The sequence below is a fragment of the Billgrantia antri genome, assembly GCF_019430905.1.
Classification (GTDB): Bacteria; Pseudomonadota; Gammaproteobacteria; order Pseudomonadales; family Halomonadaceae; genus Halomonas; species Halomonas antri.
Genome location: NZ_JAHYCA010000008.1, coordinates 1 through 112,013, shown reverse-complemented (window position 1 = coordinate 112,013; position 112,013 = coordinate 1). Strand labels below are relative to the sequence as shown.

General features: G+C 64.6%; 107 protein-coding genes, 3 tRNA genes and 2 pseudogenes (1 of these 112 running past the window's edge). 42 read left to right on the top strand and 70 right to left on the bottom strand.

What is annotated here, in order from left to right; translation table 11 throughout:
• A protein-coding gene (locus tag KPL81_RS19200) for an acyl-CoA dehydrogenase (RefSeq protein WP_219793501.1) crosses the window boundary here: on the top strand, positions 1–1,746 show its 3' portion. 39 nt of this gene lie to the left of the window's left edge; only the last 1,746 of its 1,785 coding nucleotides appear in the window; its start codon lies off the left edge, out of view; it ends in the stop codon at positions 1,744–1,746.
• 215 nt (positions 1,747–1,961) lie between these two features.
• On the opposite strand, the gene KPL81_RS19195 is transcribed toward KPL81_RS19200, so the two are convergent.
• The 6 genes from KPL81_RS19195 to dctP (KPL81_RS19170) form a co-directional block, all read right to left on the bottom strand.
• On the bottom strand, positions 1,962–3,029 hold the full coding sequence (locus KPL81_RS19195; RefSeq protein ID WP_219793500.1) for a hypothetical protein: 1,068 nt from the start codon (positions 3,027–3,029) through the stop codon (positions 1,962–1,964).
• Positions 3,030–3,149: 120 nt separating this feature from the next.
• Entirely contained in the window at positions 3,150–4,340 is a 1,191-nt protein-coding gene (locus tag KPL81_RS19190) for a thiolase family protein (protein ID WP_219793499.1), read from the bottom strand.
• A gap of 20 nt (positions 4,341–4,360) precedes the next feature.
• Positions 4,361–5,920: an acyl CoA:acetate/3-ketoacid CoA transferase gene (locus KPL81_RS19185; protein ID WP_219793498.1), complete on the bottom strand. Its 1,560-nt coding sequence runs from the start codon at positions 5,918–5,920 to the stop codon at positions 4,361–4,363.
• A 116-nt stretch (positions 5,921–6,036) separates the two neighbouring features.
• A complete protein-coding gene (locus KPL81_RS19180) occupies positions 6,037–7,335 on the bottom strand; it encodes a TRAP transporter large permease (protein ID WP_219793497.1) in 1,299 nt (432 codons plus the stop codon).
• A 5-nt stretch (positions 7,336–7,340) separates the two neighbouring features.
• Positions 7,341–7,859 (bottom strand): TRAP transporter small permease, encoded by a 519-nt coding sequence (locus KPL81_RS19175; protein WP_219793496.1) that lies wholly within the window; start codon positions 7,857–7,859, stop codon positions 7,341–7,343.
• A gap of 58 nt (positions 7,860–7,917) precedes the next feature.
• Positions 7,918–9,051: a TRAP transporter substrate-binding protein DctP gene (gene dctP, locus KPL81_RS19170; RefSeq protein WP_219793495.1), complete on the bottom strand. Its 1,134-nt coding sequence runs from the start codon at positions 9,049–9,051 to the stop codon at positions 7,918–7,920.
• A 195-nt stretch (positions 9,052–9,246) separates the two neighbouring features.
• Between dctP (KPL81_RS19170) and KPL81_RS20805 the strand changes: the two are divergent.
• Together KPL81_RS20805 and KPL81_RS20800 are read left to right on the top strand one after the other, a co-directional pair.
• Positions 9,247–9,591 (top strand): annotated as a pseudogene (locus tag KPL81_RS20805) (serine hydrolase); the annotation flags it as partial.
• 17 nt (positions 9,592–9,608) lie between these two features.
• Positions 9,609–10,289: a serine hydrolase domain-containing protein gene (locus KPL81_RS20800; protein ID WP_338035645.1), complete on the top strand. Its 681-nt coding sequence runs from the start codon at positions 9,609–9,611 to the stop codon at positions 10,287–10,289.
• A 42-nt stretch (positions 10,290–10,331) separates the two neighbouring features.
• Here the strand turns inward: KPL81_RS20800 and KPL81_RS19155 are convergent, their stop codons facing one another.
• The gene (locus KPL81_RS19155; protein ID WP_219793492.1) at positions 10,332–11,366 is read right to left on the bottom strand and encodes a helix-turn-helix domain-containing protein; all 1,035 of its coding nucleotides are present in this window, start codon (positions 11,364–11,366) and stop codon (positions 10,332–10,334) included.
• Between the two features lie 17 nt (positions 11,367–11,383).
• Positions 11,384–13,225 (bottom strand): annotated as a pseudogene (locus KPL81_RS19150) (feruloyl-CoA synthase); the annotation flags it as partial.
• A 322-nt stretch (positions 13,226–13,547) separates the two neighbouring features.
• Here KPL81_RS19150 and KPL81_RS19145 point away from each other — a divergent pair.
• On the top strand, positions 13,548–14,006 hold the full coding sequence (locus KPL81_RS19145; RefSeq protein ID WP_209474400.1) for a MarR family winged helix-turn-helix transcriptional regulator: 459 nt from the start codon (positions 13,548–13,550) through the stop codon (positions 14,004–14,006).
• 79 nt (positions 14,007–14,085) lie between these two features.
• Here the strand turns inward: KPL81_RS19145 and KPL81_RS19140 are convergent, their stop codons facing one another.
• The 3 genes from KPL81_RS19140 to mdlC all read right to left on the bottom strand — a co-directional run bounded on the left by KPL81_RS19140 (position 14,086) and on the right by mdlC (position 18,356).
• Positions 14,086–15,537 carry an aldehyde dehydrogenase gene (locus KPL81_RS19140; RefSeq protein ID WP_219793490.1) on the bottom strand — a complete coding sequence of 484 codons (1,452 nt, stop codon included), beginning with the start codon at positions 15,535–15,537 and terminating at the stop codon, positions 14,086–14,088.
• A gap of 165 nt (positions 15,538–15,702) precedes the next feature.
• Entirely contained in the window at positions 15,703–16,731 is a 1,029-nt protein-coding gene (locus tag KPL81_RS19135) for a TRAP transporter substrate-binding protein (protein WP_209474403.1), read from the bottom strand.
• 44 nt (positions 16,732–16,775) lie between these two features.
• Complete coding sequence (gene mdlC, locus KPL81_RS19130; RefSeq protein WP_219793489.1) at positions 16,776–18,356, bottom strand: benzoylformate decarboxylase; 1,581 nt, start codon at positions 18,354–18,356, stop codon at positions 16,776–16,778.
• A 102-nt stretch (positions 18,357–18,458) separates the two neighbouring features.
• Here mdlC and KPL81_RS19125 point away from each other — a divergent pair, with 102 nt between their 5' ends.
• Positions 18,459–19,358: a LysR family transcriptional regulator gene (locus KPL81_RS19125; protein ID WP_219793488.1), complete on the top strand. Its 900-nt coding sequence runs from the start codon at positions 18,459–18,461 to the stop codon at positions 19,356–19,358.
• A 102-nt stretch (positions 19,359–19,460) separates the two neighbouring features.
• On the opposite strand, the gene KPL81_RS19120 is transcribed toward KPL81_RS19125, so the two are convergent.
• From KPL81_RS19120 to KPL81_RS19110, 3 genes are all read right to left on the bottom strand, one after another.
• The gene (locus KPL81_RS19120) at positions 19,461–19,880 is read right to left on the bottom strand and encodes a YybH family protein (protein WP_219793487.1); all 420 of its coding nucleotides are present in this window, start codon (positions 19,878–19,880) and stop codon (positions 19,461–19,463) included.
• Between the two features lie 1,032 nt (positions 19,881–20,912).
• Positions 20,913–22,925 carry a 2Fe-2S iron-sulfur cluster-binding protein gene (locus KPL81_RS19115; protein ID WP_219793486.1) on the bottom strand — a complete coding sequence of 671 codons (2,013 nt, stop codon included), beginning with the start codon at positions 22,923–22,925 and terminating at the stop codon, positions 20,913–20,915.
• A gap of 16 nt (positions 22,926–22,941) precedes the next feature.
• Entirely contained in the window at positions 22,942–23,589 is a 648-nt protein-coding gene (locus KPL81_RS19110; protein WP_219793485.1) for a glutathione S-transferase family protein, read from the bottom strand.
• Between the two features lie 153 nt (positions 23,590–23,742).
• On the opposite strand from KPL81_RS19110, the gene KPL81_RS19105 reads away from it, so the two are divergent.
• Positions 23,743–24,663 (top strand): LysR family transcriptional regulator, encoded by a 921-nt coding sequence (locus KPL81_RS19105; RefSeq protein ID WP_219793484.1) that lies wholly within the window; start codon positions 23,743–23,745, stop codon positions 24,661–24,663.
• A 563-nt stretch (positions 24,664–25,226) separates the two neighbouring features.
• On the opposite strand, the gene KPL81_RS19100 is transcribed toward KPL81_RS19105, so the two are convergent.
• The 6 genes from KPL81_RS19100 to KPL81_RS19075 form a co-directional block, all read right to left on the bottom strand.
• Complete coding sequence (locus KPL81_RS19100; RefSeq protein ID WP_219793483.1) at positions 25,227–25,487, bottom strand: hypothetical protein; 261 nt, start codon at positions 25,485–25,487, stop codon at positions 25,227–25,229.
• A gap of 315 nt (positions 25,488–25,802) precedes the next feature.
• Positions 25,803–26,429 (bottom strand): glutathione S-transferase family protein, encoded by a 627-nt coding sequence (locus KPL81_RS19095; RefSeq protein ID WP_219793482.1) that lies wholly within the window; start codon positions 26,427–26,429, stop codon positions 25,803–25,805.
• 210 nt (positions 26,430–26,639) lie between these two features.
• A complete protein-coding gene (locus tag KPL81_RS19090; RefSeq protein ID WP_219793481.1) occupies positions 26,640–26,795 on the bottom strand; it encodes a hypothetical protein in 156 nt (51 codons plus the stop codon).
• Positions 26,796–26,987: 192 nt separating this feature from the next.
• Positions 26,988–27,134 (bottom strand): glutathione S-transferase family protein, encoded by a 147-nt coding sequence (locus KPL81_RS19085; RefSeq protein WP_219793480.1) that lies wholly within the window; start codon positions 27,132–27,134, stop codon positions 26,988–26,990.
• 86 nt (positions 27,135–27,220) lie between these two features.
• Complete coding sequence (locus KPL81_RS19080) at positions 27,221–28,180, bottom strand: quinone oxidoreductase family protein (RefSeq protein ID WP_219793479.1); 960 nt, start codon at positions 28,178–28,180, stop codon at positions 27,221–27,223.
• 56 nt (positions 28,181–28,236) lie between these two features.
• Complete coding sequence (locus KPL81_RS19075) at positions 28,237–28,983, bottom strand: SDR family NAD(P)-dependent oxidoreductase (RefSeq protein WP_219793478.1); 747 nt, start codon at positions 28,981–28,983, stop codon at positions 28,237–28,239.
• A gap of 106 nt (positions 28,984–29,089) precedes the next feature.
• Here KPL81_RS19075 and KPL81_RS19070 point away from each other — a divergent pair, with 106 nt between their 5' ends.
• On the top strand, positions 29,090–29,437 hold the full coding sequence (locus tag KPL81_RS19070) for a winged helix-turn-helix transcriptional regulator (RefSeq protein ID WP_219793477.1): 348 nt from the start codon (positions 29,090–29,092) through the stop codon (positions 29,435–29,437).
• Between the two features lie 186 nt (positions 29,438–29,623).
• On the opposite strand, the gene pcaG is transcribed toward KPL81_RS19070, so the two are convergent.
• From pcaG to KPL81_RS19020, 10 genes are all read right to left on the bottom strand, one after another.
• On the bottom strand, positions 29,624–30,256 hold the full coding sequence (gene pcaG / locus KPL81_RS19065) for a protocatechuate 3,4-dioxygenase subunit alpha (RefSeq protein ID WP_219793476.1): 633 nt from the start codon (positions 30,254–30,256) through the stop codon (positions 29,624–29,626).
• A 13-nt stretch (positions 30,257–30,269) separates the two neighbouring features.
• The gene (gene pcaH / locus KPL81_RS19060; RefSeq protein WP_219793475.1) at positions 30,270–31,010 is read right to left on the bottom strand and encodes a protocatechuate 3,4-dioxygenase subunit beta; all 741 of its coding nucleotides are present in this window, start codon (positions 31,008–31,010) and stop codon (positions 30,270–30,272) included.
• Positions 31,011–31,141: 131 nt separating this feature from the next.
• On the bottom strand, positions 31,142–32,077 hold the full coding sequence (gene pcaQ / locus KPL81_RS19055; protein WP_219793474.1) for a pca operon transcription factor PcaQ: 936 nt from the start codon (positions 32,075–32,077) through the stop codon (positions 31,142–31,144).
• 9 nt (positions 32,078–32,086) lie between these two features.
• Entirely contained in the window at positions 32,087–33,280 is a 1,194-nt protein-coding gene (locus tag KPL81_RS19050) for an MFS transporter (RefSeq protein WP_219793473.1), read from the bottom strand.
• Between the two features lie 124 nt (positions 33,281–33,404).
• A complete protein-coding gene (locus tag KPL81_RS19045; RefSeq protein WP_219793472.1) occupies positions 33,405–34,604 on the bottom strand; it encodes an alpha/beta fold hydrolase in 1,200 nt (399 codons plus the stop codon).
• Positions 34,605–34,677: 73 nt separating this feature from the next.
• Positions 34,678–35,880, bottom strand: coding sequence for a 3-oxoadipyl-CoA thiolase (gene pcaF / locus KPL81_RS19040; RefSeq protein WP_219793471.1), 1,203 nt, complete (start codon positions 35,878–35,880; stop codon positions 34,678–34,680).
• Positions 35,881–36,032: 152 nt separating this feature from the next.
• Complete coding sequence (locus KPL81_RS19035; RefSeq protein WP_219793470.1) at positions 36,033–36,821, bottom strand: CoA-transferase subunit beta; 789 nt, start codon at positions 36,819–36,821, stop codon at positions 36,033–36,035.
• Positions 36,821–37,651: a CoA transferase subunit A gene (locus KPL81_RS19030; RefSeq protein ID WP_219793469.1), complete on the bottom strand. Its 831-nt coding sequence runs from the start codon at positions 37,649–37,651 to the stop codon at positions 36,821–36,823. Before KPL81_RS19030 ends, KPL81_RS19035 begins: the two co-directional genes overlap by 1 nt.
• A gap of 268 nt (positions 37,652–37,919) precedes the next feature.
• Positions 37,920–38,750, bottom strand: coding sequence for a 3-oxoadipate:acetyl-CoA acetyltransferase (locus KPL81_RS19025; RefSeq protein WP_219793468.1), 831 nt, complete (start codon positions 38,748–38,750; stop codon positions 37,920–37,922).
• A 214-nt stretch (positions 38,751–38,964) separates the two neighbouring features.
• Positions 38,965–40,302 (bottom strand): class-II fumarase/aspartase family protein, encoded by a 1,338-nt coding sequence (locus KPL81_RS19020; RefSeq protein ID WP_219793467.1) that lies wholly within the window; start codon positions 40,300–40,302, stop codon positions 38,965–38,967.
• 159 nt (positions 40,303–40,461) lie between these two features.
• On the opposite strand from KPL81_RS19020, the gene KPL81_RS19015 reads away from it, so the two are divergent.
• Positions 40,462–41,247 (top strand): IclR family transcriptional regulator domain-containing protein, encoded by a 786-nt coding sequence (locus KPL81_RS19015; protein ID WP_219793466.1) that lies wholly within the window; start codon positions 40,462–40,464, stop codon positions 41,245–41,247.
• A gap of 75 nt (positions 41,248–41,322) precedes the next feature.
• Positions 41,323–42,279 (top strand): AEC family transporter, encoded by a 957-nt coding sequence (locus KPL81_RS19010; protein WP_219793465.1) that lies wholly within the window; start codon positions 41,323–41,325, stop codon positions 42,277–42,279.
• Between the two features lie 64 nt (positions 42,280–42,343).
• On the opposite strand, the gene KPL81_RS19005 is transcribed toward KPL81_RS19010, so the two are convergent.
• The 6 genes from KPL81_RS19005 to napE all read right to left on the bottom strand — a co-directional run bounded on the left by KPL81_RS19005 (position 42,344) and on the right by napE (position 47,026).
• Entirely contained in the window at positions 42,344–42,946 is a 603-nt protein-coding gene (locus tag KPL81_RS19005; protein WP_209474441.1) for a NapC/NirT family cytochrome c, read from the bottom strand.
• A gap of 10 nt (positions 42,947–42,956) precedes the next feature.
• Positions 42,957–43,421, bottom strand: a complete 465-nt coding sequence (locus KPL81_RS19000; RefSeq protein ID WP_209474443.1) for a nitrate reductase cytochrome c-type subunit — start codon at positions 43,419–43,421, stop codon at positions 42,957–42,959.
• 13 nt (positions 43,422–43,434) lie between these two features.
• Positions 43,435–45,930 carry a nitrate reductase catalytic subunit NapA gene (napA, locus tag KPL81_RS18995; protein WP_219793464.1) on the bottom strand — a complete coding sequence of 832 codons (2,496 nt, stop codon included), beginning with the start codon at positions 45,928–45,930 and terminating at the stop codon, positions 43,435–43,437.
• Positions 45,911–46,207, bottom strand: a complete 297-nt coding sequence (locus KPL81_RS18990; protein ID WP_219793463.1) for a chaperone NapD — start codon at positions 46,205–46,207, stop codon at positions 45,911–45,913. The genes napA and KPL81_RS18990 overlap by 20 nt, the downstream gene beginning before the upstream one ends.
• Entirely contained in the window at positions 46,204–46,740 is a 537-nt protein-coding gene (gene napF / locus KPL81_RS18985) for a ferredoxin-type protein NapF (RefSeq protein ID WP_219793462.1), read from the bottom strand. Before napF ends, KPL81_RS18990 begins: the two co-directional genes overlap by 4 nt.
• Positions 46,741–46,822: 82 nt before the next feature.
• Positions 46,823–47,026, bottom strand: a complete 204-nt coding sequence (gene napE / locus KPL81_RS18980) for a periplasmic nitrate reductase, NapE protein (protein ID WP_219793461.1) — start codon at positions 47,024–47,026, stop codon at positions 46,823–46,825.
• 109 nt (positions 47,027–47,135) lie between these two features.
• On the opposite strand from napE, the gene KPL81_RS18975 reads away from it, so the two are divergent.
• Positions 47,136–47,642 carry a DUF4142 domain-containing protein gene (locus KPL81_RS18975; RefSeq protein ID WP_219793460.1) on the top strand — a complete coding sequence of 169 codons (507 nt, stop codon included), beginning with the start codon at positions 47,136–47,138 and terminating at the stop codon, positions 47,640–47,642.
• Positions 47,643–47,695: 53 nt separating this feature from the next.
• On the opposite strand, the gene aroQ is transcribed toward KPL81_RS18975, so the two are convergent.
• The 6 genes from aroQ to trmB all read right to left on the bottom strand — a co-directional run bounded on the left by aroQ (position 47,696) and on the right by trmB (position 54,190).
• Positions 47,696–48,139: a type II 3-dehydroquinate dehydratase gene (aroQ, locus tag KPL81_RS18970; RefSeq protein ID WP_219793459.1), complete on the bottom strand. Its 444-nt coding sequence runs from the start codon at positions 48,137–48,139 to the stop codon at positions 47,696–47,698.
• A gap of 40 nt (positions 48,140–48,179) precedes the next feature.
• On the bottom strand, positions 48,180–51,161 hold the full coding sequence (glnE, locus tag KPL81_RS18965; protein ID WP_219793458.1) for a bifunctional [glutamate--ammonia ligase]-adenylyl-L-tyrosine phosphorylase/[glutamate--ammonia-ligase] adenylyltransferase: 2,982 nt from the start codon (positions 51,159–51,161) through the stop codon (positions 48,180–48,182).
• 86 nt (positions 51,162–51,247) lie between these two features.
• Positions 51,248–51,619 carry a diacylglycerol kinase gene (locus KPL81_RS18960; protein ID WP_209474457.1) on the bottom strand — a complete coding sequence of 124 codons (372 nt, stop codon included), beginning with the start codon at positions 51,617–51,619 and terminating at the stop codon, positions 51,248–51,250.
• A gap of 30 nt (positions 51,620–51,649) precedes the next feature.
• A complete protein-coding gene (gene dacB / locus KPL81_RS18955) occupies positions 51,650–53,113 on the bottom strand; it encodes a D-alanyl-D-alanine carboxypeptidase/D-alanyl-D-alanine endopeptidase (protein WP_422674149.1) in 1,464 nt (487 codons plus the stop codon).
• A gap of 34 nt (positions 53,114–53,147) precedes the next feature.
• On the bottom strand, positions 53,148–53,480 hold the full coding sequence (locus tag KPL81_RS18950; RefSeq protein ID WP_422674152.1) for a DMT family transporter: 333 nt from the start codon (positions 53,478–53,480) through the stop codon (positions 53,148–53,150).
• Positions 53,477–54,190, bottom strand: coding sequence for a tRNA (guanine(46)-N(7))-methyltransferase TrmB (gene trmB, locus KPL81_RS18945; RefSeq protein ID WP_219793455.1), 714 nt, complete (start codon positions 54,188–54,190; stop codon positions 53,477–53,479). The genes KPL81_RS18950 and trmB overlap by 4 nt, the downstream gene beginning before the upstream one ends.
• 322 nt (positions 54,191–54,512) lie before the next feature.
• Between trmB and KPL81_RS18940 the strand changes: the two genes are divergently transcribed.
• From KPL81_RS18940 to KPL81_RS18915, 6 genes are all read left to right on the top strand, one after another.
• Positions 54,513–56,390 (top strand): beta-ketoacyl synthase, encoded by a 1,878-nt coding sequence (locus KPL81_RS18940; RefSeq protein ID WP_219793564.1) that lies wholly within the window; start codon positions 54,513–54,515, stop codon positions 56,388–56,390.
• 75 nt (positions 56,391–56,465) lie between these two features.
• The gene (coaD, locus tag KPL81_RS18935; RefSeq protein ID WP_209474464.1) at positions 56,466–56,945 is read left to right on the top strand and encodes a pantetheine-phosphate adenylyltransferase; all 480 of its coding nucleotides are present in this window, start codon (positions 56,466–56,468) and stop codon (positions 56,943–56,945) included.
• A 78-nt stretch (positions 56,946–57,023) separates the two neighbouring features.
• Positions 57,024–57,272, top strand: coding sequence for a YfhL family 4Fe-4S dicluster ferredoxin (locus KPL81_RS18930; protein WP_219793454.1), 249 nt, complete (start codon positions 57,024–57,026; stop codon positions 57,270–57,272).
• A gap of 162 nt (positions 57,273–57,434) precedes the next feature.
• Positions 57,435–58,826, top strand: a complete 1,392-nt coding sequence (locus KPL81_RS18925; protein WP_219793453.1) for an MATE family efflux transporter — start codon at positions 57,435–57,437, stop codon at positions 58,824–58,826.
• A gap of 90 nt (positions 58,827–58,916) precedes the next feature.
• Positions 58,917–60,227: a short-chain fatty acid transporter gene (locus KPL81_RS18920; protein WP_209474470.1), complete on the top strand. Its 1,311-nt coding sequence runs from the start codon at positions 58,917–58,919 to the stop codon at positions 60,225–60,227.
• Positions 60,228–60,410: 183 nt separating this feature from the next.
• Positions 60,411–60,941 carry an acyl-CoA thioesterase gene (locus tag KPL81_RS18915; RefSeq protein WP_209474472.1) on the top strand — a complete coding sequence of 177 codons (531 nt, stop codon included), beginning with the start codon at positions 60,411–60,413 and terminating at the stop codon, positions 60,939–60,941.
• 40 nt (positions 60,942–60,981) lie between these two features.
• Here KPL81_RS18915 and KPL81_RS18910 read toward each other — a convergent pair whose 3' ends face one another.
• The 3 genes from KPL81_RS18910 to KPL81_RS18900 form a co-directional block, all read right to left on the bottom strand.
• A complete protein-coding gene (locus KPL81_RS18910; RefSeq protein ID WP_209474475.1) occupies positions 60,982–61,251 on the bottom strand; it encodes an I78 family peptidase inhibitor in 270 nt (89 codons plus the stop codon).
• Positions 61,252–61,419: 168 nt separating this feature from the next.
• Positions 61,420–61,551, bottom strand: coding sequence for an entericidin A/B family lipoprotein (locus tag KPL81_RS18905; RefSeq protein ID WP_209474477.1), 132 nt, complete (start codon positions 61,549–61,551; stop codon positions 61,420–61,422).
• A 96-nt stretch (positions 61,552–61,647) separates the two neighbouring features.
• Complete coding sequence (locus tag KPL81_RS18900; protein WP_209474479.1) at positions 61,648–61,785, bottom strand: entericidin A/B family lipoprotein; 138 nt, start codon at positions 61,783–61,785, stop codon at positions 61,648–61,650.
• Between the two features lie 136 nt (positions 61,786–61,921).
• Here KPL81_RS18900 and KPL81_RS18895 point away from each other — a divergent pair, with 136 nt between their 5' ends.
• The gene (locus tag KPL81_RS18895; protein WP_209474481.1) at positions 61,922–62,347 is read left to right on the top strand and encodes an HIT domain-containing protein; all 426 of its coding nucleotides are present in this window, start codon (positions 61,922–61,924) and stop codon (positions 62,345–62,347) included.
• Here KPL81_RS18895 and KPL81_RS18890 read toward each other — a convergent pair.
• The 4 genes from KPL81_RS18890 to KPL81_RS18875 are packed head-to-tail and all read right to left on the bottom strand — an operon-like array spanning position 62,342 to position 65,019.
• Positions 62,342–63,403 carry a nickel/cobalt transporter gene (locus KPL81_RS18890; RefSeq protein WP_219793452.1) on the bottom strand — a complete coding sequence of 354 codons (1,062 nt, stop codon included), beginning with the start codon at positions 63,401–63,403 and terminating at the stop codon, positions 62,342–62,344. The genes KPL81_RS18895 and KPL81_RS18890 overlap by 6 nt on opposite strands.
• Positions 63,403–64,074: a DUF1007 family protein gene (locus KPL81_RS18885; protein WP_219793451.1), complete on the bottom strand. Its 672-nt coding sequence runs from the start codon at positions 64,072–64,074 to the stop codon at positions 63,403–63,405. The genes KPL81_RS18890 and KPL81_RS18885 overlap by 1 nt, the downstream gene beginning before the upstream one ends.
• Before the next feature lie 31 nt (positions 64,075–64,105).
• Entirely contained in the window at positions 64,106–64,465 is a 360-nt protein-coding gene (locus KPL81_RS18880; protein ID WP_209474487.1) for a hypothetical protein, read from the bottom strand.
• Positions 64,465–65,019 carry a hypothetical protein gene (locus KPL81_RS18875; RefSeq protein ID WP_209474489.1) on the bottom strand — a complete coding sequence of 185 codons (555 nt, stop codon included), beginning with the start codon at positions 65,017–65,019 and terminating at the stop codon, positions 64,465–64,467. The genes KPL81_RS18880 and KPL81_RS18875 overlap by 1 nt, the downstream gene beginning before the upstream one ends.
• Positions 65,020–65,278: 259 nt before the next feature.
• Between KPL81_RS18875 and KPL81_RS18870 the strand changes: the two genes are divergently transcribed.
• Positions 65,279–65,752: a Dps family protein gene (locus tag KPL81_RS18870; RefSeq protein WP_209474491.1), complete on the top strand. Its 474-nt coding sequence runs from the start codon at positions 65,279–65,281 to the stop codon at positions 65,750–65,752.
• Between the two features lie 188 nt (positions 65,753–65,940).
• Positions 65,941–66,504 carry a type 1 glutamine amidotransferase domain-containing protein gene (locus KPL81_RS18865; RefSeq protein ID WP_209474493.1) on the top strand — a complete coding sequence of 188 codons (564 nt, stop codon included), beginning with the start codon at positions 65,941–65,943 and terminating at the stop codon, positions 66,502–66,504.
• A 78-nt stretch (positions 66,505–66,582) separates the two neighbouring features.
• On the opposite strand, the gene KPL81_RS18860 is transcribed toward KPL81_RS18865, so the two are convergent.
• Together KPL81_RS18860 and KPL81_RS18855 are read right to left on the bottom strand one after the other, a co-directional pair.
• Positions 66,583–68,058: an aminoacyl-histidine dipeptidase gene (locus tag KPL81_RS18860; RefSeq protein ID WP_219793450.1), complete on the bottom strand. Its 1,476-nt coding sequence runs from the start codon at positions 68,056–68,058 to the stop codon at positions 66,583–66,585.
• A gap of 64 nt (positions 68,059–68,122) precedes the next feature.
• Positions 68,123–70,225: a tRNA(Met) cytidine acetyltransferase TmcA gene (locus KPL81_RS18855; protein ID WP_219793449.1), complete on the bottom strand. Its 2,103-nt coding sequence runs from the start codon at positions 70,223–70,225 to the stop codon at positions 68,123–68,125.
• 309 nt (positions 70,226–70,534) lie between these two features.
• Here KPL81_RS18855 and KPL81_RS18850 point away from each other — a divergent pair, with 309 nt between their 5' ends.
• From KPL81_RS18850 to KPL81_RS18820, 7 genes are all read left to right on the top strand, one after another.
• Complete coding sequence (locus tag KPL81_RS18850; RefSeq protein ID WP_219793448.1) at positions 70,535–71,638, top strand: TRAP transporter substrate-binding protein; 1,104 nt, start codon at positions 70,535–70,537, stop codon at positions 71,636–71,638.
• Positions 71,639–71,707: 69 nt separating this feature from the next.
• Complete coding sequence (locus KPL81_RS18845) at positions 71,708–72,301, top strand: TRAP transporter small permease subunit (protein ID WP_209474500.1); 594 nt, start codon at positions 71,708–71,710, stop codon at positions 72,299–72,301.
• A 21-nt stretch (positions 72,302–72,322) separates the two neighbouring features.
• Positions 72,323–73,693: a TRAP transporter large permease gene (locus tag KPL81_RS18840; RefSeq protein ID WP_219793447.1), complete on the top strand. Its 1,371-nt coding sequence runs from the start codon at positions 72,323–72,325 to the stop codon at positions 73,691–73,693.
• Positions 73,694–74,039: 346 nt separating this feature from the next.
• Positions 74,040–75,146: a TRAP transporter substrate-binding protein DctP gene (dctP, locus tag KPL81_RS18835; protein WP_209474504.1), complete on the top strand. Its 1,107-nt coding sequence runs from the start codon at positions 74,040–74,042 to the stop codon at positions 75,144–75,146.
• Positions 75,147–75,239: 93 nt separating this feature from the next.
• Positions 75,240–75,743 (top strand): TRAP transporter small permease subunit, encoded by a 504-nt coding sequence (locus KPL81_RS18830; protein ID WP_219793446.1) that lies wholly within the window; start codon positions 75,240–75,242, stop codon positions 75,741–75,743.
• Positions 75,740–77,068, top strand: coding sequence for a TRAP transporter large permease (locus tag KPL81_RS18825; RefSeq protein ID WP_219793445.1), 1,329 nt, complete (start codon positions 75,740–75,742; stop codon positions 77,066–77,068). The genes KPL81_RS18830 and KPL81_RS18825 overlap by 4 nt, the downstream gene beginning before the upstream one ends.
• A gap of 181 nt (positions 77,069–77,249) precedes the next feature.
• Entirely contained in the window at positions 77,250–78,902 is a 1,653-nt protein-coding gene (locus tag KPL81_RS18820; RefSeq protein ID WP_422674151.1) for an ABC transporter permease, read from the top strand.
• On the opposite strand, the gene KPL81_RS18815 is transcribed toward KPL81_RS18820, so the two are convergent.
• A complete protein-coding gene (locus KPL81_RS18815; protein WP_422674148.1) occupies positions 78,888–80,006 on the bottom strand; it encodes an ABC transporter ATP-binding protein in 1,119 nt (372 codons plus the stop codon). The genes KPL81_RS18820 and KPL81_RS18815 overlap by 15 nt on opposite strands.
• A 257-nt stretch (positions 80,007–80,263) precedes the next feature.
• On the opposite strand from KPL81_RS18815, the gene KPL81_RS18810 reads away from it, so the two are divergent.
• Positions 80,264–81,289, top strand: coding sequence for a Fe(3+) ABC transporter substrate-binding protein (locus tag KPL81_RS18810; RefSeq protein ID WP_219793442.1), 1,026 nt, complete (start codon positions 80,264–80,266; stop codon positions 81,287–81,289).
• 53 nt (positions 81,290–81,342) lie between these two features.
• Here the strand turns inward: KPL81_RS18810 and KPL81_RS18805 are convergent, their stop codons facing one another.
• On the bottom strand, positions 81,343–82,287 hold the full coding sequence (locus KPL81_RS18805; protein WP_219793441.1) for a LysR family transcriptional regulator: 945 nt from the start codon (positions 82,285–82,287) through the stop codon (positions 81,343–81,345).
• A 127-nt stretch (positions 82,288–82,414) separates the two neighbouring features.
• On the opposite strand from KPL81_RS18805, the gene KPL81_RS18800 reads away from it, so the two are divergent.
• Genes KPL81_RS18800 through KPL81_RS18790 form a run of 3 tightly spaced genes read left to right on the top strand, consistent with a single transcriptional unit; the run spans position 82,415 to position 86,006 of the window.
• The gene (locus KPL81_RS18800; protein ID WP_219793440.1) at positions 82,415–83,803 is read left to right on the top strand and encodes a uracil-xanthine permease family protein; all 1,389 of its coding nucleotides are present in this window, start codon (positions 82,415–82,417) and stop codon (positions 83,801–83,803) included.
• 11 nt (positions 83,804–83,814) lie between these two features.
• Positions 83,815–85,296, top strand: a complete 1,482-nt coding sequence (locus tag KPL81_RS18795) for an amidohydrolase family protein (protein ID WP_219793439.1) — start codon at positions 83,815–83,817, stop codon at positions 85,294–85,296.
• Entirely contained in the window at positions 85,293–86,006 is a 714-nt protein-coding gene (locus KPL81_RS18790) for a sulfite exporter TauE/SafE family protein (RefSeq protein ID WP_219793438.1), read from the top strand. The genes KPL81_RS18795 and KPL81_RS18790 overlap by 4 nt, the downstream gene beginning before the upstream one ends.
• Before the next feature lie 71 nt (positions 86,007–86,077).
• On the opposite strand, the gene polA is transcribed toward KPL81_RS18790, so the two are convergent.
• Positions 86,078–88,861 carry a DNA polymerase I gene (gene polA / locus KPL81_RS18785; RefSeq protein ID WP_219793437.1) on the bottom strand — a complete coding sequence of 928 codons (2,784 nt, stop codon included), beginning with the start codon at positions 88,859–88,861 and terminating at the stop codon, positions 86,078–86,080.
• Positions 88,862–89,024: 163 nt separating this feature from the next.
• Between polA and KPL81_RS18780 the strand changes: the two genes are divergently transcribed.
• The 3 genes from KPL81_RS18780 (at position 89,025) to speA (ending at position 92,300) form a co-directional block, all read left to right on the top strand.
• Complete coding sequence (locus KPL81_RS18780) at positions 89,025–89,318, top strand: DUF2782 domain-containing protein (RefSeq protein ID WP_219793436.1); 294 nt, start codon at positions 89,025–89,027, stop codon at positions 89,316–89,318.
• Positions 89,319–89,418: 100 nt separating this feature from the next.
• Complete coding sequence (locus tag KPL81_RS18775) at positions 89,419–90,381, top strand: homoserine kinase (protein WP_219793435.1); 963 nt, start codon at positions 89,419–89,421, stop codon at positions 90,379–90,381.
• Entirely contained in the window at positions 90,378–92,300 is a 1,923-nt protein-coding gene (gene speA, locus KPL81_RS18770; protein ID WP_209474522.1) for a biosynthetic arginine decarboxylase, read from the top strand. Before KPL81_RS18775 ends, speA begins: the two co-directional genes overlap by 4 nt.
• 89 nt (positions 92,301–92,389) lie before the next feature.
• On the opposite strand, the gene KPL81_RS18765 is transcribed toward speA, so the two are convergent.
• A complete protein-coding gene (locus tag KPL81_RS18765; RefSeq protein ID WP_219793434.1) occupies positions 92,390–93,055 on the bottom strand; it encodes a fumarylacetoacetate hydrolase family protein in 666 nt (221 codons plus the stop codon).
• Positions 93,056–93,162: 107 nt separating this feature from the next.
• On the bottom strand, positions 93,163–94,155 hold the full coding sequence (gene thpD, locus KPL81_RS18760) for an ectoine hydroxylase (RefSeq protein ID WP_209474526.1): 993 nt from the start codon (positions 94,153–94,155) through the stop codon (positions 93,163–93,165).
• Positions 94,156–94,398: 243 nt separating this feature from the next.
• Between thpD and KPL81_RS18755 the strand changes: the two genes are divergently transcribed.
• Positions 94,399–94,941: a YqhA family protein gene (locus KPL81_RS18755; protein ID WP_209474527.1), complete on the top strand. Its 543-nt coding sequence runs from the start codon at positions 94,399–94,401 to the stop codon at positions 94,939–94,941.
• A 116-nt stretch (positions 94,942–95,057) separates the two neighbouring features.
• On the opposite strand, the gene KPL81_RS18750 is transcribed toward KPL81_RS18755, so the two are convergent.
• From KPL81_RS18750 to KPL81_RS18720, 7 genes are all read right to left on the bottom strand, one after another.
• Positions 95,058–95,133 (bottom strand) — tRNA-Thr (locus KPL81_RS18750).
• A gap of 45 nt (positions 95,134–95,178) precedes the next feature.
• A tRNA-Gln gene (locus tag KPL81_RS18745) sits at positions 95,179–95,253 on the bottom strand.
• A gap of 6 nt (positions 95,254–95,259) precedes the next feature.
• Positions 95,260–95,335 (bottom strand) — tRNA-Phe (locus KPL81_RS18740).
• A gap of 92 nt (positions 95,336–95,427) precedes the next feature.
• Entirely contained in the window at positions 95,428–95,700 is a 273-nt protein-coding gene (locus KPL81_RS18735; protein ID WP_111414495.1) for an oxidative damage protection protein, read from the bottom strand.
• A gap of 32 nt (positions 95,701–95,732) precedes the next feature.
• Positions 95,733–96,824 carry an A/G-specific adenine glycosylase gene (gene mutY, locus KPL81_RS18730; protein ID WP_219793433.1) on the bottom strand — a complete coding sequence of 364 codons (1,092 nt, stop codon included), beginning with the start codon at positions 96,822–96,824 and terminating at the stop codon, positions 95,733–95,735.
• Between the two features lie 73 nt (positions 96,825–96,897).
• Positions 96,898–99,246 carry an AsmA family protein gene (locus KPL81_RS18725; protein ID WP_219793432.1) on the bottom strand — a complete coding sequence of 783 codons (2,349 nt, stop codon included), beginning with the start codon at positions 99,244–99,246 and terminating at the stop codon, positions 96,898–96,900.
• The gene (locus KPL81_RS18720; RefSeq protein ID WP_219793431.1) at positions 99,243–99,698 is read right to left on the bottom strand and encodes an acetyl-CoA sensor PanZ family protein; all 456 of its coding nucleotides are present in this window, start codon (positions 99,696–99,698) and stop codon (positions 99,243–99,245) included. The genes KPL81_RS18725 and KPL81_RS18720 overlap by 4 nt, the downstream gene beginning before the upstream one ends.
• Before the next feature lie 187 nt (positions 99,699–99,885).
• On the opposite strand from KPL81_RS18720, the gene hisB reads away from it, so the two are divergent.
• From hisB to KPL81_RS18695, 5 genes are all read left to right on the top strand, one after another.
• Positions 99,886–100,479, top strand: a complete 594-nt coding sequence (hisB, locus tag KPL81_RS18715) for an imidazoleglycerol-phosphate dehydratase HisB (protein ID WP_209474534.1) — start codon at positions 99,886–99,888, stop codon at positions 100,477–100,479.
• 30 nt (positions 100,480–100,509) lie between these two features.
• Entirely contained in the window at positions 100,510–101,151 is a 642-nt protein-coding gene (hisH, locus tag KPL81_RS18710; protein ID WP_219793430.1) for an imidazole glycerol phosphate synthase subunit HisH, read from the top strand.
• A 94-nt stretch (positions 101,152–101,245) separates the two neighbouring features.
• Positions 101,246–102,004 carry a 1-(5-phosphoribosyl)-5-[(5-phosphoribosylamino)methylideneamino]imidazole-4-carboxamide isomerase gene (gene hisA / locus KPL81_RS18705; protein WP_209474538.1) on the top strand — a complete coding sequence of 253 codons (759 nt, stop codon included), beginning with the start codon at positions 101,246–101,248 and terminating at the stop codon, positions 102,002–102,004.
• A gap of 3 nt (positions 102,005–102,007) precedes the next feature.
• Positions 102,008–102,781 carry an imidazole glycerol phosphate synthase subunit HisF gene (gene hisF, locus KPL81_RS18700; RefSeq protein WP_209474540.1) on the top strand — a complete coding sequence of 258 codons (774 nt, stop codon included), beginning with the start codon at positions 102,008–102,010 and terminating at the stop codon, positions 102,779–102,781.
• A gap of 37 nt (positions 102,782–102,818) precedes the next feature.
• Positions 102,819–103,331 carry a hypothetical protein gene (locus KPL81_RS18695; protein ID WP_219793429.1) on the top strand — a complete coding sequence of 171 codons (513 nt, stop codon included), beginning with the start codon at positions 102,819–102,821 and terminating at the stop codon, positions 103,329–103,331.
• Positions 103,332–103,364: 33 nt separating this feature from the next.
• On the opposite strand, the gene KPL81_RS18690 is transcribed toward KPL81_RS18695, so the two are convergent.
• Both KPL81_RS18690 and KPL81_RS18685 read right to left on the bottom strand, forming a co-directional pair.
• The gene (locus tag KPL81_RS18690; protein WP_209474544.1) at positions 103,365–103,955 is read right to left on the bottom strand and encodes a YjaG family protein; all 591 of its coding nucleotides are present in this window, start codon (positions 103,953–103,955) and stop codon (positions 103,365–103,367) included.
• Between the two features lie 53 nt (positions 103,956–104,008).
• Complete coding sequence (locus KPL81_RS18685) at positions 104,009–104,302, bottom strand: MGMT family protein (protein WP_209474546.1); 294 nt, start codon at positions 104,300–104,302, stop codon at positions 104,009–104,011.
• Between the two features lie 51 nt (positions 104,303–104,353).
• Here KPL81_RS18685 and KPL81_RS18680 point away from each other — a divergent pair, with 51 nt between their 5' ends.
• Complete coding sequence (locus tag KPL81_RS18680; RefSeq protein WP_219793428.1) at positions 104,354–105,049, top strand: type 1 glutamine amidotransferase; 696 nt, start codon at positions 104,354–104,356, stop codon at positions 105,047–105,049.
• A 7-nt stretch (positions 105,050–105,056) separates the two neighbouring features.
• Here the strand turns inward: KPL81_RS18680 and mnmH are convergent, their stop codons facing one another.
• The 5 genes from mnmH to KPL81_RS18655 all read right to left on the bottom strand — a co-directional run bounded on the left by mnmH (position 105,057) and on the right by KPL81_RS18655 (position 110,195).
• Positions 105,057–106,178, bottom strand: coding sequence for a tRNA 2-selenouridine(34) synthase MnmH (gene mnmH / locus KPL81_RS18675; protein WP_219793427.1), 1,122 nt, complete (start codon positions 106,176–106,178; stop codon positions 105,057–105,059).
• On the bottom strand, positions 106,175–107,212 hold the full coding sequence (gene selD, locus KPL81_RS18670; protein ID WP_219793426.1) for a selenide, water dikinase SelD: 1,038 nt from the start codon (positions 107,210–107,212) through the stop codon (positions 106,175–106,177). The genes mnmH and selD overlap by 4 nt, the downstream gene beginning before the upstream one ends.
• Before the next feature lie 53 nt (positions 107,213–107,265).
• Positions 107,266–108,642 carry a DNA repair protein RadA gene (gene radA / locus KPL81_RS18665; RefSeq protein ID WP_209474554.1) on the bottom strand — a complete coding sequence of 459 codons (1,377 nt, stop codon included), beginning with the start codon at positions 108,640–108,642 and terminating at the stop codon, positions 107,266–107,268.
• A gap of 100 nt (positions 108,643–108,742) precedes the next feature.
• Positions 108,743–109,192: a copper resistance protein NlpE N-terminal domain-containing protein gene (locus KPL81_RS18660; RefSeq protein ID WP_209474555.1), complete on the bottom strand. Its 450-nt coding sequence runs from the start codon at positions 109,190–109,192 to the stop codon at positions 108,743–108,745.
• A 109-nt stretch (positions 109,193–109,301) separates the two neighbouring features.
• On the bottom strand, positions 109,302–110,195 hold the full coding sequence (locus tag KPL81_RS18655; protein WP_219793425.1) for an AEC family transporter: 894 nt from the start codon (positions 110,193–110,195) through the stop codon (positions 109,302–109,304).
• A gap of 116 nt (positions 110,196–110,311) precedes the next feature.
• On the opposite strand from KPL81_RS18655, the gene hisC reads away from it, so the two are divergent.
• On the top strand, positions 110,312–111,367 hold the full coding sequence (hisC, locus tag KPL81_RS18650) for a histidinol-phosphate transaminase (RefSeq protein WP_219793424.1): 1,056 nt from the start codon (positions 110,312–110,314) through the stop codon (positions 111,365–111,367).
• A gap of 52 nt (positions 111,368–111,419) precedes the next feature.
• Complete coding sequence (gloA2, locus tag KPL81_RS18645) at positions 111,420–111,824, top strand: SMU1112c/YaeR family gloxylase I-like metalloprotein (RefSeq protein WP_219793423.1); 405 nt, start codon at positions 111,420–111,422, stop codon at positions 111,822–111,824.
• Positions 111,825–112,013 lie beyond the last annotated feature (189 nt).

The window sequence follows — 112,013 nt, the reverse complement described above, 5'->3', positions numbered from 1 at the left end:
ATCCTCGAGGAGTTGGCCGGTCTCGAGGGGATCGGCGAGCTGCCCGAATGCGAGGATGCCTCGCCGGATCTGGTCAACGCCGTGCTGGAGGAGGCCGGCAAGTTTGCCGCCGGTGTGCTCGCTCCGCTCAACCCGGTCGGCGATCAGCAGGGCTGTCGCCTGGAAGGCGAGCGAGTGGTCGCTCCCGAGGGCTGGAAGGCGGCCTACGACCAGTTCCGCGAGGCCGGCTGGATCGGCCTCTCCCTGCCCCCCGAGCACGGCGGCCAGGGACTGCCCAAGCTGGTCTCCACCCCGGTGTGGGAGATGTGGTTCTCGGCCAACATGGCCTTCGCCATGCTGCCCCAGCTCAACGTCGGCCAGACCGAAGCGCTGACCATCGCCGCCAGCGAGAAACAGAAGGCCACCTGGCTGGACAAGATCGTCAGCGGCGAGTGGGCGGCCACCATGAACCTCACCGAGCCCCAGGCCGGCTCCGACCTGGCCGCCACGCGCATGCGCGCCGAGCCTACGGAAGACGGCGCGTTTCGCTTGTATGGGCAAAAGATCTTTATCTCCTACGGCGAGCACGAGCTCACCCCCAACATCGTGCATCTGGTACTCGCCCGGCTGCCCGACGCCCCGCCGGGGGTGAAGGGGCTGTCGCTATTCCTGGTGCCCAAGTACCTGCTCGACGAGCGGGGCGAGCCGGGGCAGCGCAACGACATCCGCTGCATCGCCATTGAGCACAAGATGGGCATCCACGGCAGCCCCACCTGCACCCTCAGCTACGGCGACGATGGGGGCGCGCTGGGCTATCTGGTGGGCGAACCGCACCAGGGCTTGGCCACCATGTTCGTGATGATGAACGATGCCCGCTTCAGCGTTGGGGTGCAGGGCGTGGCCCTCGGCGAGCGCGCCTATCAGGCCGCACTCGCCTACGCCCGCGAACGCGTCCAGGGTCGCGACATCGTCAGCGGTGAGAGCGGCAGGCCGATCCTCGTCCACCCCGACGTCAAGCGCATGCTGGTCTCGATGCGCGCCCGGCTGATGGCCATGCGCGGCCTGCTCTACAGCGCCGCCGGCTGGTTCGATATCGCCCGCCACCACCCCGACGACGAGGTCGCCGACAAGCACCGGCGCTACGTCGATCTGCTGATGCCGGTGGCCAAGGGCTGGTGCACCGAGGTGGGAAACGATCTCTGCGACGAGGCCATCCAGGTGTTCGGCGGCATGGGCTTCGTCGAGGAGACCGGCGTCGCCCAGCTGTTCCGCGATGCCCGCGTCATCACTATCTACGAGGGCACCACCGGCATCCAGGCCAACGACCTGCTGGGGCGCAAGATCCTGCGCGAAGACGGCGCCACCCTGCGCGAACTGATCGGTGATATTCGCGAGACCGCCGTCCGGCTCCGTGCCCATGAGCGACTCGGCGACCTGGCGGGGGCACTCGACGACCAGGCCACCCTGCTCGACGAAAGTGTCGACTGGCTGCTCGCCCACCAGGCCGACACCGCTGTGCTCTTCGCCGGCGCCGTGCCGCTACTGCATCTGCTGGGCACCGCCTGCGGTGCCTGGCAGATGGCGCGCCTGGCGCTGGCCGCCGAGGCCCGGCATGAGCAAAGAGAGGGTGACGCCGAGTACTTGCAGAGCCTGATAGAACTGGCCCGCTTCTACCTGGCCACCCAGGCCCCTCACGCTCATGCCCACGGCCATACCCTGCGCCATGCCGGCGCGGTGCTGAGCCATTTTTCCGAGCAGGGATTCTAAGCCTGCGCGAACGAGACACACAGACCGGGCCGCCACCGCTGCTGCTCTCGCTCCCAGGCAACGTTCAGATAAACACGACCTACCCTACCGGCTTGCCTGATGACCGACAGGCTGCCCGGATTGTTGCCCTCCGGCTGCCAGCAAAAAGGGGCGAATCATTGAACATCAATGATTCGCCCCAACGATAGCGATCGAAACAAGGGCCAGGTATTTCCTCAGAACTTGTACATCGCCATCAACTCCACCTGTTGCCCAGCCGGACGCAGCGGCATGGTCGTCGCATTGCGGTCGCGCCACTCGATGCCGAAGTCCAGGTTGGGCAAGTCGGTATAGATCAGATTGACGTTAACCATCTGGAGGGTGTCGTCGGCAACGGTCGGCGCCACCTCGTCCGCTTCCACCTGGGCATAGCGAATATTGCCCCGGAGTCGGTCACTGAAGCGATGGCTCAGACCTGCACTCAACCCTGTCGTACTCACCAGATCGCCAGACGCATCGACCTCCCCGCGTGCAGCGATTGTGCTGGGGTTCGTTGCCCCGTTATACCCCCAGCCGGAGTAGACGTTGTTGCCTTTCCCCGTGTAGCCGCCCAGCGCAAGAGCGGTATCACCGAAGTTGAACTTGGCAGCGATGGAAAACGCGGCGCCGAATTCCGAATCGTCGATGCCGGTCTCGACCTCCCGCCCGGTAACCGCGGCATTGAAAGCGTGTCCCGACTCGGTGCGGTAAGTGTAGGAGGCGACCATGTCCGGGAAATCGGCATCCTGGTAGACCGGATCCTGGAGACTGAAGCGGAAACCACCCGGTGTGTAGTGCAGCACCACGTCGGGTCGTACGACCGCGCCGCTACCGGAAACGCTTCCGACCCCCGTGCCATAGAAATCGAGAACCTCGACGTCAAATGGTGCATTGGCAAAGAACTGCCCCGACCAGGTCTGCCCGAGGGTAAAGTCGTCGACCTGGATGAAGGCGTGGCGCAAACGCATGGCGTAACTGGTATCCGATGCATCCGTGGCATTATCCCAGAAATCACCCTCTATGAAGCCCGTCACGCTATGGCCTTGAATGTCCTTGTCGACCTTGAAATTGATGCGCGACTGACGTGCACTGGCATCGAAGTTTCTGTCGCCCCCATCGGGGTCGGTAAAGATTCCCTCCGCCTTGACGTAGCCACCGATACTCAGATTCGCGCCACCGACCTCACCCAGATCCAGGGCATTCGCCTGTGCCGAAAAAGCGCAAAGCGCGACCGCCATGGCCAGTCTTTTTTTATTCAATTTCATTATTCATCTCCGTGTTGTTCTAGTTGACGTCTACAACGTGAAACCCATCTCCCTTGCTCTCTTGCATTCACACCCGCCGTCTCCCTTGGCGGGCTTTCCCGGTCGTAGAACCGGAGAAAATCAGCCCACCTTGACGATCAGCGCGGCCGCGGAGTCGCCTGCCGCGCAGCCGGTGACCAGGGCGTAGCCGCCGCCTTTGAGCGCGGTCTCCTCGATGGCTTCGATCAGCAGGCGAGCCAGCGTCGGCGCCTGGGGATGGCCGTAGACCAGCGAGGTGCCGTAGTTGTTGAAGGTGTGGGCATCGAGCCCCAGCGCCTTGGCCAGGTGCAGGTCGTTGGCGATGAACGGCGTGTGATTCTTGATCGTCTTGATTTGGTCGAGCCGGAGATCGGCGCGGGCGAGCGCGCGCTTGACCGAATCGGCCGGTGCCATCGGCATGTGGGCCGGCTTGGTGCGGGCATGGCCGTAGGCCACCACCTGCACGGCCATCTGTGGGTCGCGGCTGAGCTCAACGGCGCGCTCACGAGTGGTGACGACAATGCCGGCATTGGCATCGGCCGGGTGGGTCTGGGCCCCATAGGTATGAATGCCGTCCGGCTGCACCGCCCGCAGCCTGGCGAGGCCCTCGGCACTGGTCGCGGTCACGCCCTCGTCGGCCTCGACGAGCTTGGTCTCCTTGCGCGAGACAGCCACCTCCACCGGAAACATGTAGCGCTTCTGAAAGGCGCGCTCGTCGGCCAGCGCCTCGGCATACTGCTCATAGCGCCGCAGGGTCAGCTCATCCGCCTGCTCGCGGCTGAAGCCGTGCTCCCGCGCCACGTTCTCGGCGGTGGTCAGCATGTCCTTGCTGGTGGCCGGGTCGGCGGCGATGTTGTCCATGTTCCAGTTCTCGGCGATCACCTCGCCGCCTGGCCCGTTGGGATTCGGCCAGATGGTGTGCGGACCGTTGGAGGGCCGGTCGGCCAGCAGGCAATAGGTGGTATCGAAGCTGCCGGAGTCCACCGCCAGGGCGGCATTGAACACCGCCGTGGTGGCGGTGGCGCAGGCCTGGGTGATGTTCTGGCCCGGCGCCTGGCCGGCGCCCATCATGGCCGCGGCCCAGGGCGCGCCGTAGAAGATCGACTTCTGGCCCACCGACACGCCCAGGTAGAGGTAGTCGATGATGGCGGGGTCGATTTCGCGGCTGGCGAACCAGCGCTTGCTGGTGGCCGCGCCCAGCTCGATGGCGTTGACGTTGGCCAGGCTGCCCATCCACTTGCAGAAAGGCGTGGTGTAGTAGCCGCCGTAAGGGATGTAGGCGTTCTTGAACATGTCCGATCTCCAAATACTGTTCAGTCGCGGGTCAGATGCGCGCGCAGGCCGCCCCACTGGGGCTGGAAGAGTTCGGCCGGCATTTCGCGCAGCTCGCTGGCGATGCGCGGCACGAAGTCCATGGCCGCGAGGATGTCGCGCTCGACGTCGAGGCCCGGGGCAATTTCGGTGAGGGTGATTTCGCCGTCGATCAGCTCGAAGACGCAGCGCTCGGTGACGAACAGCACCGGCTTGCCGGTCTGCTGGGCATAGCGGCCGCTGAAGGTGATCTGGTCGACGCGCTGGACGAATTTACGGCGGTGGCCCTCCTGGCGGATCCGCAGCCGGCCGTCCTCCACCGCCAGCTCGCCGCCGTTGGTGAAAGTTCCACAGAACACCACCTTGCGGGCGTTCTGGCTGATGTTGATGAAGCCGCCTGGCCCCACCACCTTGTCGCCGAACTTGCTGACGTTGAGGTTGCCCTCGTGGTCGGTCTGGGCCAGGCCGAGGAAGCAGACGTCCAGCCCGCCGCCGTCGTAGAAGTCGAACTGGTAACCGTGGTCGATGATCGCCTCGGCGTTGTAGGAGGTGGCGAAGTCGCCGCCACTGGCGGGCACGCCGCCGTAGGTGCCGAGTTCGGTGGTCAGGGTCATCAGGTCGCTGACGCCCTCCTCCGCCGCCACGCTGGAAACCCCTTCGGGCATGCCGATACCGAGGTTGACCACCCCGCCCGGCACCAGCTCCATGGCGGCGCGCCGGGCGATCACCTTGCGCGGGTCCAGCGCCATCGGCTTGATACCGCCCAGCGGCACCTTGAGATCGCCGGAAAGCGCAGGGTTGTAACCGGTGGTGATGGTCTGCATGTGGTGCTCGGGCTCGGCCACCACCACGTAGTCGACCAGATCGCCCGGCACCTTGACCCGCTGGGGATGCAGGCTGCCCTGCTGGGCCAGGTACTCCACCTGGGCGATGACAATGCCGCCGTTGTTGCGGGCTGCCTGGGCCATGGAGAGCTGCTCGAGGAACAGCGCTTCGCGCTCCAGGCTCAGGTTGCCGCGCTCGTCGGCGGTGGTTGCGCGGATCACCGCCACGTCCACCGGAAAGGTGCGATAGAGCAGCCACTCCTCACCCTCGAGTTCGAACAGCTTGACCAGTTCCTCGACTGCGGCCGTGTTGGCCTTGCCGCCTTCGAGGCGTGGGTCGACGAAGGTGCCAAACCCCACCTTGCTGAGCACGCCGGGCTTCTTGCCGGCGATGTGACGCCACAGGTGGGCCAGCACGCCTTGCGGCAGCAGGTAGCCCTCGAGGCGGTTCTCGCGGATCAGCTCGCCCATGCGGGGGGCCTGGCCGGTGTGCCCGCTGATCAGCCGCTTGACCAGGCCGGCATGTCCCAGGTGGTTCATGCCGCGTTGTTTGCCATCGCCACATCCGCAGCTGTGCGCCACGGTGAGATTTCGGGGCGCACCCGTCTCAAGGAACCGCCGCTCCAGCGCGGTGGCTACGGCTTCGGCGAAGCCGCACAGGCCGGCAGTGGACCAGATGACGGTGGCGTCATCCTGTATCAAGCCCGCGGCGGTGGTGCTGTCGATGACCTTGTTCACTCTCTCGGCCTCCTTGGGCGAAGCTTACGATTGAGGTTTAAATATATTGTTTAATAAACAAATTATATTGATCGAAGCAGGACGACGATTGTCAGTGCAGCCAACCTTGGCGTGGATCAGCCGCCGGTCAGCACCAGTACGATCTGGGGATAGAAGACCACCAGCGCCACCACGACGATATCGGCCACCAGGAAGGTCGACACGCCGCGGAAGATGTCCATCAGCGAGGCGTACTGCCCCGCCACGCCCTTGATCACGAAGATGTTCATGCCCACCGGTGGGGTGATCATGCCGATCTCCAGCAGCTTCACCAGTAACACCCCGAACCAGATCAGGCTCACGTCATACAGCTCGAAGACCGGCAGCAGTACGGGCAGGGTCACCAGCATGGCGCCGAAGGGCTCCATGAACAGCCCGAGGAAGAGATAGATCAGTACCACCACCAGCATCAGTTCGAGGTAGGAAAGCTCCCAGCCGGTCACCGCCCCGGTGATGTAGCCGGCCAGCCCGCTCAGACTCAGGAACAGCGTGAACATGCTGGCACCGACGCCGATGACCAGCAGCGACGAGGTGGTGGAAAGCGTCTCGAGCAGCGCGGCCTTCATTGCCCGGCCGTTCAGGCGCCGCAGCAGCAGGCCGATGAGGATCGCCCCGGCGGCCCCCACGGCACCCGCCTCGGTGGCGGTAAAGAACCCCGAGAAGAGGCCGCCGAACACCAGCACGCCCAGCACCAGCACCGGCCAGATATCGAGCAGCGCCTGTCGAGCGGTGATATCGCGGGCTCCGACGGCCTCCCGCGGCACGATGTCGGGACGCCTCCAGCTGACCAGCAGGATCACCAGGCTGTAGCTCAGCGCCGTCAGCAGGCCGACAGTAATGCCACCCAGAAACACTTGGGTGATGGAGACCTGAGCGAACACGCCATAGACGATCATCAGAATGCTGGGTGGGATCAGTGCACCGATGGTGCCGCCGGCGGCAATAGTGCCGCAGGCGAAGCTCGGCTTGTAGCCGCCACTCACCATCTCGGGAATGGCGATGCGTCCCATGGCAGCCGAGCAGGCCACGCTGGAACCGCTCACCGCGGCGAAACCGGAGCTGGCGACGATACTCGAGATCGCCACGCCTCCGGGCAGCCAGCGAAACACCACCTTGGCGGCACTGAACAACCCGTTGGTGAGACCGGTGTGATAACAGACGAAGCCCATCAGCAGAAACATCGGCACCGCACTGAGCGTCCACTTGGCGATGAATTCGTACGGCGTCGAAGAGAGCATGCCGATGGCGGTGTTCCAGCCGAACATCACCGTCATGCCGCCCAGCGAAACGACCACCAGGGCGAGCGCCACCGGCACCCGCAGTGCCAGCAGCAGCATGAGGATGGCGAGGCCGTAGAAGCCGACATCAACGGACATGGAGATCACCTTTCATCGGGCGTGCTGGAGGGGTGAACCGCACCTCTGGCCAGGAACGGCAAGCGCACCATGCAGACCACCGCCGCCAGGGCGAAGGCAACGGGCAAGGCGAAGTAGGTCGGCCAGACCGGCATGGGGAAGTTCAGCGACATCACGTAGGAGCCGATGGCGTATTGCTCCATCGCCTTGCCCCAGGTCGCCACGGCCAGGACCGCATAGACCGCAGCCGAGAGCAGCGATACCAGCACATCGGAAAGGCGCAGCAGCCAAGGCTTCATCAGCCCTTCCAGCGCCTCCACGGCAATCATCTCCCTGCGCCACTCCACCCAACCCAGCGGCAGCAGCGCCAAGGTGATCAGGTAGTAACGGGTCACCAGCTCGACGGTAGCGGGGATCGACACGGACAACGTGGTACGCAGCAGCACATCCAGGGTGATGTGGATCACCATCAGCAGGATACCGAGCGTACCCAGCAGTGCCAGGCCGACGGCGGCCCGGTTGGTGACACGATAGAGAGCGTCCATGGCGTGGCTCCGGCATCAAGGGGGCCCAAGGCCGGTGGTCCCGGCCTTGGGTGCGGCATCAGGTTCCGTACGTGGAGAAATCCACCCCGTTCCAGATCTCGCGATTCATGGCCTCGGCAACCGCCTCGGGATCCGCGCCGACCTCCTCGATGATGCCGGTCCACTTCTCCACCAGCGACTGGAAACGCTCGATCTTGGCGGCGGCATCTTCTACGCCATGGCGGCTCTCCGCCTGCTCCGCGGCATAGATCAGGTCTTCCTCGAGGAAAGCCTCGACGGCCTCCACCAGCTCGGGCTCGGGTTCCAGAATCTCGATACCGTTTTCGCCTGCCACCTCGCGGGCCTCGTCAGCCATCTCGTAGCCCCAGCGTTGGGTGATGGCGGCAGACGCCTCGACCGAGGCATGGACCAGTGCCTCACGCTGATCGGCAGAGAGAGAGTCCCACGCCTGCTGGCCGACCGCATGGGAGATGGTGCTATGGAAAGTGCCCAGCTCGACATCGGTGACGTAATTCAGCACGTCATCCAGGCGAAAGGAGATGATATCGGCAACGGAAGCGATAGTGCCTTCGATCACCCCCTGGGAGAGCGATTCGTACGTCTCCCCTACCGGTATCGAGGCCGGCGACACGCCCACCGACTCGGCCCAGCGGGAATACTGGGGGCCACCCACCCGCATGCGCAGCCCCTGCAGGTCGTCGAGAGAGCGTACCGGCTCGGTACTCAGTATGCGGTAGAGATCCGAGGCATGAGAGCTGGTATAAACGAGGCCCAATTGCTTGAGCTCCTGCTGACATTCGGCACAGGTGACGATGTATTCGGTCACCGCCGCTCCCATGGCATGGGGGTTGGTGCCCAGGAAAGCCAGGTCGCCGACCAGGTTGATCTCGGGCAGGTCGGCCGGAAAGTAGGCCGGCAGGAAGAGCCCCACCTCCACCAGGCCACTCTTGATGGCATTACGCATATTGCCGATGTTGGCTACCTCGGTACCCAGCAGGTTGCCCGCCAAGTCGCCATCGGTTTTCTCGGCCAGGCGCTCGGCGAATTCGGTGAACATCGGATCGTAGGCGGGATGCGCTGGCGGCACCCCGGGAGCCATGCGCAGATCGCAGGCCTGAGCCTGGACGGTCAGTACCAGGCTACCGGCAGTAGCGGCGACGGCAAGGGACTTGAGCAGCGTACGACGTGTCATGGGATACCTCAGCGGCTTATATTTGTTTGTGTGCAAAACAATAGTGCATGTCATCTATCTGCTGGCCAATTATAGTCCAGCCAGCAACCCCTCCCGATACCCGACTTTGGTATAGGAGACGTCACTAGCCGACTGGTGCGAGGTATGCCGGTTGAGTAGTGGCTCGGCTGGAAGGCGTTCCAGTCGCTGGACAAGATGTTTGCCACGCGAGTGGTAGAGGCCTCGCCCACCCCATGGCATCTGGATGAGGCCCCGATGGAATTCGACGGGACCTTCACGCTGGAAGGTGAGGAGGTTTCCCTCGAGGCGTTTCTGGAAGGGACGAGAACCAATGCCCTGCTCGTTCTCAAGGATGGAAAGATCGCCTACGAGCGCTATCGCAACGGCCTCGACGAGGCGACCCCGCACGCCGTCTTCTCGGTTTCCAAGTCGATCCTCGCTACCCTGATCGGCTTTGCCGTCGAGGATGGCAGCATCGCCAGCCTCGACGACAAGGTGGTCGACTATGTGCCGGCCATGGCCGGCAGCGGCTATGAGGATGTCAGCATTCTCGAGGTATTGCGCATGCGCTCCGGGGTAGCCTGGGAAGAAGTCTACGAATTCGGGGCAGCACCCAGCTTACCGAGGTACATGACAACGCCCTGGTCGCTTACCGCTACCGCTGGTGTGACTATGCGGCCTCCTCCTCCGAGCGCCAGTACGAGCCCGGCGAAAGGTTCAACTACTCCACCCTCGATACCAGCGTACTCGGCTGCGTGCTGGCAAGTGCCGTCAATACGACGGTGGCCAACTACATGACGGAGAAGTTCTGGCAGCCCGCTGGCATGGAGTTCGACGCCTACTGGATCATGGATGGCCCCGAGTCCGTCGGGAACGAGTTCTACGGCGCCGGCTTCAACGCCACGCTGCGCGACCTCGGACGCTTCGGTCTCATGATGCTCAACCAGGGTGAGGCCAACGGCATCCAGGTGCTGTCCGAGGACTGGGTGGAAGCCTCCACCGTTTCCGACCCCGGCTACGAGCGCATCTCGGAAGACGCTTCCATCGGCTACCAGTACCAGTGGTGGACCTTCCCTGACCGGGAAGCCTACTCGGCCATCGGCATCTACAACCAGTTCGTCTACATCGACCCGCAGAGCCAGACGGTGATCGTCAAGCTGAGCCACACGCCCGATGCCCAGGGCTGGGAAGACGACACCCTGGCCTTCTTCGAGAAGATTTCACAGCTGACGCCTTGAACCCGAACGCAACACGGCCACCCTGCCGGGTGGCCCCCTCGTTCACTCGCCGCCGGGATAACGAAGCGCCGAGATCAGCTCCACCTTGTTGCTGACCCCCAGTCGAACGTAGGCATTGCGGAGGTAGGTCCTGGCCGTGGCGGGAGTGACGCCCAGCGTACGGGCCACCTCCTTGTAGGAGCTGCCCTGGGAGTAGAGCCTCGCGGCACTGAGCTCCCGCGGAGAGAGCGAGGGGGAGCGTCGGCGGGAGCACATCGTCAGGGAGACCAGCTCCCCGCACGGCTGCATCACGATCCCCCTCCGGCTCCCCGGGGACAAGGTACAAGGCGCACGCTCCAGCATGTCGGATAGATTGCCTGGCAGGCGAGAGCCCTGCCAGTCGGAATACTCCTCGTCGAGCGCCGCTCCCACTTCCCTGCCGATGTAGAGCAGTTCCCCCTTCCTGCTCGAGAGCGCATAGCCGTCCCACTCGTTCGACATGCCATCGGAACGAACCGCCATCAAATAGGCTTTCCAACAGCGAGCCAGGTGCCGGACGAACTCCTCCATCAGCAGAGCATCGACATCGTCAAAGCCGAATCGAGACTTGCCTCGGTTGATCGATACGAAGAACAGCATCCCGCTGGGAGGGAAATCCAGCGTCACGGCCATGCTATGGTAGATGTCATGCCGTTCGCAGAACGCTCCCACCGCCGTGTTCGCCTCCTCCGGGCAGTCGCCCTGACACTCCCTGACGGCCAGGCCCAATCGAGAGATCGAAGCGTTCGCGAATCGGTCGAGGGTGGAGATGTCGTTCCACTCCTCGGCGAACGAAGGGCTCAGACCCAGGCTGCCATGCATCAGGTTCTTTGCTGGCGCGTCCTGCGCAGACACATACACCTGCCCCCACCACGCCGTATCGAAACTCACGACATTAGCGAAGCCTTGAACGGCTTCGTGCAGCCAGCTTCTCGATGCCGGGCATCTGGGTATCTCGGCCAGGCCAAGCACTTCGTGGCTGAAGCGCTGCAGCACCCTCACATCGACCGCGGAACCACATGCACTGCTGTTGTTATTGTCCATATGGGTATCGCTCATGTCGCTACTCTGCAGATTCAATCGAACCGTAACACGCCCTGCGGCGGTGGCTCGCGATAAAGCGCCTCGACGATGGCGGCCCGGTTGTCCAGCACGGCGCGCTGGTTGATCGAACCCTTGTCGGTGATCTCGTGGGCATCCAGGCGCGGCGGCTCGTCGAGCAGCACCAGACGCCGCACCCGGGTGGAACTGCCCGTACTGTGGGCGTCCAGGTCGCGCAGCATCTGCAGGAAGCGCTCGCGCACGGCTGCACTTGCCAGCACCGCGGCGGCATCGGCCTCGCTGCCCAGCCCCGCCAGCTCGCGGCACTTCTCCAGGTCCGGGAACACCATGACCGAGACATAGGGCCGGTCGAGCCCGGCGATCACCACATCCTTCACATAGGGGGCGCCGGCTTCGATGATGCGTGCCCGCAGCGGGCCGACACTGACCCAGGTGCCGGTATCGAGCTTGAAGTCTTCGGAGATGCGCCCGTCGAAGCGCATGCCGCGCTGGGGGTCGTCCGGGTCGATGAACTTGACCGCATCGCCCAGGCAGTAGAAGCCCTCCTCGTCGAAGCTCCTGGCGGTGACCTCGGGCTGGCGCCAGTAGCCCGGCATCACGCTGGGCCCTTTTACCCGGCACTCCAGCTTGCCGCCGTTGGGCACCAGCTTGATCGTCACCCCGCGCGCCGGCAGGCCCACCACGCCGGAGCGGGACTCCTCCAGCGAGGCGAACATCGCCGAGGGGGCGGTCTCGGTGGCGCCCAGGCCGGTCAGCATGCCGACCTTGCAGCCCAGGGTCTGGACGGCCAGGCGGTCGAGTTCGTCCCAGATGTGCTGGGAAAGCCCCGCCGCGGCAAAGAACATAAGGTTGAGCCGGGAGAAGAAGGTCTCGCGCAGGGAATCCTCGCGCTTGAGGTAGTCCACCAGGATCTCGAAGCCCTTGGGCACGTTGAAGTAGACCGTCGGGGCGATCTCGCGCAGGTTGGCAATGGTCTTCTCGAACTCGCCCGGCACCGGACGGCCGTCGTCGATGTACAGGCTGCCACCGTTGTAGAGCACGATGCCGATGTTGTGGTTGCCGCCGAAGGTGTGGTTCCAGGGCAGCCAGTCCACCAGCACCGGAGGCTCGTCGCGCAGGAACGGCATCAGCGAGGCCAGCATCTCCTGGTTGGAGCAGAGCATGCGGTGGGTATTGATGACGCCCTTGGGCATGCCGGTGGAGCCGGAGGTGAACAGGAACTTGACGATGGTATCGGGGGTAACGGCCCCTCGGGCTTCATCCACCGCCGCAGTCACGGGGGTATCCAGCAATTCGTTGAAGGTGCCCATGGGGAAGCCTTCGGCCTCCACCGCCACACAGTCGCAGTCGGCCGGCTGCACCGCCGCCAGAGCGGGGGCGAAGTCCTTGGCCTTGTCGACCATCAGTAGGCCCGGCGTCAGCAGCTCGACGATATGGCGCAGCTTGCCGTAGTCGCGGCTGACCAGGGAATAGGCCGGCGAGATGGGAGCGAAGGGAATGCCCACGTACATCGCCGCCAAGGACAGCAACAGGTGTTCGATGGAGTTGCCGCTGAGGATGGCCAGGGGCCGCTCGACGCTCAGACCGTGGTTCAGCAGCCCCTGCGCCAGCCGGCGCACCCGCGCCAGGGTCTCGGCATAGCTCAGGCGCTGCCACTCGCCTGCACTGTCGCGCCGCGCCACGAAGGTACGGTCCGGCGCCTCTTCGGCCCAGCGCTCCAGGCATTCGAGCAGCGTATCGGGATAGTCGCCGAGGGGCTCCTCGATGCTGAGCAGTTGAGTGCCGTCGCCACGCAGGGTCAGCCTGGCCGTGGCGGTGCCCAGACGGACATTGCGAAAGGAAGGGGACATGGGACGCTCCTGCTGATTGTGATCGTTGTCTTAGTCGAAAGGGGCATCTCGCTACCCTCGGCGGGGGAGCCTTGGTAACATGGGTCCAGTATTTTTTTAAACTGTTGCATAGTCAAACATTTAACCAATATAACATTATGCCCCGAGACATCCGGAGGAAGGCGACAAAACCAACGAATATCAAAAGGATACGGACACAATTCGACAGCGGGCGCCATGCCCGACTGCGACTAAAGTTGATGCCTCCACAGGCCATTCAGTCGCTATCCGATCGCTATTCGCTGCTTGCCACCCTCGTAGCTCACCCAATGCCAGAGCCGACCAATCTATGAGCAACGACGACCAGAACGGTATCGACTACTCCATGCTGCAATCCCGTCTCGGCTACAAGCTGCGCCGGGCACAGCTCGTCTACTTCGACGTGTTCTTCGAGGCTTGCGCCCAGGAGGGCATCACGCCCGGTCTGTTCAGCATCCTCGCTATCATCTATCACAACCCGGGGCTGACCCAGTCGGCGGTTTCGACCGCTCTGGACGTGGACCGCTCCGCCATGGTGGCGGCCATCGACAAGCTGGAGAGCATGGAGGTGGTGGAGCGGCGCAAGTCGAAGAACGACCGTCGCTCCTATGCGCTCTATCTGACCGATAAGGGCAAGGAGTTCACCGAGCGGCTCAACCGCAAGGTCGCCGCAGGCGAAGACAACTTCGACAGCTTCATGAAAGAAGGCGAGCGCGAATGGCTGCTCGACCTTCTCGACCGTATCATCGAGCGCCGGAAGGGTAGCTGAACCGGGCCCGGGACGCCGCCCCGGATCCGTCAACAACCTCGCCCGCCCCACATGCTGTGGATAAACTCAGTGGGCGCGGCTATATGGGATAGTGTCGCGGCCCCAACTGCACCGTGATCCAGCGCAGTTCGGTAAACGCTTCGATGCCCACCTTGCCACCGAAGCGCCCATAGCCGCTGGCCTTGGTGCCACCGAAGGGCATCTGCGGCTCGTCGTGCACCGTCGGCGCATTGATATGGCAGATGCCCGAACGGATGCGCCCGGCCACCTTCATCGCTCGCGCCGTGTCGCGACTGAACACCGCAGCCGAGAGACCGTACTCGCTGTCGTTGGCGGTGCGAATCGCCTCCTCCTCGCCCTCGACGCGGATCACCGCCACCACCGGACCGAATGACTCCTCGCCGTAGAGCCGCATCTGCGACGTCACGCCATCCACCACCGTAGCCGGCATGATCACGCCATCGGCCCGGCCGCCCGCGGCCAGCCGCGCCCCGTGGCTCTCGGCATCGTCGAGCAGCGCATTGAGCTTCTCGCCCGCTTCGACGCCAATCAGGGTACCCAGCGCATTGCCCTCGCCCCGCGGGTCGCCGGCCTTGAGCGCCGCAGCACGGGTGGCCAACCTGTCGACGAAGGCGTCGGCCACCGAGGCATCGACGATCAGCCGCTCGGTGGACATGCAGATCTGCCCCTGGTTGAAGAAGGCACCGAAGATCGCTGCGTCTACGGCGGCGTCCAGATCGGCATCGTCCAGCACCAGGAACGGCGCCTTGCCGCCCAGCTCCAGCAGTACCGGCTTGAGGTGGCGGGCCGCCTTCTCGGCGATGATGCGCCCCACCCCGGTGGAGCCAGTGAAGTTGATCCGGGCCACTTCGGGATGAGCGATCAGCGTCTCCACCACCCCGGGCGCATCGGCCGGGGCGTTGGTGATGACGTTGACGATCCCCTCGCCGAGCCCGGCTTCGACCAGTACCTCGCCGATCAGGTGGTGGGTCGCCGGACACTGCTCCGAGGCCTTGAGAACCACCGTGTTACCGCACGCCAGCGGTGTGGCCACGGCCCGGGTGCCGAGGATGATCGGCGCGTTCCACGGTGCGATGCCGACCACCACGCCGCAGGGCACACGCACGCCCATGGCCAGGTTGTCGGGTACGTTGGAGGGAATCACGTCGCCCTGGATCTGTGTGGTCAGTGAAGCCGCCTCGCGCAGCATGCCGGCGGCCACCATCACGTTGAAGCCCGCCCAGGCCGGCGTGGCGCCGGTCTCGTCGACCATGCGCTCGATGAACTCGGCCTGGCGCGCCTCCATCAACTCCGCCGCCTTGAGCAGCTTGGCGCGGCGCTCGCCGGGCCCGCTCTGCGACCAGGTGGCGAAGGCCCTGCCCGCCGCGTCCGCTGCTGCCTTGGCATCCTCCACCGAGGCTGCTGCCGCCGTAGTGGTAACCTGGCCCGTGAAGGGGTTGGCGCGTTCGAAGGTGCGCCCCAGGGACGCAGCCTTGACCTGGCCGCCGATCAGCAGTTCGAGGGTCGTCATGGGTCTCTCCATTGCATTATTTTTGGCATCGGCTGCATTCATTTTCGCCGAAGCCAACCGCTGCATAAGGCAAAATCAGTGGGATTAATTGGACTTTCCCCGGATCCCGCCAGAACTTTAGTCGTGTACCAGGCTAGCGCTGCCACTCAGGATGGCGGTTGCGCCTCAGCGGGGCTCCACGGGGCACTCGTCGCGCAGCTCGAGGGCGCGCTGGTAGATCTCGCGTGCATTGTCGAGGCCCCGCTCCTCGAGCCGCTTGAGGTAACTCTCTGTGCCCTCCTCGAGCGGTCCTGACCACTCAGGGTCGTTGAGCGGGTCTTCGACGACGTGGATGGTGTCGCCCTGGGCCACGGCTTCCTCGCGCCCGGCCTCGTCGAGCGCGTCGAAGACCCGCCCCGCCTGCTGGGCCCAGGCCATGCCGCTGTTCTCGTCGATCACCGCCTGCATCTCGGGTGAGAGCCGCTCAAAACTCGCCTGGCTCATCGTCGCCACGATGGCGCCGGCGTAGTACGGCACCTGCAGGTGGTAGTTCGTCAGCTCGTTGATGCGAAACACCTTCATCGCCTCCCAGGGAAAGCTCAGGCCATCCATCACCCCGCGCTGCAGCGAGGTGAAGATATCCGGCGCCGGCATGCCCAGCGGCTGGGCGCCCATGCTGGCGAGCATCTCGCCGGCCACCTCGCTGGGGCGGCGGATGCGCAACCCCTCGAGATCGGCCGGCGTGCGGATCTCGGTATCGCGGGTATGCAGGTAGGCCGGTCCGGTGGTGAACAGGAACAGCACGCGGGTATCGTCGTACTCCCCGGCGATGTCCCCGTCATCGTAGAGCGTCTGCAGGATACACGCGCCCTGGGAGGCACTGTTGACGATCCCCGGCAGTTGCACGATCTCGGTGAGCGGGAAACGCCCGGCGGTATAGCCCTGCAGCGTGACGGCGATATCGGCGATGCCATTGACCGTCGCGTCATAGGCCTGGTTGGCCTTGCTCAAGGTCTGCGAGGGATATATCTCGACCTTGAGCTCGCCGCTGGATTCCTGCTCCACCCGTTCGGCCCAGGCCCGGTATATCTCCTGGTTGACCGCCGAACCCTCCGGCCATAGGTGCGCCATGCGCAGAGTGGTTTCCGCGCCGACCGAGGCGCACAGCCCCAGTGCGGAAGTGGCGAGCAGCAGGCGTGAGATGGCGTGTTTCATGACGGTGACCTCTCTTGTCGTTGTAGTGATGGCGTTATGTCGGATCAGGTGGGCAGGGTCGGCACCTCGATCAGCAGCGGCCGATCCATCGCGAAGCCCTCCCGCAGGGCCGTTTCCAGGGCCTGCCGGGAGTCGGCCAGGCGCGCCTCGACCCCGTAGCCTCGCGCCAGCGCACAGAAATCGATGCCCGGCACGTCTAGCCCGGGGGCATCGTCCACGGCCATGTGGCGGGCGAAGCCGCGCAGGGCACCGTAGGTATCGTTCCGGAGGATGAGCAGCACCACCGGGATGCGGTACTGCGCGGCGCTCCATAGTGCGGTGATGGCGTAGCTGGCCGAGCCGTCACCGATCACGCCGATGACCTGGCGCTGCGGCTGGGCGAGCTGCACGCCGAGCGCCGCAGGTAGGCCGAAGCCGAGCCCACCCGCAGCGGGAAAGAAGTAGCTGCCGGGCTCACGCATCGCGACGCGCTCCCAGAAGATCTCCACCGTCGAGGTCGACTCCTTGACGTAGATGGCGTCCTCCGGCGCCAGCGCATCGAGCATGTCGAAGACGTTGGCCGGGGCCAGTCGCCCCTCGCCGTCTTCGGCCGGGGCCGGCCTCGGCAGCGGCTCGGGCATGGACCGCTCGCTCTGCACGATGTGCGGCAGCAGCGCCTCGAGCGTGGCATGCACGTCGCCGACGAGCGCATCGCCCATGGGCGCTCGGGCCGCCTCGTTGGCATCGCCAGTGACGTGCACCAGCCGAGCCCCCTCGGGCAGGTAACGCCCCGGCGCGTACTTGTGATAGCGGAACACCGGAGCGCCGATGACAACGATCAGGTCGTGCCCTTCCAGTTGCGCGGTGATGCCCGAAATGGCCGCTGGCAGCACGCCGCGGAAGCAGGGATGGCGATTGGGGAAGGGGCAGCGCGAGGCGGAAGGCGCCACCCATACCGGCAAGCGCAGGCGCTCGGCCAGCTCCACGGCCAGCCCGTTGGCCTGGCGCGCATCGACCTCGGGCCCCAGCACCAGCACCGGGTTGTCGGCGGCGTTGAGCCGCTGGGCCAGCCGCTCGAGCTGAGCGGGTGACGGCACTCCGGCGTGGTCGATCTCACGCTCGGCCACCAGCTCGGCATCGTCGTCGGCTTCCCGGTCCCAGTCGTCATGGGGAATCGAAACATATACCGGGCCGCGCGGCGGCAGCGAGGCGCTATGGATCGCCTGGCTCAGCGCACGCGGCACGTCCTCGGGGCAGGCCGGCTCGTAGCTCCACTTGACCAGCGGCTTGGGCAGCTGCGGCGCCTCCACGTTGGCCAGCATCGACTCCACGCCGATCATCGAGCGCGCCTGCTGACCGGCGGTGATCACCAGCGGGGAATGCGAATACCAGGCGTTGGTCAGCGCCCCCATGGCGTTACCGGTGCCCGCCGCGGCGTGCAGGTTGACGAACGCCGGCCGCCCGCTGGCCAGCGCATAGCCGTCGGCCATGCCCGCCACTACGCCTTCGTGCAGGCCGAGCACGTAGCGGAAATCCTCAGGGAAGCCCTTGAGAAACGGCAGCTCATTGGAGCCGGGGTTGCCGAAAACGGTGGTGATGCCCTGGCGGCGCAGGAGCGAATAAGTGACGGTGTGAACGCTCGGCATGCTTGTTCCTTGGTCTTGTGCGTATTGCCTTCACGCTAGCCGTCGCTGCTACAATCAAGCAAATTGATAGTTTTTCTATGAAAAATAAAGCGCATCTATTTTATGAACCACATTGACCTCAACCTCATGCGTACCTTCGTGCTGCTGTACGAAACCGGTAGCGTCACTCTCACGGCCGAGCGGTTATACGTCACCCAGCCTTCCGTCAGCTATGCGCTGGCCCGGCTGCGTGACCTTTTCGAAGACCGCCTGTTCGTGCGCACCCGCCAGGGCATGGAGCCCACCATTGCCGCGCGCCAGCTCTACCCCTCGCTGCGTGATGCCCTGCAACAGCTCCAGGACACCATCGAGAGCAGCCGCGAGTTCGATCCCGCCACTTGTACCCGCCGCTTCCGGCTGGCGCTGACCGACCTGGGCGAGATGGCGCTGCTACCGAAGCTCATGCGGCACCTGCACGAGCAGGCGCCGCAGGCCGAGCTGGAAGTGGTACCGCTGGAGATCGAGCACGCCGAGGAGTGGCTGGTCGCCGGCCGGGTCAACGCGCTGATCTGCAGCCGCCCTCTGACGAGTACGGCCATTTCACGCCATGTGCTGTTGCAGGACCGCTACGTATGCCTGCTCAATCAGGAGCGCTTCGGCGAAGGCCCCCTGACCCGCGAAAGCTTCATCGCCGCGCGCCACGTCGCCGTCACCTCCTCCTCGGGGCATGGCATGGCCGAGGAGGTGATGCGTCAGCAGGGCATTCAGCGCAAGGTAAGCTTGGAAATTCCGCACTTCTCGGTACTGCCACGGGTGCTCCACGACAGCGACCTGATCGCCATCATGCCGCTGCAGGTCGCCGCCAGCTTCACCGAAGGTTCCCCGCTGGTCATTCATGAACTGCCCTTTCACGTGCCCGAGTTCGAGGTCGCGCTGCACTGGCAGGCCCAGGCCAGCCGCTCCCCCTCACAGCGCTGGTTCTGCGAGAGCATCATCGAGGCAATTGGGGAGCGGGAGGGGTGAGGCCAGGCCACTAAGCCTCCAAGATTCGACATGCGCCTTACGCTCTTTGAATGCTAGCACCAAAACTCAGCCGCACGACAAAGGTTCGTCGGGCTGAAGCACCTAGTGGGGCGTATTACTCTCGACATTCTGGCCAGGCTGCACGCGCGTATTATGCCCAGCACACAACCACCAGCTGTCTTGCTTGCGAACAAATACGTATAGGCAGCGTTCGTCAGATTCCACTTCAGTACCATCTGGAGAAGTTCGCGTGAGCCGCACATAAGCGTATGCAGCATCCGGAGTAACAAGCTCCATACGTTCTATAATATATTTGAACTTAGAGTTACGAAGGGGTCCTTCGAGAAAACCCTTATGAACGGGATGTAGAGCGTCCAAGCCCCTTACGATGCCACCGTTTGGATTTCCCCACGAAACATCGTGGGTAAAATAACGGTTGTATTCCACTGCATCGTGAGCATTCAGCGAGCGCTCAAGTGCTGAGATGAACTGCTCAAGCGGCTTTGTATCCGTAACACTCATAACACCACCTTGATTTAGCCTGCCCAATGCCGCCCATCGCTGATGGAAAACCGGAGCGAAGCATGGATTTTGGCATCCATTGCCTGGCTTGGCTAAGCGCTCTATCGGATGGTACAGACATCATCGACATCCACCGGGCCGCAAGAGCACAGACTTATACCAGATCAGATCTTTATTAAGCGTAAGAAGAAGCTAGAGGCCCTGCAAATCCCGGTCGCATAATGAGAAAAAATTGTTTCGAGCGAGCCCCTCTTGCAGGTCTTTGACGAAAGTCTCCGATATCGACAAGATCGGCGAGAGGCATGCCCTGATCCCGGCGGCGATGGCCGGACGCGGCGCGCTGGACCATCTCGGCCTCCGGTAGCCGCGCCGCGGCCAGTCGCGCCCAGATCATCGAGGTCGGCGTCGGTTGCACGGGCTTCGAGTGCTTTAACATCCCTGTTTAGGCGACTCATGAGTTTGTCCCATCAGCCTCGCTGGTTCTGCGAGAGCATCATTGCGGTGATAGGAGAAAGCGAGAGGTGAGGGCAAGCGTTACTCGTTCATTGCCTCCTCTCGCTCCTGTTTATACTCACTGTACGTCTTGCTGGCATCCTTCATACATTCGTCATACTGAGAGTGAGGAAGCTTGGAACATTCATAACGGTTGCTCGCCTGAATGCCCTCATAAGCCCCCCGGCTTGTACAGCCAGCCAGTATGCAAAGCATGATAAAAAGAAGTCCTTTTTTCATCATCTTATCCGATTTCCATTTTTGCGTAATGCCGCCCGCAGGCGTCGAGGCCCGAGCGGCAGCCGTGGGAGATGCGGCTCAGGCTTCTCGGATCCGGGTTGGGAAGCCTGGGTGCAACCGCTACTGTAGCAAGAACACACTGGATGGATAGCAGGAGGTCATAGGTCTGTCGAGACATCCCCTAGACCTGACGATACCGCCGCCTGACAGAGCCCTCCGAACCCTGGACGAAGCACGAGGGCCCATCACGGCATGTCCCGACCATGGTCGTGGTATCGCGCCCCTACCGTGCGCGTTATCTCACAGGCCGATTTCGATATGTACGTCCATCGGGACTGCACAGCAGGTCAGCACATGGCCTTCGGCCGGGCTGATCAGCGGCTTGCGCGGGTAGTGAACGTTTCCCGCGATCAGGCGTGTGGCGCAGGTACCGCACTTGCCCGAGCGGCAGCTGTGGGAAGGCTTCAGTCCGGACGCCTCGGCGGTTTCCAGCAGCGTGCCGCTCTGAGCGGTCCATTCGGTCTGGACCTTCGAATGGGCGAAAGTCACCGTTGCGCGCGTCGGCAGTTCCGCGGTCGCCGCTTTCTCTTCGGTATCGTCGAGTTCGCCCGCGCCAAAGAACTCATAATGGATATGCGAGCGGTCGATGCCCATGTCGCGCAAGCCGCTATACAGCGCGCGCATGAAGCTCTCGGGGCCGCATAAATAGAATTGGTAGCCGCCGAAAGGGAGCAGCCCCGCGAGCACCTCCATGCTCAGCCTCGCCTCGATATCGTGCGTGTGGCCCAGGCTGTCTTCCGCGCCCGGCGCCGAATAGGCGGTGAAGAGATGCAGCCAGTCGTACTGGCGGGCGAGCGCCTCGAGCTCGCCGCGAAATGCCCGGCTGGCGCTGTTCCGGGTGGCATGGATGAAATACACCTCGCGCCGAGGCGCCCCGCTGTGCTGCGCACTCACGAGCCCGTCGAGCATCGCCACCATGGGCGTAATGCCGACGCCGCCGGAGAGCATGACGATGGGCTGGGTACCTCGATCCAGCACGAAGTCGCCCGCCGGCGAGGCGACCTCGATCAAGTCTCCACTCTCGAGCCGATCATGCAGCCAGCGGGAAGCCCGGCCATGCGCTTCTCGCTTGATTGAGAGGCGGTAGTCGTGTCCATTCGGTGCCTGGGAAATCGTGTAGCTGCGCAGAATCGGGCCGTCATCGTCGTGAAGCCGGATCGGCAGGAACTGCCCTGCCTCATGCGGCTCGATCGGGCCGCCGTCTGCAGGGGTCAGATAGAAAGAGGTGATGGCGTCGCTTTCCCTGCGTTTCGATACGATCCGGAAGTGCCGATAACCATCGCGCTTGAGCGCGGCCAAGCGCACCTCATCCCAGCTGCCGGTGGCCTCGAGTGCAGGCCACGGCTCGGCAAGCGCTGCGGTCATCGGCAAGGTAGCGGTGGCATGCCAGATCTCTTCCGGCTGCACATCGACGATGCGCTCGGCCCCCGCGAAAGCACCCGCGCGCTCCGCGCTCCAGTCGATGCTGGCACGGCCGGTCAGCACGACCGCCTCGCCGGTTTCGAAGTCCGGCAGGAACAGGCCGACGCGGCCATCGCCCTCGATGTTGCCAAGCGTGTTGAACATGCGGTTGCCGGAAAAGTCGGGAAAGGAGAGCGAGCCGTCGTCGTTGATGCCGAGAAACCCCGGCCGCCCGCCGCGGTGCGACGCGTCGACCCCGGCGCTGCCCCCCTCGAGCGGACCGGCGGCCCGGGAGGCGATGAAGAAAGTGTCGGCGGATTCGATGATGCGGCGGACCGTCGGGTCGGCCAGGCTGCTGCTCCGCCCGGTGGCGGCCGAGGGCTCGGCCATGGCAGCGGTCTGGGAGCGGGTCTGGATGTACTGCGGGCAGTTCCCGAAGCTCTGGTCGACCGCGAGGGTGATCGCATCACCTGATGCATGCCGTACCCGGCCATTCATCCGATTGCGTCGCCGGTTGGATAGGTCGACACCGACAAGGCCAACGCTCGACCCAGGCGTCAACATCAGACCCAGTTCGTCGACGAGTACCGGCGCGCGTTGCAATACCAGGGCATCCGCGGAGGGAGAGGCCACGAAGCCAGGCGGCCCGAAGGCGGAAACGCACCAGGGGCGACCCGCCGGGTCGAGCAGCCCGAGAAACAGCATCGGCAGGTTCTCGAAGAACTCTCGGTGCTGCTGTGGCATCGCAGGGCGCACGAAGCCTGCCGCACTCTCGAGCCAATCGCTGGAGACTTCGGCACGCCGCTGTACCGCTCGCTCGCCGGCGTGAAAGGTGTGATCGTGCTGCGCCATGCGATGCCCCTCTCGCTCAGGCGGTTTCGGGAAGCGGCGTACGGACCATGCCGACAAAGCCTTGCTGCGCTTCGATCCTGGCCAGCCAAGCCCGGATCGATGGGTAAGCCTCGAGGCTGACGCCGCCTTCGGGCGCATGGGCGATGTAGCTGTAGCCGGCCACATCGGCGATGGTGATGGCCGGTCCGGCCAAGAAATCCCGGCGTTCCAGGATCGGTTCCATTTGGGCAAGCAAGCGATGCGCCGCCGCCTGGGCGCCTTCATGATCCAGCGCTGCGCCGAAGACCGTCACCAGCCTTGCCGCGCAAGGGCCACGCGCGATCTCGCCGGCAGCCACCGACAGCCAGCGCTGCACTTCCGCGGCGCCCGCAGGGCTTTCAGGCAGCCAGTCGTGGCCGGTGGGATAGGACTTCACCAGGTAGACCAGAATGGCGTTGGAATCCGACAGCATCACGCCGTTGTCATCGATGACGGGGACCTGCCCGAAGGGACTGATAGCGAGAAACTCGGGCGCCTTGTGCGCGCCGTTCACGAGATCGATATCGACGGTCTCATAGGGCAGGTCGAGCAGTGCCATCATGAGTTCGACACGATGGCTATGACCCGACTTGGGGTGGCGGTACAGCTTGATCGGGGCGGCTTGGGCGGGGAAGTTCGGGTTCATGCTGTGACTCCTGTGAACGAGACATGAGGCTTTTGAGCTCAATGTGATGAGCTGTTCACGAGGATATTGCTTTCCAAAAAACCGCAGTAGATGGCAAAGTTGAAACACTAACTTCCATTATTTGGAACCAAGGTAACCTTGGTTGAGTGGCCCATGCCCGACAGACTCCAGACGATGGCCATGCTGGTCAGAGTGGTCGACGAAGGCAGCATCACGTCCGGCGCCCGTGCCCTGAGAATGCCCATCGCTACAGTTAGCCGCAGAATCTCCGAGCTGGAAGCCGACTTGAACGCCGAGCTGGTTCAGCGCTCTCCTCGGGGGCTGACGTTGACCGAAGCGGGAACGGCCTACGTGGCGGCGTGCCGGCGGATCCTGGAAGAGGTGGCCGAAGCCGAACGTGGCGCTTCCGGTGAGTTTTCGGCCCCTCGGGGTACGCTGACCCTGACGGCGCCGATCGTCTTTGGACGTCTGTATGTCCTGCCGGTGGTCACGGCTTTCCTGCAGTGCCATCCGGAGGTGAACATTCAGTTGCAACTCACCGACCGCCCGATGAGCATCGGTGAGGAGCACATCGATATGGCCGTGCGTATCGGCCCACTACCGGATAGCGGTCTCATCGCTCGGAAAGTCGGCGAAGTACGCCAAGTCGTTTGTGCGAGTCCCGCCTATCTCGACGAGCATGGCAGGCCCGCTGCGCCAAGCGATCTCGTGGGGGCCTCCTGCATTACCTTCGATCAGTTGCTGGCCATCCAGGCCTGGCGCTTCGAAGCGGAAGGGGAGTCGCTGCGGATTCCTGTGCAGGCACGCCTGACCGTGAACACGGCCGAAGCGGCACTGGATGCTGCCGAGGCGGACCTCGGCCTTACCCGCGTTCTCTCTTATCAGGCGGCACCGAGGATCCAGGCTGGGCGCCTGGAAACGGTATTGCAGGCGTGGGAGCCAACGCCCTGGCCGATCCACCTGGTTTACGAGCGCCGGCCGCTGCTCCCACAGAAGCTGCGCGCCTTCATCGATTTCGCGGTGCCTCGTCTCGAGCAAAGCGTGAAGGCCGGGTTTGCTGAGACTGACCGCTGATCACCCGCAAACGGCCATCACCGATTAGCGGCCCCGAATAGCAGCCAACACGCCCGTAATGCCTTCCTGCATGTCCTTGACGAAAGTCTCCGGCACCTCCAGCGACGGAAAATGCCCTTTTCGGCCGTGCTCCATCGCACGATCTGCCGGTACCGCTGCTCCGCCCAGGGGCGCGGACACTTCTCAATGTCGCGGGGGACCCTTTAGCCTCGATGTTGGCGGTGACGGAGCCGAAGGCACGATATGGCCTTGCGAAACCCACGCCTGGCCCCGCCAAACAGCTTGGCAAACAATGTGGCGCGCAACCGGGCATTGCGTCGCTCGATTTGAAGCATCTACGGGTCGGGGTTATGGAAGGCAATAATCGCCTCCGCTGGGACTTTGAAAACGTAGCAAAAAAGCACCAACATACATGGACAATCTACGTCAGAAATCAACCCGATGCCGACCTTTAGGGTAAGATGACAAATTCACGAATATCTTAGTACTTCGGAGAAAAAGCTCAATGAAGATGAGCGGTATTTATTGGAAAAAGAGAAAATCCCACTTCTAGATGCGTCATTCTACTTGAACACCCTTCCAAAACTCTCCAGCACAATAACCCAAGCAAAGAATGATATTACCCCTGACAACACACCGCCGTAATCACCATTTGAAATTTCAAAGAAATTAGCAATTCCCGTAAAGAAATTTACAATATAATAAATAATAGCATCGCCAGGGTAAAAATACAGCCATTTAACCCACAACCATACATCACTAATGGTAACTGAATCACTATAATTCATATCGGCCACGAAAACCCATTGGCGTACATCATTCATATCTAACCCCCGCTCGTAATCTAACAGCGATCAGACAGTGCTTTCACACCCAGATGGCCATGACAGCTACATTTACTGGTCGCTAGCTGTAGGGACCCGCATGACCGGATCGCCATGAAAGATTGGACTAGGTATCCAGCCCAAAGCGCCGCCACAATGCCTCTTATAAAAGAATACACGTCATCAGCATAGATGCTCGCGCAGGCCTGCACCAGAGACCTACGCCAACGCAATGCTAAATAGACGAGAGCCAGCGCAAAGCGCTGGCTCTCGGTGGTAAAGTTTGCTCCACGGGCTCGATCTCTCAGTTGTGACCTAACTTTCCATCGCCGCAAACGCCTCAGCAATGGTAGGCGGCGCCGTGGGGCGAGCATACATTGTCTTCAGGAACTCCCTCAGCCTGGGTGCATCGCCGAGCATGTTCTCTTCATTGGCCCAGTCCAGGGTGTAGGCGGCGTTGAAGTCGGCGACGCTGAGCCGGTCGCCGACCACGTATTCGCGCCGTTCCATGTGCCGCTCGAGTACCGTCACCATCGCCACGCACTCCTGCCTGGCCTGGTCGACGTCTTGTGGCAGGCGCTTCTCGTCGGGGTAGATGAAGGTATGACGAGCGATGCGCCACAGCGGCTGCTCGATCTCGGTCACCAGGAAGAATATCCAGCGATACAGCTGGGCTCTCTCCTCCACAGCCTCTGGAATGAAACCCGCCTGTGGATATTTCTCGGCCAGGTAGAGCTGGATGGCGGACGATTCGGTGATGACCTGGTCACCGTCGACCAGCACCGGAACCTTAGCGGCGGGGTTAAGTGCGAGGAAGTCTGGCTGGTGGTGCTCTCCTTGCAGGAGATCCACAGGGATCAGCTCGTACTCCAGGCCCAGCTCGTTGAGTAACCAGACGGCGCGCAAGGCGCGGGTCGGCGGCGTTCCGTAGAGTTTCATCATGTTCCGGCTCCTTCGATTGGCAGGCACTCGCTATTACTAACTCATGAGCCTGTCGAACGAGCGCAGATGGAATCGACAACGAGAGTGGAGGCATCGCTGCCGCAGCCGGAGGGATTGCCTCACCCATAACGAGAAGAGCCAGCGCAGTGCACTGGCTCTTCTCGTCGTGTCAGGTTGCCGGGCCGACCGGGCCAGGCACAGCCTCGGCCCTTAGAGGTAGTAGTTACGCAAGATAGGCTTGTACTGTTCGTAGGCGCTTTCGGTCATCCGCTCGAGCAGGCGATAGGCGGCAGAGCGGATACGCTTGCCCAAGGGAGCGCTGGACTGGGTAGCGGTCGCACGGAAAGGGAGCGTCTGGGTGGTCATGGCTGGGTATCTCGGTTACTTCATGAGGATGCTAACAGCATACCCGAATCATAGACTTTAGTCGAATTTATTCACCTTTAGTCGCATGCCCTGCGTCATTCCGATAGCCAAAAAAACGAGAGCCAGCGCATAGGCTGGCTCTCGGTGTCTTGCGGCCCTCGTCGGGCAGATTTGCTACAGCGGTTCAAGAAGCTAGTCGGCCGTCTGGGAGCCGCTACACGGCCAGGTGGAAAGTGCCTGCTCTGTGATGACCACCAGCATGTCGCGGCTGAAGTCGGCGACGCTGAGTCGATCACCGACGACGTACTCGCGCTCCTGCATGTGGCGTTCAAGCACCATCAGCATTTCCCTGCACGCCTGCCTGGCCAGGTCGACGTCCTGGGGTAGGCGCATCACCTCGGGTAGAGGAAGGTGTGGCGAGCGAGTCAAGGGACAAGGACGACCCGGCCCAGAATGGAATTTTCCTCGGCATAGGCATGTGCCGCCGCGACCTCGCAAAGCGAAAACCGTCGATCGATGGGAACCTCCAGCTCACCGGTGGCGGCCAGGCGCAACATGTCGTCGACCGTTCTGTGGACTTCGGGTTTTTCGAGCTGGCTGCCCATGAACACACCCAGAAGCGTCTGGTTGGCCTGCAAGGCAGGCCAGAGGTCCAGGTCCAGCGACGCGCGCCCTGCGTTGCCGACAAAGACCAGACGACCCTCGGGCCGGAGTGCGGCAAGCGATCCCGCGAGCGTGGACCCGACGGGATCGACGACCAGATCCACGCCGCGGCCGGCGGTTAACCGCATGACGGCCGCGGTCACATCCTCTGAGCGGTGGTCAATCGCGGCGTCCAGCCCATAAGTCCGCAGTTGCTCAGCGCGATCCGCGCCCGAGACGGTTGCCAATACCTTCGAACCGGCGCGATGTGCCAGTTGGATCGCCGCGACCCCGACGCCGCCCGCTCCGCCCTGCACGAGCAGGGTCTCGCCGTCGACCAGGTTGCCGCGCGCAAACAGGCTGTGATGGGCGGTTCCAAACGAAATGGGCAGGGCGGCCGCAGCCGCCATCTGCAACCCGTCCGGCACGATCCATGTTCGCGTGGCCTTCACGGCGCGCAATTCGGCATGGGACCCGCCCATGTCGAATGACGTCACCTTTTGCCCGATGAAGCGGCCGCGAACCTTCGCGCCAACCTCGACGATCTCGCCCGAGGCCGCATAGCCAGGAACGTGGCCTGCTGCCTGAGGCGCCGCCGTCGCCCGATTGATGAGATCGCCCCCCTCGATCGAGATTGCCTCCACCCGGAGGAGTACTCCATCCTCGGGACAAACCGGAGCCTCGACGTCTGCGTAGCTCAGGACCTCTGGTCCGCCTGGAACATCATAATATGCAGCCTTCATGTTCTATCCTTCCATCGCCCAAGCAATAAAGCTCAGGATCTGGTTTTGAGCGGCCATCAGATTTGTGCGGCCCCACCGTCAGCGAAGACCTCGCTACCGGTCATGAAGCTGCTTTCGTCCGAGGCAAGAAAGAGCGCCACCGCCGCCGTCTCCTCGGGGTGCCCGATACGACCGAGAGGTATCTGCGAGGCAAAGCCCTCCAGCAACGCATCTTCCTCGCCGGCAGTTGCCAAGCCCTTGAGGCCGGGTGTCTCGGTGGCGCCGGGAGAGAGTACGTTTACGCGGATGCCTGTCCCTTTCAGGTCCAGCGCCCAGCTGCGGGCAAAATTGCGAATTGCAGCCTTGGTCGCGCTGTAGACACTGAACGCAGGCGTTCCCGTCGAGCCGGTGGTTGAACCGGTGAGGATGATGGATCCACCGGCCTGCATAAGCGGTAGAGCCTTTTGCACCGTGAACAGCATTCCCTTGACGTTGACGTCGAAGGTCAAATCGAACGACGCCTCGTCGATGGTGCCTAGCGGAGCTAGCTTTCCAAGCCCGGCATTGGCGAAAAGAATGTCTATTCGTCCGCTCTTCGCACGCACCGTCGCGAACAACCGATCGAGATCGTCCAGTCGCGAAACGTCGCCCTGCACCGCGGTCACTCCGGAGCCGATCGTCTCCACCGCCCTGTCCAGCTCCTCCTGACGACGGCCGGTAATGAAAACCTCGGCACCTTCTGCCACGAACCGTTTGGCTGTCGCCAGACCGATGCCGCTGTTGCCGCCGGTTATGACGGCGATTTTACCTTCAAGCCTGCCCATCTCGATCTCCTGGAAAAATGATAACCGCTTCGAGATAGAGAGTAGAGGCTTGCTTTCCTTAATTAAAGTATGCACCCTTTGGTAAGTACTATCTGGAGCATGCGAAATGACAACATATGGTTTTATCTGCGGGCTGGACGCTGCGCTGGCTGTCATCGGGGGCAAGTGGAAACCTTTGATCCTGTTCCACCTCGCCCACCAAGCGCGGCGTTATGGCGACCTGAGGCGCGCCATCGGCAATGTCAGTGACAAGATGCTCATTCAGCAACTCAAGGAATTGGAGGCTGATGGGATCGTCGACCGGCTCGACTACAAGGAAATTCCGCCGAAAGTCGAGTATTCCCTCACTGCGCTCGGCCAGACCCTCGCCGAAGCCTTGAAGCCGCTATGCGCCTGGGGAACGGAACATATGACCGAGGTTGAGGAACTTATGTCACGGCGCTCGGTACCGTGATCGCCAGCCTGCTCGAACATCCCGCGACCGTCGAGGTGATGCTCAATTCCGATGGCCGGCTCTGCAGGATCTCGGACGGTTGATGCATCATCTTCATCGGCTCGGGTAAAACCGAGAGCCGGCACGTGCGCCGGCTCTCGGGGTCTTGCGGCCCTCGTCGGGCAGATTCGCTGCGGTGATGGCGAATCAGAAATCGAAGAACACCGTCTCGCCTTCGCCCTGCAGCCTGATGTCGAGGCGGTAGCGTACCTTGCCGTCGGCCTCTTCGCGCTTGGCGATGAGGGTCTGGCGGCGGGTCGGCGATTCGATGCGCGAGAGCACCGGGCAGGCGGCGTTGGCCTCGGCTTCGTCCTCGAAGTAGAGACGGGTCTGAAGCTGGATGTTGATGCCGCGGGCGAAGATCGCCAGGTTGATGTGCGGCGCCATGAGCTGGCCGTTGGGGTGAGCCACCGGGCCTGGCTTGACGGTCTTCAGCGACCATTCGCTGCCGTGGTCGAAGGTGGTGGCGGTGCGCCCGAAGCTGTTGAACGGCTTCTTGAGGTCGAACTCGGGCTGGTAGACGCCGTTGGCGTCGGCCTGCCAGGCTTCGAGGAAGGCGTCGCGCACCAGGTCGCCGTTGCCGTCGATCACGGTACCGACGACTTCGATCAGCTCGCCCTCGGCGCCGGGCTTGGCCATCTCGTTCCAGATCTCTTCGTCGCGGGTCGGGTTGCCCGCGGCGGCCAGGGCCAGGCCGATGTGCACGTAGGGCCCGGCGGTCTGGGAGGCGGTCTCGCGCAGCATCAGTTCGCTGGTGGGAACGCTGTTTGGCTGTTTCATCTCTGTTCCCTCCTCACTGATTTTCGAAGAATGTCTGCAGTTCGCCGCGTACCACCAGGTCGAAGCGATAGGCCAGGCAGTCCATAGGCCGGCTATGTGCCATGTCGAGGCGTCCGATCATGGTCTCGACCGCGGCCGGGTCCTTGATGGTGTGGACGATGGGGCACAGCGGAATCAGCGGATCACCCTCGAAGTACATCTGGGTGATCAGGCGGGTGGAGATCGAGGGGCCCATCACCGAGACGTGAATGTGCGAGGGGCGCCAGCTGTTGGGGTCGTTGGGCCAGGGATACGGGCCGGGCTTGATGGTGCGGAAGCGGTACCAGCCCTGCTCGTCGGTCAGGGTACGGCCCACGCCGCCGAACCCGGGGTCGAGCGGGGCGAGGTAGCGGTCGTTCTTGTGGCGGTAGCGCCCGCCGGCGTTGGCCTGCCACATCTCGACCAGGGTGTGTGGCACCGGCTTGCCGAACTGGTCGATCACGCGACCGAACATGATGATGCGCTCGCCGACCGGCAGGCCGGCCGCGCCCGCCAGCGCGGGGTCTTCACGGAAGTTGAGCAGCAGGTCGTTGTCGTGGGGGCCCATGCGCAGGTGGCGGAAGTCCGGGCCGGTGAGTTCGGAAGCGGTGGCTTGCTGCATGCTGGCCAGGGCCTGCTGCGGCGAGCGGGGCACGCTGGTCTTGTAGCCGGGGGCGTAGGCCGGGGGATGCCAGTTACGGTCGCGCTCCACGAAGCGCTTGTTGTGATCTTGCATGGCGTGTCGTCTCTTGGGGAGAGTGGTCTTGTCCCGCCCAGTGTGACCTCTCGCCAAAGGCCCGCCAATTGACGACTCGGGCACCCCTCATAACCGCAGGGTTATGCTGCATTGCGCTATCACGGCTGCTTTCAGCTGCTCCCGGCGCAGCGCTCGGCACTCACTTCGCGCAGTACTTCGCAGAAGGCTTCCAACGCCAGGGTGGGCTGCATGCTGGCGTTGTAGCACAGCCCGACGGAGCCGCCGCGGGGTTCCAGCTCGATGCCGAGGCGACACAGCCGCCCCGCCGCCAGGTCTTCGGCCACGGCCTCTTCGGGCACGACCCAGATGGCGTCGCTCTCCAGGGTGTAGTGGCGGCTGATGGGCAGCGAGAGCGTCTCCAGCCGCTGGCTCATCAGCGTCAGCGAGTGGCGCACGCAGAAGCTGTCGACCTGCTGGCGCAGGGTGGTCTGCAGAGGCGGCAGCACCCAAGGGAAGTCGCCCAGCCGGGCGGCTTCCAGCGGCGCGATGCCGGCCAGCGGGTGGCCGCGGCGCACGCACAGCAGCAGCGGCTCATAGTAGAGGTGCTCGAAGGCCAGGTCGCGGATCTCGCGGGCTTCGGTCATGCGTCCCACCACCAGATCCAGCTCGCCGCGGCGCAGCCGCGAAAGCAGGAAGGCGCTGGCGCCGGTTACCACGTTGACGCCCACCGCGTTCTGCCCGCTGGGCGCGGCGTGCCAGCGGCGGATGGCCTCGGGCAGCAGTTGGCTCTCCACCGTGGAGAGCGCGCCCACGCGCAGGTCGTGGGCGCCCAGGTGCACGTCGCCCACCGCCGCCACGCCCTCTTCCAGCGCGCGCATGGCCGGCCCGGCATGGCGCAGCAGGGTCAGGCCCGCCTGAGACAGCGCCACGCCCTGGGGCGTGCGTTCGAACAGCGAAGCACCAAGGCTCTCCTCCAGCTCGCGAATGGTCTTGGAGATGCCCGGCTGGGTGATCGCCAACCGCTCGGCGGCCCGGGCGAAGCTGCGCTGGCGGGCCACCTCGAGGAAGGCCTGCAGATGGCGCAGCTTGATACGGGCGTTGAGCATGGGGTTTTCCTACTGGCGTGAAGCGAGCAGCCGCGGGGTAACGGCCATGGCGACCAGGCTGATCAACAGGGTCGGCAGGAAGGCCAACGCCACGGTTCCCGAGAGATCGTTGAGCCAGCCGCCAACCACGGTGATGCCGAATACCAGAAGGTACCCGAAGAACAGCATGCCGGCCATCAGCCGCGGCAGCGCCTCGAGGCGAACCAGCCAGGCCGGCAGCGCCAGCACGAAGATGAACAGCGCGCTGGTGAAGAAGCCGAACACGCCCGCCGCCCACACCACGTGGCCGCCCGGCAGCCACAGCATCAGCGGCAGGGCCAGCAGCGCCAGGGCGGTGATGCCGATCAGCGGCCGGGGCCGCCCCATCAGCCGGTCGGCGTAGAAGATCAGCAGCGCCGAGGAGAGCATCTGGGCGCCGTTGAGGGCGGTGAGGCTGGGCGCCAGCAGGTCGAGGCGCGCACTCGCCTCGAGCAGCGGCGGCAGGAAGACGTTGCCGGTGAAATAGAGCGCTGCCGCCGCGCCAAGAAGGGCCACCAGGCGCCACGTACGCCCGTCGCGCACGTTGGGCAGGGTCAGGCTCGCACTGCGGGAGCCATTGGCCATGGCCGGAAGCTGCCGACAGCCGACGACCAGCGCCAGCATCAGCAGCGGTACGGGCGTCACCCACAGGGCGAAGGCCCACTGCCAATGGGCGCCAAGCCAGGCCGCGGCCAGCGGGCCGGTAGCACCCGCCGCCAGCAGCTCGCCCACCAGCAGGCCGTTGGTGTAAACCGCCGAGGCGCGGCCGATGCGACCGGGCGCCCACAGCTTGGCGAGTACCGGCATCGCCGTCTGCATGAAGGCGATGCCCACCCCCATCAGCACGGTGGCCAGCATGAAGGCGGTAAAGCCCTCGGGCAGGCTGCGCAGCGCACTGCCCAGCGCCATGACGGCGAGCCCCAGCAGCATGCTGGGTAGCGTACCGACCCGCGCCAGCAGCCAGCCGGCCAGCAGGGCGCCGAAGGCCAGTGTGACCAGCGGCAGGCTGGTGGCGATCGCCACCTCGCTGCTGGTAAAGCCCAGCACCGCCTTGAGCTGGGGAATCAGCGGCGGCACCACCAGCACCGTGAGGCGCAGATAGAGCCCCAGGCACCACAGCAGGCCGTAGGCCAGCAGGGCCTGGCGCAGCTCGCTCGGCGGCGGTGTGGTGGCGTCCTGAGTCATGCCCTGCTCTCCTGGTCGCGAATGCCCGCCCATAAAGCCGAAAACGGCCAAAGGCCGGTTCGGATCATGCCATGCGGCACGTCTTGTTAGCACTCTAACGAAAGTCTAGGGCTTCTCGGGAGAGTTAACTCAGCTCTCCACCCCAACCTTCTTTCTTGGCCAAAGCAAACGCATGGTTCGCCGCCGGTACCCCGGCGTAGATGGCCACGTGCATCAGCACCTGGCGCAGCTCCGCTTCGCTGAGGCCGATGCGCTTGGCGGTCTTGAGGTGCAGTACCAGCTCTTCGCGGCCTAGGGCGGCGAGGATGCCGGTGGTGATCAGGCTGCGCTCGCGGCGGGTGAGGTCGTCGTTGCTCCACAGCTCGCCCCAGGCCAGCCGGGTGATCATCTGCTGGAAGGGAGCATCGAGGCTGTTGGCGTTCTGGGTGGAACGCGCCACGTGTTCCTCGCCGAGCACCTGTTTGCGGGTCTCGAGGCCGGCAGCATAGCTCACGCCATGCTCGCCGACGTCATCACGCTCGCTGGTCATCCACAGCAGCAGGCGTTTGGCCATGGCGGCGGGCGCTTCCACCGAGGGCACGTGGGCAATGCCTTCGAGGATCTCCAGCGGTACGCCGCCACACTCGGCGGCCAGGGCCTGCAGGGTCTCCGGCGGCGTGGCCATGTCGTCGCTGCCGCCAAGCAGGTGCACGCCGATGCCCGGGTGCTCGGCGAGCGGCTCTTTGAGCTTGCCGCGGAAGTCGGTCCGGCCGAGCATCTCGCACAGGCGGGCATAGGACTCGTCGTCGCCGCGGCCCATCTGGGTACACCAGCCGGCCTTGAGCGCCGGCTCGGCCTCGAAGCAGGCCGGTGCAAACCAGCGCGGCACGATCTCCTCGGCCATTGCCGCCAGGCCTTCCTGGCGAATGCGGCCGGCACGGGTGGTCCACAGCTCCTGGTTGCCGATCACCGCCCCGGTGTTGGTCAGGGTGACGGAATAGAGACGTTCGGCATGCTCTCGGATCAGCTGCTGGCCGACCACGCCGCCGATGGAAGTGCCGACGAAGTGGAAGCGCGAGGCACCGGCATTCTCGACCAGCGCCAGCGCCTCAGCGGCCAGGGCCGCGGGGGTGATCCCGCCGCCCTCAGCCGGCCAGGCCTGGCTGGCACCGTGGCCGGGCAGGTCCCAGGTCAACACGCGGTAGCGCGGCAACAGCGCCGGCAGCAGGTCGTCCCACACCGCCTGGCTCATGCCCAGCGGATGCGCCAGCACCACCAGCGGCAGCGCCTCGGGGCCTAGCAGGCGATAGGCGACGCTGCGGCCGTCGACGGTCAGAAATGCCATGATTCTTCTCCCAGCAGTGCAACGGGAAAGGCCGGCAGCTCGTCACCACCGGCCTGGTTCCACTCTATTTCTATTAGGCCTTCTCGATCAGGGTCGCAATCCCCTGCCCCACGCCCACGCACATGGTGCACAGCGCATAGCGCTTGCCGGTGCGCTGCAGCTCATGGGCAGCGGTGAGCAGCAGGCGCGCGCCGGACATGCCCAGCGGATGGCCGAGTGCGATGGCACCGCCGTTGGGGTTGACCCGCGGGTCGTCGTCAGCGAGCCCCAGGTCCCGCGTGCAGGCGAGTGCCTGGGCAGCGAAGGCCTCGTTGAACTCGAAGATGTCGATCTCGTCCATGGTCACGCCGGTTCGCTCGAGCAGCTTGCGTACCGCCGGCACCGGGCCGTAGCCCATGATGCGCGGCTCGACACCGGCCGTGGCCATGCCGATGATACGAGCCATGGGCTTGAGGCCATGTTGCTCCACCGCGGCCTGACTGGCCACCAGCATGGCGGCGGCGCCGTCGTTGACGCCGGAGGCGTTGCCGGCGGTGACGCTGCCGCCCTCGCGGAACGGCGTCGGCAGCCCGGCCAGCTTCTCCAGGGTGGTCTCGCGCGGGTGCTCGTCGGTGTCGAACACCAGCGGCTCCTGCTTGCGCCGGGGGATCTCGATCGGCGTGATCTCGATGGCGAAGCGACCCGCCTTCTGGGCGGCGGCGGCCTTCTGCTGGGAGCGCAGGGCGAAGGCATCCTGGTCCTCACGGGAGATGTTGAACTTCTCGGCGACGTTCTCGGCGGTCTCCGGCATGGAATCGATGCCGTGGGCCTTCTTCATCAGCGGATTGACGAAGCGCCAGCCGATAGTGGTGTCCTCGATCTTCTGGCCGCGGGAGAAGGCGCTGTCGGCCTTGCCCAGCACGTAGGGCGCGCGGGACATGGACTCCACGCCGCCGGCCAGGGCCAGCTCCATCTCGCCGGCCTTGATGGCGCGGAAGGCGGTGCCTACCGCGTCCATGCCGGAGCCGCACAGGCGGTTCATGGTGGTGCCGGGCACCGAGGTGGGCAGGCCCGCCAGCAGGGCGGACATGCGCGCCACGTTGCGGTTGTCCTCGCCGGCCTGGTTGGCGCAACCCATGAACACCTCGTCGATGGCGGCCGGGTCGAGATCCGGGGCCTCATTCAGCACCGCCTTGAAGATGGTGGCGGCGAAGTCGTCGGGGCGAACGCTGGCCAAGGTGCCACCGAAGCGGCCGATGGCGGTGCGCCGCGGATGGCAAAGGAATACGTCGGTCATACATTATCTCCTTAATTCGATGCCAGAACGCGTCGAGCGATGGCCAGACAAGGCGAGAGACAGCGAAAAAGCGGAGTTTACGAATGGGTAAATGAGCATTTTGAGCTGTCTCTCAACGCCGTATGGCCAAGCGCAGGCCGTTCTGGCGCGAATTACGCACCGGCATGGGCACGGGCGGTACGGTCCTTGAGTTCGCGCAGGACCTCGAGCTCGCGGGCCGAGGGCTCCGGGGTGCTCTCCAGCGTCTCGGCGAAACGGATCTCCCAGCCGGTGGCCTCGATCACGTCCTCGCGGCTCACGCCGGGGTGCAGCGACACCACCACCAGCTCCTTGGTCTCGGGGTCGGGCTTCATCACGCACAGGTCGGTGATGACCCGGGTCGGCCCCTTGCCGATGTTGGGCACGCCGTCGCGGCCCTTGCCGTCGCGGCCGAAGCCCAGGGTGGTGACGAAATCGACCCGGTCGACGAAGGCGCGCTTGGAGTGCTTGAGGGTGATAAACACCTCGCCGGCATTCGTCGCAATCTCCGGCGCACCGCCGCCGCCAGGCAGGCGCACCTTGGGCTCGCGGTAGTCGCCGATCAGGGTGGTATTGAGGTTGCAGTAGCGGTCGATCTGGGCGGTGCCGAGGAAGCCCACGTCGATCTTGCCGCCCTGCAGCCAGTAGCGGAACATCTCCGGCACCGAGACGGTGGTGAGCGCCGTTTCGGCCAGCTCGCCGTCGCCGATGGAGAGCGGCAGCACGTCGGGCTTGGTCTGCAGGGTGCCGGATTCGTAGATCAGCACCACGTCCGGTGCATGTGTCAGGCGAGCCAGGTTGGCCGCCTCACTGGGCAGGCCGATGCCGACGAAGCAGGTCATGCCATTCTGCAGGGCACGGGCCGCGGTGACGGTCATCATCTCTGACGAGGTGTAGTCCAGGTCCTTATCGACGGTACTCATCAGGCGTTCCCCCCTGCTTTCATGACGTTCTCTTCGATCCACCGGGTGAAGGTGTCGCGGTCGCGGGCGATACCATCCCACTCCTTGTAGAAAGCGTTGTTGCGCGGGTAGTAGCTGTGGGCATAGGAGGGCAGCGAGCCCTTCTCGGCCACGGCGATGGCACTGATGGCCCAGCCCGGGATGATGCAGGCGTTGGGGTGATAGTCGACCTCGGCACGCAGATCGTCGACGATCTCCTCGACGGTGACGATGCTCTGCTTGGCCGCCAGCACCGCCTCCTTCTGCACGCCGACGATACCTTCGACCAGCACGTTGCCGGCGCGGTCGGCTTTCTGCGCGTGGACGATGGAAACGTCGGGACGCACCGCCGGCACCGCGGCCAGGCGCTCACCGGTGAAGGGGCACTCGATGAACTTGATCTGGTCGTTGACGCTGGGCAGCTCGCTACCCACGTAGCCGCGCAGTACGGCCAGCGGCAGGCCGGCGGCGCCGGCCTCGAAGGCGCAGGCCATGGCGGCGTGGCTGTGCTCGAGGATTTCGACCTTGTGCGGCCAGCCCTTCTCCACCGCATCGCGCAGGCGGTGCAGCGAGCCCACGCCGGGGTTGCCGCCCCAGGAGAAGATCACCTTGCGGGCGCAGCCGGCACCGATCATCTGGTCGTAGACCAGGTCCGGCGTCATGCGGATCAGGGTCAGGTCACGCTTCTTCTGGCGGATTACCTCGTGACCGGCGGCAAAGGGAATCAGGTGGGTAAAGCCCTCCATGGCCACGGTGGCGCCGTCTTCGACATAGCGTGCCACCGCGTCACGGAGGCTCAGGAATTCGGCCATGGTATCTCTCCTGGGCGCTCTCGTTAGAGTTCGAATAGCGAACTTTGTTTTGTGATGCGAACAAGTTAACGCCAAGTTCGTTCGATCGTCAAATGCGCCGCTGACGAAACAGGCGAGGGGAGGCTAGGCCTCCCCTCGTTCGGAACATGGAAATCGATGCTTTTCAGCTAATTAATCACTCTGTAGTCAGGCGGCAGCACGACGCACCTGCTCCAGGCTGCTACCAAGGTATAAGGCGGGGCCCGCGCATCTGTTGCCTCCGGCAGTCTCAGATAGAAGCCAGGCCGAGGATCTCGCGCGCCTGCTGCCAGGTGGCCACCGGTCGCTCGTACTTCTCGCACAGTGCCACGGCACGCTCGACCAGGGCAGCATTGGAAGGTGCCAAGGTGTCGCGGTCGAGTCGCACGTTGTCCTCAAGGCCGGTGCGGGTGTGGCCACCCGCGGCGATAGACCATTCATTCAATAAAAGCTGGTTGGGGCCTATGCCGGCACCGCACCACTGGGCATCCGGGGCCAGGCGCTTCAGGGTCTCGATGTAGAAGTCGAAGGTAGGCTTGTCCGCCGGCATGGCGTTCTTGACCCCCATCACGAACTGAACGTAGAGCGGCGCCTTGAGCTTGCCCTGTTTCGAAAGATTTACCGCCTGGTGGAGGTGGGAAAGATCGAAGGCTTCGATTTCCGGCTTGATGGCGTACTTCAGCATTTCGTCGGCAAGCCACTCTACCAACTGCGGCGGGTTCTCGTAGACGCGGTTGGGAAAGTTGTTGGAGCCCACCGAGAGACTGGCCATATCCGGCCTGAGCGGCAGCATGCCGCCCCGCTCCTGGCCGGCACCGGAGCGCCCGCCGGTAGAAAGCTGAACGATCATCCCCGGACAGTGCTTTCTGAGCCCTTCCATCAACCGGGCGAACTTTTCGGGGTCCGATGTCGGGCTCTGGTCGTCGTTGCGCACATGACAGTGAGCGATGGTGGCCCCGGCTTCAAACGCCGCCTGGGTACTCTCGATCTGCTCCTCGAGGGTAATCGGCACTGCAGGGTAGTTCTCCTTGCGCGGCAAGCTGCCGGTGATGGCAACACAGATAATGCAGGGATTGGACATGACGGCCTCTTGAGGTACCGGAGCGCAGCCAGGCACTGATTCGAAGAGGCCCGGAAAGCACTTCGTTTTATTTCGCATAACGAACATAGATTTGCGATACGAACAATCTAGCCCCCATGAACCTCCGCCGTCAAATCAGCAAGCGCGCATAAAAGCAAAGGGGAGGCCAGGCCTCCCCTTTGCAGGAATACGAAAAGAAAATCACTTCAAAGCGTTATTCATCCAGCCAGGCCATGGCTCGCCGCACCTGTGCCAGGCTGCTACCAAGGTATAGGGCGGGGTCCGTCGCCTGGCGCAGCGCCTCGACATCGAGCTTGCCGTTTACTTCGGCTTTCACTTCGTCATGCGCCTCGAGCGCCTCGGTGTAGGGAATGCCCTGCAGGCGCGCCGTTTCGGCGGCCTCGGCGCTGATTCGCTTGGCGGCATCCTGGCCCAGCACCGGCGCCAGCAGGCGTGACACCGGCTCGGCCATGATGCCGCCGCCAGTGGCGGCCAGGTTGCGGCGCATCGCCTCGGGATTCACCTCGAGCCCTTCGAGCAGCACGGCAGCCTGTTCCAGTGCCCCCTCCAGCAGCAGCGCACTGTCGACCAACGGCGACCATTCGGCGTGCCATTCGCCAAGGCCCCGCTCCAGCGGCTGGGCGGTGGCATTGAGCAGCACCGTGGCATGACCATGCACCTGCCGCGCCGCGCCACGGATCATGGCGCAGCGCACCGGGTTACGCTTGTGCGGCATGGAGGAGGACTCGCCCATGCCCGGAGCGGAAGGCTCCGCCACCTCGCCCACCTCGGTCTGGGTCAGCAGTGCGATATCGAGGGCCAGCTTCTCGGCCGCCCCCGCCGCAGCGTCCAATGCCGTACCCAACGCATGGATCGGCTGGCGGTCGGTGTGCCAAGGGAGCACCGGGGCACTCAGGCCGAGGCGCGCAGCCAAGGCGTCCATAAAGTCGAGACCCAGCTCGTCTAAACCAGAATGCACGCCCACGGCGCCACCGAACTGCACCGGCAGCTCAACGGTAGCCAAGCGGCGACGCGCCTGCTCCAGGCCAATGGCCCAGTGCGCCACCTTGACGCCGAACGTCATCGGCAGTGCCTGCTGCATCAGCGTGCGCCCCACCATCACCGTCTGCTCATGGGCCTGCATGAGCGTGATCGCTGCCGTGCGGCAGCGCAGCAGCAGCGCATCCAGCGCGGCGAGCCGCGGCTTGAGCAGCAGCATCAGCGCCGAATCGATCACGTCCTGGCTGGTGGCGCCCATGTGCCAGTAGCGCTTGAGCGCGTCGGGCAACGCCGCGCGCGCCTGTTTGACGAAGGGGATGGCCGCATTGCCGCCGCTGGCAATACCCGCAGCAATGGCCGCCGAGTCGAAAGTGTGACTTTCCAGGCAACGGCGCATCTCCGCACTCGCTCCCTGGGGCACGGCGCCACGCGCCTCCTGCACTTCGGCCAGCGCCAGCTCGAAAGCCAGCATGGCCTGCACCATGGAATCGGCATGACACTCGGCCAATGCCGTTTGGCTCATGAAGGGGTGCTGAAGCAGGGCGTCGGGCATATCATGCTCTCCGTAGAAAGGGCTGGCTCATGCTCAGTCTCAAGACCTAGGCTCAGGTCTTAGCTTAACCCATAGTCGTACATATGTTCGCAATTCGAACATTATGCTAGATTGAAGGGCTCCGATGGAGCAACTCACAAAGGACAAGACGGGAAAGAAATGACACCCGAGGAAGAGGTTCTCAGCCCGGACGACCGGGACTTCGTTACCGCCCTGGCCAGCGGCCTGGAGGTGATCCTGGCCTTTGACGATGCTCACCCGCGCATGACGCTTAGCGAGGTCGCCAGCCGTACCGGCATGAACCGCGCCCGCGCCCGGCGCTTCCTGCTCACGCTGCATGCCCTTGGCTACGTGCGCAAGCAGGGCCGCAACTTCGAACTGGCCCCGCGGGTGCTGCAGCTTGGCTATGCGTTTCTCTCCGCCAACAACTATCGTAGCGTGATCCAGCAGGTGCTGGAGGACATCACCGCCGAGAGCGGCGAATCCTCCTCGCTGGGCGTGCTCGACGGCGACGAGGTCACCTACGTGGCGCGCTCCTCGGCCCGCCACCGGCTGATGGCGATCACCCTCTCCGTGGGTACCCGGCTGCCCGCCGCCCACACCTCGATGGGGCGTGCTCTGCTGGCCCAGCTTCCCGATGCCGAGCTCGACGCCTTCCTGGAGCGGGTTACGCTTACGCGCTACACCGACAAGACCGTGACCGACAAGTCAGCACTGAAGAAGTGCATCCTCAAGGTGCGCCAGCAAGGCTACGCCATTGCCGATCAGGAGCTGGATTCAGGGCTGCGCTCGCTCGCCGTGCCGGCCTTCGACGCCAACGGCAAGCTGCTGGGCGCCATCAACATCAGCACCAACGCCGCCCGGGTGGATCTCGATACCTTGATGAAGGAGTACCTGCCGCTGTTGCAGCAGAAGGCGCGTGATATCCGTACCACCATCAGTTGACCCGCCCACCATCATGAACACGGCCGACCGGGATCGCCCCCCGGCCAGCCGTAGCTGCCCTGGCACGGAGCCCGAATGCTCGAGATACTCGCTATCACCACGCCGATCTTCCTGCTGATCGGCACCGGCTACCTGGCCATGGGTGCCCGGTTGGTGAACCGGGAGCAGTTGCAAGGCGTGGCTACTTTCGTGCTCTACTTCGCCCTGCCCGCTTTGGTTATCCGGGCACTGACGCAAAACCCTCTCGACCAGGTGCTGAATACTCCCTACCTGCTGGCCTATGGCCTGGGCTCGGTGGCGGTGTTCGCTTTTGCCTTAATGCTCACCGTGGGCCTGCAGGGCAAACCGCTCAGTGAAGGCGCCTTGCACGCTTTGGGCATGTCCGCTTCCAACAGCGGCTTCATCGGCTATCCCGTTGCCGCCATGGTGCTTGGCGTCTCTCCGGCGGCGGTCATCATGGCGCTCAATTTTCTGATCGAGAATCTGTTGATCATACCGGCGGCACTGATCCTGGCCGAGGCCGGGCGCCAGAGCGGTAGAGGGATCGGCAGCGTGGCGCGTAAAACCCTCCTGCGCTTGATCCGCAATCCGATCCTGGCCGGCCTGGCGACAGGGCTGCTACTGGCCGTGACGGGAACATCCTTGCCCGGCCCGCTGGTTCAAATGATCGACATGCTGGCCAATGCCGCCGGCCCGGCAGCACTGTTCGTGATCGGCGGTACCCTTTTCGGCCTGCGGGTGCGCGGCATGCTGGCAGATGTTGGTCAGATCGTCGCTGGTAAGCTGATCTTCCATCCACTGGCAGTGCTGGGGCTGTTTCTGGTGATGCCGCAGGCCGATCCCGCCATGATGGCCGGTGCCCTGCTGTTTGCCTGTGCCCCGATGATCAGCGTGTATCCGTTGCTCGGTCATCGCTATGGCATGGCAGGCGTCAGTGCCGCCGCCTTGATGGTGGCCACGCTGGCCGCTTTCGTGACACTGAGCGTGGCCATCTGGGGGATGAGTCAAGCCGGCCTGCTACCAAGCCACTGAATCCAAGTCGCGATCGCCGCGTGTCGATGCGTCGGCCGCAGGTCTACTAGTGCCGATGCATTGCTCACTCCCAACCCTCGACGCCGGCCATGTCGGGCAGCTCGTGGGCGATGCCCTTGTGGCAGGTGATGCAGGTGGCGTCGCCGTTGATCAACCCCCGCCGGTGCGCATCAGCGGCCCTGGAACTCTGTCGGGTGAAGTCCATGGCGTCCTCGTCGTGGCAGTTGCGGCACTCCAACGAGTCGTTGGCTTCGAAGCGGCGCCACTCGCGGGAGGCCATCTCCAGGCGATGGTCGAGGAACTTCTCGCGGGTGTTGATGGTGCCGAAGATCTTGCCCCATACCTCCTTCGAGGCCTGCATCTTGCGCGCGATCTTGTCGGTCCAGTCGTGCGGCACGTGACAGTCCGAGCAAACCGCCCGCACCCCCGAACGGTTGGTGAAGTGTATGGTGGGCTGGATCTCCTCGTAGACGTTGGCGCGCATCTCGTGGCAGCTGATACAGAACCGCTCAGTATTGGTCGCCTCCATGGCGGTGTTGAAGCCGCCCCAGAACAGCACCCCGCCGATGAAGCCCCCCACGGTAAGGAACCCCAGGCTGAAGTAGCCGCTGGGCGAGTTGAAGATACGCCAGAAGACCGAGAGCAGGTTCTTGATACGTTGGATCATGCAGCGGACCTCACTCTTCCGTCTCGCGTGGTTGGCGGAGGATTTCGGCAATGTCGACGAAGCGGTTCTCGACCGTCAGTGGCGCCTCCGTCTGCGGCACGTGGCACTGATTGCAGAAGTAGCGGCGCGGCGAGAGTTCGGCGAGGAAGTTGCCGTCGCGGTCCATGTAGTGGGTCACGCTGATCATCGGCGCCTGGGTATCGCCGACCCGCTGCCGGCTGTGGCAGCTCATGCAGCGGTTGGCGTTGAGGTCGACCTGATAGTTGTCGATCTTGTGCGGAATGGTCGGCGGCTGCATCGGGTAGGCGCGGACTCGCCGCTGGTCGTCGTTCACCACGTCGTAGAGCGGTTCGGGAGTGCGCTCCTCGAGCAGCGGCACGTGGCCGCGCAGGGCATCGAGTTCGCCCTCCTGGGCGAGCACTCCCAGGCTGATCGCCAGCACAGCGATGGCGATAGCGGTAGTAATAGTACGCATCGTGCTTCCCTCCCTAGACCGGCTCGATCCGGCAGGCGCACTTCTTGAAGTCCGTCTGCTTGGAAATGGGGTCGGTGGCATCCAGCGTGACCTTGTTGATCAGTTGGCTGGCGTCGAACCAGGGCACGAACACCAGCCCCCTGGGCATGCGATTGCGCCCGCGGGTCTCGACACGGGAGTTCATCTCGCCGCGGGCGCTGACGATGCGCACCTCGCTGCCGCGGCGCACGCCAAGCTGACGCGCGTCCTCGGGATGCAGGTAGACCACCGCCTGGGGGAAGGCGCGATGCAGCTCGGGCACGCGCCGGGTCATCGAGCCGGAGTGCCAGTGCTCGAGCACCCGGCCGGTGACCAGCCACATGGGATACTCCTCGTTGGGCGACTCGGCGGGCGGCTCGTAGGGTACGGCAAAGATCACCGCCTTGCCGTCGGGATGGCCGTAGAACTGAATGTCACGACCCTCCTCGACATAAGGGTCATACTCGCCGTTATAGCGCCAGCGGGTCTCTTTGCCGTCGACCACCGGCCAGCGCAACCCAGTGGTCGTGTGGTAGACATCGAAGGGCGCCAGGTCGTGGGCCTTGCCGCGGCCGAACTTGGCGTACTCCTCGAACAGCCCTTTCTGGACGTAGAAGCCGAAGTGCTCCGCCTCTTGGTTGGCGTACTCATCGTCGAGTTCTTCCAAGGCATACGCGTCGACCTGACCATTGCGCCACAGCACGTCGAACAGGCTACGTCCCTTGTACTCAGGGTTGGCGTCGAGCATCTCCTGGGGCCACACCTCGTCGGTGGTGAAGCGCTTGGAGAATTCCATCAGCTGCCATAGGTCGGAACGCGCCTCGCCTGGTGCTTCGACCAGTTGGTGCCAGAACTGGGTACGCCGCTCGGCGTTGCCGTAGGCGCCCTCCTTCTCGACCCACATGGCAGTAGGCAGAATCAGGTCGGCCAGTTCTGCGGTCACGGTGGGGTAGGCATCCGAGACGACGATGAAGTTGTCCGGGTTGCGGTAGCCGGGGTAGGTCTCCTCGACCATGTTGGCCGCCGCCTGGACATTGTTGTTGCACTGCACCCAATAGGCATTGATCTCGCCGTCATTGAGCATGCGGTTCTGCAGCACCGCATGCGCGCCGGGCTGTGCCTGGATGGTGCCCTCGGGTACCTTCCAGATCTTTTCGGCGAATGCCCGGTGCCCTGGGTTGTTCACCACCATATCCGCCGGCAGGCGGTGGGCGAAGGTGCCTACCTCGCGTGCGGTGCCGCAGGCCGAGGGCTGCCCGGTCAGTGAGAAGGGGCTGTTGCCCGGCGTCGAGATCTTTCCGGTCAGCAGGTGGATGTTGTAGATCATGTTGTTTGCCCAGACCCCGCGGGTGTGCTGGTTGAACCCCATGGTCCAGAATGACATCACCCGGGTGTCGGGATCGGCGTAGAGTTCGGCGAGTTCGTCGAGCCGCCGCTTGGGCACACCCGAGATTTCGGTGACAGTGTCGGCATCGTACTGCTGAAGGAATTCCCGGTAGCGCTCGAAGTCGATGTCCTTGGCACCGCCCGGGTCGGCAGCGTTGTCCGCCATTAGCTCCAGCCGGTGCTCGGGTCGCAGGCCGTAGCCGATCAGGGTGTTACCCTCCTTGAAGCGTACGTGCTTGTTGACGAAGTCCCAGTTAACCCGGTCGTTTTCGATGATGTAGCGCTGGATGTAGTTGAGGATCGCCAGGTCGGCCTGGGGCGTGAACACCATCGGCATGTCGGCCAGTTCGAATGAGCGATGCTCGAAGGTCGAGAGCACCGCTACCTTGACGTGTGGCGCCGAGAGTCGGCGGTCGGTCACACGCGTCCACAGGATGGGGTGCATCTCGGCCATGTTGGAGCCCCACAGCACGAAGGCATCCGCCGCCTCGATGTCGTCGTAGCAGCCCATCGGTTCATCCATGCCGAAGGTGCGGATGAATCCGGCCACTGCCGAGGCCATGCAGTGGCGCGCATTGGGATCGATATGGTTGGAGCGGAAGCCCGCCTTCATCAGCTTGTTGGCGGCATAGCCCTCCCACACCGTCCACTGGCCGGAGCCGAACATGCCGATGCCCTGGGGGCCCTTCTCGCGCAGCACGGCCTTGTACTTGTCGGCCATGACGTCGAAGGCCTCGTCCCAGCTCACCGGGGTGAACTCGCCCTCCTTGTCGTAGACGCCGTTGCGCTTGCGCAGCAGCGGCTGGGTCAGGCGGTCCTCGCCATACATGATCTTGGACAGGAAGTAGCCCTTGATGCAGTTGACGCCGCGATTGACCGGGGCGTTGATATCGGCGTGGGTGGCCACCACCTGGTTGTCGCGCGTCGCCACGTTGACCCCGCAGCCCACGCCGCAGAAGCGGCACGGCGCCTTGGACCACTTCAACTGCGACTGGCTGGCGTCGGTAACCACGTTCTGTGCCTGGCCGGTTGTGCTGATCCCTGCCGCCGCGGTGGCCGTGGTCGCCGCCGTGGCCTTGATGAAGTCACGTCGCGTCAGCGTCATAGCTCATCTCCTCCATCTCCCTGTCCAGTTCGTCGGCGCTCTCCGCATGGTGATAGACCAGGCTCACCGACAGCACGCCGGGCGCCTGCTGCAACCCTTCAATGAATGTCACGATCTCACGCTGTCCCGCCGTCTCCAGAACCAGCACCATCTTGCCGCACGGGTCCTTGGCGTGGACCTCGACGCCCGGATGGGCCTGACAGTGCTGGCTGACCTCCTCGATGCGCTCCGGCTGAAGCTGCACGATCAGGCTCGAGATATGCACCTGAGCGTTCATGTCTCCTCCTCAAAGCGGGCGGTCTGTAGGCGGGGGGAATGACTCGTGCTCGGCGGGTCGATCGCTACCGCCTGGGTGGGGCATACCGATACGCAGGCGCCGCAGCCGTTGCACGCCTCGCTGTCGACCGTGGGTTCCGGCACGCGCTGGGCATTGAAAGAGAAGTGGATCGCGCCGGCTTTGCAGCTCTCGCCACAGCTGCGGCAGTAGACTCCCTGCGGCCCCAGGCATGCCGGCCCGATGGCCGCAACGTGTCGCCAAGGGTGGTCGCGCTCGGGGTCGCGAAAGGCGTCTTCCTCGCAGGCTTCGACGCAGGCACGACAGAAAGTGCACTCGCCCAGCCGGAAGTCAACCTGCGGAAAACCGGCCGCATCGCGCACGATAATCTCGGTTTCGCAGGCCTGGAAACAGTCGCCACACTGGCTGCAATTTCCCAGAAATTTTGGCTCGTCACGGGCCCAGGGTGGCCGCAGCACAGAGGGGTATTCGAGGCGCCCCTTGAGCAGCGCCCGCCGCGAGGGTTCCACGCCCATTTCGGTTCTCCACGGTCTTTGTTATTTCAATTCTGTTTCGTGATTTTTCTTATTCCGTTTTCCTTATCTATCTCTCGGCCCGCTAGCTGGGCGGACCGGGAGGTCCGGCAAAGATCTGGAAGATCCAAACGGCGAAGCCGTAGCCCGAGACTACGAGGACGGCAAGAATCGGAAACAGGATGCCGGCGAGGAACAGGAACACCAGCAGCTCCCGCTTCTTCTCCTGCCGCTCTTCGGGCGTCTGTGGCTTGCGCTTGCGGCTGGAATTGTCGACGGTTCTTTGCATGAATCGGCACCAGAGCGAGACGTCTTGTACTACCGTAGGAAGCAAAGAGATATTGCGCAAACCGGATTCGAACTCGCTCATCATTCAGGCAACAAGCGGGAGCAACGGAATGAAAATCTTTCTCTCGAAGGAATCGATCATCCTGGGGGTGGTACTGGTCTGCTTGCTGGCAGGAATGGCACTGGCGCAGGAGAGCGATGATCGCGAAGCGATCCAGGCCAGCCTGCGCGCCCTGCACCAGCACCAGGCCGACCTGGCGGAGCTCGCCGAGGAGCGTGCCGAAGGTGACGAAGTCGTCCAATTGGCCAACACCCTGCGGCGCGACCACGCCATTCTCGACGAGTGGCTGGCCGAGGCCAGCGAGGACGGCGACACCCCGCATGACGAGCACGCCCTGCATGACCGGGACGCCTTCGAAGCATTAGGCGAATTGGAAGGTGAAGCGTTCGACGAGACCTTTCTTTCCTACCAGATGGAACTGCATGTGGCCGCGATCGAGTACCTGGAGCAGAACCGCCCTCAGGGCGACGGGCAGCTCGACGAGTTCAACAACCACCTGCTCGTCACCCACGAGACGCTACTCGTCAATCGCGAGCTGATCGACTCGTTACTCTAATGGGGTCATGCCAAGGCCCGCTGGCGTGGGAAGGGCACGTCAGCGGGGCCGGCTCAGGTGCGCTCGGCGGCGCGAATCACGGCGTCCAGCGCGGCAAGGTAGCCCTGGCTGCCGAGCCCGGCGATGACGCCGTCGGCGCGCAGCGAGACGTAGGAGTGGTGGCGGAAGCTCTCGCGCTTGTGCACGTTGGAGAGGTGCACCTCGATCACCTTGCCCTCGAAGGCGTTGAGCGCGTCGAGGATCGCCACCGAGGTATGGGTAAAGGCGGCGGGGTTGATAATGATCGCCACGGTGCCGTCTTCGCGGGCGGCGTGGATGGCATCGATCAGCACGCCCTCGTGATTGCTCTGCAGCGCCTTGATGTCCCAGCCGTTGATGGCGGCCTTCTCGTATAGCGCATTGTTGATGTCGTCCAGCGTCTCGCGACCGTAGATCTCCGGCTGTCGGGTGCCCAACAGGTTGAGGTTGGGGCCGTGCAGGATCAGCACCTTGTTCATCGTTATCTCTCTCGTGGCAAAGGAATCGCATGGGTGAACGTCATGCCGCAGGCTCCAGCAGCCGCTGCCAGGCATCGATCACCGCCTGGCGATGCTGGTGAAACTCAGCCTCGCGTCCACGGGCGGGCTGGCGGGTCAGCGAGGCGCGGTGAGCGGCGCTGCGCAGGGCCAGGTAGGCCTCGCGCAGGCGTTGGCACTCCTCGGCAGGCAGCCGAGCGCTGCTCTCCAGTGTCTCGAGGATGCGCATGTTGTCGCTCCACTGCAGCAACTCGGGCGTGTCGTGGCCCATGGAGAGCACCGCGAACTGGCACAGGAACTCGATGTCGATCATGCCGCCGGGGTCATGCTTGAGGTCGAACTCTCCCTCTCCGCTCTTGCCACCCAGGTGGTCGCGCATCTTCCGGCGCATCTTCACCACTTCCTCGCGCAGCGCCTGGCAGTCGCGCTGGCGCCCGAGAATTTCGCGGCGCACCGCATCGAAGCCTTCGGCCAGGCGCGGATGGCCGGCCACCACGCGCGCACGCACCAGCGCCTGGTGCTCCCAGGTCCAGGCCTCGCGGCGCTGGTATTCGCCGAAGGCCTCGAGGGTGGTGGCCAGCAGCCCGGCGTTGCCCGAGGGACGCAGGCGCATGTCCACCTCGTAGAGCGTGCCAGCCGGGGTCACTGCGGTGAGCAAGTGGATGATGCGCTGGCCCAGGCGGGTGAAGAAGACCGGCGTGTCGATGGGGCGCGCGCCGTCGGTTTCGCCCTGGGAGTCGGCATCGTGGATGAACACCAGATCGAGGTCGGAGCCGTAGCCCAGCTCGATGCCGCCCAGCTTGCCGTAGCCGACGATGAGAAACTCGGGGTCGGCTCCGGCACGCGAGCCGTCGCGGCGCAACGGATAGCCGTGCTTGCGCGTCAGGTGGCGCCAGGCCATGCCCACCACCGTTTCCAGCAGCACCTCGGCGATGTAGGTGAGATAGTCGCTCACCTTCATCAGGTGGCGGGTGCCGGCGATGTCGGAGGCGGCGACGCGCAGCACGTGGGCGTGCTTGAACACCCTCAGCGCCTCGAGTTGAGCCTCCTCGTCGTCCTCGGGAATGCGTCCCAGGGCCTGGCGCAGCTCGTCGGCCAGGCGCGCCTTGTCGGCAGGGGTATAGAGCGTATCCGGGGTCAGCAGCTCATCGAGCAGGATCGGATAGCGAGCCAACTGCTCGGCGATCCATGGGCTGGCGCCGCACAGTCCCATGAGGTGGCTCAGCGCCTCGGGGTTTTCGCGCAGAAGCGCCAGGTAGGCGGTGCGCCGCAGCACCGACTCGATCAGCGGCAGTACCCGTTCGAGTGCGGTATCGGGGGCGTCGCTGGCGGCCACGGCATCCAGCAGCAGCGGCATCAGGGCTTCGAGACGGTCGTAGCCGATGCGCTGCATGGACTGCACCTGGCGCGACTGGCGCAGGGTCGAAAGGCGTCGCTGAGCCGCCTCGGGCTCGGCGAAGCCCGCCTCGGCCAGCCACTCCTGTCCCTCCTGAGCTTCCAGTTCGCCGCACCATAGTGAGCGCCAGTCGTCGAGCGACAGGATGCCCTCGCCTGGCGCCTCGCTCGTTTCGTCGAGCTCCTCCTCGGGGTCGGCGATCACTGCATCGAAGTGCTGGCGCACTCGGCCGCGCACTTCATCGAGCCGTGCCACGACGGCCGGCCAGTCCTCCAACTCCAGAGCCAGGGAAATTCGTTCGCGATCCAGCTCGTCGTCGGGCAGGCTCTGGGTCTGGCGATCCTCCAGCGCCTGCAGCGCATGCTCGAGATCACGCAGGAAGACGTAATCGGGCTCGAGTTCATCGACGACGTCCTGCGGCAGCAGGCCGAGCGCTGGCAGGCGAGTCAGCGCGGTGCGCAGCGAGGTGACCTGCAGTTCGGTATCGCGGCCGCCGCGGATCAGCTGGAAGGCCTGCACCACGAACTCCACTTCGCGGATGCCGCCAGGACCGAGCTTGATGTTGGCCTGCATGCCTCGGCGCTTCACCTCGCGGTTGATCAGCGCCTTCATCTCGCGCAACGACTCGATGGCGCCGAAGTCGAGGTACTTGCGGTAGACGAAGGGCCGCAGGTTGCCGAGCAGTTCGCCCCCGGCCCCCAGGTCGCCGGCCACCGGCCGCGCCTTGAGCATGGCGTAGCGCTCCCACTCGCGGCCCTGGTCCTGGTAATAGGCGGCCAGCGACGAGAAGTTGCCGACCAGCGGGCCACCGTCGCCCAGCGGGCGCAGGCGCATGTCGACGCGGAAGACGAAACCATCGGCTGTCACCGCATCCAGCGCGGCGATCAGCTTCTGCCCCAGCTTGGTGAAGTATTCCTGGTGCTCGAGCGACTTGCGCCCACCTTCGGTCTCACCCTTCTCGGGATAGGCGAAGATCAGGTCAATGTCCGAGGAGAGGTTGAGCTCACCGGCACCCAGCTTGCCCATGCCCAGCACCACCAGCCGCTGCTCACTGCCATCGGCGCGCAGCGCCGGGCGTCCCCAGCGCGGCTCGAAGTGCTGCTCGAGCCAGCTCAGCGCCCCCTCGAGACACACCTCGGCCAGCCGCGACACCGAGGCCGCCGTGGACCACATGTCGATGCCCGACGGCCGGGTCAGGTCACGCCACACGATGCCCAGCATGCGCGCCCGGCGGAAGCGCCGTAGCGCCGCGTGCAGGGCTGCCTCGTCATCGGCGTTCTCGAGCCGCTCGGCCAGCCAGGCGCCGAGCGTATCGGCGCCGGGCGCCTCATCCAGTTCGCTGCTGGCATCGAGGTGCTGAAGCCAGTCGGGATAACGCACCAGCGTGTCGACCGCGAAGTCGGATATGGCGATGACGCGCGCCAGTTGACGGCGGCGCGCGGGATCGAGGCCCAGCCAGTTCTCCGAGGGCGGCTCCTGTCCGGTCATCTCGGCAACGCTGTCGCCCTGCGCCAAGCTGTCAGCCAGACGCTGCCACGCTTTCTCCAAGGCAGGCAGGAGCGTAGGAGGGAGATCGTCGGCGGGCAGGAAGTCGTTGGTTAGGGGCATGGCACGCGCCTTGTCTCAGCTGGGGTTCCCTCAGCATATCGAAGGCGCTGGCGCTGGGGCACCCCTGGAGGAGCACGCAGCGGCATTCAGCCCAGGAATTTCTGCCAGATCAGCAGCCCCCAGGTCAGGCCGGCGGCCAGCAGGGCCAGCATCACTGCCGCCGAGCCGATATCCTTGGCGCGACCCGACAGCTCGTGGTGCTCGGTGCCGATGCGGTCCACCACGCTCTCGATGGCGCTGTTGATCAGCTCCACGGTGAGCACCAGCAGGCAGCTGCCCACCAGTAGGATCCACTCAACCGGCCCGGAGCCGATCCACCAGGCCAATGGCAACATCACCACGCACAAGGCCAGTTCCTGGCGAAACGCCGTCTCGTGACGAAAGGCGAATTTCAGCCCCTTGAACGAGTATCCCGTGGCATCGATGAGGTGTCGCCATCCGGTTCGCGCTGGTTTCATCGTCTCGCTGTCCTTACGTGCAGGTAGACCTCAATGCGCCTCGATCATGCGCTCCAGGTCCTGGGTCAGGGGGTCCAGCACCTGGGCCCAGTTGAGCCATGGCGTGGAGGCGGTACCGTTGACCAATGCCGTGAACACGCCCCAGCGTCCCGAGCGGGCGCGGAAATAGCCGCTGGCGGCGCGTACCGCATAGGGCTGGTTGAGCGTACCGGTCTTGAGCATGATGCGCTCCTGAACCAGCGGCGAACCGCGGCGAATGAAGCGCGAAACACCGTTGGACGGCGACTGGAAGCTGGCGACGAAGCCGGGGAACAGCGACGCACGGTGGAACATGCTCTCCAGCAGCGCATTGGCACCGCTGGCCGAAGTGCGGTTCTCGGTGGTCAGGCCGCTGCCGCTGAGCATGATCACCGGTCCGTGATCGGGCAAGCCGGCCACGTAATCCTGGATCGCCTCACCCGCCTGGAGCAGGGTCGCCCTTGGGGCATCGACCAGATTGAGCGCCAGCACGTCGGCCATGAAATTGTTGGAATAGTTCATCACGTGAAGCAGCAGCTCCTGCAGCGACTCGCCCTCCACTTCTGCCAGGGTGCGAGCCGAGGCGGGCGGCGGCTCGACGCTGGTGGCGTAACCGTCGCCGATACCGATGCCGGCCTGGTCGAGCACGGCCGCCAGGGTACGCGCCGTCTGGCGAGCGGGGTCGCCACTGGCTCGGTAGACGTCACGCGATGCCGCGTTGAGCGCGATATGGCCGCGCAACAGCATCACGTCACCCTCTTCACGGGTGACGCGCTCGGCGCTGAATTCGGTGGCAGTGCCGGTCGCTCGCGTTTCGACCTGATTGTCGATGCCCAGGATCAGGGCCTGGCTGTCACAGCTGGTCACCCGAGCCGGCTCGCCCACTGCCGCCCCAGGAGCGACATTGACACACCAGTTGCCGTAATTGACACCCGCCGAGGAGAGCAGCGCGCTGTAGCTGTTGGCAGCCCGCGAACGGGCATCGCAGCGATCGGTGGTGATGCACTCCACCGGGCCGAAGCGCCACTGGCTGACTACCAGCCCTCCTTCGATTTCACGCACCCCGGCCTGATACAGCCGCTGTGCCAGTCGCCACAAGTCTTCGGTGACCAGCGCCGGGTCCCCGCCACCCTCGAAAATCAGATCGCCGCGCAGCACGCCGTCGGCGTCGAGTTCACCGCTGCTGACCAGGCGCGTGGTGAAGCGATGCTGGGGTCCCCAGCGGTCGAGCGCCGCCGCCGCCAGGTAAGCCTTGGAGACCGAAGCCGGCGACAGCTGACGCTGCGGCTCGATGGCGCCGACCACTTCCCCGGGACGATCACCATCCCCCAGCAGCCGGGCCTCGGCGCTGACCTGAAAGCCTCGCTCGGTCATTTTTTCCAGCTCCGTGAAGCCCGCTGCCGATACGAGCAAGGGCATCAGCGAAGCGCCGACGAGGAGCAGGCAGCGAAACCGGGCAGCAGTACGAGTCATCATTGCAACAGGATCCATCCAGAACTCATGTAGCGAATCAGTGGGTGGAAAGGCGTGAAAAGAGCTGGATCACAACCACCCCGGTGATGATCAGACCGATCCCCACCACGGCCGGCGTATCGGGTCGCTGGCCATACACCAGCACCCCGACCAGGGCCACCAGCACGATTCCCAGACCGGCCCAGATGGCATAGGCGATACCGACCGGGATGGTGCGCAGCACCAGCGACAGCATGAAAAACGCGAGGGCATAGCCGACCACCACCAGCAGGCTGGGACCAGGCCGGGTGAAGCCGTCGGTGGCCTTGAGCGCACTGGTCGCCACGACTTCCGCCACGATGGCCAGCGCCAGGTAGACGAACGCCATCAGCCAACCTCCTCTGCTGTACCGCCGGGAACGAGCTGCGGCGCGTGGGGCAGGTCCACTACCAGGCGCCAGAGAGACTGACCGCTGAGGTGATACTTGCGTTCAAACGGGGTCAGGTATGGCTCGTCGGGGACGAAGACATCCACCTCTGCGGTCTCGCCGGTGACCTGGTTCAGGGCCAGGGCGAACTCCTCCACGTAGAGCCGCCAGTTGGAGCGAAGCTCCAGGCGGCCGCCGAGTGCCAGGATCACCGGCAGCACCGGATGGCCATGCCAGCGCTGCTTGAGGTGCGCCGACTTGGGGTAGGGGTTGGGATAGAGCAGGTAGTGCCGCACCGGCTGCCAGCCGGCGGCCAGCGCCAGGCGCCAGAAGTCCACCAGGTCGGCGCGCACCAGCAAAGCGTTGTCCCCCACCTCGCCATGTTCTCGCGAGAGCCGCTCGGCGCTGCGATCCACACCGATGACCAGATGATCGGCGAAGCCGGCGGCCAGCTGGCGCGTCGAGAGCCCCACGCCGCAGCCTGCATCGAGGATCAGCGGCCGGCCTGCACCGCCATGCTGTGTGTACCAGGCCTGGGCCCGCTCGAACGCCTCGCGCGTGTGGTCGGCCACCGGCTTGCGCAGGGGGTGGCCCAAGGCACGCGTGACGCGCCTTGCGACGTCCTTGTGCGGACCCAGCTGATTGGTGGCGATGGCGCGGGAAGTGACATGCATGGCGAGAGCGATTCGGTGGCTGACGAACTGGCCATTCTAGCAGCCATGGCGTGGCAGGCGAGGGGCAAAAAAAAGGCGCCTCCAAAGACAGGAAGCGCCCACATACCCACTCGTATGACTCAAACAGCGATCTCAGCATAACGTCTTCGGCATCTTATTTCAAACGTTTGTTCCATAGCTGATGGCCGGAACAGGGGCTGCACGCCCATGACGGCATCCCGGACCGGGTGCTATGATCGCCTCTCTTAATGTCTACATTACCGACTCGCACGAACAGCACAACGAGGAAAGCGGCTTGTCACACTTACCGGTGATCGTCGGCATGGGCGGCGTCAACGCCGCCGGTCGTACCTCAGGCCATCAAGCATTTCGTCGCACCGTGATCGACGCCCTTCCTGAAGCCGAGCAGCAGGCGCTGCTGCTCGGCCTGGCCGCTCTGATGGGCCTGGGCAGCTGTCGGGAAGGGGCCTGGTACGATGCCGCCGGAAATCCCATCGACGCCAGCAAGCTGGCCGAGAATTGCCGCGAGCAGGTGCTCGACCACACCCTGATACGGCGCATCGAAGATCCCCGCTTCAACGACGAGGGGCTGCCGGCCAATCGCCGCGCCGGCCTGGGCCTGGGCACCGAGCTGACCTTCAGCATTCGCCGCCGCCAGCTGCCGGAGCGCCTGCCGCCCACCTGGCAGGTGCGCGAACTGGACCGCCATACCCTTGAGGTCACGGTCCCCCCCGGCGAACTCGACGTGCTGCTGCCGGAGACCCGGCCGGCGCAGGTACGGGCCGCCGGACAGCTACCCAGCGGCTTCGACCCCAGCCGCTACTACCGTAGCGTGCACCATCCCCGCGGCCTGTCGATGTCGATCTTCGCCGCCAGCGACTGCCTGGCCAGCAGCGGCCTGGAGTGGGAAACCCTGCGCAACCGCCTCGATCCCGACGAGATCGCCGTCTATGCCGGCAACTCCATCGGCCAGCTCGACGACGAGGGCTGGGGCGGGCTGCTCAAGAGCTTCGTCTCGGGCAATCGCGCCACCTCCAAGCAGATGCCGCTGGGCTACGGCCAGATGCCCGCCGACTTCCTCAACGCCTACGTGCTGGGCAGCGTCGGCGGAACCGGTGCGGTGCTCGGTGCCTGCGCCAGCTTTCTCTACAACCTGCGCCTGGGGGTGGAGGATATCCGCAGCGGCCAGCGCCGTGCCGTGATGGTGGGCACTTCCGACGCCCCGGTGACCCCCGAAATCATCGAAGGCTTCCGCGCCATGGGCGCGCTGGCCGACGACGACAGCCTCAAGGCGCTGGATGCGCTGGAACTGCTTACCGATGCCGATTACCAGCGCGCCTGTCGCCCCTTCGCACGCAACTGCGGCTTCACCATCGCCGAAGCCAGCCAGTTCGTGCTGCTGCTCGACGACACCCTGGCGCTGGAACTCGGCGCCGAGATCCTCGGCAGCGTGCCGGGAGTGTTCGTCAACGCCGACGGCTGGAAGCGTTCCATCTCCGCCCCAGGTATCGGCAACTACATCACCTTGGGCAAGGCGGCTGCGCTGGTACGCGACATGCTGGGCGAAGAGGCGCTGCGCGAGCGCAGTTTCCTGCATGCCCACGGCACCAGCACACCGAAGAACCGGGTGACGGAGTCCCACGTCTTCGACCTGGTCGCCCGCGCCAACGGCATCGAGCACTGGCCCGTGGTGGCGGTGAAGGCCTTCGTCGGCCACTCCCAGGGCAGCGCCGCCGGCGACCAGTTGACCAGTGCCCTGGGCAGCTTCGCCCACGGCCTGCTGCCGGGCATTCCGACCCTCGATGCGGTGGCTGACGACGTCCATGCCGAGCGGCTCAAGTTCTCCCGCGAGCCGCAGCCGTTTGCGGCCGATGCCGCCTTTATCAACGCCAAGGGCTTCGGCGGCAACAACGCTACCGGGGTGGTGTTGTCGCCCGCCGTGACCGAGCGTCTGCTGCTGAAACGCCATGGCGAAGCCGCCGTTGCGGCCTGGCGCGAACGACGCGACGCCACCCGCCAGGCCAGCCAGGCCTATCTGGCCCAGGCCGACGGCGGCCACTACCAGGCGCGCTACCGCTTCGGCGAGGGCGTGCTGGAAGGGCCGGAGCTCGAAGTCAGTGCCACCGACATCACCATCCCCGGCTACACGCGCCCGGTATCGCTGGCGGTGGACAACCCCTTCGGCAAGCTGGAAGACTGAGGCGCCGCCCCGTTGTCGCCTCGGTCGGGGACGGTTACTCTGAGCCTCTTGAGCTGTGCAATTGAGCGGAGCGCCATGAAAATCGCGGTCTATCCCGGCACCTTCGACCCCATCACCCACGGCCACTATGACCTGATCGAGCGTGCCTCGCTGCTGTTCGACAAGGTCGTGGTGGCCATCTCGGCCAGCCCCGGCAAGAACCCGGCGCTGGATCTCGACACCCGTATCGCCCTGGCGCGTGAGGTATCGGTCGGGCTCGACAACGTCGAGGTGATCGGCTTCTCGGGTCTTCTCACCGACATGATGGCCGAGCAGCAGGCCCATATCATCCTGCGCGGCCTGCGTGCGGTGTCCGACTTCGAGTACGAGCTGCAGCTCGCCAACATGTATCGCGCCCAGGCGCCGGAACTCGAGAGCGTGTTCCTCACCCCGGCGGTGGAGAACTCCTATATCTCCTCCACCATCGTGCGCGAGATCGCCAAACTGAATGGTGACGTGTCGCGGCTGGTACATCCCAGGGTCGCCGAAACGCTGCGCAAGCATTACAATACCTGACCAGATTACTCGGTAATTGCCGAGCCGCTTTACTCAGGGTACGGCCGGACGCGGCGTGCCCGATCGCGAGGTAGCCCCATGGCCCTGATGATCACCGACGAGTGCATCAACTGCGACGTCTGCGAGCCCGAATGCCCCAACGACGCCATCTCCGCGGGCGAGGAAATCTATGTCATCGACCCCAACCTGTGCACCGAGTGCGTCGGTCACTACGACGAGCCGCAGTGCCAGCAGGTGTGCCCGGTCGACTGCATCCCGCTGGACCCCGAACGCCGCGAAACCCGCGACGAACTGATGACCAAGTATCGGCTGATCACTGCGGCCTGAATCGGTCGGCAGCCGGATCTGGCTTAGCGACAGCGAATAGATACCGCCCTGTCTGACTGGACATCCCGAGGTCCAGACCCGAGATCCGGTCACGATGAGGACGGTTGCGTTATCCCACCACTGCCACCATGCTGCTCGATTCGTCATTAACTGGGGCAAGACGTGGCGACCCTGCAAGCCGAGACACCTGCCGCCGCCCGGCGGCGCATCTGGACGCTGGCCTGGCCGATCATTCTCTCCAACATCACCGTGCCGCTCTTGGGGCTGGTGGACACGGCGGTGGTCGGGCACCTGCCGGATTCGCGCTACCTCGCCGGGGTGACGCTGGGCGCTACCCTGTTCAGCTTTCTTTACTGGGGTTTCGGCTTCCTGCGCATGGGCACCACCGGGCTCACTTCCCAGGCGGTGGGGCGCGAGAGCGACAGCGAGGTACGCAATCTGCTGGGTCAGTCGCTGCTGCTGGCCATGGGTATCGGTGCGCTGCTGATCCTGTTCTCCCAGCCGCTGATCGCCCTCGGGCTGTGGCTGCTCGACGGCAGCGAGGGCGCTACTGCCCTGGCCGCCGAGTATGCCCAGATCCGCATTCTTTCCGCCCCAGCGGTGCTGGCCAACTACGCCATCCTCGGCTGGTTCCTGGGCCAGCAGAATTCGCGGGTGACGCTGGCCATCCTGATACTGACCAATAGCGTCAACATCGCGCTGGACCTGCTGTTCGTGGTCGGGCTCGGCATGACCAGCGACGGCGTGGCCTGGGCCACGGTGATTGCTGATTACACGGCACTGGCCTTCGGCGGCTGGTTGGTGCTACGGCAACTGAAGCTGCTGCAAGGACGATTCCTGCGCGAGCGGCTGTTCCGGCTCGCAGCCTACGGCGAGCTCTTTCAGGTCAACGCCAACCTTTTCCTGCGCACCTTGGGGCTGCTGTTCGCCATGGCCTTCTTCACCTCGCGCGGCGCGGCGCAGGGCGACACCGTGTTGGCTGCCAATGCCGTGCTGATGCAGTTCATCATGCTCACCAGCTACGCCCTGGACGGCTTCGCCCATGCAGCCGAAGCCACCACCGGACGCGCCGTGGGCCGGCGACGCTGGGACGAGTTCGGCACGGCCGTGCGCGCTGCCGCCAGGTTCTCGCTGATGACGGCCACTGCCGCGGCGCTCGCCTTTGCCCTGGGCGGCGGCCATCTCATTGCGCTGCTGACCGGCCTGCCCGAAGTGCGGCAAACCGCCGGCGAGTACTTGCCGTGGATGATCGTGATGCCGCTGATCGCGGTATGGAGCTATCTGCTCGACGGCGTTTTCATCGGCGCCACGGCGATTCGCGAGATGCGCAACAGCATTTTCATCGCGTTGGCGGTTTATCTTCCCGTCTGGTGGCTAGCCCGGGCGATCGCCCCACCGGATTATGAAAACCATGCCCTGTGGCTGGCGTTTCTCATCTTTACCGTGATGCGGTCGCTGGTACTGGTCGGCTACTATTGGCATCATCGACGCAACCGCTGGTGCCAACGACCACTCGATGGCAAGGCACAGCGAACCCCCAACCGTCCCGTCTGAGCCGCAGAGTCCTTTTCATTAGGGCAAGTCGATGACATTGCGCTATTTTTCTCAGACGCATCCAAGACAACCAGAAGAAGCGACGCCGCCATGCTAAAAACGCTGTCCAGACCCGCCGTCAGGCTGGTCGAACGCTATCTGCCGGATCCCTTCATCTTCGTGTTGCTGTTGACCGTCATCGCCGCAGCCGCCGCCATCGGCGTGGAGCGCCAGACGCCGCTGGCGGTGATGCGCTACTGGGGCGACGGTTTCTGGAATCTGCTGACCTTTTCCATGCAGATGCTGTTGATCCTGGTGACCGGGTTCATGCTGGCCAGTTCACCACCGGTCAAGCGCTTGCTGCAGCGGCTCGCCGGCCTGGCCAGAAACGCCGGGCATGCCATCCTGCTGGTCACGTTCGTGTCGTTGGCGGCCAGCTGGATCAACTGGGGCTTCGGGCTGGTGGTGGGCGCCCTGTTCGCCAAGGAGCTGGCGCGTGTGGTACGCGTCGACTATCGCCTGCTGGTGGCCAGCGCCTATTCCGGCTTCGTGGTCTGGCATGGCGGCCTGGCCGGATCCATTCCGCTGACCATCGCCACCGAAGGGCACTTCACCGCCGAGCAGATCGGTGTCATCGGCACCGGCTCGACCATCTTCGCCTTCTTCAACCTGGCGTTGGTCGTGTGTCTGTTCATCGTCATTCCGCTGGTCAACCGCGCCATGCTCCCCGACGACAGCGAGAGCGTCTACGTCGACCCCAAGCTGCTCGACGATGCCCCCGCCACACGGGTACGCCTTACGCGCCCCGCCGAGCGGCTGGAGAACAGCGTAACCCTGGCCTGGCTGGTCGGCATCCCCGGGGTGATCTTCCTGCTCGATCACTTCGTGCTGCGCAACGGCGGACTGAACCTCAACATCGTCAACTTCATGTTTCTGTTCCTGGCCATCGTGCTGCATCGCACCCCACGCAGCCTGCTGGAAAGCCTCAACGAGGCGATCAAGGGCGGTGCCGGCATCGTCATCCAGTTTCCCTTCTATGCCGGGATCATGGCCATCATGGTGCAGTCGGGGCTTGCGGAAACGATGTCCGAGGGCCTGATCTCGTTTGCCACCGAGACCTCGCTGCCATTCTGGTCCTTCATCAGTGCCGGCATCGTCAATCTGTTCGTGCCCTCCGGCGGCGGCCAGTGGGCGGTGCAGGCCCCGGTCATGCTGCCGGCCGCCGAGGCGCTCGGCGTGGACATACCGCGCGTGGCCATGGCCGTGGCTTGGGGCGACGCCTGGACCAACCTGCTGCAACCGTTCTGGGCCCTGCCGGTGCTTGCCATCGCCGGGCTCAAGGCCAAGGACATCATGGGCTATTGCCTGATCCAGTTGATCATCACCGGAGTGATCATCTCGGTCGGCCTGACCTGGTTCTGACTCCCCGCCGTGGCGTTGTACGGCCCCGGCAATGTCGGGGCGCCTCGGCACTTGCATCGAGTTTGACCGTCGCTCGTCGCGCTCGGCCATCGAGCCGCGGCGCGAAGTCGCGGCGGTAATGCCTGTGGGTTGCCCAGGGCGAAGGCGTTATGCTGTGGGAAATTCGACAATGAGAACGCCCCGATGGACGACCACGCCCTCCCCGGCCAGCACGAACTGACCATGACCGTGCTGATGACACCCGACATGGCCAACTTCAGCGGCAAGGTGCACGGCGGCGCCATCCTCAAGAAGCTCGACGAGGTGGCCTATGCCTGCGCCAGCCGCTACTCCGGCCACTATGTGGTCACGCTGTCGGTCGATCAGGTCTTGTTCAAGCAGCCGATCCACGTCGGCGAGCTGGTCACCTTTCTGGCTTGCGTCAACCATGTCGGCCGCTCCTCGATGGAGATCGGCATCAAGGTGGTCGCCGAAGATATCCAGCGCAAGCTGATTCGCCATACCAATAGCTGTTACCTGACCATGGTGGCGGTGGATGCCAACGGCAATCCGGCTCGCGTGCCGCCGCTGGCGCTGACAACACCGCTACAGCGGCTGCGCTTCGAGAAGGCGGCCCTGCGCAAGAAGCTGCGCAAGCAGGCCGAGGAGGCCGAGCATCAAACCCAGGTGGAGCATGGGCAGAGCAGCGACAGCCGGGAGCAGCAAGAGAAATAGGCAAGCGGCGCATTAGCCGCTCGTCGATGGCAAGAGTCGGTCAGCCGCAGCCGATATTGGTGATGGTATCGCTACTGTCGAGATGGACATTGATCCGATCGCCCCGGTACTCCATGGTGTAGGCATGCCCCGGGCGGATGGTCCGTAGGGTAGCGGCGCCGCTCTCGCGGCGTATCGACTCGCCCAGCGCTTCGTCGTAGCGTCGGCCGACCCGGTCCTGTACGCGCTGCGCTCCGCAAGCATCCTCTGACTCGCTGACCCGAGGCGGTTTGGGGGCGGGTTCGGATGCAGGATTGCTGGCATTCGACATATGAGTACAACCTGTCAGTAGCGTCAGGCCGACAGACATCAGGCACAACCGCAGAGGGCTTACCATGTAAGGTCTCGCTAAAGGAATGAGGAGCAAGGGAGAAATCTTCAGGCAGCGCACGGGAAGACTGCCAGATCACCCGTGCGCTGCCAGGCCGGACCGTGCGTGTTACTCGGCCGCTTCTTCTATTTCCTGACCACCACGCTCGATATCTTCACCGGCGCCTTCGATGGTATTGCAGCCCGCCAGTGCACCAGCGGCCATCAGCAGGGCGAAACTCAGGGCTATTGCTTTCTTCATGGTCGTATCTCCTTGAAACGAAGAAGGGAAATCCATTCCTTGCCGTGAAGCAATGGCCACTTAAGCGTAACAGCCCTTAACCGATTTGCATAACCGCTAATATGACGACGATTGACGCTGGATCGCTTCGCCTCCCTCCTCGATGTCTTCCCCCATGCCTCGCATGGTATTGCAGCCGCTGAGCAGCGACAGGCCCAGAAGGGTTGCCAGCAGTACCGCCATCGTCCGTTTCATGCACCGTTCCTCCTTCGTCGGGGTTGGTTCCTTCACTCTAGCCGCTGTCGCCCCGCTTCGCTTGATTTCGTGTCAGGCACTTCTCGCCCCCCTGTGTCATGATGGTCTCCATCGTCGTCGCGCAAGGAGAGGAAGGATGTCGTCAGTAGCGTTGGATGAACGACTCGTCAGGGATAGCTACCCAGTCGCGGAGCTGCCGCTGTGCCAGCTGCGCCTGATGGACGATACTCGCTTTCCCTGGCTGATTCTGATCCCTCGGCGTAGCGGTGTCAGCGAAGTGTTCGACCTGGAAGCGGCGGACCAGCGCCAGCTGTGGCACGAGGTTGGCGAGGTGGGGCGTATGCTCAAGGCCCTGACCCAGGCTGACAAGATCAACGTGGCCAACCTGGGCAACGTGGTCTCTCAGTTGCACGTCCACGTCGTGGCCCGCAAAAGCGACGACGACGCCTGGCCAGGCCCCGTCTGGGGACACGGGGCGCCGCAACCCTACGACCGCAATGACCTGGCCAGCAGGCGAGACTACCTGCTGGCGCAACTGGACGGGATGAAACTGCAGCTATGAGCTCGATCGCCCTCCAAAGGGATGGCCACCGGGCGCTGGGGACCGCTCTGCCGGGCCGCTGTGGGTCGGCGGATCACCCAGCAGGGGTGCCGTGCTGGGTTTCGTCACCCCGGTGACGGACAACGAAATCCCCAGCGCCATGATGGCGAGCCCACCGCCCAGGGCTGCCCAGCCCAGCAGGCGTCCCATTCGCCACCGGCCACTCTGCTTGCCCAACCGGCGCTCGGCCCAGCCGCGCGCCATGACGCTGGCCAAGGCCAGACCTGAGACGGTCAGCGCCGTCCCCAGCGCCATCACCATGACCGCCGCGACACCGGCGGCGAACTGATTCAGCAGGGTGGCCGCCCCCAGCAGCAGCACACCGCCGCTGCAAGGGCGAATGCCGATGGCAACCACCGTGGCCAGCGCAGTGCGCCAGTCGGTGGCCTGCTGCGGGTCGACATGATGATGACCGCCGCAGCAGGCTGAATCATGGCCGTGATGGTGATGACCATGTCGACCGTGTGCATGCACCGGCTCAGCGAGCGGTCGCCGCAGTTGACGAATCGCTCGCAGGCACAGCCAGCCACCCAGCAACGTCACCATCAGGAAGCTGGCCTGCTCGACCCAGGCAACACTGCCCATCGCCTGGCGCGTCACCCAGCCCAGGCCATGCACCAGCACCACTACCAGGCCGATGGCCACCAGCCCCTGCAGCAGCGAGGCGGCAAAAGAGAGCGCCAGCGCTCGGCGCGTGGCGCCACCCTGCGAGAGGAGGTAGGTCGTCAGCACCGCCTTGCCATGCCCCGGGCCGGCGGCATGAAACACACCGTAGCCGAAGCTTATACCGAGCAGCGTGGCCCAGGCCGCCGGCGAAGGCGTGCCGGAAAACTCGGTGATGGCCAGGGTGAGGGCACGGTGGAGATCGCGCTGCCACGCCAGCAGTTGCAGGCTCATCGCCTGTAGCCCGCCCTGCCCGAGCAGTAGCAGCACCAGAGCGGCGAGAGCCAGCAGAGCCAACAATATCAGTCCGGCCCGCCATGCCTTGAGGGGAGTTCCGGCGAATATCCTGGCCATTATTCGCATTCCACTACTCCGGTTTCGGCAAAGTGCCGTCCCAGGCCGGGCTCGGCCTGATCTTGCACATCGAGCATGGAGGCCTCCATGACCCGCTCGGGATCGGGGTCGGCAGGCAGCACGCGGGTGGTACAATTCAGCCCGCCGCCCACCGTCAGGGCGTCGTCATCGGGGGCGTCACCTTCCGCTGCGTGGACGACCTCGAGATAGTAGGTCGGGTCGAATACCTGGTACTGCAGCGTCTGTTCGCTCAATGTCCGGGGCTCAGCCAGCGGCAGGAGGAAGACGAATTCCACCCTGCCGTCACGCTCCATCACGGTGTACTCGGTCACGTCGCCAAGACGCAGCGCATCGTCGCCCATACGAAGTTCGGTGAAGTAATCGAACGGCTTGAGATTGCCGCGAATCTCGCCGCCCAGCCGATCGAGGCCTGCCTCCAGGCCACCTTCGGTCTGGCTCAGCTCCTCGATCAGGACCAGGCTGTAGAAGGGGTCCATGCGCCAGGCTTGGTGCAGCGCTTCAAGACGCCCCTCCTCGTCGACCACCAGACGGACTCGAATGTCGATCCAGCCATGCGGATGGGCCAGGGCCAGAGCCGGCAACAAGGCAAGCAGGCCTGCCAGCGCGGTGCGTCTCGCCCCCGAACGGAAGCGTCGAAACAGAAGGCTCATAGAATAAATGCGCTCATTCGAAGGGGGAAAGTCATCGGGGCGCCAGTCCCAGCCGACGCTGAAGCTCGGCCAGCAGCGGGTCGAGCAGATGAGGTGGCAGCGGCACACCGCCTCGGGTCGCCGTCAGCGAAGCTCGGCTACCTTGGCCTTCGGCAGTGACCTCTCCTCTCACCCGATAGCCAGGCCAGCGGGCGAGCACCGCTTCGACGCGCCCCAGCCCGGCATCGGCATGTCGGATCACGTAGCCCTCTTCCATCAACAGGCCGACGATTTCCTGCAGGGTCGGCTCGGGTGCTGCCGCAAGCGACAGTTCGCGAGGCTCCGGTGGCTGCATGGTGGCGGCACAGCCCGACAGCATGACGAGCAGCAGTGCCATGGCAATTCCGCGCATCAGGGCTCCTCCCTATCACGAGCAGCCTGCATCGCCTGACGCAGCGTACCGCAGAAGGCACTATCGCTGCCGCTGCGCGTTTCGCGCAGCTCACCCCGCCAATCGATCACCTGAATGTCGCGGCTGACTCGTACCCAACCTTCATCGGCGACAACCGAGACACGCTCGAGCTGTGTGGCATCCTGGGTGATGCTGCCACCGGCACCGCCGAAGCCGATCATCACGCCGGTGGAGACGCCGCGACCACGGCCCAGGCCGAAGCCGCCGAAGAAGCCAGTCCTCTCCCAGTCATCATAGCGATCACCGTAACCGGGAATGGTCCTGGTGCGCTCGGCGCTGACCACACCCAGCGCCAGCTCGGTGTCACGCACCACGAAGTCCTGGGCCTCCAGCGCATCGAGTGCTCGGCGTACCCACTCGCGGGCTTCGATGCCCTCGGTCTCCCAGCGGCACTCGGCAGCGGGCCGCGGCTCCGCGGAAGGCAGCACCGAGGGCGTCGTCTCACAGCCGGCCAGCAAGGCCAAGCCGGGCATCATCCACCACCACAGGCGCATGGCGCTTCTCCTGTTCATCATTGGCCGCAGTCTACGCAGCCCGGCCCACCGTGCAAGCCGTCTGATGCCTTATGAGTCCCGCACCGCGCCTGGGTTCCCGAATGGGGCGCGACACGAGCGCGCAGCGTGTTGCAGCGGCGGGCACGGCTGGACAACCATGCATACAGTCTATCGCAATCATGCACAGATATTGCTTAAGTATCGTCTGCCTGCGCCCTAGACTAGGCAGCAACACATTGCACGCGAAAGGAGTACGCACATGAGCGACACCAACGCCATCGGCCTGCATCAGGACAGCGCCAATCAGCTGGCCGAGAAACTCAACGTTCTGCTGGCCAACTATCAGGTCTTCTACATGAACGTTCGCGGCTATCACTGGAACGTGAAGGGACCGCAATTCTTCGAGCTGCATGCCAAGTTCGAAGAGTTCTATACCGACCTGCTGACCAAGGTCGACGAGGTAGCCGAACGCATCCTGACCCTGGGCCACAAGCCGGTGCACGCCTACAGCGACTACGTCTCGATGGCGCAGATCCGCGAGGATAAGGACGTGCACGATGGCGAGGCTTGCGTGCGCGGCGTGCTCAAGGGGTATCAGACCCTGATCGAGCTGCAACGCGACCTGCTTGCCGTGGCCTCGGACGCCGACGACGAGGGCACCGCCGCCCAGGCCGGCGACTACATCCGTGAGCAGGAAAAGACCGTGTGGATGCTCAACGCCTACCTCGGCTGAGCGACCTGCCGGAGCCGGGACGACCCCGGCTCCACTCGCGTCGGCCACATGCCGACAACCCGATTGACGTTTCGCAACATTCCCGCACTTGTTCTCGCCGCCATTCGCCACAACCCTGTTAGGGACACACACAACCGCGACTCGCACGCTGGCGGAGCCAGCGCACACTGCTTGCAAGGAGGTAGCTCATGAGCGAGAAGCTGAAAGGCAAGACCGTCGCCATCCTCGCCACCGACGGCTTCGAAGAGTCGGAGCTCAGCGAGCCCAAAGCCGCTCTCGAGCGCGAAGGCGCTACGGTACACGTGGTCGCCCCCGACAAGGACAGCATCCGCGCCTGGGCGAAGACCGACTGGGGCGGCAATTACGACGTCGACCGCCGCCTGGAACAGGCCAACGCCGATGACTACGACGCACTGGAGCTTCCCGGCGGCCTGTTCAATCCCGACGCCCTGCGCCAGAACGAGCAGGCGCTGGCTTTCACCCGGCGCTTCTTCGAGGCCCACAAGCCTGTAGGGGCGATCTGTCACGGCCCCTGGGTGCTGATCAACGCCGGTGTCGCCAAAGGCCGCCGCATGACCTCCTACCCCTCGGTGGAGCAGGATCTGCGCAACGCCGGGGCCGATTGGGTCGACCAGCAGGTCGTGGTCGACAGCGGCCTGGTCACCAGCCGCAAGCCCGACGACCTCGAAGCGTTCTGCAGCAAGCTCGTCGAGGAAATCGCCGAGGGCAAGCACAGCCGCCAGCACGCCTGAGGTAACGAGCCTTCGCTCTGCGCCGCTCGCCCCCGGCGGGCGGCGCTCTCTATTCTCAGTCAGACACCCGCTGCTCGGTCAGGCACCCATCGCGGTGTCGCAGGCCAGGTCCTCGATCAGCGCCCGCAACAGTCCCCAGAACTCTTCCACCGAGCTCAGCTCGACCCGCTCGTCGGGCGAATGGGCACCGCGGATCGACGGGCCGAACGAGATCATCTCGAGCGCAGGATACTTGCCGGCAAGGATGCCGCACTCCAGCCCCGCGTGGATCACCTTGACCGCCGGCTCGCTGCCGACGTGCTGCCGGTGCAGGCGGCGGAAGCGCGCCAGCAAGGCGCTGTCGGTCGCCGGCGTCCAACCGGGGTAGGCGTTCTCGACACGCGTGCGTGCACCGATGAGGTCGAACAGGCCGCGGAAGCGGTCGGCCAGGTCGTTCACCGCGCTGTCGCGCAGCGAGCGCACCAAGGCGCAGAGGTGGAAGCGACCCTCGTCGAGGCTCACCACGCCCAGGTTGTTGGAAGTCTCGACCACACCGGGTACCGAACTACTCATGCGCTCCACGCCGTAGGGGGCCGCATTGAGCGCCGCCAACAGCATGTGGCTGGCATGGGCATTGAGCGCCTGGGCGGGGCGGGCCTCGAGCGGCGTCATGGCGAGGGTCAGGCCATCGTCGACCCCGGCCAGCTCGGTACGCAACTCCTGCTCCAGCGTCGCCACCCGGCTGGCGACGGCATCGATCTCGTCGGCGGACAGCATCAGGGTGGCGAAGGCCTCGCGCGGGATGGCGTTGCGCAGGGTGCCGCCCCGATAGCCGACCAGGCGTATGTCGTAGGCTTCCAGCGCCCTGAGCACGCGGACCAGCAGGCGGTTGGCGTTGCCGCGACCACGGTGGATGTCGATACCGGAGTGTCCGCCCGACAAGCCGGTCAAGGCCAGTTGCACGGCGACTTCACCAGGCCCCGGCTCGGCCGTGGGTAGCTGAGCCTCCACCACCACGTCGGCACCGCCGGCACAGCCGATGAACACTTCGCCGCGGTCTTCCGAATCCAGGTTGAGCAGCACGCGCCCGTCGAGCCAGTTCTCCGCCAGCTGCAATGCGCCGCCCATCGAGGTCTCCTCTTCGAGGGTAAACAGTGCCTCGAGCGGGCCGTGAACCAACTCGCTGTCCTCCAGGATCGCCAACGCCGCCGCTACACCGAGTCCATTGTCGGCCCCCAGCGTGGTGTGCCGCGCACGCAGCCAGCCATCCTCGACATAGGTCTCGATCGGATCGCGAGTGAAATCATGGGGATGGTCAGCGTTGGCCTGGGCCACCATGTCCAGGTGCCCCTGAAGAATGATGCCGGGCGCATTTTCATGCCCCGGTGTGGCCGGCTTGCGTAGGCGCAGATTGCCGAAGCCGTCGCGATCGTGGACGAGCCCCTGCCGCTCGGCCCAGCGTTCGAGAATGGACACCAGCTCGGCCTCGTGTCCAGAAGGACGCGGCGTGTTGCAAAGGGTGCGGAAGTGGCGCCACAGCGGCTGCGGGGCAAGTTGCTCGAGATGTTCGTTCATGGTCCGTCTGCTCGGGTAATAACCGAGCTACCTTACCGGGCCGCTGGCGCCGGGAAAAGCCCGCTCAGGGCATGTCCGCATCATCGTCTTGCAGACGGGCCACGACCCCGCGCAGCCTCTCCATGACCTGGCGTCGCCCCTTGGCACCGGATTGGGCCGCCAGCCAGGCAATGCCTCGCCCCTGGAAAGCCCAGGCAGCGAGCCAGGCCAGCTCGGGATCCTGACTGCCTGCCGTTGCCGCACGGCGTACCAGTCCCTGCAGGGCCGGGCGCGCCAGCGCCGGCTCGCGGCGGCCGTGGGCCACATCTTCGATATCGCGGCATTCGACCGCATCCAGTACCGGGCGTGGCCCTTCGGCCAGCAGCGCAAGCGCCACCTCGGGAGCCAGGTCGGCCAGCTCGAAGGCCAACAGGGCGGGCAGCAGCCGCTGGAAACGCTGCATCAGTGCCTCACTCAGCGCCCTCCCCCTGGCGCTGAGCGGGACCACGACCATCACGGCATGCTCGCCCGTCGAGGTCTCCCGTGACAGTCCCAGCCGCACTGCCTTGAAGCCCTGCGCCTGCCAGAAGGCCAACAGACCTGGCTCGGCGCCAAAGCTGGCGCCCAGCAAGTCGATACCAGCCTGCCGCGCAGCCTCTCGTTCATGCTCCAGCAGGCATCGACCCAACCCTTCGCGACGCCGTTGTGGATGCACCGCAATGCGCCGCACTCGACGCAGGCGTGTCGTCAGTGCCTCGCGAACACCGGCATGGGCCGCTAGCGACTGGGCCAGCAGATGGCCGGGCAGGCGACGTTCGCCCCGCGCCACCTGCTCGGCCAGCTCGGGCTCGAAGCCGCCTTCATCGGCGCACACAGTCACTGCCTGGGTATGCCCACCGGCCGTCAAGGTAGTGATACCGAGCCCCGGCTCATCAAGCAGGCGCTGCAGGTCGGCAGGCGTGGTGCGGTAGTGCGCCTGTACCAACAGGCCGAAGACCTCACGCAGCGAGACTTCATCGACGGCAAGTGCCGAACGCTGCCAGCGCACTGTCTCAAGCGCCACGGGGGCCGTGGATGGAGGCGGTTCGGCATCGAGCAGCAGCAGGTCGCTGACCAATCGCTCAAGGGGGTCGCCCTCGGTCCAGCGCACCGGCGTGGCGAGGTGGCACTCATGCCAGTCGGGAGTCAATTGCTCGAGGCGCTGGCGAAAACGCAGGGCGAAACCGCGCCCCGAGCCCTCGTAACCGTGCACGGTGGTGGCGAAGGCGATGCGAGGAAAGGCCCTGAGCCACTGCCCCAGCAGGGCTGCGGGAAGCGCAGCGGCCTCATCCACCAGCAGCCAGGTGCCCGCACCGCCGGCCTCGCCGTGCTCGATTCGAATGCTCAGCTCATCGGGTGCTATGAACTCTACTCGCCCGCCCTGTGCATCGACGAAGCGATTGCCGTCCCGTTGGCCTGCCGGGCGCAGCGCTTCCAGACGCGCGAACAGAGCCGTCACTGCCTCGGGACGCGGCGCCGTCACGCTAATGTGACGCTGGCCCGCCTGCAACAGCCGCGCGCAGGCGATGCCGAGCGCAGCCGTCTTGCCGCGACCGCGGTCGGCGGTGAGCACCAGAGGTCGGCGTCGCCGCAGGCCGACCAGCCGCTTGACCGCCTCGGCCTGATCCGCGGTCAGACAGTCGGGATCACCACTCTTCTGCTTGCTCTTTGGCGAAGCGGCAGGGAGATCGGGTAGCCGCGGAGGGGTACCGGGCATCCATCGTGCCACACCGGGCGCCTGCGACAGCCGTTGCCGCAGACGAATCAGGTAGCGACCGGCGCCGACCTCATCATGCGGCGATGTCAGCAACACCAGCAGGCCTCCGGCTTGCAGCGTTCCGCTCAAGGCACCGAAGGCATCCGCATCGAAGCCGGCCCCGGAGCAGAGCATATCGAAGATGATCAGGTCGTGCTCCTGGCCCAATCGGGTCCTGGCCTTGTTGGGCGGCAGCCATGCCCCGTGCCATGGCAATTCGGGAGGCGTTGGCGACACCCAGCAGGGAGCACGCCAGGCGCGCGCCTGCCCCAGGGCAATCGCCAGGTGACGGGCCGGCTCGTCGGACGCGGTGGCCCACAGCAGGCCGCGCCAACCGCACCGGCCCAGTTGGTCAGACCAATTTAATATGGCGGTGTGTTCCGATATGCCCACAGGCGTTTCCTTTTTCCCTATCCGATCCCGTCAGCCTTAACAATTGGTCGCAGGCCAATCTCACCCCCGATTCATGAGCTTGCTAATCACAGAGCACAATAACGCAATCTTCGCATCAAGATACTGACTTTTCAGAGCCAATCGACGCAGATCAAGCATCCAACCCCACCACGGCGTTCAGATCCCCCAAGTCCATTATTGGTCTTACCAATTTTCCATAGTTGCCTTTCCTAGAGGCTCATGGGAGTTTCGTCGCTGGAATAGGCCTTTCCTAGAACAATACCCGTCACAACAAGTGGAGTCGCGTCTATGCAAGCCTCAACTGGCCCCCAACGGGCTGCACGCCTGAAGCTGACCGTCACGGCCGCCGCCGTGATACTGGCCGGTGCCACCCTGGCCGCAAACGCCAACGCCCAGGAAAGCGTGCGCTGGCAGGTGCCCATTGCCTTTCCTTCACATCTGGTGGGTCTGAGTACCCCGGTGGTGCACCTTTCCGAAACGCTGGAGGCCATTTCCGGCGGCAACATTCAGTTGCGTTACTACGAGCCGGGCGAGCTGATTCCGCCGTTCGAGATTCTCGATGCCGTCTCGGAGGCGCGCTATCCGGCGGGCTTCACCTGGATCGGCTACGACCAGGGCAGCATCCCGGTACTGCCGCTGCTGTCAGGCCCTCCCTTCGGCATGGAGCCGCCTGCCTTCATGGCCTGGCACTACTTCGGTGACGGCGATGCCCTGCTGCAGGAAGTCTACGAGCCGTATGGCGTGAAGGCACTGCTGTGCGGCGTCATCGGGCCGGAAGCCGCCGGCTGGTTCGCCCAGCCGCTGGAATCCCTCGAGCAGATCGATGGCCTGCGCATCCGCTTCGCCGGCATCGGCGGCCGGGTGATGGAAGAGCTGGGCGCCTCGGTCACCATGCTGCCAGGCGGCGAACTCTACCAGGCCATGGAGCGCGGCACGATCGATGCCACCGAGTTCTCAGCTCCGGCCGTCGATCGCATCCTGGGCATGCAGGAGATCGTGCAGAACTATGTCATGCCGGGCTGGCACCAGACCTATACCACCTCGCACCTGCTGGTCAACGAAGAGACCTGGAACGAGCTCTCCGACTTGAGCCGTGCGCAGATCGAAACCGGTTGTCGCTCCGCCACGCTGTTCGGCTTCTCCGAGAGCGAGTGGGAGAATCCTCAGGCGCTGGCCGGCTTCGAGGCCGAGGGGGTGAATGCCCAGACTCTGTCGCCGGAGATCATCGCCGAGCTGGAAGCGGTCACCATGGGGGTGCTGGACCAGATGGCCAGCGAGGACGAGCTCTTCGCCCGCGTGCTGGAAAGCCAGCGCGAGTGGATGCAGGTCCACGGCAACTGGCATGCCAAGGGCTACCTGCCGCGCACCTACTACACACCGAAATCCAACTGATCGTCCTAAAGACCGCCGGAGGCAAGCCTCCGGCGGCGCCGCCGACTCGCGGCAACGAGAGGCTGCTCGATGTCTACACCTGATACATCTCCCGATACGCCACACGCACTCCCACCGGAGCTGCCCACGAACCGAATCAGCCACGCCGTGGACTCGGCCATCGCCGTACTCGGCAAGGGCCTCTCCTGGCTGTGGCTGGCCACGCTCGTCGTCGTACTGACCAACGTGTTCAGCCGCTTCATTATGGGGCGAGGTTCCATCGCCCTGGAGGAGCTCTCCTGGCACTTTTTCGGCGCCACCATGATTCTCACGCTGGCCTATGCCGTGGTCACCGACGATCACGTTCGCGTCGACGTGCTGCGCGAGCGCTTCACGCTGCGTTTCCAGGCCTGGGTCGAGCTGCTGGGTATCGTCCTGCTGGTACTTCCCGTGCTCTATTTCATGGTCGATGGCCTGATCGACTATGCCTACCGTTCGTTCGAGCAAGGCGAGCGCTCGCAGGCGCCGAGCGGGCTGCCCTATCGCTTCATCATCAAGAGCACGCTGCCCCTCGGCATGGCGCTGATCGCCTTCGCCCTGTCGTCACGAGCGCTGCGCTGCTGCACCTACCTCTTCGATTTCCCCCGGAAGCTGCCGCTGCGCCGCCCGGTGGACCATCGCTAACGCGCCTCCGCGAGGATCGACATGGGTCTTGAAGAAATTCTCGTCATCGGCATGTTCGCCGGTTTCATGGGGCTGTTGCTGCTGGGCTTCCCGGTGGCCTGGGCGCTGGCCGGCATCGGCTTCCTGTTCGCCGTCATCGGCCACGTACTCGTGGAATTCCTGGAGGCCGAGCTGTGGTTCACGTGGGGCGGCACCATCGGCGTGCTCGACCGGCGTCTTTTCGGCATCGTCGCCAACGAATTGATGGTGGCACTGCCGCTGTTCATCTTCATGGGGATCATGCTCGACCGCTCGGGTATCGCCGAGCGGCTGATGAACTCTCTGGTGCGAGTGCTGGGTGGGCTGCGCGGCGGCTATGCCGTCACCGTGGTCATCGTCGGCGTACTGCTGGCAGCTTCGACCGGTATCGTCGGGGCGTCGGTGGTGCTGCTCGGCATGCTGTCGATCGGCCCCATGCTACAGGCCAAGTACGACAAGTCGCTGGCGGTGGGCACGGCCTGTTCGGTCGGTACGCTGGGCATCCTGGTACCACCCAGCATCATGCTGGTACTGATGGCCGACCGCCTGGGCACCTCGGAGGCCTCGGTCGGCCGGCTGTTCATGGGCGCGCTGATTCCCGGCGTGATGCTGGGAGTGATGTACATCGCCTATATCGTGATTGCGGCCTACCTCAAGAAGGACCTGGCGCCGGCCCCCGAGAACCGCGAGCCGTTCACACCGAAGGCACTACTTGAGGTATTGATCGCGGTGCTGCCGCCCATGGCGCTGATCGTGGCCGTGCTCGGCTCCATCTTCCTGGGTATCGCCACTACCACCGAGGCATCGGCGGTGGGCGCCCTGGGCGCCCTGCTGCTCGCCCTGCTCAGTCGCCGGCTGAGCCTCGAGGTCGTGACCAAGGCGCTGTTCCAGACTACCCGCACCACGGCGTTCATCTTCGGCATCTTCGTTGGGGCCACCATCTTCGCAGTGGTGCTGCGCGGGCTCGGTGGTGACGACGTCATCCGCAGCGCGATCACCGGCCTGCCCTTCGGGCCCGCCGGCGTAGTGCTCACGGTCATGCTGGTGGTGTTCCTGCTCGGCTTCTTCCTCGACTGGGTGGAAATCACGCTGATCATCCTGCCACTGGTCGCCCCGGTGGTGTTCAGCCTGGGCGTCGATCCGGTATGGTTCGCCATCCTCTTCGCCATCTGCCTGCAGACCTCGTTCCTGACTCCGCCGGTGGGTTTCGCACTGTTCTACATCAAGGGGGTCTGTCCGCCGGAAATCAGCACGCTCGACATCTACAAGGGCGTCGCTCCTTTCGTAGCGCTGCAATTACTGGGACTGTTCCTGGTGTTCTTCTACGAACCGTTGGCCACCTGGCTGCCGGGGCACGTCTACAGCGGCAACTGAGGTCACGCCATCAAGACGACGAGCCGGAGCCCCTCCGGCTCGCATCGCCCCATCAGACTTTGGTCTATCGACTCCTCCCACCCCACCCCCGTTCTCCTTGCCCAAGACGGCGCTGCTTTGCCTTTCAATACAGCCACATCCCAATAAACAAGTCCTAATTTACCCTTGCCGGGGGTGCGCTACTCTTTGCCGAGCAGGCTATCGATTCCTGTCACAACGACATGCTAGCTTGTGATGAGACCCGAGCGAGCGCTCGGGTATGAGCGTCCCGGGTACGCTTCGCGTTCTCGTCTCGGTAGTGACGCCACATCGCAGCTTTAAAACAACGTATAGGGAGCACGACAGCATGATGAAAAGTCGATTCGCGCTGACCGGTCTGGCCGCAGGCATCGCCCTGGCAGCCATGTCCACCACTGCCCAGGCGCAGGAGCAGTGGACCATGACTACCACCTGGCCGGATAACCTGGATTTGATCGAGATAGACCGCCACTGGGTGGAGCTGGTCAACCAGCTGGCTGGCGACGAGCTGCAGATCGAGTTTCGCGCCGGCGGCACGCTGATGCCCGGCACCGAGGTGTTCGACGCCACCGAGACCGGCAGCATCGAAGCCGCGGGTGACTGGCCCGGCTACTGGGCGGGCCTCTCGCCGGCCTTCTCGCCGCTGGCCACCACCACCAGTCTTTTCAATGGCGTCGACTATCTCAACTGGATCATGCAGTGGGGCGGCTGGGAGCTCTATCAGGAGGTCTATGGGCAGTACAACATGGTCTACCTGCCCTACGGCATCACCAACAACGAGTCCGGTTTCCGCGGCGGCACACCGATCGAAAGCATCGCCGACCTGGAGGGCAAGCGCCTGCGCCTCTCCGGTCGCGATCAGGGTCGCGTGCTCGAGCAGTTGGGCGGCTCGCAGGTCACCCTGGCGGGCGGCGAGATCTATCAGGCCATCGAGCGCGGCGTGGTCGACGGCGCCGAGTTTTCCACGCCCGGCGTAGATTACAAGGCCGGCTTCAACGAGGTTGCCGACTACTGGTCCGTGCCCGGCTGGCACCAGTCTGCCAGCGTGTTCGGCGTGATGATCAACAAGGATGCCTGGGATGCGCTCTCCGAGGAGACCCAGGAGAAGCTGAAGATCGCCGCCCAAGCCAACCTGGCCTGGTCGCTGGCCTGGTCGGAGCGCGAGTCCACCGAGGGCACGGTGAAGTTCATCGAGGACGGTACCGAGATCAACCAGCTGTCCGAGGAGGACCTGGCCCGTATCCAGGAGATCACCAACGAAGTGATCCTCCAGGGTGCCTGCGAGGACCCGATGCACGCCAAGATCTACCACTCCATGATCAGCTACATGGAGCACTATGCCAACTGGCGTGACATTTCGGTGCCTTACAACATGAGCCGCGTTACCGATGACCTTCCCCCGCTGGAGGAGATCGAGTCCTGCATGAACCAGTAAGCGGATCCGGGTGGGCCCATGGCGACCCACCCTCCTCGTCTCACAGCCATACGCCAATCCGCCTCTACTCCGACCGATTCCGAGATCCTCATCATGAATGCCATTGCCAGGGCCATCGACGCCCTTAACGAGGGGTTCGGACGTTTGATCGCCCCGCTGCTAGCCGTGATCACCCTGATCGTGATCTACGACATCGCCATGCGCTTCTTCATCGGGCGCCCCAGCGACTGGGCCTTCGATGTCACCAAGATGCTGTTCGGCGCTCATTTCATGCTGATGGCCGCCTACGGCCTGCGCCATCATGCGCATGTCGAGGTGGACGTCATCAAGCGCCTGCTCTCGCGGCGCAAGCGAGCCCTCATCGATATCCTCGGTTACCTGATCTTCTTTATTCCATTTATCTGGATGCTGCTCACCTACGGCTGGAACTTCTTCGAGCGCTCCTTCAGTCGCAGCGAGACCACCTACGGCATGATCGCCATCCCGGTCTATCCGGTGAAGGGCGTGATCGTGGTCGCCGCGGTGCTGATCCTGCTGCAGGCCATCGCCATCGTCATCCGTGCCGTTCGGGAACTTAACCAGGAGGAGCCCGCATGAGCCCCGAAATGCTCACCCTGTTCATGTTCGGCGGTCTGCTCGTCGGGCTGTTCATGGGCCATCCGCTGGCCTTCGTGCTGGGCGGTGTGGCGGTGCTCGGTGCGCTGTTCGGCCCCGGCATCAAGGTAACCGGTACGCTGATCAACAACATCTACGGCAACGCCATGGACAATTACGTCCTGGTGGCCATCCCGCTGTTCGTGCTGATGGCGCGCTTCCTCAACGACTCCGGCGTGACCGAGAAGATGTTCGAGTCGATGCGCCTGTTGCTCGCCAACCTGCGAGGCGGCCTGGCGCTGACCGTGGTCATCGTCTCGGTGCTGCTGGCGGCCACCACCGGCATTGTCGGTGCCTCCATCGCGGTGATGGGCATGATCGCGCTGGTGCCGATGCTGAAGTACTCCTACAACAAGGAGCTCAGTACCGGCGTGATCATGGCCAGCGGCTGCCTGGGCATCCTGATCCCGCCGAGCATCATGCTGATCCTGATGGCCAGCTATTCGCCAGTCTCGGTCGGCGCGCTGTTCGCCGGCGCCCTGGTGCCGGGCGTGATGCTCGGGGTGATGTATGCGCTCTACGTGCTGGTGATCTGCTACTTCAAGCCCAGCTACGGACCGCCGGTACCGGCCGAGGAGCGCGCCGACGTCTCCACAGGTGAGCTGGTGGGCATGCTGCTGAAGTACGTGCTGCCGCCGATGTCGCTGATCCTCGGCGTGCTGGGATCGCTGTTTGCCGGTATCGCCACCGCCACCGAGGCCTCGGCCATCGGCGTCTTCATCGCCTTCGTGCTGTTCCTGATCTTTGGCGACCGCAAGGCCGCCACCTGCTACCGCACCCTGATCGAGGCCAGCAAGACCACCACCATGGTCATGTTGGTGCTGGTCGGCGCCACGGCCTTCACCGGCGTCTTTTCTCGCGGCGGCGGCATGCAGGTCATTCACGAGGTGGTCATGGCCATGCCCGGCGGTACCACCGGAGCCCTGATACTGATGCTGTTCCTGGTCTTCATCCTCGGCATGTTCCTCGACTGGACCGGCATCGTGCTGCTCAGCTTCCCGATCATGCTGCCGATCGTCGAGAGCATGGGCGTCGACATCCTGTGGTTCGTGGTGATGGTCGCCGTGGTGCTGCAGACCTCCTTCCTCACGCCACCGTTCGGCTACGCGCTGTTCTACCTGAAGGGCGTGGCCCCGCCGGGAGTCGAGACGCTGGACCTCTACCGCGCCGTCATCCCCTTCTGCGCGCTGATCGTGCTGGCCTGCGTGCTGATGGCTTTCTTCCCGTCACTGGTGACGGGACTGCCATCGATGCTGCTCGATTATTGATCCGCTAGCGCCCGCTGCCAAGCGCTCGCGCCGTCAGGCGCGGGCGCTCTTTCATTGACACCGGTCAGCTGCAGCCTGCTGCGGCAACTGGTATCATTTCCAGCCGCCATCATCTCGCATTGCTGGGCTGCGCGTCGGCCAGTGAAGGAGTCCCTGCTTGTTCCGATCCGCGAATTCGGCCCTGGCTTCCCTGTCTCGCCGCCTGAGCCCCTGGACGCTGCTGATCCTCGCCGTGGCGCTCGTCGTCGCTCTTCCGGTCATCGCGGTGCTGGCCCATATCGTGATGCCGACACAAGGCGTCTGGCAGCACCTGGCCAGCACGGTACTGGGCCGCTACCTGAGCAACACCTTCTATCTCGCCATTGCGGTAGGGGTCGGCAGCATGGTGATCGGCACCGGCAGCGCCTGGCTGGTGGTGATGTGTCGCTTCCCGGGCCGGCGCCTCTTCGAGTGGGCGCTGCTGCTGCCGCTGGCCGTGCCTACCTATGTAATCGCCTACGCCTACACCGACTTCCTGCAGTACGCGGGCCCACTACAGAGCTGGCTGCGTGAACTCTTCGGCTGGGGCCATGGCGATTACCTCTTTCCCGACATCCGCTCGCTGGGCGGCGCCGCCACGCTGATCACTCTGGTGCTCTACCCCTACGTCTACCTGCTGGCACGCGCCGCCTTCCTGGAACAGTCGGTTTGCGTGCTCGACGTCGGCCGCACCCTGGGTCGCGGCCCGTGGAGCCTGTTCGCCACCGTGGCCGTACCACTGGCCCGCCCGGCCATCGTCGGCGGCGTCTCGCTGGTGCTGATGGAAACCCTCAATGAATTCGGTGCCGTGCAATTCTTCGGCGTCGATACCTTCACCACCGGCATCTACCGCACCTGGTTCGGCCTGGGCGAACAGGTCGCGGCGGCCCAGCTCGCCGCCTGCCTGCTGCTGTTCGTCATTGCGTTGGTGCTGCTCGAGCGCTGGTCGCGCGGCAAGCGCAAGTACTTCCACACTACCAACCGCTACCAGCAGCTACCCGAATTCCGGCTGCGCGGCTGGCGAGCGGTAGCGGCCTTCACCGCCTGCGCCCTGCCGGTATTGGTCGGCTTCCTGATACCCTGTGGCCTGCTGTTGCAGATGGCGATCGCCAAGGGCGATACGCTGCTCGGTACGCGTTTTCTCGATTTCGCCTGGAACAGCCTGACCCTGGCGATCACCGCGTCGCTCATTGCGGTGGGGCTGGCGGTGATCCTGAGCTACGGGGTACGCCTCCACGACAGCCCGCTGACGCGCATCGCTACCCGTATCGCCTCGATGGGCTATGCCATACCGGGGTCGGTGATCGCGGTGGGCATCCTGATCCCCTTCGCCTGGCTGGATAATGCGCTCAACAGCTGGCTGCACGCCCACTATGGCAAGATCGTTGGCCTGATCTTCAGCGGCTCGGCCTTCATCCTGGTGTACGCCTACGTCGTGCGATTTCTCGCGGTGTCATTCAATACCGTGGAAGCGAGCCTGGGCAAAGTGACGCCGAGCATGGACGCGGCCTCGCGCACGTTGGGCCAGACCCCCGTCGGCACCCTCAAGCGGATACACACGCCGATCATGCGCGGCAGCTTGATTGCCGCCGGGATCCTGGTGTTCGTCGATGTCATGAAGGAGCTGCCGGCGACCATCATCCTGCGCCCGTTCAACTTCGACACCTTGGCGGTGAGGGCCTACAGCCTGGCCTCGGACGAGCGCCTTGCCGAGGCGTCGACGGCCTCGCTTGCCATCGTCGCCGTCGGCATCATCCCGGTCATCCTGCTGAGCATGGCCATGCGCCGCTCGCGCCCCGGTTCAGGCAGCCGCTGAAGGAAAGACGAAGACCTGGGAGAGGTCGAGGTGGATGTCGACCCGCTGCCCCTCGGCCGGCAGGAATACGCCAGGAACCCGGGCATGCAGGTGGGCTTCGCTGCCATCCTCGCCATGCGCGCAGATATGCAGCAGGCTGGTGCGCCCCAGCAACTTGGCCATGACCACATGGCTGTGACGGTGCACCGGCGCTGGCTCAAAGTGCTCAGTAATCCGCAGCGCCTCGGGCCGGATCATCACCAATACCTGACTTCCCTCGGGTAGCCAGCCGGCCTCCACCGGCCCCACCGGGGTCTGCACCCGACCATTCCGCACCACCCCCGGCAGCTCATTGACCTCACCGAAGAAGGCGACGACGAAGGGATCGCAGGGGACGCAGTAGAGCTCGCGTGGCGTGCCCACCTGGACGATACGCCCGTCGCGCATCAGGGCGATGCGATCGGCCATGAACATGGCCTCTTCGGGATCATGGGTCACCAGCAGGGTGGCGGCACCGACCTTCTTGAGCACGTGCAAGGTATCGTCGCGGATGCGATCGCGCAGGCGCGCATCGAGACTGGAGAAGGGCTCGTCGAGGAGCATCAGTTGAGGCGCAGGCGCCAGGGCGCGAGCCAGCGCCACACGCTGCTGCTGTCCGCCGGAGAGCATGTGGGGGTAGCTGTCGGCATAGCTGGCCATGCCCAGTTGCTCGAGCAAGCTCAAGGCCCGCTCGCGGCGTTGCCGGGGCGGCTCCCCTTTCAGCCCGAAGGTGACGTTCTCGATCACAGTGAGGTGGGGAAACAGCGCCGAGTCCTGGAACGCCAGCCCGACGTTGCGCTTCTCCGGCGGCACGTGGCGCCCCTTGGGCACGGCGATCTCGCCGCCGTTGAGGCTTACGCGCCCCTGCTGCAGCACTTCGAGCCCCGCCGCGATGCGCAGCAGCGTGGTCTTGCCGCAGCCCGATGGCCCCAGCAGGCAAACGACCTCACCGGGGGCTACGTCCAGGTCGACGCCACGTACGGCCGCCTGGCTGCCGAACGTGTGATGCACATCCTCCATGGTCAATACGGTAGGCTGAGCGTAGGGTACGCGTCCGACGTCCATGGGCTTCGATTGGCTAGTCATAGAACAAGCGGCATGATCCAAGGGAAATGACAAACCTCATCCTACCCGAAATGTCCAGCAAATACGTTTGGAATCGACTCGCATTTAGCCCTTTTTTTCGCTTCGCCTTGCTTCAGGTCAGTCTCCAGAGCTTATGCGTGCCAGTGACGCCAGCGGCACGCTTGACGAGTTCTTCGCAAAACGCTTCAATAGCCAGCAACGTAATGCAACGTATTATCATTACTTCAATAACATTAGACTCTCGAGGTGCCTCCACCATGACCCATCGTCGTCTCGTCGCTCCCCTTGTCGCCGCGCTGGCGGGCTCTGCGCTGGCTTCCACCGCCATCGCCGAGGAGATCAACCTCTATTCGGCCCGCCACTACGATTCCGACGAGAAGCTTTACCAAGCTTTCACCGAGGAGACCGGCATCGAGGTCAATCTGCTCGAGGGCGACTCCGATCAGTTGATCGAACGCATCCAGCGCGAAGGCGTCGCCAGCCCCGCCGACGTGATGATCACCGTCGATGCCGGCCGTCTGTGGCGCGCCGAGCAGGACGGCGTCTTCCAGAGCGTCGAATCCGACGTCCTGGCGGAGCGACTGCCTGAGTCCATGCGTCATCCCGAGGGCAAGTGGTTCGGCTTCAGCCAGCGCGTGCGCGCGATCTACTACAACCCCGAGAACGTCGATCCCAGTGAGATCACCTCCTACGAGGACCTGGCGGACCCACGTTGGGAAGGCGAGGTGTGCATTCGCTCCTCGAACAACATCTACAACCAATCGCTGCTGGCCTCGCTGATCGAGCACCACGGCGAGGAAGGCGCCGAGGAGTGGGCCCAGGGCGTGGTCAACAACATGGCGCGCGATCCCGAAGGCGGCGACACCGACCAGATCAAGGCAGTGGCTGCCGGTGAGTGCGACCTGGCCGTCGGCAACCACTACTACTACGTGCGCCTGCTCGAGTCCGAGGACGCCGCCGATCGTGAAGTGGCCGACAAGGTCAGTATCCTGTTCCCCAACCAGGACGATCGCGGCATCCACGTCAACGTCGGTGGTGCCGGTGTCGTGGCAACCGCACCGAACCGCGAGAACGCCATCCGCTTCCTCGAGTTCCTGGCTTCAGACGAGGCCCAGGAGATCTTCGCCGCCGGCAACTACGAGTTCCCTGTCGTTGAAGGCGTGAAGATGAGCGAGACCCTCGAGTCCTGGGGTGAGATCAAGAAGGATGACCTCAACGTCAGTATCCTGGGTGAGAACAACCCGGAAGCGGTACGCATCTTCGATCGCGTCGGCTGGCGTTAAGCCCTACTCGGCACGAAAAGACGCCCGCGGCCATGGCCGCGGGCGTCTTTCGTTTACGCCTCTCCTATCTTGCCAGGAACGATGCCCTCCTCCCTGGGCTCGATTCCAAGCAGCGCCTCGCTCAACTCCTCCGCCAGCACCGCCACTGCCAGCGGCAGCGAGCGCTCGGCAGCACTGCACAGCACCAGCCGAGCCTTGGCGATGTTGCGATCCTGCAGCGGCTTGAACACCAGCTCGCCATGCTCCAGTTCGCGGGCGATATCGAGCTTGTTGAGAAAGGCCACCCCCAGGCCTGCCCGCGCCAGCGACTTGATCGTCAGTATCCGGTTGCAGCCGGCCAGCGGGGTGAGATCGATGTCCGAATGGGCAAGTGTCCGCTCCAGAGTCGAGCCGTGAAACATCTCGGCGCTAGGCAGTATCGCCGGGTAGGGACGGCAGTCACGCAGACGTACCGATGCCTTTTCGGCCAGCGGATGCGAGGGAGCCACCACCGCGCCGAACCCCAGCTCTACCGCCTGCTCGAAGCGAATCCGCCGCGTCACCGGTGGGTTCATGCAGATGCCGATATCGGCCTCGCCGCTGGCGACCTGCTCCAGGATCGTCTCGGTCAGGCCTGTGGTCAGCACGAATCGCACCCTGGGGAAGCGCTCTCGAAAGCCTTGCAACAACGTCGGCAACAGCTGGTCGGTCAGCGACTCGATGGTGGCGATGCGGACCTCGGCGCAGCCGGTGCCGCGGATGTCGCCCAGGGTTTCCAGCATCTGGCGCTCGTCGCGCTGCCACTGGCGAATCTGGTAGAGCATCAGCTCTCCCGCCGGCGACACCCGTAGCCCCCGCGGCAACCGCTCGAACAGCGGTACGCCGAGCTCATCCTCGAGCTTGAGGATCTGACGATTGACCGCCGAGGCGGCAACATGCAGGCGTTCCGCCGCTTTTCGCAGCGACCCCTGGCGAGCGACTTCCTCGAAATAGCGCAGGGAGGTCATCAGTAACGACATGGCACATCATCCCGAGCGTACCGTTGCCATTTCGGCAACGGAATGAGCGAAACTTTATTATGGACCGGGACAGTCTGACGGCGCTAGCTTTCTCATGTGGCAATAACAATGACAGAGGACACTAGCCATGAAAGCGACACACGACCCCACCGAGTCAAGCGCGACAGCGGTCGAGCCCGTGGACGAGAAACTGCCGTTGCATTCGATGATGCTCTACGGCTTCCAGCACGTGCTGGTGATGGCCGCCGCGCCGATCACCGCCGTGTTCCTGGTCGGCCGGGCGATGGGCTTCGACAGCGACATTACGGTGGCACTGATGAGCGCGACCTTCCTGGCCTGCGGCCTGGGCACGCTGCTGCAATCCTTCGGCCCCTTCGGTATCGGCGCTCGACTTCCCTTCGTCCAGGTACCGGGCGGTGCACCGATCGTGATTTTCCTGGCCATCGCCCAGGCCACCGACATCCAGACCGCGACCGGCGCGGTGATCCTTACCGGGCTGTTCTACTTTCTGGCCTTGCCGTTCTTCACCCGGGTGCTGAAGTTCTTCCCTCCGATCGTGATCGGCACCATGCTGCTGCTGGTCGCGGTCAACCTGGTTCGAATCTTCGGCGGGCTGATCACCGGCAAGCCGGACTCGCCGGATTTCGCCAACATGACCGGCATCGCCCTGGCGCTGCTGACCATGGGCTGCATCGTGGTCTTCGCCCGCGTGTTCACCGGTGTGCTGCAGAGAATTGCCGTGATGCTGGGGCTGATCGCCGGTGCCGCGGCGGCTACCCTGCTCGGCGTGATGAGCTTCGACAACGTATTTTCCGGCCCGGTGGTGGCCTTCCCGTCGCTGTTCCCCTTCGGCATGCCCAAGTTCGACATCATCGCCTCGCTGCCGCTGATCATCTTCAGCGTGGTGTCGATGACCGAGGCCACCGGCCAGACCATGGCCACCGCCGAAATCGTCGAGAAGAAAGGCGACCCGCGCGCCCTGGTACCGCGCAATATCCGCGCCGACGCGCTGGGTTCGCTGATCGGTGGCTGCTTCGGCACTTCACTGATTATCACCAGCGGCGAGAACATCGGTATCGTCCGCGCCACCGGCGTGCGCTCGCGTTACGTCACCGTGGCGGCCGGCATCATCCTCGTCGTGCTGGCACTGCTCGCCCCACTCGGCCGACTGGCCGCCACCCTGCCCACCGCGGTGGTTGCCGGTACCGCAGTGATCGTGTTCGCGATCATCGGCGTGATGGGCATCAATATCCTGCGCAAGGTCGATTTCAACGAGCATGGCAACATGTTCACGCTGGCCGCGGCGCTGGCCATGGGCCTGATTCCCATCGTCGTGCCCGGCTTCTACAGTGCCTTCCCCCAGCATCTGCAGATCATCCTCGGCAACGGCCTGGCCATGGGCACGTTGACGGCGGTACTGGTCAACATCCTGTTCCACCATCTGGGACACTCCCGCGCCCCGGCGCCGGCAACCGAGCAAGCCGATCTCGCCAGCGAGCACGTCAAGAGCAAGTAAGAGAGAACCTCATGCATACTTCACTACAGGTCCGCGACACCGTGGGCCAGGGCACGCTTACCCCCGAAATCTTCTATGCCGATACCCTTTTGCTGCTCCCCGAAGAGGTACTGCTCGAGAGCGGCTGCGCCAAGCACAAGGCCGTCCTGATCGCGGACGGCAAGTTCGCCGAGATCGACCGGCGTGAGGCACTGCTCGCACGCCATCCCGAGCTGACGCCGATCGAACTGCCGGGCAAGCTGCTGATGCCCGGCTTCATCGACACCCACCATCACCTGACCCAGTCGCTGGGCAAGTCGCTGGTGTTCGGCGAGCCCTCCGAGATTTTCAAGCGCATCTGGGTCCCGCTCGAGGCCAGCCTCGACGAGCAGACGCTGTATCTCTCGGCCAAGCTCGCTGCGCTGGAGGCGCTGCGCGGCGGCTTTACCACCGCGGTGGACGCCGGCACGCGAGCTTCGGCGGAGATCGGCAGCATCGCCAAAGCCGCCGAGGAGACCGGCCTGCGCTGCGTGCTGGGTTACATCTGCAACGACCTGGGCGGTAAGGAGTCAACCCAGGACGGCACTGCGATCCGTCGTGAGGCCGAACGGCACTTGGCCCGCTGGGCAGGGCATGCGCTGGTCGCACCGTCGCTGGCGGTGTCGATCCCCGAGGTGGCCAGCGATGCCATGCTGCACGATGTGGCCGCGCTGTGCGCCGAGAGTGGCGCCATCTTCCAGACCCACATCAACGAGCACCTCCAGGCGGTGGAGCGTTCGCTGGTCGCGCGCCGTCAGCGCCCCTTGGAACAGTTGCACGCGGTGGGTGCATTGGGGCCGCAGACGCTGGTCGCCCACGCCACCCTGGTCACGCCGACCGAGCTCAACCTGCTGCGCGACACCGGTACCGCGGTGGCCTTCAATCCGGTCGCCAGCGCGTGGAAGGGCAACGCCGTAGCGCCGGCCCTGCAGATGGCCGCGCTGGGCATCCGCTTCGGCCTGGGTACCGATGGCACACGTAGCGACGCCTTTCGGCTGATGGATGCCGCCGAGACCAGCCAGCGCCTTACCGTCGGACTGGCGACCGGGGACTCGTCCTGTGGCGGCGGCTGGCTGTGGCTTGAGCACGCCACCCGTGCCGGCGCCGATGCAGCGGGACTCAAGGGACAGACCGGAGAGATTGCCCCAGGCCTGGCCGCCGATTTCCTGCTCGTCGATCTCGACGTGCCGGAGATGACGCCATCCTGGGATCGCCCATGGGAGTTGGTGCGCTACGCCAATCGCGATCAGATCGAGGCCGTGTTCACCAACGGTCGGCTGCGCCTGTGGCAGGGCTGGCCGGTGGACTGGGATGCCAGCGCGCTGCTTGCCGAAGTACGCGAAGCGGCTGGCGCTGCGGTGCAGCGCGCGCCGATCTACCGGGTACATCCGCCGTCATCGAAACATCGGGCAATGACCCAAGGGAGTCTGGAGATCGACACTGCGTTGGCCACCGGAGCGGTTTACTCATCATGAACGAAGTCGCCGTCTTCGTGATCATTGCCGCCGCCACCGGTATCGCCGCCTTCGTACAGGGCGCGATCGGTATCGGCTTCGCGCTGATCGTCGCTCCGGTGCTGGGCTTCCTGCGTCCCGATCTGCTGCCGATTGCGCTGCTGATCCTGATGTTGCCGCTCAATCTCTACGTCGGGCTGCGCGAACGCGAGGCGATCGACTGGAAGGGTGTCGGCTGGATCAGTCTGGGTCGCTTGCCGGGCACCTTCCTCGGCCTTTGGATTCTGGTCGTGCTGAGCGCCGACAGCCTCAACCAGGTGGTCGGCGCCTCGACGGGAATCGCCGTACTCGCCGCGCTGTTCGCGCCGGTGTTTAAGCCCAAGGCGGGCGCCTGCGCAACGGTCGGCGTCATCACCGGCGTCACCGAGACCGCTACCGGCGTGGGTGGGCCACCGCTGGCGCTGCTCTACCAGCATCGCCCCGGGCCGGAGCTGCGCTCGACCATTGCCTGCTGTTTCCTGGCGGGCGAGATCATTTCGCTGATCATCCTGGCCGTGGCGGGCAAGCTCCACCTGGAACAGCTGCTGTGGGCCCTCTACCTGCTGCCGCCGCTGTTCATCGGCAGCGTTGCCAGCCGCGTGACCCACCACCGTATCGATGCCAGACGACTGCGCCAGGGCGTGCTGCTGTTCGCACTGGTGTCGGGCGTCATATTGATGTTCCCTTACTAACGCGAGCCTGATCCAGACTCGGCCACTTACGCCGCGACAGCATCGCCGCCCATGGCCTGAGTCATGGGCCTTCAGTGTGCCTCGTCCCAGTTGGCCCCACTCTCCGCCTCGACGATCAGCGGTACGCTGAGCTCGGCGGCGGCCTGCATGCGCGATTTCACCTCGTCGATGAACCCGTCCACCTGGCCTTCGCCGACCTCGAACACCAGCTCGTCGTGGACCTGCATCACCATGCAGGCGTCGAAGGCGCTCTCCTGCAACCAGGCGTCGACCGCGATCATGGCGCGCTTGATGATATCCGCCGCGGTGCCCTGCATCGGCGCGTTGATGGCTGTACGCTCGGCGGCCTGGCGCCGGGCGTGATTCTGAGCACGAATCTCGGGCAGGTAGAGGCGGCGACCGTACACGGTCTCGACGTAGCCATCCTCGGCGGCTTGGGCGCGAATGCGATCCATGTAGCGGGCCACGCCCGGGTAGCGGTCGAAGTAGCGGTCGATATAGGTCTGCGCCTGGCCGCGCTCGATGCGCAGCTGCTTGGATAGCCCCCAGGCGCTCATGCCGTAGATCAGGCCGAAGTTGATCGCCTTGGCGCTGCGTCGCTGCTCGCCCGAGACCTTCTCCAGCGGTACGCCGAAGACCTCGGCTGCGGTGGCGGCATGGATGTCGCGGCCTTCGGCGAAGGCGCTGAGCAGCCCCTGGTCCGCGGAGAGGTGCGCCATGATGCGCAGCTCGATCTGCGAGTAGTCGGCGGCGACGATGCGATAGCCGGGCCGGGCGATGAAGGCCTGGCGGATCTTGCGCCCCTCCTCGGTGCGGATGGGGATGTTCTGCAGGTTGGGATCGGACGAGGAGAGTCGGCCGGTGGCGGCGACCGCCTGATGGTAGCTGGTGTGCAGCCGCCCGGTGCGCTTGTTGACCAGCCGCGGTAGCTTGTCGGTATAGGTCGACTTGAGCTTGGCCAAGCCGCGATGTTCCATGATCACCTTGGGCAGCGGATAGTCCAGCGCCAGCTCCTCGAGCACGGCTTCGGCGGTAGAGGGCGCCCCCTTGGGGGTCTTCTTTAGCACCGGGATCTTCTGTTCCTCGAACAGGATCTCACCGAGCTGCTTGGGCGAGCCGAGGTTGAACTCGCGCCCGGCCAGTTCGAAGGCCCGCGTCTCGAGCTCGGCGATACGCGCTTCGAGCTCCTGGCTCTGGGCACGCAGCCGCGCGGCGTCGATCGCCACGCCGGTACGCTCGATGCGCGACAGCACAGGGATCAGCGGCCGCTCGATGCTGTCGAGCACCTCGGCCAGGCGCCCCTCCGCCTCGATGCGCGGCCGCAGCTCACAGTGTAGGCGCAGGGTCACGTCGACATCCTCGCAGGCGTAGGGCACGGCCTGCTCGAAGTCGATCTGGTTGAAGGTGAGCTGCTTGGCGCCTTTGCCGGCGATCTCCTCGAAGCTCACCGTCTTCTGGCCCAGGTACTTCAGCGCCAGCGAATCCATGTCGTGGCGGGTGGCCGTAGAGTTGAGCACGTAGGACTCAAGCATGGTGTCGGTGAGCGGTCCTTGAACGTGAATGTCGTAGTTGGCCAGTACCGAGATGTCGTACTTGAGGTTCTGGCCGATCTTGCCGCGGCATGGGTCCTCCAGCAACGGCTTGAGCGCGGCCAGCACGCTGGCCCGGTCGAGCTGCTCCGGCACGTCGAGGTAATCGTGGGCGAGCGGCACGTAGGCCGCCTCGCCGGGCTCCAGCGCCAGCCCCACGCCGACGATCTCGGCGTCCATGTAGTTGAGGCTATTGGTCTCGAGGTCGAAGCAGAAGGCCTCGCAGGCACCCAGCCGCGCCAGCCACTCGTCGAGTTCGGCCTGGGTCAGGATCAGGTGATTGGTACAGGCCGCAGCGCTGGCCGGGGGCGCGTCCGGGTCGAGGTTACCCGCGGCGGCGGTGCCGGCCACTCCGGCACCGCGCTCGAGGTCGTCGACACCCTCGTCCTTACCGGAGAGCAGTTCGGAGAGCCACGCCTTGAACTCAAGTTCGGTGTACAGGCGCTTGAGCGCCTCGCGGTCGGGATGGGCGATATCGAGGTCGTCGAGCCCTACAGGAAGCTCGCAGTCGGTCTTGATCGTGGCCAGTCGGTAGGAGAGATAGGCCATCTCGCGATGCTCCTCGAGCTTCTTCGGCAGCGACTTGGCACCGCGAAAGTCGAGGGTGGTGACACGCTGGAGGTCGGCATAGATGGTATCGAGCCCGCCGCCCATGCCCTGCAACAGACCCAGCGCGGTCTTCTCGCCCACCCCCGGCACGCCGGGGATGTTATCAACCTTGTCGCCCATCAGCGCCAGGAAGTCGATGATCAGCTCCGGCGGCAGACCGAACTTGGCTTCGACCCCGGCCACATCGAGGGTCTCGTCCTTCATGGTGTTGACCAGGGTGATGTGCGCGTTGACCAGCTGCGCCATATCCTTGTCGCCGGTAGAGATCACCGCATCGCGGCCGGCCTCGGTGGCGAGGCGGGCCAGGGTGCCGATGACGTCGTCGGCCTCGACGCCCTCGACGCACAGCAGCGGCAGTCCCAGGGCGCGCACGCAGGCATAGAGCGGCTCCACCTGGCTGCGCAGGTCGTCGGGCATCGGCGGCCGCTGCGCCTTGTACTGCTCGAACAACTCATCGCGGAAGGTCTTTCCCTTGGCATCGAAGACCACCGCCATGGGGCTGTCCGGATAGTCCTTGATCAGCCGCTTGAGCATGTTGAGCACGCCCTTGACGGCACCGGTGGGCTGGCCTGTAGAAGTGGTCAGCGGCGGCAGGGCGTGAAAGGCGCGGTAGAGATAGGACGAACCGTCGACGAGAACGATGGGCGTGTCGGCCATGTATCGGCATCCGTTGGGTCTGTGCAAGAAAAAGGGATCTTGATCCGCCATGATACGCATTGCGCGTTGCTTTTGCCGCCAACGTTGGGATCTGGCGGTCCAACGTCATACACTGGAGTCAAGCAGTGGCAGCCATTGTCGCACGCGCTCCTGGGAGGCCAACATGAACGTTCCTCGCCGTTTCCTCGCCGTCACCCTGCTCGCCTTGGGTCTCATGGCCCTGGCCACCCCCGTGCTGGCCCAGTCCTCGGCCAACGTCGAGCCCGATATCACCATTCGCCAGGAGGAAGACCGCACGATTCGCGAGTACCGCATCAACGGGCAACTCTATGCCATCGAGATCCAGCCGCGCCAAGGGCCCAGCTATTTTCTCGTCGACCACGACGGAGATGGCAACTTCGAGCGCGAGGAGGGCGACAGAGTCGCCGTGCCCCAGTGGGTACTGATTCGCTTCTAATCGTTGCGCTGGCTACATCGCTGGTGAGTACCGGAGCGAGTCGTGCATCGCGGTGCCAAGACGCTACAATAGGCGGCTTGGCAACCTGGGCGAGAGACACATGGCCGTATTCACCCCGTTGAGCGACGCACAGGTCGCAGAGTTTCTCAGGCGTTTCGATGTCGGCAGCCTGGTCTCCCTGGAGGGGGTCGCTGGCGGCACCGAGAATACGACGTTCTTCGTCACTACCGACCGTCGCGAGCTGGTACTGACGCTATTCGAACAGGGCGAGCACGACGAGCTGCCGTTCTTCGTCGATCTGCTCGACTACCTGGACGAGCATCGCCTGCCGGTGCCGGGACCGATACATGACCGTGAAGGCATCGCCCTGCACAGCCTGGCGGGCAAGCCCTCGCTGCTGTTCCCGCGCCTGCCCGGCCGCCACCCCATGGCGCCCACCCTGACTCAATGCCAGGCCCTGGGTGACGCGCTGGGCCGCATGCACACGGTGTCCCAGCACTTCCCCGGGCACCGTCCCAATCCGCGCGACCTCCACTGGCTCGTGGCCATGCATCACAAGGTGCTGGGCTATCTCTCGCCAGAGGATCAGGCGTTGATGAAAGACGAAGTGGAGACCTACCAGGGCGTCTTCGGGGCCGCGCCCGAGCTACCCCGTGGCGCGCTGCACGGCGACCTGTTTCGCGACAATACCCTGTTCGAGGACGACCGCCTCGGCGGCATCATCGACTTCTACAACGGCTGTACCGGTGACCTGCTGTTCGATCTCGCCATCGTGATCAACGACTGGGCCTCGGGCCCGGAGGGGCGCCTGGACCGCGAGCGTCATGATGCCATCCTGAGCGCTTATCAGGCTCGCCGGCCACTGACCTCCGCCGAGCGCGAGGTATGGCCGACGATGCTGCGCATGACCGCCCTGCGCTACTGGCTGTCGCGGCTGCTGGTGGTCTACGTCGACCCACCGGCCCACGACCTGACGCCGCACGATCCGGCGCAATTCCACACCATTCTCACGGCACGCCTGAAACATGGCGCCCTGCCCCTGCCAGAAGCGAGCAACACATGAGCCTATCCATGGGAGCTGCCTCCGGTCCCGCCCAGCGTGCACGCCGTACCTGGAACATCGACCAGTGGGGCAGCGGCTACTTCGACGTCGATGACAACGGCCATGCCCTGGTGCGGCCGCACGGCAGCGAAGCCGAAGGTCCGGCACTGCCGCTGGCGCCGCTGGTGGACCAGCTGCGTGAGGCCGGCCTGCGCCTGCCGGTACTGGTACGTTTCAGCGATATCCTGCATGACCGCGTCGAGCAGCTGTGCGAAGCCTTCGACCTGGCCATGACCGAGGAGGAGTATGCCGGCGGCTATACCGCCGTCTACCCGATCAAGGTCAACCAGCAGCGTCGCGTGGTCGAGGAGATCCTCGCCACCCGCGAGCGCGGCCATGGCCGGGTCGGCCTGGAAGCCGGCAGCAAGCCGGAGCTGCTGGCCGTGCTGGCCCTCTCCGCCGACGGCCCGTCGCTGATCGTATGCAACGGCTACAAGGATCGCGAATACATTCGCCTGGCGCTGATGGGCGAAAAGCTCGGCCACCGGGTCTATCTGGTGGTGGAGAAGTTCTCCGAGCTGCCGCTGATTCTGGAGGAGGCCGAGAACCTTGGTGTCACGCCACGCATCGGCTTGCGTGCGCGCCTGGCGTCGGTGGGCATGGGCAAGTGGCAGGACACCGGTGGCGAGAAGTCCAAGTTCGGCCTCACCGCTGGTCAGATGCTGGCGGTCGTGGAGCGCCTGCGCGAGGCGAATTCGCTGGCCAGCCTGCAACTGGTGCACTTCCACCTGGGCTCGCAGATCGCCAATATCCGCGATATCCAAGTCGGCCTGCGCGAGTGCGCACGCTTTTACCAGAGCCTGCTGGCACTGGGCGCACCGATCGATACCGTCGATGTGGGCGGCGGGCTGGGTATCGACTATGAGGGCACCCGCTCGCGCAGCTTCTGCTCGATCAACTACTCCATGCGCGAGTATGCCCGTAACGTGGTCAGCGCCTTCGCCCAGGCCTGCAACGAGGCGGAGATTCCCCATCCCCACCTGATCAGCGAATCGGGCCGGGCACTGACCGCGCACCACGCCGTGCTGATCGCCAACGTGATCGGCGAGGAGCGGGTCAACGACCGAGCCCCCGAACGTCAGGCCGAGGACGACCCTCAGTTGGACGAGCTGTGGCGGGTACACGACCTGCTGGGCAACGCGGTGGAGCCGCGCGAGCTGGTCGAGGCCTGGCACGATCTGCTGCAGGCGATGAGCGAGATGCACGACCGCTTTCTCATGGGGCTGGCCGACATCACCGTGCGCGCCGAAGCGGAAGGCGTCTATTTCGCCACCTGCGCGCGGCTGCGCGAGCGCCTCGACAGCCGCAACCGTGCCCACCGGGAGATCGTCGACGAGCTCGCCGAGAAACTCGCCGACAAGCTGTTCGTCAACTTCTCGCTGTTCCAGTCGGTACCCGATGTCTGGGGCATCGACCAGATCTTCCCGGTGCTGCCGCTAACCGGACTGAACCGCGAACCCACCCGGCGCGGCGTGATCCAGGACATTACCTGCGACAGCGATGGCCGTATCGACGGCTACGTCGACGGACAGGGCGTGGAAACCACCCTGCCGCTACCGGAGTGGCGCGACGACGAGGAGCGACTGCTGGGCTTCTTCCTAGTCGGTGCCTACCAGGAGATCCTCGGCGACCTGCACAACCTGTTCGGCGACACCGACTCCGTCGATGCCGCGCTGATGGAAGACGGCAACTGGGTGCTGAGCCACGCCCAACAGGGCGACCGGGTCTCCGACGTGCTCGCCTACGTCAATTTCGACGCCAAGGTGCTGCGCGACCGCCTCGCCGGCCAATTGCAGGAGAGCGGCCTGACGGCCGAGGAGCAGGCGCACTTCCTCGACGACCTTTCCGCCGGGCTTCAGGGATACACCTACCTGGAGTGATCGCCACTGCGGTCATGCAGACACGAAGACGCCCCCAGGAGGTTCCCTTGGGGGCGTCTTCATGCCGGGTTGAGCACCGGTCGGGGTTACTACTCCGCGACCTGCCCCTCGACCTCGAGCCCACCGGTCAAGGAAAGGCGCAGTTTCGCACCACGCGGCAATTCACCCACTCCCGCCGGCGTACCGGTCAGCACCACGTCGCCAGGTTCCAGGGTGAAATGGCGGCTCATTTCGGCCACCAGGGTAGGAATCGGAAACAACATGTCGGCACCTTCGCCGCGCTGTCGAAGCTCAGCGTCGATCTCGAGCGTGAAGACCAGAGCACTCCAGTTCGGCACGCGGCTCAGCGGCAGAAAGTCACTCAGCGGACAAGCGCCATCGAACGCCTTGGCCACCTCCCAAGGCTGCCCCTTCTCCTTGAGGCGAGCCTGCACGTCGCGCAGGGTCAGGTCGAGGGCCAGACCGATACCGACGACGGCCCTCTCGGCCTCTTCGGTCGTGGCGTGGGTCAGCCGCTCACCGATCAGCAACGCCAGCTCGGCCTCGAAATGCACCTCGCCGCGGGCAAACGGGGCCTCGATGGGCCTATCGAAACCGGCCGCACTGGTGGCTGGCTTGATGAACAGCAACGGCTCGCTGGGAATCGGGTTGTTCAGTTCCTTGGCATGATCGGCATAGTTGCGACCGACGCAGACGATTTTGCCAAGCGGGTGGGAAAACGCCTGGCCATCGGTGAAACGGGGGACAAAGCGCATGGCGGGTCTTCTCCTTCTGGGTTGGCGTGCCGCTTGTCGTCGACAGGCCTAACAGTCTACCTCACCACACGCCCTGTTCCATCCACTCGCCGTGCCCTGCCGCGGCGTCAGCCCTCGGGCGTCCACGGCTCGTCCGGTGAATGCGCCAGGAAGCGCGGGCGCCGGCGGCGTGCCGCGAAAGGCTCGGTGCAGGCGTTGTCCCGCCGGTTGTAGACGAAGAAGACATTGCTGCGCGGGTCCGGCGACATGTTGGCGTTGGAACCGTGCAGCGTGTTGCAGTCGAACAGCAGCAGTCCACCGGCCGCGCCTTTCGGCGCCTCGATGCCGTGGCGACCGACCAGCTCACGCAACGCCTCGCGGCCCGGTACGCCGAACTCCTGGCGCTTGAGCGACTGGCGATGATGATCGTCCGGCGTCTCGCCCAGGCACGGCACGAAGACCCGGTGCGAGCCGGGAATCAGCATTAGCGGGCCATTGAACTCGTGATTGTCAGTCAGCACGATCGAGGCGCTGACGGCGTGCATGGCCGGCATGCCGTCCTCCGCGTGCCAGGTCTCGAAGTCGGAGTGCCAGCTGAAGCCCTTACCCTCGAAGCCCGGCTTGTAGTTGATGCGCGACTGGTGCACATAGGCATCGCCCCCCAGTAGCTGGCGTACGCGCCCCACCAGTCGTTCGTCACGAGCGAGCTCGGCGAAGCGCTCGGACAGATAGTGCACCGCGAACAGCGAGCGGATCTCCTGGCTGTCGGGCTCGGTGATGCTGAAATCGCGGCCGCGGAAATCATCGTGGTTGAGTAGCTCGCTCAGTTCGCGACGCAGCCCGTCGAGCTCTTCCCCGCAAATGAACCCGGGCTCGAACAGAAAGCCCTTGCGCTCGAACTCGTCGAGCTGCGCCTGCGTCAACGGCCCATCCTTGGCACTACCACGCACCACGCCCTCCTGACGCTCCAGCCAGAGGGTGTCGAGCGGCTCAGCCAGCCGGGTGGGGTAGGCGTCGCGCGTACGGCCGAGCATGCTGCCGACCTGAGAGGTCAGGGTGTCGCTACCGGCGTAATCAGTCGCCTGCTTGAGCTTACGGTTGGACGAAGTTTGTACTGCCATCCAATCACCTCCTGTGTATCCGTGATCAGTTTCAGTCCCAACTCGTGCAACGGCGTACAGCCGCGGTGGGAGGTCCCGACGGGACCATGCAGCGTGGATGTGGTGGCGGTGCGCTGCGCTTTCAAGAGCGGTCCGATACGGCTTTCGGCATGGCATGGGCCTGGCTCGTCTTGCTACATTAGCGCCATCATGGCACTGCGGCCTGCTCCGCTGGCCGCCATTTCCTTCAGCCAGGAGACCGTCATGTCACAGACACAACCGCCTTTGCCTCCCCAGGGGCGCTGGGAGAGGCGATTCGAGCGCTGGCTGTGGAGCAGCCGCTTTCTCGTACTGCTGGCGGTCATCCCCAGCCTGGCGGCGGCCCTGGCGCTGTTCATCATCGGCACCATGGACATCGCCAAGCTGGTCATCGCTACCGCCGTCTACTATTTCATCGGGGGCGGGCCGGACATCCACGATACCGTGGTACCCAGCGTGGTCATGGCCATCGACATCTATCTGGTGGCCATCGTGCTGCTGATCTTCGGGCTCGGCGTCTATCGGCTGTTCGTTTCCCCCATCGAGCAGGCCGAAGAGCATGCGCCGGGTCATCCGTTCAACGTGCAGTCCTTCGATCAGCTCAAGGACAAGATCGCTCGAGTCGTCATTCTCGCGGTGATCATCGAATTCTTCCGGGCCGTGGTGGACATTCGCTTCCAGACGCCGCTGGAGGCCATCTATCTCGCTTTGTCGGTACTGGCGTTGGCCGGCGCGCTTTATCTGATGAGCCGTGCCCAGACACATTGAGCCGAGGATTTTAGCTACCTTCAGGAGTCGACGTAGCGATTACTCGAATAACGAAAAAACCGCCTATTGAGGCGGTTTTTAATAGCTGCAAGTCGCTGATATCCCGAAGGTCTTGATGGTGCCGGCACCAGGAGTCGAACCCGGGACCTACTGATTACAAGTCAGTTGCTCTACCAACTGAGCTATGCCGGCTCGGGACCGACGCTTACGAACTGCAGAGTCGGAAAAGGGTTGGCGTGGCTGGGGTACCAGGATTCGAACCTGGGAATGCCGATACCAAAAACCGGTGCCTTACCACTTGGCGATACCCCAGCAGATTGGTGGCCAGAGACGGAATCGAACCGCCGACACGGGGATTTTCAATCCCCTGCTCTACCGACTGAGCTATCTGGCCGCTGCCAACGGTGCGTATTAAACAGGATCAGCCCGGCAGCGTCAAGCCTTTCGTTTCATGCAGATGCCTCCCCCTTGGCCGTGTCGCTCGAGCTAGCGCTCGGGCGGCACATAGCCCTCCGCCTGGTCGGTTTCCCGGTTATCGAGGAAACGCTCCATCTGCTCGTTGAGGTAGGCACGCGCCTCGGGATCGAGCATGTTGAGGTGCTTCTCGTTGATCAGCCGGGTCTGCAGCGCCTGCCATTCCTCCCAGGCACGCTTCGACACGCTGGCCTGGATCTCCTGGCCCTTCTTGCCCGGTAACGGCGGGAACGGCAATGCCTCGAGCTCCTGCTGGTACTTGCGGCAGAATACGGTCTGGCTCATGAATATCTCCTCGTTTTGTAGACGGTGTGCAATCAAGGCTCACCCGGTGCCACCAGGGCGAACGGCGCGAGCGAGGCCAACAGCGCCCTCACCGGCGCTGCCAGGCCGACGCGCCCGGGATTGCCGGGATCGTACCAGCAACGCCCCTCGCCCACCGAATCCAGCCTGCCGATTCGCGCCGGCTGTGGAGTGATGTCGAGGCGGAAGTGGCTGAACGTATGGCTGAAAGCCGGCCAGGCCGGATAGAGCGCGGCCCCCGGGGCATGGGTGTCGAGCCAGGCACGCAGCGCCACCAGGTCGTCGAACTGGGGCAAGCCCCACAGTCCGCCCCACAATCCGCTGGCGGGGCGCTGCTCGAGCAGCACGCGGCCCTCGGCGTCCTGCAGCACCAGCATCAGCGTGGCGCGCGTCGGTAGCGTCTTCTTGGGCTTGGATTCGGGGAAACGGCGCTGCTCGCCTCGTGCGTGGGCCACGCAGACATCGCTGAACGGGCAGCGTTGGCAATCGGGCGTGCCACGGCGGCACAGGGTAGCACCGAGGTCCATCATCGCTTGGGTATAGTCGGCGACGCGACGCTCGGGGGTATAGTACTCGGCCAGCGCCCAGAGCCGACGCTCCACCGCCGGCCGCCCCGGCCAGCCTGACACGGCGTGCAGCCGCGACAGGCTGCGCTTGACGTTGCCATCGAGAATCACAGCACGTCGGCCGGTGCTCTGGGCGATGATCGCCCCGGCCGTGGAGCGGCCGATACCGGGCAGCCCAGCCAGGGCTTCCAGGCTCGCCACCGGCAGCTCGCCGCCATGTGCCTCCATGACCTGCCGGGCCGCCTTGTGCAGGTTGCGCCCGCGGGCGTAGTAGCCAAGCCCGGTCCACAGATGGAGCACCTCGTCCTGGGAGGCCTTGGCCAGCTCGGCCAGACAAGGAAAGCGCGCCATGAAGCGCTCGAAATAGGGGATGACGGTCGCCACCTGGGTCTGCTGCAACATGATCTCGGAAACCCAGACCCGATAAGGCGTGCGCTCTCGCTGCCAGGGCAGATCGTGACGACCTTCGCGGTCGAACCAGTCCAGCAGGCGATACTGGAACTGGGTCGCGTCGAGCACCGAAGCAGGCATTTCACTCATGAACCACCTTCCTGCAGGCGTGACGAAAAAAAGCGCCGACTCGTAGGTCGGCGCAGAGACTGGCTTTGGGTCATCAGTTCAATAGACCACGCAGGGTGTCGCGAAGTTCCCGCCCGGCTCCCTCGCCCAGGCGCTCTTCGAGCTGCTCGAGCGGGCGCTCCAGGCGCTTCTCGAGCTCCTCGCCAGCACGGCGGGAGGCTTCATCGCGCAGCAGATCGGCCAGGGTCGCCTGAAACGCCTCACGGTCGAAGCGGCACCACTCCTCTCTCTCGCCGGAGAGTTCGCCGCTGCAGCGTACCGGCAAGGGAACGCGCTCCAGGCGCGGGTTGACGGGGCAGGCCGCATCCGCTCCGTCGACGAAACGGGCAGCGGCCCGCAGGTCGAAGCGTTCGCTGCCCAGATCGAGCTCGCCGCTGCCGCCGAGCTCGATCCCCGGAATGGCAATCAGGATGTCTTCGCTGCGGGCGATGCCGTCGGTAATTTGCAGGCTTGCTTCGGCCTGCTCAAAGCGGGTATCGGCCCTCCACTCACGGCTCGTCTCGCGGCCTTCGAGCGTTGCCACCAACGAGCACAGCTCCTGAGACACATTGACGTCGAGTACGGCGCCGTCGTCGAGGTGTCCCTGCAGACGTCCATTGAGGTTACGCTTGAGCGCCGGCCAGCTGTTGTCGCGCGTTTCGAGTTCGCCATCGAGGGTAAGCCGACCGCGCAGCGGCGCCGGGCCGTCATCTTTACTCAATGCCTCCAGCAGCGGCTCCAGCCGCACCCGCGACAAGCTGGGACTCAGCTGCCAACGAATCGGTTCACGGTTGAGGTCAAGCGCCCCGCTGGCGCTCAGCTCGCCGTCGTAGAAAACCGAGTCAAAACGTTCGAGTCGCTGCTGGCCGTCATCACCCGACAAGACCAGTCCTACCTCGGTGAACTCGAGCCCCGACAGACGCAGCTGCGCCAGGTCGAGCGCTCCGTTCAAGCTCAGCTGGGCCAGCCACTCGGCGGGCACCAGCTCGTCCGCATCCTGGGCATAGGCCTTGCCAATGCCCAGAAGGCCATGTCGGGCAGCACTCTGATCACCAGACTCGGCCGGCGGCAGGTAGCGATCCAGGTCGAGACGGTCACCTTGCAGCTCGAAATCGAGCTGACGGCCGTCGAGACCGGTGGTCAACCGGCCAGTGAAGGTGCTGCCATCAAGCACCATGGTCAGGCCCGCCAGCTCGAGACGCTCCAGATCACCTCGCACCGGGCTGGTGAGAGCCACGTCGGTGAGCGCCTCAGGATCCGCCATCGTGGGCAGCTTGCCCAGACGCGAGAGCCAAGGGCGCAACGAGAAGGGGGCCGCGCTGAGCTGGCCACTATATGTCGGGGCTTGATCGAGGTCGGCGAGATTGAGGTGGCCGCTCACGCTTAGCGAGTCGGGCCCGGTTAGCTGCAGGTCACGCAGTTGCGCCGTCTTTTCGGCCAGGTCGGCATCCAGCGCCAGGGTCAAGGACAGGGGCAGCGGCTCCTCGCCCAGCCCGGGATGTTGCAGTCCGACCTCCAGCCGACCTTCCTGCAACTGCAATCGCTGCTGAGACAAGTCCAGGACGAGCTGCTGGCCACTCAGGTCGATCCGTTGCCTGCCATCGATACCCGCCACCAAGCTGGCGGTATTGAGCTGCGGCGCTTCCAGCAGGTAACGGCGTTCGGCAAGGACGAGCTGCATCCGTCCCTCGAGGGTAACGTCGCTCGCCAGCGCCGGGCTTCGCTCCAGCTCACGCCAGTCGAGGGTACGGTAGGATTTCAACTTGAAAGAGGACTTGAACGGAAAGGCACGCCGGGGGTTGACGTTGGCGCCCGACAGGTTGATCTCTTCGACCAGCCATTCGGTTCCCTCCGTCAAATCGCGATAGCTCGCCGTGCCGTTGCGCACCTGGACGCTGGCAATGTTTAGCGCCACGGCCAGGTTGGCTCCTTCTCGGCTGGGGCCGGCAGTAGCCGGCGCCAGCGCCGATTCGGCCCCCTCGCGGCGTTCGTCGAGCCGCTGCATCAGGGTTTCCCAGTTGCCGTGCCCCTCCTCGTCGCGTGACAGGTTCAGTTGCATGCCGTCGAGCGTCAGCCCTTCGATGGCGATCTCGCCGCGCAGGAGCGGTGCAAAGGCCAGGCTGACCTCGGCATGCGCGAAGGCGAGAAAGGGCTGATCGTCGGCACTCTGCTCCGGGAGGCGGCCTTCGGCCTGCTCTACGCTTACTCCAAGACGCGGATAGAACGACCAGGAGAGGGGGCCGTCCAGGGTCAGCTCCAAGCCGCTCTGCTCGCGTACCACTTCGATGAGACGCGGCTTGAAGTCCTCCGGGTCGAGGAAAGTCGTGACGTAGACCACGGCCGCCGCCACCACCACGCCGAGCACCCCGATGGCCGCCAGCAGCATCTGCAACAATCGCTTCATGTGTTACCGCCTCCTTGCAGCGGTGGAGCCAATACGAAGTAGTCGCCGGTGATGTCCATGCGATATCCCAGGCGCGTCAGCAGCACCTGGTCGGCGACAGGCAGCTGAGAGGAGTGCGTACGCAATTCACAACCCGTGGCACGCGCCGCATCGCTGACCAGCGCCAGCAGCCGCGACCCGACGCCACGCCGTCGGGTGGCCTTGCGCACACACAGCTCCGACAGCCACCAAGCCTGGTCGTCGGCGCTTACCGCCAGCGCGCCCAGCAGGCGGTCGTTGAAGCGCGCACAGGCAAAGAAGTGTCCCGCCTCGAGGTGCTCACGGAGAAAGCGGTCCACTGGCTTCTTCAGAGGTTCGCTCGGGGCATCGGCATAGATCCGCACCAGATCGAGCTGTGCCTGTGGATCCGACGTCCAGGTGGCCTGATCTACGAGGTGAAGCGTTACTGGCATGGCGGTCTCCCTGTACCGCGGCAAGGTGCCGCCGCTGTGATGGGCGCATTGTAGCGGATGGGGGGGACGATTCTCTATAATGGACGCCCCATGACGGCAAGCGCAGTGGCTTGCCCGCCCGGATGCCGCCTCCGGCCTTGCCGGGCCCTTACCATGCGACGCGCACCTGCGCCAGAGAGAGTCCGACATGTCCGAGCGAATCGCCACGGTAACCCGTGACACCAAGGAGACCCAGATCACGGTCACCGTGAACCTCGATGGCGAGGGGCGGCTGAACTGCGAGACCGGCGTGCCCTTCCTCGATCACATGCTGGATCAGGTGGCACGCCACGGCCTGATCGACCTGGACATCAAGGCGGTGGGCGACCTGCACATCGACGATCATCACACCGTCGAGGACCTCGGCATCACCCTCGGCCAGGCCTTTGACCAGGCGGTGGGCGACAAGCGCGGCATTCGCCGCTACGGCCACGCCTACGTGCCGCTGGACGAGGCACTGTCGCGCGTCGTGGTCGACTTCTCGGGTCGTCCCGGGCTGTTCATGGACGTCGAGTTCACCCGCGCCACGATCGGCCGCCTCGATACCCAGCTGTTCTGGGAGTTTTTCCAGGGTTTCGTCAATCATGCCAGGGTCACGCTGCACATCGACAACCTGAAGGGCTTCAACGCCCACCATCAGGCGGAAACCATTTTCAAGGCCTTCGGCCGCGCACTGCGCATGGCCGTGGAGCCCGACCCGCGCATGGCCGGGCAGATGCCGTCCACCAAGGGCTGCCTGTAGCGCAGACGACCGAACCAGAAAGGAGCCTCCATGACCATTGCCGTCATCGACTACGGAATGGGCAATCTGCACTCGGTTGCCAAGGCGCTGGAACACGTCACCCACGAGCACGTGGTCATTACTCGCGATGCACGCCGCATCCAGGGCGCTACCCGCCTGGTGCTGCCCGGCCAGGGGGCAATCCGCGACTGCATGGGCGAACTCGAGAAGACCGAACTGCGCGGGCTCGTCGAGGAACTGCTGGCCAGGCAGAGCAAGCCCCTGCTGGGCATCTGCGTGGGTCAGCAGATGCTGCTCGACCACAGCGAGGAGAGCGGCGGGATCCCCTGCCTGGGCTTTCTGGCCGGCGAGGTGAAGCGCTTTCCCACCAACATGACCGATGACCACGGGCAGCGCCTCAAGGTACCCCACATGGGCTGGAACCTGGTGCACCAGCACCACGAACACCCGCTATGGCAAGGCATCGACCAGGACGAGCACTTCTACTTCGTGCACAGCTACTATGTGGCGGCAGAGGAAGACGCCTGCGTGTTCGGCACCACCCGCTACGGGCATGTCGACGCCCACGTCGCCGTGGGTCGCGACGCTACCTTCGCCGTGCAGTTCCACCCCGAGAAGAGTTCACGGGCCGGCCTCAAGCTGCTGGAAAACTTCGTCACCTGGGCGCCTTGAAGCTTCACCAGGCCATCCAGGCGTACCCGACGGTACGCTTGCGGTCAGGCCGCCCGACAACCCGGCGCCCCGCGTGCGCCCGAGAGGACACGACATGCTGGTAATACCCGCCATCGATCTCAAGGACGGCAAGTGCGTCCGCCTCAAGCAGGGGCGGATGGATGATGCCACCACCTACGGCGACGATCCGGTGGCCATGGCGGCCCGCTGGGTCGAGGCCGGCGCACGCCGGCTGCACCTGGTCGATCTCAATGGCGCCTTTGAGGGCAGGCCCGTCAACGGCGAGGCGGTCACCGCCATTGCCCGCCGCTGGCCCGAACTCCCGATCCAGATCGGCGGCGGCATTCGCAGCGCGGAAACCATCGAGCACTACCTCGCTGCCGGCGTCTCCTATGTGATCATCGGCACCAAGGCGGTCAAGGAGCCGGCCTTCGTCGGCGAGATGTGTCGCGCTTTTCCCGGTCACGTGATCGTCGGCCTCGATGCCCGTGACGGCTATGTCGCCACCGACGGCTGGGCCGAGGTCTCCACGGTCAAGGCTACCGAGTTGGCCCGACGCTTCGCCGACGATGGCGTTTCCAGCATCGTCTATACCGACATCGCCCGCGACGGGATGTTGAACGGCGTCAACGTCGAGGCCACCGCCGAGCTGGCCCGCGAGGGCGGCCTGCCGGTCATCGCCTCGGGCGGCGTGACCAACCTCGACGACCTGCGCGCGCTGGTGGCGGCGAGAGAGCCGGGCATTCTCGGCGCCATCACCGGCCGCGCCATCTACGAAGGCAGCCTCGACGTGGCCGAAGGCCAGACGCTGTGCGACGAACTGACTGCAGGGCTCGACCGAGCCGGGAGCTGAATCATGGGACTGGCCAAACGCATCATTCCCTGTCTCGACGTCGACGCCGGCCGCGTGGTCAAGGGCGTCAATTTCATCGGCATCCGCGATGCCGGCGACCCGGTGGAAATCGCCCAGCGCTACAACCTGCAAGGGGCCGACGAGATCACCTTCCTCGACATCACGGCTAGCCACGAGGATCGCGACACCACGGTGGAAATGGTCGAGCGCATCGCCGGCGAGGTATTCATTCCGCTGACCGTGGGCGGTGGCATCCGCACTTGCGACGATATCCGCACCATGCTCAACGCCGGTGCCGACAAGGTCTCGATCAATACCGCCGCGGTGACCAACCCCGACTTCGTGCGCGAGGCCGCCGAACGCTTCGGCAGCCAGTGCATCGTCGTGGCCATTGACGCCAAGCGAGTCTCGGCGGAAGGCGAGACTCCGCGCTGGGAGATATTTACCCACGGCGGGCGCCGCCCCACCGGGCTGGACGCGGTCGAATGGGCGAAGAAAATGGTCGAATACGGCGCCGGCGAACTGCTGCTGACCAGCATGGACCGTGACGGCACCAAGGCCGGCTTCGACCTGGGCGTGACGCGGGCCATCAGCGACGCGGTGACGGTGCCGGTGATCGCCTCCGGCGGCGTCGGCAACCTCGACCACCTGGTCGACGGCGTGCGGGAAGGCGGTGCCGATGCGGTACTCGCCGCCAGTATCTTCCATTTCGGCGAGTACACCATCCCCGAGGCCAAGCGCTACATGGCCGAGCGCGGTATCGAAATGCGCCTTTGAAGTGGCGCCCGGGAGCAAGGAAGGGAGGCATTCAGGGATGAGCGAGAGGCGGCGCGTCGGACTGCTGGGGCTGGCTCTGGCCCTGCTGGTTGCTCCCGCCTCGCAGGCACGGCAGGAGCCCATCTGGCCGCCGGTGCCCGATCTCGAGCACGTGCTGGTGCAGACCAGCCTCTATACACGTCATTTCGATCCGCAGCCCGACCATAACAACCAGCAGGAGCTGATCGGGATCGAGCTGCACAACTCGCAGCGCTGGCTGGCCGGTGGTGCGCGATTCCTGAGTTCCTTCGACCAGGAGGCTTTTTACCTTTATGTCGGCCGCGAGTTCCCCCTTTGGGAACCGACCGACAATGTCACTGTGCGTGCCAAGCTGAGCGCCGGACTGCTGCATGGCTACCGTGGTGAATATCAGGACAACATACCCTTCAATCGCTATGGCACGGCCCCGGCAGCGCTGCCCAGCGTAGGGCTCCGCTGGGGACGTTTCGAGACCGATCTGATCGTATTCGGCGCTGCCGGCGCCATGGTCATCGGCGGCGTTCGCTTTTAGCGCACCAGACCGCCCCCGGTCGGCCTCGCTCCCCTAGTCCAGGGTGAGGCCAAGGTTGCTAACGCCATCGTTGCGCCCCAGTCGGCGCAGCGCCTTCAATGCGTCGCGGTCGAGATCGCCTTCCACCGCTTCCAGCACGGCATCCTGAAAATCGTTCTCGTCCGCCATGAGGGGGTGCTCACGGACGAGTTTCGCCAATTTGCTGGCGTCCTCCTCGCCCTCGGTCAGCTCGATGTAAGCGCGTACACCGGCCTTGGAGATGCGGCTCACCTCGAGCACGGCATCAGCGGACTCGCCACGCAACGTATCGAGCAACGAGGTCAGCGCCACCACCACCTCCACGGCGCGTCTCCCGCCGAAACTGTCATCATCGGAAGGCGGCTCGAGTTCGGCCAGCTTCTCGGCCTGGCGCTCGAAGTCGATGCGCGCCTCGCGCACGGCGAGCTGTTCCCACACCAGATCGAGCACCGCTTTCAGGCCGGCCGGGTTGCCATCCCCCGTCATCTGCACATAAAGGGCATAGTTGGGCAGCATTCGCTCGCACAGCGCCGCCATGAAGGCCTGCTGCTGACGTGGTGGGAGAGCCTGGAGCCGCTCATGGAAACCCCCTTTGGGCTGACTCATGGTTTATCCTCGTGAATTGACGGTCCAGATGAAGGGTGGCGACACTCGTCTGGTCATGGCCACAGCGCTTCGGCAGGCACTCGCCCCCGTGCATCGAACAGCACGCCCTCGGCGACCAGCCTTTGGCGCTGCTCGATGGCTCCGGGATGTTCGGCCAGCCGACGCGACGCGGTGATCACCCGAAACCAGGGCAGATCGTGGTCCTCGGGGAGTTCACGCAGTGCCCGGGCTACCAGGCGTGGCGTGCCGCCCTCGGTCATGGCGGCAATACGTCCGTAAGTGGTCACCCGCCCGGGCGGAATGGCAGCCAGAATGGTCAGTATCTGTTCGCGCAGTACCGGTTTCATGTACGCTGCCGCTCCCCTGATTGCGTGTCACTCCTGAATGGCGAGGTTTCCATGCACCTGCATCTGCTTCAACACAGCCCGCATCACGGCCCGGGACGGATCGCCGACTGGCTGACCAGCATGGGGCACAGCCATACCGTCTTCCACCTCCATGCGGGGGAAGCACCGCCCAGCCTGACCGATGGTGATGCACTGATCCTGCTCGACGGCCCCATGGATATACTCGACGACGCACGATATCCCTGGCTCAAGCGTGAGCGCAAGCTGATCGCCAAGGCGCTGGACGGCAACAAGCCGCTGCTCGGCATCGGCATGGGCGCCAGGATGATTGCCGCCGAGCTCGGTGCCACGGTAGGCCGCGGCACCTTCGCCGAGGTCGGCTGGCACGAGGTGACCCTGGCCCCCGAGAGCCCTTTCGATCTGCCGGAGCGATTCACCGCTTTCATGTGGCATCGCGATGTCTTCGCCCTGCCCGACGACGCCTTGCCGCTCGGCGGCAGCCTGGGCAGCCCGGTGCAAGGCTTCGCCTGGGATGCCGGGCGCGCCTTGGGGCTGCTGTGTCATTTCGAAGTGACCCAAGCCAGCGTCAGCGAACTGCTGGCGCACGACGAGCCGCCGGAAGGCAGCGAGGCCAGCCCCCACGCGCAACCCACCGAAAGCATTCTCGCCGACGGACGGCGTTTCGACCGCCTGGCCCCGCTGCTCGACCGTCTGCTTAGCCAGTGGATGCGTAGCGCGGCGGCTTGATTCCAAGTCAGGCTGGCTGAGGCCGTCCGCTGGACTGGCGTGCGGCCTCTTGCGCCCACGAGCGAGCCGCCTCCAGGCAGCTGTCCCAGTCGCCCACGTGCAGGAAGCGGCCAGGATCGCGCTTTTCCAACTGGTAGCGGTACATGGGGTCATAGTATTCGGTGAGCAGCGGTGCCAGCCAGGCCTCGTGCGCCTGGCGATTGCCGCGTTCGTGTTCACGGAAGGCAAGCTGCTGCAGCCGCTGCAGGCGTGCCAGCCGCGCATGACCCAGGCGCTTCTTCAGCCTCGCCAGCGCACTCGAGAGCTGCTTGCGCATCAGCGTCCAGCCCAGCCATTCGCCGAACTGCTGGCGATATATCGCCCACAGGTCGTCGATATAGTCCTTGTGGATCTGCGCCAGACGCCAATCGAGCGGCATTTCCACCCGAACCCTGGGGGCAAGCTCCATGGCTCGCCAGAACGCGAGCGGCACATTGGCGGCACCGATATGGCGCGACTCGTCCTCCACCACCAGCGGTCCCGGCAGCGACAGCAGGCGCAGCCCCATGGCATGCTCGAAGTCGATCTGGCTCGGCGCCGGAAGAGGATGCCGGCCAAAGGCAGAGCCCTTGTGCCGGGCGCAGCCCTCGAGATCGAGCCCATTGGATAGCGCCTGGATCAGTGCCGTCTTGGCACAGCCGGTAAGCCCGCCCACCACCAGCAGCGGCTGCTCGGCCGCCGCGTCGATGCGCCAGCATAGCGCTTGACGCATCGCCTTCCAGCCGCCGCGGATGCGTGGACGCTCGACACCGGCATCGGCCAGCCACTGCTGGGCGATCTGCGAGCGCAGCCCACCACGATAGCAGTAGATGATCGCATTGGGATGCGCCTCGACCAGGCGCTGCCAAGCCGCGATGCGTGCCTCTCGAATACCGCCGCTGACCAGCCGTTGGCCCAGCTCGATTGCCGCCTGCTGACCGCGCTGTTTGTACTCGATACCCACCAGACGACGCTCCTCGTCGTCCATCAGCGGCAGGTTCACCGCACCGGGCAGGCTGCCCTGAGCAAACTCCACCGGCGCGCGTACGTCGACCAGTACCCGCTCCTGGCGAAGCAGGGAAAGATCGGGCTCGATCAGCGGCAGCTTCACCCACGCACCTCGATCAGCGCCTGGCCCTCGGCCTTGACAATCTCGCCGAATGGCACCAGCTCGATGCCATGCTCGCGGCCGATGCGCTCGACATCGTCCTCCCACGAGGGGTGTACCGAAAGCAGCAGACCACCGGAGGTCTGTGGATCGCACAGCCACTGCCAGTGCGGCTCGTCCATGTCCTTCAGGGCAGCGCCCAGGGCGTTGCGGTTGCGATGGGTGCCGCCGGGCACTGCGCCGCGGCGACGGTAGGCCTCGGCCTCGGCCAATCGCGGCAGGCGACGAAAGTCGATGCGCGCCGCCACACCGCTGGCCTGGCATACCTCGGTGAGATGCCCCGCCAACCCGAAGCCGGTCACGTCGGTCATGGCGTGCACCCCCTTCACCTTGGCCAGCGCCATGCCGATCTGATTGGGCTTGAGCATGGTCTCGCGGGCCAGGGTCTGATGGCCGGATTCCAGCAGGCCCTGCTTCTCGGCAGTAGTCAGGAAGCCGACGCCCAGCGGCTTGGTCAAAAACAACAGGTCACCTACCTGGGCGCCCTTGTTGAGCTTCAGGTGCTCCAGGTCGACCAGACCGTTGACCGCCAGGCCGAAGATCGGCTCCGGCGCATCGATGGAGTGCCCGCCGGCCAGCGCCAGGCCCAGCTCGCGGCATACGCCCTGGGCACCCGCCACCACGTCGCCGGCGATTTCCGGCCCCAACTTGTCCAGCGGCCAGCCGAGGATGCCGAGTGCCAGCACTGGCCTGCCACCCATGGCGTAGACGTCGCTGATGGCATTGGTTGCGGCGATGCGGCCGAAGTCGAAGGGATCGTCGACGATGGGCATGAAAAAATCGGTGGTGGCGATCATGCCACGCCCATCTCCCAGGTCGTACACGGCTGCATCTTCACGGCCCTGGTTGCCCACGATCAGTCGCGAGTGGGTGGCTCCGGGCCCGGCCTTGGCCAGGATGCCGTCGAGTACGTCGGGTGCAATCTTGCAACCACAGCCGGCACCATGGCTGTATTGGGTCAGGCGAATCGCGCTCATCTCGTTCTCCTTGGCAATCGTTTGGTCATTCTATCGCAGTGAGAGGTCCTTTCTCACAGCGCCTCGAGGGCATCGGCCAGCTTGTCCACCGCCACGACCTCCATGCCCTCGGGAGGGCGCTTCGGCGCATTGGCACGCGGCACGATGGCACGGGTAAAGCCGTGCTTGGCGGCTTCGACGATGCGCTCCTGGCCGCTGGGCACGGGGCGGATCTCGCCGGACAGCCCCACCTCACCGAAGGCCACCAGCTCGCGGGGCAAGGGACGATTCTGCAGGCTGGACACCACCGCCAGCAGCACGGCCAGGTCGGCGCTGGTCTCGAGCACCTTGACCCCGCCGACCACGTTGAGGAAGACGTCCTGGTCACCGGTGAACAGTCCGCCGTGGCGATGCAGCACCGCCAGCAGCATGGCCAGGCGATTCTGATCGAGACCCACGGCCACCCGTCGCGGATTGCCCAGCGCCGACTCGTCGAGCAACGCCTGCACCTCCACCAGCAGCGGTCGCGTGCCCTCCCACACCACCATCACCAGGCTGCCCGGTGCCTGCTCTTCGCTACGCGAGAGAAAGATGGCACTGGGATTCTTCACCTCCTTGAGGCCATGCTCGAGCATGGCGAACACGCCCAGCTCGTTGACCGCACCGAAGCGGTTCTTCTGTCCACGTAGGGTGCGGAAGCGCGAGTCGGCGCCGCCTTCGAGCAGCAGCGAGGCATCGATCATATGCTCCAATACCTTGGGCCCGGCCAGGGTGCCGTCCTTGGTCACGTGCCCCACCAGCAGCAGCACGGTATTGGACTGCTTGGCAAAACGCGTCAACACCGCAGCGGACTCACGTACTTGGGCCACGCCGCCGGGAGCCGAGGCGATGTCCTCGAGGTGCATGGTCTGGATCGAGTCGATGATCAGTATCTCGGGCCGCTCACGCTCGGCGACCGCCAGTACCGTCTCGACGCTGGTTTCGGCCAGCATCTTCAACCCCTGGGTAGGCAGCTGCAATCGATGTGCCCGCATCGCCACTTGGGAAAGTGACTCCTCGCCAGTGACATAAAGCACCTTGCGCGCCTGGGCCAGCTTGCAGGCGGTCTGCAGCAGCAGCGTCGACTTGCCGGCCCCGGGATGCCCCCCAAGCAGCACCGCAGACCCCGGCACCAGGCCGCCGCCCAGCACCCGGTCGAACTCACCGAACGTCGAAGAGAGTCGTGGCACCTCGGTGAGGTCGACGCTGCCCAGGTCGACGACCTCCTTCGACAGCGTGCCGGCATAGCCGGCGCGCCCGGCACCACTCGAGGCCGCAGCCCCAGGGCGGGGGGCAGCGAGCCTCACCTCGCTCAGGGTATTCCACTCCAGGCAGCTCGAGCACTGCCCCTGCCACTTGCGATACTCCGCCCCGCACTCGGTACAGACGAAGGCGCTCTTCGCTTTGGCCATGCTGGCCTCTCTCCGGCTTCTATGTGCGCTCATTCTAACAGGACGGCCAGATACGCGAAGGCGGCCCGCAGGCCGCCTTCGCTACAGCTCGAGCCCGTCGTTACTGGCGCTGCAGCTGCAGGGCTTCGTTGTTCTGGAAGCGACGACGCTGAGGATCGATCAGCTCCAGGGTCTGATCGTCGACGCGCAGGAAGTAGTAGATCTGTCCTTCGCCATCCGGCGTCAGCTCGTATACGGTGGCATCGGGGTCGACCGCCGTGCCGCTGAGCACTTCCCAGTTGCCGGCATACTCTTCGTCGGGCGGTTCCTGAGGATGCTCCTGATAACTGGCGCGCAAGTCGAAGGTACGCTCCTCCGGTGCTGCCTGCTCGTCACCTCGAAGCGTCACGTTCAGGTCGATGCCCGCGCAGTTACGGCAGGGCAGGGTACCTTGATAAACGACTTCGGCATCATCCATTGCCATGTCGGCACGGTCATCAGCCGGGCCGGCCGCACAGCCGGCCAGGAAGGCCAGCATGGCCGAGCCAGCCAGCAGGGTCCTTACTTGCATTTGCTCACTCCTAAAACCGATGGGTTTCCGTTATGTCAGCGTATGTCACAGCATAACCCCTCATGGCGCTGGCAGACAGTCTCGTCTGTTCCTGCCCGGCATATCGCCTCTAGACCCCCGGGTGAACGTACATGAATACCATTGCCAGCACGAAGGGCATCACCACCAGGCTAGCCAGGTTACCGATCAGCACGAGGGAGGCCACCTTGTGCGGCTCCTGCCGATACTGCTCGGCTACCAGATAGTTGAGCACGGCGGGAGGGAGTGCAGCAAATACCCATAGAGCCGCCGCCTGCAACCCCGTCAGGTCCAGCCACAATACCATGGGGACGGCCAGAACCAGGCCCGAGAGCGGGCACAGCACGGCCCCCAGCAGACCGGTCCTCCAGTCGCCGAAGTCGATATCGAGCATGCGCACGCCAAGCGCGAACAGCATCAGCGGGATACACACCCCACCCAGCATGTGCATTGCCTCGAGAAGCCAGCCGGGCAGCGGCACACCCCCCAGGTTGACGCCCAGCCCGGCCAGGCTGGCCAGGACAATCGGCATCCGCAACAAGCGCCATAGCGGCGTGCGCGGGCTGAGCATGTAAAGGCCCACCGAAAAGTGCAGCAGCATCTCGACAATGAATACCACTACCGCAGCAGGCAGCGCCGCCTCACCAAAGGCAAGCACCAGCAGAGGGATGCCCATGTTGCCGGAATTGTTGAACATCATCGGCGGCAGGAAGGTCTTGGGCTCGAGCTTGAGGATTCTGACCAGCGGCAACAGCACCAGGCCCGAGCCCAGCACCACGACGGCCGCTCCCAACGCCAGACCCGCATACTCCGCCAGCGGAGCCTGCTGGTCCGCCAGCACCGCGAACACCAGCATGGGAACGAAGATTTCCATGTTGAGAGTGTTCAGGCTACGTATGTCCGGGGTACGAAAACGGCCGTAGAGAGTGCCGCAGCCGGCTATCAGGAATACCGGCAGCAGCGTGGCAATGATCTGGGCAGTCATGTATGGGGTTCCAGCCTCCTGGCGAAAGCGCCTAGGCTAGCACGCTGGCGGCTTGCGCGGTCAGGCTGCAGCGGTCAACATGGCCTAAAGTTCCGTCCAATGAGAAACGAGACACCATGAGCCAGTTCTGGAGCCCGGCGGTGCGCGAGTTGACGCCTTATGTCCCAGGCGAGCAGCCACGCGAAAAGCTGATCAAGCTCAACACCAACGAGAACCCCTACCCGCCGGCCCCCGGCGTCGAGGCAGTACTGCGCGAGTATCCGGTCGACCACTTGCGCCTCTATCCCGATCCGCAGTCGCTGGCTTTGCGCCACGCACTTGCTCGGGAGCATGGGGTGGAAACGGAGCAGGTATTCGTTGGCAACGGCTCCGACGAGGTGCTGGCCTTGGCCTTTCAGGCCTTCTTCTGCCACGACCGCCCACTCGAGATGCCCGAGATCACCTATAGCTTCTATCCGGTCTACTGCAAGCTGTATGGCGTCGAGCGTCGCGCTCTGCCGCTGGACCAGCACTGGCGGGTCGATCTCGATGCTTTCACACCCGGCAGCGGCGGCGCCATTTTCGCCAATCCCAATGCCCCCACGGCACACGGCCACCCGCGCGAGGCCATCGCCGCGCTGCTCGACCGACTGACGAACCAGGTCGTGCTGGTCGATGAGGCCTATGTCGATTTCGGTGGTGAAAGCACCGTGCCGCTCGTTGATCGCTACCCCAACCTGCTGGTGACGGGCACCTTCTCCAAATCACGTAGCCTGGCCGGCCTGCGGCTGGGTTACGCCATCGGTCCGCGCGAGCTGATCGAGGGACTCGAACGAGTCAAGGACTCCTTCAACTCCTACCCCATCGACAGCCTGGCCAGTGCACTCGGGACCGCTTCACTGGAAGACCGCGAACACTTCGACGCATGTCGCGAGCGCGTCATTACCACCCGTGAGCGTACAGCTCGTCGCCTCACGGAGCTCGGTTTCGAGGTGCTTCCCTCTCAGGCCAACTTCGTTCTCGCTCGCCACCCGCAGCACGATGCTGCACAGCTCTTCGTAGGCCTTCGCGAACGGGGCATCCTGGTGCGTCACTTCAATACCGAGGCGCTGCGTGATTTTCTGCGCATCACGATCGGTACCGACGACGAAATGGATAGCCTCATCGAAGCCTTCGAGCTGCTTTGCCGCTGAATCATGGCTGACGGACGTCTGCATGGCGTCCGCCCCATTTCGAGGTGCCGTGATGACCACGAATCCCCTCCCTCTATCGGGGTTCCACCATGTCGCCCTGATCACGGCCGACTATCCGCGTGCCAAGCGCTTCTATCTTGAGGTGCTGGGTGCAGAGATCGTCAGCGAGACCTTTCGCACCGAGCGCGACAGCCACAAGCTGGACCTGCGCCTGCCGGGCGGCATCCAACTGGAGCTCTTCTCCTTTCCCGATCCGCCGGCACGCCCCAGCTACCCCGAAGCCTGCGGTTGGCGCCACCTTGCCCTGGCCACCAGCGACCTGGATACCTGCGTGAGCATGCTCAAGGCGCGCGGTGCACGGCCCGAGCCCATTCGTACCGACGCCTCGACGGGGGCGCGCTTCACTTTCCTGAGCGACCCTGACGGAGCTCCTATTGAGCTGTACGAACAAAACTAACAGGTAATGAAAAACCCCGAGCACTAGCGTACTCGGGGTTTTGGAAGAGATGGTGCCTGACGATGTTTCGGGCCGTCCGGAGGGCGGTGCTCCGCTACTCTCCAGGACAGGCCCTAAACGACGAAACCCCGACCAGTTGGCCGGGGTTTCTGAAGAGATGCCTGACGATGACCTACTCTCGCATGGGGA

Bases quoted from the DNA above. Each gene is read 5' to 3' on its own strand.
- KPL81_RS18815 (WP_422674148.1), bottom strand. From the start codon at position 80,006: ATGACTAGCCAATCGAAGCCCATGGACGTCGGACGCGTACCCTACGCT.
- KPL81_RS18960 (WP_209474457.1), bottom strand. From the start codon at position 51,619: ATGAAACCAGCGCGAACCGGATGGCGACACCTCATCGATGCCACGGGA.
- hisH (WP_219793430.1), top strand. From the start codon at position 100,510: ATGACCATTGCCGTCATCGACTACGGAATGGGCAATCTGCACTCGGTT.
- KPL81_RS18735 (WP_111414495.1), bottom strand. From the start codon at position 95,700: ATGAGCCAGACCGTATTCTGCCGCAAGTACCAGCAGGAGCTCGAGGCA.
- KPL81_RS18725 (WP_219793432.1), bottom strand. From the start codon at position 99,246: ATGAAGCGATTGTTGCAGATGCTGCTGGCGGCCATCGGGGTGCTCGGC.
- KPL81_RS18780 (WP_219793436.1), top strand. From the start codon at position 89,025: ATGAACGTTCCTCGCCGTTTCCTCGCCGTCACCCTGCTCGCCTTGGGT.
- trmB (WP_219793455.1), bottom strand. From the start codon at position 54,190: ATGCATGTCACTTCCCGCGCCATCGCCACCAATCAGCTGGGTCCGCAC.
- dctP (WP_209474504.1), top strand. From the start codon at position 74,040: ATGATGAAAAGTCGATTCGCGCTGACCGGTCTGGCCGCAGGCATCGCC.
- KPL81_RS19175 (WP_219793496.1), bottom strand. From the start codon at position 7,859: ATGGACGCTCTCTATCGTGTCACCAACCGGGCCGCCGTCGGCCTGGCA.
- KPL81_RS18805 (WP_219793441.1), bottom strand. From the start codon at position 82,287: ATGTCGTTACTGATGACCTCCCTGCGCTATTTCGAGGAAGTCGCTCGC.
- KPL81_RS18930 (WP_219793454.1), top strand. From the start codon at position 57,024: ATGGCCCTGATGATCACCGACGAGTGCATCAACTGCGACGTCTGCGAG.
- KPL81_RS19070 (WP_219793477.1), top strand. From the start codon at position 29,090: ATGACAACATATGGTTTTATCTGCGGGCTGGACGCTGCGCTGGCTGTC.
- KPL81_RS18860 (WP_219793450.1), bottom strand. From the start codon at position 68,058: ATGAACGAACATCTCGAGCAACTTGCCCCGCAGCCGCTGTGGCGCCAC.
- KPL81_RS18990 (WP_219793463.1), bottom strand. From the start codon at position 46,207: ATGAACGCTCAGGTGCATATCTCGAGCCTGATCGTGCAGCTTCAGCCG.
- KPL81_RS19135 (WP_209474403.1), bottom strand. From the start codon at position 16,731: ATGAAACACGCCATCTCACGCCTGCTGCTCGCCACTTCCGCACTGGGG.
- KPL81_RS19080 (WP_219793479.1), bottom strand. From the start codon at position 28,180: ATGAAGGCTGCATATTATGATGTTCCAGGCGGACCAGAGGTCCTGAGC.
- napE (WP_219793461.1), bottom strand. From the start codon at position 47,026: ATGCAAAGAACCGTCGACAATTCCAGCCGCAAGCGCAAGCCACAGACG.
- mutY (WP_219793433.1), bottom strand. From the start codon at position 96,824: ATGAGTGAAATGCCTGCTTCGGTGCTCGACGCGACCCAGTTCCAGTAT.
- KPL81_RS18685 (WP_209474546.1), bottom strand. From the start codon at position 104,302: ATGAAACCGGTACTGCGCGAACAGATACTGACCATTCTGGCTGCCATT.
- hisB (WP_209474534.1), top strand. From the start codon at position 99,886: ATGTCCGAGCGAATCGCCACGGTAACCCGTGACACCAAGGAGACCCAG.
- KPL81_RS18825 (WP_219793445.1), top strand. From the start codon at position 75,740: ATGAGCCCCGAAATGCTCACCCTGTTCATGTTCGGCGGTCTGCTCGTC.
- KPL81_RS19115 (WP_219793486.1), bottom strand. From the start codon at position 22,925: ATGGCGCAGCACGATCACACCTTTCACGCCGGCGAGCGAGCGGTACAG.
- KPL81_RS19125 (WP_219793488.1), top strand. From the start codon at position 18,459: ATGAACCACATTGACCTCAACCTCATGCGTACCTTCGTGCTGCTGTAC.
- KPL81_RS19155 (WP_219793492.1), bottom strand. From the start codon at position 11,366: ATGAGCGATACCCATATGGACAATAACAACAGCAGTGCATGTGGTTCC.
- KPL81_RS19110 (WP_219793485.1), bottom strand. From the start codon at position 23,589: ATGAACCCGAACTTCCCCGCCCAAGCCGCCCCGATCAAGCTGTACCGC.
- pcaH (WP_219793475.1), bottom strand. From the start codon at position 31,010: ATGCAAGATCACAACAAGCGCTTCGTGGAGCGCGACCGTAACTGGCAT.
- aroQ (WP_219793459.1), bottom strand. From the start codon at position 48,139: ATGAACAAGGTGCTGATCCTGCACGGCCCCAACCTCAACCTGTTGGGC.
- radA (WP_209474554.1), bottom strand. From the start codon at position 108,642: ATGGCCAAAGCGAAGAGCGCCTTCGTCTGTACCGAGTGCGGGGCGGAG.
- KPL81_RS19050 (WP_219793473.1), bottom strand. From the start codon at position 33,280: ATGACTCAGGACGCCACCACACCGCCGCCGAGCGAGCTGCGCCAGGCC.
- KPL81_RS18765 (WP_219793434.1), bottom strand. From the start codon at position 93,055: ATGCGCTTTGTCCCCCGTTTCACCGATGGCCAGGCGTTTTCCCACCCG.
- KPL81_RS18695 (WP_219793429.1), top strand. From the start codon at position 102,819: ATGAGCGAGAGGCGGCGCGTCGGACTGCTGGGGCTGGCTCTGGCCCTG.
- polA (WP_219793437.1), bottom strand. From the start codon at position 88,861: ATGGCCGACACGCCCATCGTTCTCGTCGACGGTTCGTCCTATCTCTAC.
- KPL81_RS18900 (WP_209474479.1), bottom strand. From the start codon at position 61,785: ATGAAACGGACGATGGCGGTACTGCTGGCAACCCTTCTGGGCCTGTCG.
- KPL81_RS19100 (WP_219793483.1), bottom strand. From the start codon at position 25,487: ATGAATGATGTACGCCAATGGGTTTTCGTGGCCGATATGAATTATAGT.
- dctP (WP_219793495.1), bottom strand. From the start codon at position 9,051: ATGACACGTCGTACGCTGCTCAAGTCCCTTGCCGTCGCCGCTACTGCC.
- KPL81_RS18885 (WP_219793451.1), bottom strand. From the start codon at position 64,074: ATGAGCCTTCTGTTTCGACGCTTCCGTTCGGGGGCGAGACGCACCGCG.
- KPL81_RS19140 (WP_219793490.1), bottom strand. From the start codon at position 15,537: ATGACGACCCTCGAACTGCTGATCGGCGGCCAGGTCAAGGCTGCGTCC.
- KPL81_RS18840 (WP_219793447.1), top strand. From the start codon at position 72,323: ATGGGTCTTGAAGAAATTCTCGTCATCGGCATGTTCGCCGGTTTCATG.
- coaD (WP_209474464.1), top strand. From the start codon at position 56,466: ATGAAAATCGCGGTCTATCCCGGCACCTTCGACCCCATCACCCACGGC.
- KPL81_RS18845 (WP_209474500.1), top strand. From the start codon at position 71,708: ATGTCTACACCTGATACATCTCCCGATACGCCACACGCACTCCCACCG.
- KPL81_RS19015 (WP_219793466.1), top strand. From the start codon at position 40,462: ATGACACCCGAGGAAGAGGTTCTCAGCCCGGACGACCGGGACTTCGTT.
- KPL81_RS18850 (WP_219793448.1), top strand. From the start codon at position 70,535: ATGCAAGCCTCAACTGGCCCCCAACGGGCTGCACGCCTGAAGCTGACC.
- pcaG (WP_219793476.1), bottom strand. From the start codon at position 30,256: ATGAAACAGCCAAACAGCGTTCCCACCAGCGAACTGATGCTGCGCGAG.
- KPL81_RS19075 (WP_219793478.1), bottom strand. From the start codon at position 28,983: ATGGGCAGGCTTGAAGGTAAAATCGCCGTCATAACCGGCGGCAACAGC.
- napF (WP_219793462.1), bottom strand. From the start codon at position 46,740: ATGGGCGTGGAACCCTCGCGGCGGGCGCTGCTCAAGGGGCGCCTCGAA.
- KPL81_RS18890 (WP_219793452.1), bottom strand. From the start codon at position 63,403: ATGGCCAGGATATTCGCCGGAACTCCCCTCAAGGCATGGCGGGCCGGA.
- KPL81_RS19045 (WP_219793472.1), bottom strand. From the start codon at position 34,604: ATGGCATTTCTGACCGTCGACGGCCGCAGCGTCGCCTATCGCCTGCTA.
- KPL81_RS19180 (WP_219793497.1), bottom strand. From the start codon at position 7,335: ATGTCCGTTGATGTCGGCTTCTACGGCCTCGCCATCCTCATGCTGCTG.
- KPL81_RS19005 (WP_209474441.1), bottom strand. From the start codon at position 42,946: ATGATCCAACGTATCAAGAACCTGCTCTCGGTCTTCTGGCGTATCTTC.
- KPL81_RS19025 (WP_219793468.1), bottom strand. From the start codon at position 38,750: ATGTCCAATCCCTGCATTATCTGTGTTGCCATCACCGGCAGCTTGCCG.
- KPL81_RS19105 (WP_219793484.1), top strand. From the start codon at position 23,743: ATGCCCGACAGACTCCAGACGATGGCCATGCTGGTCAGAGTGGTCGAC.
- speA (WP_209474522.1), top strand. From the start codon at position 90,378: ATGAGCCTATCCATGGGAGCTGCCTCCGGTCCCGCCCAGCGTGCACGC.
- KPL81_RS18690 (WP_209474544.1), bottom strand. From the start codon at position 103,955: ATGAGTCAGCCCAAAGGGGGTTTCCATGAGCGGCTCCAGGCTCTCCCA.
- KPL81_RS18795 (WP_219793439.1), top strand. From the start codon at position 83,815: ATGCATACTTCACTACAGGTCCGCGACACCGTGGGCCAGGGCACGCTT.
- hisA (WP_209474538.1), top strand. From the start codon at position 101,246: ATGCTGGTAATACCCGCCATCGATCTCAAGGACGGCAAGTGCGTCCGC.
- KPL81_RS18810 (WP_219793442.1), top strand. From the start codon at position 80,264: ATGACCCATCGTCGTCTCGTCGCTCCCCTTGTCGCCGCGCTGGCGGGC.
- napA (WP_219793464.1), bottom strand. From the start codon at position 45,930: ATGACGCTGACGCGACGTGACTTCATCAAGGCCACGGCGGCGACCACG.
- KPL81_RS18720 (WP_219793431.1), bottom strand. From the start codon at position 99,698: ATGCCAGTAACGCTTCACCTCGTAGATCAGGCCACCTGGACGTCGGAT.
- pcaF (WP_219793471.1), bottom strand. From the start codon at position 35,880: ATGACCGACGTATTCCTTTGCCATCCGCGGCGCACCGCCATCGGCCGC.
- KPL81_RS19120 (WP_219793487.1), bottom strand. From the start codon at position 19,880: ATGAGTGTTACGGATACAAAGCCGCTTGAGCAGTTCATCTCAGCACTT.
- KPL81_RS18790 (WP_219793438.1), top strand. From the start codon at position 85,293: ATGAACGAAGTCGCCGTCTTCGTGATCATTGCCGCCGCCACCGGTATC.
- KPL81_RS19090 (WP_219793481.1), bottom strand. From the start codon at position 26,795: ATGACCACCCAGACGCTCCCTTTCCGTGCGACCGCTACCCAGTCCAGC.
- KPL81_RS19000 (WP_209474443.1), bottom strand. From the start codon at position 43,421: ATGCGTACTATTACTACCGCTATCGCCATCGCTGTGCTGGCGATCAGC.
- KPL81_RS19035 (WP_219793470.1), bottom strand. From the start codon at position 36,821: ATGAGTACCGTCGATAAGGACCTGGACTACACCTCGTCAGAGATGATG.
- KPL81_RS18655 (WP_219793425.1), bottom strand. From the start codon at position 110,195: ATGACTGCCCAGATCATTGCCACGCTGCTGCCGGTATTCCTGATAGCC.
- KPL81_RS18660 (WP_209474555.1), bottom strand. From the start codon at position 109,192: ATGCAAGTAAGGACCCTGCTGGCTGGCTCGGCCATGCTGGCCTTCCTG.
- KPL81_RS18865 (WP_209474493.1), top strand. From the start codon at position 65,941: ATGAGCGAGAAGCTGAAAGGCAAGACCGTCGCCATCCTCGCCACCGAC.
- dacB (WP_422674149.1), bottom strand. From the start codon at position 53,113: ATGATGACTCGTACTGCTGCCCGGTTTCGCTGCCTGCTCCTCGTCGGC.
- KPL81_RS18915 (WP_209474472.1), top strand. From the start codon at position 60,411: ATGGACGACCACGCCCTCCCCGGCCAGCACGAACTGACCATGACCGTG.
- KPL81_RS18800 (WP_219793440.1), top strand. From the start codon at position 82,415: ATGAAAGCGACACACGACCCCACCGAGTCAAGCGCGACAGCGGTCGAG.
- KPL81_RS18905 (WP_209474477.1), bottom strand. From the start codon at position 61,551: ATGAAGAAAGCAATAGCCCTGAGTTTCGCCCTGCTGATGGCCGCTGGT.
- thpD (WP_209474526.1), bottom strand. From the start codon at position 94,155: ATGGCAGTACAAACTTCGTCCAACCGTAAGCTCAAGCAGGCGACTGAT.
- KPL81_RS18975 (WP_219793460.1), top strand. From the start codon at position 47,136: ATGAAAATCTTTCTCTCGAAGGAATCGATCATCCTGGGGGTGGTACTG.
- gloA2 (WP_219793423.1), top strand. From the start codon at position 111,420: ATGACCACGAATCCCCTCCCTCTATCGGGGTTCCACCATGTCGCCCTG.
- KPL81_RS18870 (WP_209474491.1), top strand. From the start codon at position 65,279: ATGAGCGACACCAACGCCATCGGCCTGCATCAGGACAGCGCCAATCAG.
- KPL81_RS18920 (WP_209474470.1), top strand. From the start codon at position 58,917: ATGCTAAAAACGCTGTCCAGACCCGCCGTCAGGCTGGTCGAACGCTAT.
- KPL81_RS19085 (WP_219793480.1), bottom strand. From the start codon at position 27,134: ATGGTGCTTGAACGCCACATGCAGGAGCGCGAGTACGTCGTCGGTGAT.
- KPL81_RS19020 (WP_219793467.1), bottom strand. From the start codon at position 40,302: ATGCCCGACGCCCTGCTTCAGCACCCCTTCATGAGCCAAACGGCATTG.
- KPL81_RS18880 (WP_209474487.1), bottom strand. From the start codon at position 64,465: ATGCGCGGAATTGCCATGGCACTGCTGCTCGTCATGCTGTCGGGCTGT.
- KPL81_RS18755 (WP_209474527.1), top strand. From the start codon at position 94,399: ATGTCACAGACACAACCGCCTTTGCCTCCCCAGGGGCGCTGGGAGAGG.
- KPL81_RS18910 (WP_209474475.1), bottom strand. From the start codon at position 61,251: ATGTCGAATGCCAGCAATCCTGCATCCGAACCCGCCCCCAAACCGCCT.
- hisC (WP_219793424.1), top strand. From the start codon at position 110,312: ATGAGCCAGTTCTGGAGCCCGGCGGTGCGCGAGTTGACGCCTTATGTC.
- KPL81_RS19095 (WP_219793482.1), bottom strand. From the start codon at position 26,429: ATGATGAAACTCTACGGAACGCCGCCGACCCGCGCCTTGCGCGCCGTC.
- KPL81_RS18875 (WP_209474489.1), bottom strand. From the start codon at position 65,019: ATGCGCCTGTGGTGGTGGATGATGCCCGGCTTGGCCTTGCTGGCCGGC.
- KPL81_RS19010 (WP_219793465.1), top strand. From the start codon at position 41,323: ATGCTCGAGATACTCGCTATCACCACGCCGATCTTCCTGCTGATCGGC.
- KPL81_RS18830 (WP_219793446.1), top strand. From the start codon at position 75,240: ATGAATGCCATTGCCAGGGCCATCGACGCCCTTAACGAGGGGTTCGGA.
- KPL81_RS18895 (WP_209474481.1), top strand. From the start codon at position 61,922: ATGTCGTCAGTAGCGTTGGATGAACGACTCGTCAGGGATAGCTACCCA.
- KPL81_RS19195 (WP_219793500.1), bottom strand. From the start codon at position 3,029: ATGAAATTGAATAAAAAAAGACTGGCCATGGCGGTCGCGCTTTGCGCT.
- hisF (WP_209474540.1), top strand. From the start codon at position 102,008: ATGGGACTGGCCAAACGCATCATTCCCTGTCTCGACGTCGACGCCGGC.
- KPL81_RS19030 (WP_219793469.1), bottom strand. From the start codon at position 37,651: ATGGCCGAATTCCTGAGCCTCCGTGACGCGGTGGCACGCTATGTCGAA.
- KPL81_RS18940 (WP_219793564.1), top strand. From the start codon at position 54,513: ATGGGCGGCGTCAACGCCGCCGGTCGTACCTCAGGCCATCAAGCATTT.
- mdlC (WP_219793489.1), bottom strand. From the start codon at position 18,356: ATGCCGAGCGTTCACACCGTCACTTATTCGCTCCTGCGCCGCCAGGGC.
- KPL81_RS19145 (WP_209474400.1), top strand. From the start codon at position 13,548: ATGAGCAACGACGACCAGAACGGTATCGACTACTCCATGCTGCAATCC.
- selD (WP_219793426.1), bottom strand. From the start codon at position 107,212: ATGAGCGCGATTCGCCTGACCCAATACAGCCATGGTGCCGGCTGTGGT.
- KPL81_RS18680 (WP_219793428.1), top strand. From the start codon at position 104,354: ATGCACCTGCATCTGCTTCAACACAGCCCGCATCACGGCCCGGGACGG.
- pcaQ (WP_219793474.1), bottom strand. From the start codon at position 32,077: ATGCTCAACGCCCGTATCAAGCTGCGCCATCTGCAGGCCTTCCTCGAG.
- glnE (WP_219793458.1), bottom strand. From the start codon at position 51,161: ATGCCCCTAACCAACGACTTCCTGCCCGCCGACGATCTCCCTCCTACG.
- KPL81_RS18775 (WP_219793435.1), top strand. From the start codon at position 89,419: ATGGCCGTATTCACCCCGTTGAGCGACGCACAGGTCGCAGAGTTTCTC.
- KPL81_RS19190 (WP_219793499.1), bottom strand. From the start codon at position 4,340: ATGTTCAAGAACGCCTACATCCCTTACGGCGGCTACTACACCACGCCT.